Below are 115,343 nucleotides of genomic sequence, written 5' to 3'. Positions count from 1 at the left end.
ATGCTGGTCTGAATGTTCCATTGTTTATCAACCCTTTTCTTAGTAATTGTAGCTTTTATATATGATAAAATATCTAATAGTCTAATTTCAACCACCAACTTTTCTCAATTTCAAGCTAATATCCAAAAAATGACTTTTGAGTAATTATATGATATAATCTTTTTTATATTAAAGTTAGGAGTGGTCTCATGAAAAATTCCAAAAGGAATACGAAACTTATTATAACATTATTAGTTTTAATTTCAGCTTTATTTATTATTATAATATCTATCGTGTATCCAAAAAATAATTTTACCATAATAATTGATAATCAAACTTCTATTAATTTTAATAATTCTTATATAAAGTATAGTGTATCTGAAGAAAAACTTGACATACCTTCTATCAATAAAAAGTCCACAAAAAAATTACATATGAATTCCATATCAAAATTCGATACTAACTCAATGAAATTTTACTATATTGACGAGAAAAATAAAACTAAAGATGTGTTATTGTTAAAGGATTTTTCTGATAAAACCAAAGCCACAATCAATCTGTCAATAGTTCCAAGCAATAATGATGATAACTTTGAAATAAGTGTAAAAACAGCCATATATGAATAGCATCCATACGCTGCTAGATAAGAGTTAATTAGTGAATAGTTATTTTATAGTATCTTTAAATTCAGTTATTAGATTAAGAACATCATTTTAATTTATAGATTGCTAATTTTCATCACAATAGAAAATACTATTGTGATGAATTTTTCCATGATAGTATTTTCTTGTGAAGGCTGTTTTAAATACAGTTTCGTATAACAACAGCTCTTCACTCTTATCTATTCTATGCAACTTTTTATTTTTTTAAAATCTTTTTCATCTGAGTTACAAGAGGATCTGCTATAGTTCCTACAACGATTTGAAGATTTCCTTCTCCCATCCTCATTATAGCAGTGATTCCTAGTTTCCTTAGTTTTTCATCATTCACCTTTGAATCATCTTTTATAGACAGTCTTACTCTTGTTATACATGCATCTACAGCCTCTACATTTTTCTTTCCACCTATTGCATTTATAATATCCTTTGCCTTTGTAGAGAGTCCAGATACGGTTTCTCTAAATGATGGTTCTTCATGTCTATTTTCATCTTCATTAATTCTTCCTGGCGTAGGAATATTAAATTTCTTTATGCAAAATACAAAAATCACATAATATAATACTCCAAATACCAATCCTATTGGAAGAATCCAAAGAGGTTTCGAAGATATTCCAAAGCTTAATCCATAATCTATAGCTCCAGCAGAAAAATTAAATCCCATTCTTATTCCTAAAGCTGTAGTTAGTGCAAGAGAAACTCCTGTTAATAATGCATGAATTAAATATAATCCCGGAGCTAAAAACATGAATAAAAATTCTATAGGTTCTGTTATTCCTGTTAAAAATGATGTAAATGCTATCCCTATAAGCATTCCTGTTACAGCTTTTCTCTTTCTTCTTTTAGCTGTAGTTATCATGGCTAAACACGCTGCTGGAAGGGCAAACATCATTATAGGAAAGAATCCCGTCATATATGTTCCAGCGGTAGGATCTAGTGCAAAAAATCTCGCTATATCTCCCTTTGCTATAATTCCAGAAGCGGTTTCAAAGTTCCCTAGCTCCATCCAAAATACTGCATTTAATATATGATGAAGTCCAAACGGGATAAGAAGTCTATTTAATACTCCAAATCCAAATGCTCCTATAGCCCCAGCTTTCCCCATGCTTATTCCAAGAATGTTCAACCATTCTTGAATAGTAGGCCATACATACCCAGCTAACAATCCAAGGGCTAGAGCCAATATCGATGTTATTATTGGAACAAATCTTTTCCCTCCAAAGAAACCTAAAAATTGCGGAAGTTCTATTTCTTTATACTTGTTATAAAGAATACCTGCCATTACTCCTATTAATATTCCACCTAAAACTCCCATATTTATAGATGTATCAAAGCTCACCGCTACTCTTGTAAGTATCATATACCCAACTGTTGCTGCCAAAGCTGAAATTCCATTATTCTCTTCTGCTATTCCTACAGAAACTCCTATGGCAAATATTAATGGAAGACTCTCAAATATAACTCCGCCAGCCTGCATCATCCAAGGAATATTCCACACATCAGGTGCTCCAAGTCTATTTAGAAGTCCCGCTGCTGGTAACACTGCTATTGGTGTCATTAAAGCTTTTCCCATCTTCTGTAATGCTCCTAGAAATCTATCCTTTCTTGCCATATAGAATTTCTCCTTCCTTTGAGTATGTGTTCTTTAAAAAAGCCAGAAAAGTTGTTACCCTTCTCCAGCTGCTATTTTCATCTTGAGATTTCCAATATGCTTTTAAGCTTCATCTTTAGCAGCTTCTTTAAATCTCTCAATGTGTATCGCTAAATATCCAAGTTCATCATCTGGAACATCTACATCTAATTGATCTTCTATTATCCTTGATGCTTTCTTTGCTAATTTATATGATTCCTTATATGTCTTTTTTATAACCTTTAATAATTCATTCTTTATAGTTGTTTCATTTAAAATTCTTTCTATTGCAAATCTTATATGAGTGCTAAATCTTGCAAAGTCAAGGCTTTGTCTATCTACATATATGTCTAGTTCATCCTCTATAAATTCTATTATAGAATTTGTAACATAAGTGAACTTAACCGTATTCGATAATCTCCCTTTATTTCTCGCTGAATGTATGTGAAGAGCTATAAAACCACACTCACCATAAGGGATTTCTATCCCCATTGTATCTTCTATTATATGTGCAACCTTTTGAGCTATTTCAATTTCTTGTTTATATAGAGTTTCAGTTTCAACTATAAATGGATTTTGTATTTCCTCTCCATTTTGAATTCTCCTTATAGCAAAAGATACATGGTCAGTTAATGATATATGAATCTTTTCATCAAGTTCCTCTCCAAGCTCCTGTTCTATCATGTATATGACTTCTTCGCACATACCGATAATTTTCTCGTTACCATGATTTATAAGATCCTTAAAGTTCTTCTTATTTTGGATGTTTTCCATAGCAAAGACTTTATCTACTTTTACAGTCTTTTCAACCTTTTCTCCTGGATTTTTTCCAAACCCTATACCTTTGGCAAGTAAAATCTTCTCTCCTTCATCGTCCTTTACTAATAAAATGTTATTATTAAAGCCTTTAATTACCTCCCAGTATTCAGCTTTACACGAACTCATACTCAGACCACCCCTCTAGCCTTATTATATAATAATGACTATGCAATTGTAATATTTTAACATGATTAAAACTTATTATTTCTATTATACTATATTATATAAGTCATACACTATTTAGAAAAGTCTTTTGCTGAACTTTTAGTTAAAATTACATAATAATAGCTTTATAAATACAATTATCTTTATCTTTTCAATAATATCTTCTTAATCTTTTACCTCCATCTTTAATTCCTGTATTAAAATATTAAAACTTAGATACATTTGAAACTTCTATAAAAGCCACAGCTACTCCCCCCTTTGAATCATCTCTACAATATCATCCACTGATATATTTATCTTCTTCGCTTCCTCGATAAGCAATATTATCTTATTTTTCAAACTATTTAGCACTTTTCTTTTTTATGATAATATTTAATTATATTTATATTGAAGGGGTGAGAATTTATGAAAGTTGGGATCATTGGAGTAGGCAGTATATGTAAGAAAGCTTACCTCCCTATAATTACTTCAAGGGAGGATATAGAAATAATTTTATGTTCTAGAAATAAAGATGTACTTCTAGATATAAGTAAAAAATATAGAATTCAAAATTTCACTACCTCTGTGGAGGAACTCATAGAAATGGGGATAGATTGTGCATTTGTCCACAGTTCTACAGAATCTCACTATAAAATTTGTGAAAAACTTTTGAACAATGGGATTCATGTTTACGTAGATAAGCCTATTTCCCACTCTTTAGATGAAGCTTTAGAGCTTAGTAATATAGCAAAGAAAAATGGCAAGATGCTTATGACTGGTTTTAATAGACGTTATGCACCTATGGTAGCTGATTTAAAAACTTTAGGAAAGCCTCATATAATAATAATCGAAAAAAACCGAGTGAATCTTCCTGGAATTCCAAGAGTTTTCGTCTTTGATGACTTCATTCATGTAGTTGATACATTGAGATTTCTTATTGGAAATGATTATAAAACCCTAACTGTGGATAGCCTAAAGGATGAATGTGGATTAAAGAATGTGGTTATAAAACTTTCTAATGAATTTACCACAGCTATAGGAATAATGAATAGAGATAATGGTATTCGTGAAGAGACAATGGAATACATGGCTTCTGGCAAGAAAGCTATAGTATCAAATTTATGTGAAACCTCTTATTTTGAAAATAGAACTATATTTACAAAGAAATTTGGAGATTGGGATCATACTCTTGCAAAAAGAGGTTTTATAAACATCATAGATGATTTTTTGAAAAGAGTAAAAGAAAATACTCCATCCTATGATTTACTTGATGATTCTATAAAAACTCATAGACTTTGCGAAGATATTATTAAAAAACTTTAGTTCTTAATTAGCTGCTTAGTCCAGCATTTAATACTTGCAATTTGGTTATAGAGGAGATTTTTTATGTTTCTTTTAGGTATTTTCATAATAGCCGCCTATATCTTAATAAGCTTTTTTGTAGGAATAAGAATTTTAAAAAGCCTGTGCAAGTTTAGAAGTCCTAACATAAAAGTTTATTGGACTGTATTTTCTTTTATAGCTTTATCCTTTGTACTAGGAGAATTGACAGGAAGATTTATTCCTTCTGGTTTCTCTAAAATTTTATCATTAATAGGATATTACTATATGGCAGCTCTTCTTTATATGATAATTTTATTTCCAGTAGCTTCGCTGCTACATAGAATTTTTAAGAATACTAACTTTGACTTCTACGGCATAAGTCTTTTATTCATAGCCATACTATTAATTATCGGAACATATTTTGGTTTTTCTCCTTATGTAAAATATTATGATATCACAACTGAAAAACCACTGAAAAATGGTAAGCTTAAGATAGCTTTAGTTTCAGATGTGCATCTCGGAGAAATTATAGGTAATTCTAGGCTTAAAACAATGATAGATAAGATAAATGCTTTAGATGCAGATGCTGTAATAATAGCTGGAGATTTAATAGATAGTAATCTGGAACCAGTGCTTCAAGATGATATGTTGTCTCAGCTAAAATATTTAAAAAGCAAATATGGTACCTTCTTTGCTTTTGGCAATCATGATTTTTACACAGGACGAAGCGATGAGATTGCTGAAATTTTAAGAGAAAATGGAGTTCATGTACTTCGCGATGAGGCTGCACTTATAAATGATGAATTTTATATAATAGGAGAAGATGATAAAGCTATTCTTAAATATGGTGGAAATAACAAACCTTTAAATTGTATAACCGACACACTTAATAAAGATAAACTTTCGATACTTATAAATCATGTTCCAAATGACATAGATGAATCTTCGACTAATGGCATAGATCTTCAGGTATCCGGTCACACTCACAGAGGTCAGCTATTTCCATGTAACTTAGTTACTCGCAGTATTTTCGATATTGACTATGGCCTTAAAAAGTTTGATAATACTAACGTAGTAGTATCTTCCGGTTATGGAACTTGGGGTCCACCCCTAAGAATTGGAAGTCGTTCAGAGATAGTCATGATCTGTTTGACTAATTAATTGATTTTAGAAGTTAACTTTATTTAATCATATTATTACCGTATTATAAATGCTCTTTCATGACATAAAATTTTATTCAACAGACGAGGAGGTGTTTAAAATTAGTTTCAACAATATAAGTAATAGAAGTAAAGGTATAGCCTTTATGATATTTTCAGCTTTTGGATTTGCTATGATGTCTACCTTTGTTAAATTGTCTGGAGACCTTCCAGCTTTTCAAAAGACGGTTTTTAGAAATTCAGTATCTTTAGCCATTGCTTTAGCCCTTATTATAAAACACAAGGAGAGCTTCTTTGGTAAAATGGAAAACCAAAAACTTCTTCTCCTTCGTTCCGTATTTGGAACCGTAGGGGTTTTATGCAATTTTTATGCTATAGATAGACTAGTTCTATCTGATGCAAATATGCTAAATAAGCTAAATCCATTCTTTGTTATAATATTTTGTTCTCTATTTCTGAAAGAAAATATAAATCAAAAACAAATGCTAACTATACTTACAGCTTTTGTTGGTGCATTGTTTATAATAAAGCCAAGTTTTAGCTTTGATATGCTTCCTGGATTAGTTGGAGTTTTGGGAGGTTTATGTGCTGCTGTAGCCTATACCTGCCTTAGAGCTCTAGGCGGTCGAGAACAGTCTTATACTATAGTATTTTACTTTTCTCTATTCTCTGTAGTATCCATTCTTCCTTTTATGTTTATGACATATGAACCCATGACAATAAAGCAAATGCTATACCTTTTATTATCAGGAGTATTTGCAAGTATGGGACAGTTTGGAGTCACACTAGCTTATAAATATGCTCCTCCAAAAGAGGTATCTATATTTGATTACACAAATATAATCTTTTCAGCGATAATAAGCATCATAGTATTTGATGTGTTCCCTGATAAGTATAGTTTCATCGGATATGGAATAATATTTGCAGCATCCTTTTATATGTTTTTGTACAATAAAAAACTCGATGTAAATGAAGGAAAACAACAAAAGTGAGACTGTCTTTTGACTAGTCTCACTTTTTTATATATAATTTTATAATGCAAATCAATAATATCTTTAGAAACTTTCTGTTCTCTTAATTATAAGTTTACTTTAAAAGTTCTTCTGCCTCTTTTCTAGCTTCTTCCGCATTCTTTGGTTCAGTGTCGGGAAATCTATAAAAATAATTTACGATTGCCATTCTTTTTGATCTTGGTATTCCCATCTTGTCTCCAAACTTTTCTATGAAATCTACTTCCTTAAAATCATAATCATCATCAACAAGTCCTATTCTTAAAAGTTCAAAATACATTATGTTTGTTATTCTGTCAGAACTACCTTCAATTACTTTGTAAGCCTCATCTTCATCCATCTCAACTATAACTTCTTCTGAAAGGTTCATTTCCTCACAAAATTTTTCCATAAGCGACTCTTCTTCTTTGCCGATATCATGATCCGACAGCGCAAATTCAGTAACTAAGTTAATAAATGCTACTGCTTGTTTCTCATTTAGCTCATTTAAAAACATATCTATATCCTCCATACTTTATCTTTATTCTCTAATTATATATTATATACACTAAATTAAAATTTTATTAATGTCAATGTAGATTCATAAAACTTAAAATATAATTTTCAATACTACTTATTCATTACTTTTTTTGTATTTTATGGGTTCATATTATTTTATGCCTTTACCCCTTATATAATATCCATATTTTTTCATTTATAAACTGTTTTAAAAATTATTTCTATACTCTTAATATTTATATGAAACCTGAAAACACCGCCTTCTACCTCAAAGATAAAAAACGGTGTTTCCAGCTAATTAAAGCTTTGTAGACTTAATTTATATATAGGTTTTCGATAATAGCGTTTTAATTTTAGGATTGGTGTTTATTTTAAAGTAATACTTCTTTTCTATATCTTCTAATCCTTCTTAAGATTAGCTTAAACTGTTTATACTATATAGTATTTACTTTTCATTTATATATTAAGCATATCTCATGCCAATTTTTTAATTTTTATGTTTCATAAATTAAACCTATTATAATTAAAAGGTTTATCTTTATATAAAAAAATTGTGCTTCACTTGAAACACAATTTTTTAGACATTATTGTCAATTTATTTGCCAAAATAAATTTCAATTTTTTAGATTAATTGTCACTTCATCATTTATTATATTTTCATTATTTTTATCTGGAAGCTTTATCTTTATATATTCTGATTCTTTTCTTATAGCATTACATTCGTAAATTATAGTTGCTGTTTCCTCTGTTTCTTTTGATATATGTCCTGATTGAAATCCTATTTCCCTTCCAGAATCGTCTTCAATTAATGGCTTATAAAAACTATTTTTAAGCTCTTTTGGAACCTCTATTTTTACTGTAGTGCCAAATGGTGTTAGTGATATCTCTTCAATATTTATGTCTTTAGATTTTATATTTGGCTTTAATACTCTAAAATTATCTGATTCCGCTTTTTCAACTTCAAACTCTAAATTCCATTGACCATTAATTTTTGTTCTACCTTCATCATTTTCACCTTTTCTATATCCATAGGCCAAGTTTTTAATATCCAGCTTAACTTTGAAAGTATTTGGCACCTCTTCATTTAGAGAGTACAAATCATATTTTATAACTCCTATAAATGTGTTTTCATCTACAAAGTTTCCTAATGCGCCCTGAAATGTATGGAGTCCTTCAAAACCATCTTTATATTTTTTGCCTACAGATATTTTGCTATAAATATCTGTAAACTCATCATTGTAATAATCTTTGAAATCTACTCTCGTTATATCTTCAAAATTCATTTGAGCATGGTTCATATATTCAGTTATATCATTACCTTTTTTACTAAAGCCTTTCTTATCTTTTATAATAATACTTACAAATAAATTATCATTTGTACAAACTGCTTCATCCACCTTTATTGATACGTCACCATAGGTACTCTCTACGTTTATTCCTTGAGCATATTTTGTATACTCACCTTTATCTACAATAGAATATTTTATTTCGTTGAATACATTTCCTATAAAAGGCAACTTTTCTGCAAAAGCTTCATTGGTAAATCCCAACGTTATTAATGCACATAGCGAAGCCGCTGCAATAATTCTCCTTTTACTTCTTTCATGCTTCTCTCTTTTCTTATACTGTTCTCCTTTACTCATTGCATCTTCTATAACTGAATCAAGCATTTCAGGAATCTTTATATTATTGCTCATTAATAATCATCTCCTAATCTGGTTTTTAAAATCTTAAGTCCACGCCTTAAGTTGGTCTTTACCGTATTTTCAGATTTATTGGTAGCCTTCGCAATATCGCTTATCTTCATATCATGCAGATATTTCATGGTGATTACACTTTTATAATCATCTTTAAGCTTGTCTAGCTCCTTACGTAAATCTAAAGATATATCTCTGTTTATTTCTAAAATATATTTTTCACAAATCTCAATATCTTCTATAGCTATCTGATTTTTTCTCTTCTTTATATTATCTATTGCTGCATTTATAAGCATTCTTGTAAGCCAAGTCCTAAAGTATTCTGGTTTCTTAAGCCTTCTTATTGAAATGAACGCCTTATAAACCGTTTCATGAACTACCTCTAATGCATCATCTTCATTTTTCACATGCATAAAAGCTATTTTGTATAAGTATTCTTTGTTGTTTTTTATAAGATTAGAGAAAGCTTCCTTATCTCCTTTTATCGCTCTCTTCACCTCTAAAATATTGTCCATTTAGTGTTCACACCCTTAATCTTTTTACTAGTAATGAAAAATTTTTAATGAGCTCATCATTACATAGGTTAGACTTACACAACCACAAAAAAGTTTCACTTAAGTTTTAATTTATCACAAAAAAATAATATCTCATAATATAATCTTTATCTTGTATGTTTAATTCTCACATGGTACAATGATTTCATAGCTATAAATCATGATTATTAGCAGATTTAAATTTAAAATTTAATAAAAGCTTCGCAGGGGAACTAAGGAACTAAGAAGTTCTGGAGTTGAGAAGGTGAAACCTGACCCTTATAACCTGTCAGTTAAAACTGTCGTAGGGAGCGTAAAATAAGATTTTTAAAGTGCGCTGTCTTAAGACAATGCACTTTTATTATTTTATGCAACTATTGTTGAAGCCTTTATTCAACGTTGCAACATTGCAGCAGATAAGGAGCAGATATGGATTATACATTGTACTTATGTACAGACAGAGACCTGATGAGTACTAATACTATTGAAGAAGCTGTGGAAAAATCTATCAAAGGCGGAGTTACTCTTGTACAATTAAGAGAAAAGGATTGTTCTTCGCTAGACTTTTACAACACAGCAGTCCGTGTAAAAGCAATAACTGATAGCTACAACATCCCTCTTATAATCAATGATAGAGTCGATGTAGCATTAGCAGTTGATGCAGCAGGAGTTCATATTGGACAATCTGACTTTCCAGCAGATGTGGTACGAAAAATCCTTGGAGATGATAAAATTATCGGTGTATCTACAGCAACAGTAGATGAAGCTGTAAAAGCACAGAATGATGGTGCTGATTATATTGGAGTTGGAGCAATGTTTCCTACTTCAACAAAAGATAATGCACGTTCCGTAACAATGGAAAGCTTAGCTGAAATACGAAAATCTGTTAAAATCCCTATAGTTGCTATAGGCGGAATTAATGAAAAAAATGCGGCTCAATTCAAAGGGACCGGAATAGATGGACTAGCCATTATTTCAGCCATAATCGCAAAGCCAGACATAGAAGCAGCTGCAAGGAATCTTAAGAAAATCTATACTGAATAATTATTAAAAAACTAAATACGTATTACGTAACTTTTATGTTAGTTAGGTCAGTAATTTAATTCATAGAATTTAGAATACCTAGGCATAAAAAGGGGTGCACCACCGCGGGTACATCTTCTTTTTGTGCCTTTTTTATTGCACTTAACTTTCAAACATCATTACTAAGAAAAGAGGAATAAATTTATGAAGAATCAAAAAACTAAAAAACTAATTTTTATAGCCCTTTTATCATGTATAAGCTATGTGCTTAGTACCTTTGTATATTTTCCAAGGATGGCTCCTTTTCAGCACATGATGAATGTAATTGCTGGGGTACTACTTGGACCAGTAGGAGGCTTTGCCAGTGCTTTTTTAACTGGCATAATGAGAATGCTCCTTGGTGGAAGAAGTATACAAGCACTTATAGGGGCAATTGTTGGTGCTTTTCTTGCAGGGCTTGCATATAAGCTAACAAAAAAGACTTATATGGCCGTTGTTGGAGAAGTAATCGGAACTGGTATTCTTAGTGCACTTTTAGTCTACCCTTTTATGGTCCAATTTTATGGATTAAATCCAAGTACACCATTTTGGATATTCATACCTTCATATCTGCCATCATCACTTATGGGATCATGCCTTGGATTTGCACTTATAAAGGTACTAAAAAGAGCTAAAGTATGGCATATAGTAAATGGAATGCTTGTAAATCAGTAATCAAAAACCATTAAAATTTAAAGTTATATCAAATAAATTTATTGAGAAGGTGAAGATATTATGAAAAACTGTTTAAACAATGTAAGAATAAAAGAACCTCTTGTACATTGTATTACTAACTTTGTAACCGTAAATGATTGCGCTAATGTAGTTTTAGCTTGTGGTGGTTCCCCTACTATGGCTCATAATGAAAAAGAAACAGCTGAGATAACAAGTGGTTGTAGCAGTCTAGTTTTAAATATGGGAACTGTCGATAATCTAGATGCTATGATTAATGCCGGAAAGAAAAGTAATGAACTGTCTCATCCTATTGTTCTTGATCCTGTGGCAGTAGGAGCTTCCTCTTTTAGAAAAAATGCCTTTGATGAATTACAAAAGAATATGCATTTTTCTGTAATCCGTGGAAATGCTTCTGAAATCAAATTTATAGCTACTGGTGTTGGTAGTGTATCTGGTGTTGATGCAGCAAAAGAAGATAGAATATCGGAGAAATCAGCACCGTACTTTGCTGATATGGCTAAAAAACTAGCCGAAAAGCTAGACTGCGTTATATCAATATCAGGCGAAATAGACATAGTTGCTTCTAAAGATAAAGCTTATCTTATTAAAAATGGTTGTGCTATTATGTCTAGAATTACAGGAACAGGATGTATGCTTACTTCAATGATAGGAGCTTTCTGTGGAGCCAATCCTGAAAATATACTTGACGCTACGGCTGCGGCAGTCATCACAATGGGTGTAAGCGGAGATTTGGCTTATGAAAAAACTCTTAAGTGTAATGGTGGAACTATGACTTTTAAAATGCACATGATAGACCAAATCAGCCTTATGGATGAAGAAACATTAAAAGAGAGAGGACGCTATGAGGAATTTTAAATTCGCTATATTTGATATGGATGGTACACTTTTAGATTCTATGCCCTATTGGCATAATCTAGGTCGTGATTATTTATTGAGCAAAGGCAAAATTCCTCAAGATAATTTAATAGATATAATACGTTCTATGTCAATGAAGGAATCATCAAAATACTTCATTGACCATTACAATATTGAAGGAACTGTAGATACAGTAATTAATGAAATAAACTCTTTCATAGAAAATCAGTATCTCTATGAAATTCCATGCAAGCCCTATGTGAAAGAGTACTTAGAAAACTTACACTCACAAGATATCAGCATGTGTATAGCTACAGCTACCTCTAAGGATTTAGCTATAAGTGCTTTAAAACGCAACCATATACTTCAATATTTTTCAGAAATCATAAGCTGTGATGAAACAGGTGTTGGAAAAAGTCAGCCTGACATATACTATTTAGCATTAAAACGTATAAAAGCCTCAAAAGCTGAAACTGTAGTGTTTGAAGATGCACTCTATGCCATAGAAACTTCAAAGAAAGCTGGTTTCTACACTATAGGAGTATATGATTCCTCCTGTAGTGAAAGCCTTGAAAAAATTACATCCGTTTGTGATGAATATATAGAGTCATTCAAAAATGAAATAGATAGGAGAAAATAATATGAAAGCAAGTGTAGCAATACAGGTTTTACCCGATGTACATAACAATGATGAACTAATAAGAATAGTTGATGAAGTTATTGACTACATCGCAAGTACAGGCCTTAATTATTATGTTGGACCTTTTGAAACAACTATAGAAGGCGAAGACTATAATGAACTTATGGAAATCGTAAAGAACTGTCAGCTTGTAGCTTTAAAAAACGGCTGCAATAAAGTATCTGCCTATATTAAGGTTGTTTGTAAATCAGAAGGTGAGATACTTTCAATCGATGATAAAATAGGAAAATATAATAAGTAATATTCTAATGGTTTTACAAAACAAAAAGGAATGTAGCAGATTTCATAAAAATATGCTACATTCCTAAATTGTAATATTAAATAAATTCTATACTATAAGCACAATCAAATACATCTTGAGGATCTATCTTATTTATTCCAACTTTGTTTTTTAAATCCCCATCAGTATAAAATAAATCTGAAATTCCATACCATGGTTCTATACATACAAATGGAGCTACAGTTTTGTCTTCTGACATATACTTAGTCCATATTCCTACGTATGGGAAATCCTTAAAGTCTAATCTTATTTCATGAGAATTTGTATTACTCTTAATCGCTATTCCATCTACATTGCTGAATATAACAGCATCCTTTTCAAATAGCTCTGCATTTAAAGGTAATTTTTCTAAGTTTTCTTCTTTCTTAACTTCTCCAGTTAATTCAATTCTTTCAACTTCCTTATCTGAAGGTTGAATCTCTAGATAATAATCTTTTATGGTTTCACCTTCTGCCATCGGAACTTTAAATGCTGGATGACCTCCAATAGAGAAGTACATGTCTTTCTCCTCTAAATTTACAACCTGCCAGTTTATATCAAGCATATTGTCTGTAACCTCATATATTACATGAACTTCAAATTCATATGGATAAACGTCTCTAAACCTTCCATCTGAAGCAAACATCAAATGTACCATAGTGTCTGTCTGTCTATCTACAATAAATTCCTGATCTCTTAAAAAACCATGTTGAGTTAATTTATACTCTTTTCCATCTAAAGTATAAGTATCATCTTTTAACTTTCCTACTATCGGAAATAATATTGGTGATACTCTTCCCCAGTAACGTCTATCTCCGTTCCACATGAATTGGAACCCTTTCTTCTTATCGTATACTTTTTTAACCTCAGCTCCTTTTTCGCTTATGGCCACTCTAATTCTATCATTTTCTATTGCTATCATACAAAACCTGTCCTTTCTGTACTCTATCCTGTGTAATTATTATACATCATATAAGTTAAAATTAAACTCTTTTCTTAGTAAATTATTAATTCTTTAACACACCAATTTCTAATTGACCCATATATTATTAAAATTTAGAGTTGCCAAGCTTTATTATATTTACATAAAAAATCTAATTATATTATATGACAATTAAACTCATATCTTTCTATATAAACCTATAGATTTTAAATACTAATTTTCAAGTAAATTCACACAACTATATGAGGTCTTGATAACAATTTAACCTTTTGTAGTTAGGTTTTCTATATTTTACGCTAACGACTCTGCTTTTTAGGTTAATATATACTATCTTAAAATTCAAATTTTTAACAATATTTCAATAATTCACGTTTAATTATTTTTATTTATAATTAAAAGGTATGATTTTTTCGAATTTTTACATAATTTTATATTTTATTACTTATAATGTTAATGGTAAACGGTTTATAGTATAATTATACTATAAACAATTTATTTACAAAATTTAAGAAATGGAGTGATTTGATGGACGCATTATTACCTTATGTAGTAAAATTTAATGGCATTATGTGGAATACTGTATTAATTTTTCTACTTTGTGGAACAGGAATTTACTTCTCGATCCGACTTAAATTTGTCCAGGTTACCAAATTTAAAGCTGCTTTTAAACAAGTTTTCGGCGGCATGAAATTTGGAAACAAAGCTGGTAAAGACGGAATGTCTTCATTCCAATCTCTAGCAACTGCTATTGCAGCTCAAGTTGGTACAGGAAATCTTGCAGGAGCTGCCACAGCTATAGTATCTGGTGGTCCAGGAGCAATTTTCTGGATGTGGCTAAGTGCATTCTTTGGTATGGGTACAATCTTTGCTGAAGCTACTTTAGCTCAAAAATACAAGACTAAAGTAGACGGACAAGTTACAGGTGGTCCTGCTTACTATATCCGTGATGGACTTAACTGTAAATGGCTTGCAGCTTTCTTCTCTGTAACAATAATACTAGCTTTAGGCTTTATAGGAAACATGGTACAAGCTAATTCAATCGCTGATGCTTTTCATTCAGCATTTGGTGTAAATCAAATGGTAGTTGGAGTTATAATCGCTATTTTAGCTGGATTCATATTTATCGGTGGAATTTCTCGTATAGCATCATTTACTGAAAAAGTTGTACCTATAATGGCTTTATTTTATATAATTGGAAGCTTGTTTATAGTATTTAAAAACTATACTCATATTCTTCCTGCATTTGAAATGATATTTGTAGGTGCTTTCAATCCTCAAGCAGTGCTTGGAGGCGCTTTAGGTGTAACAGTTAAAAATGCTATGAGATATGGTGTAGCTCGTGGACTTTTCTCAAACGAAGCTGGTATGGGATCAACTCCTCATGCTCATGCTATAGCAAAAGTAAACCATCCTGCAGAACAAGGTTTATCAGCTATGGTTGGTGTATTTATAGATACATTTATAGTTCTTACTTTAACAGCTTTAGTTATATTGACAACTGGTGTTCTAGGAGATGGGAAAACTGGTATAGCTCTAACTCAAGAAGCATTTGGTGTTGGTATGGGTTCTATAGGTAATTCCTTTATAGCTATAACACTATTATTCTTTGCTTTCTCTACAATAATTGGATGGTACTTCTTTGCTGAAGCGAACATCAAATACTTATTTAATGGTAAAGGCTTGATGGTATTTAAACTACTAGTTATGTTCTTTATATTCTTAGGCTCTTGTGCTAAAGTTGATTTGGTATGGGAACTTGCAGACACATTTAATGGTCTTATGGTATTCCCTAACCTTATAGCACTTTTACTATTATCACCAGCCGTTATTCATATGTATAAAGATTTCTTAGATAAAAAGAATAGTCTTGTAAAATAAACTACTTATAAATTTCATATATAGACTCTATTAAAAGGTGTGCTGTAAAATCATAAATAATTTTACAGCACACCTTTGCTATTCCTATAAAATTTATCTAAAGCTCTCTGTATTGTTCCTCTTAAAAAATTAAATTTTGGGTTATTAATATTTTATTACATTATTTTGGTTATAATTCTCTATAGTGGTGCATATTTAAATTAAATGATAAAATGTATATAATTAAAGGCATAATTTTTTATGCTTGCTTTAGGTGGTGTTTAAAGATGAAAAGTAAAACATCTCTCATAACTTTTTGTAGCTGCATAATATTAGGTGTTTTCTTATTGCTTTGTTTAGACGGATTAACTAAATCTCCTGATTTAACTGATATAGATGATTTAACTGTTATTCATAAAAACTATACCTTGAAAATAGATGACCCAGAAGTATTATCACATTTCATAGAATTAGGAAGTTCTTTAAAAGAAGTTAGAAAACTAGATAGTTACAACATAACTGATTTCTTTAACTTATCCTATATTAAGGATGGAAAGAAAAATAGTATATCTATTTCTTCAAAGTATTTCATGCAGGATGGTACTTTATATGGTGGCAGAAAACTCTCTAAGCTTTACAAGTTAATTGATAACTATATAATCACCAATGAACCCATAGAAAGCTATCTTGCTAATAAGACCTTTTATATTTCTATGATGGATATGCCACTTGAAGATAACGTCCCTGCTTCTTCTGATGTGATAGATTCCATAAAAAAAGGCTCTATAAATACCGAGATGCATTCTAAATATAAGAATAATAAAGATATTTTATCTACTATATATAAACTTCAAGAATTCCCAGCTTACAAACTTCATGGAAGTTCTTTGATAGATTCAAATACTGTAGATATATATGTTATAAATAAAAATTTAGTATATATAGATACTAATGAAGGCTTTGGAAAATTTGTAGATGTTCCTTCTAATTTATATACTTTAATAAATCCAGTTGCACCTGAAACAAAGCTTTCAAATTCATCAATATATTATTTATTTAATGCTACAAACCTTAAATACAGAGGAAAAAATATAAAACCAGAAGATGGCGCTATCCGCGCTCTTTGTGGACTCTATCCTCTTGATGTCAAAGACTCTAAGACTTCTTCTAAGATAACTTTAGAAGCAGTTTTAGATGGTAAAAACATAGAAATATTAGTTGATGGGCCTTATGTGGAATTTAACAATAAAAGGTTTGAATCTCCTAATGCTATAGAAGCATTTAATGAAATTATAAAGGAGTGATGATTCTATGAAGAGAAAGTTTATATGCATTTGTGCTATTTTATCAATCCTCCTTTTTACTATAATAGGGATAATATTGTGGCAATCCAATGATCCAGATACAAATTCTACAGAAGTCAATCTATTATTTAATGATTTTATATCAATCACTATGTCCAAAGATGACGGAGATAACCTTATAGCTTCTCTTGATAATGCTACACTTCATGATGGTGATTTTGATGTATATTCTGCTCCAGTGATAGCAAAACTGCAGTTTGTAAAAAAACACTGCTATACTGAAGGCCTATATTTTAAAGACTTATTCTCCTATGAAAATAAATTTTATGATATACCAGAAAACTTTTATAAAATAATATGTAACTATTTTAGTGGTCAAAATCTCTTAAAAAATGCTTTGCCTAATGTAAAAACAGTAAAAATAAAAACAGAAGCTGCAAATGGACGTTACATGACACTAACAAATGATCATACAAATGATATTAAAAATATATTATGTTCTGCAAAAACTTCTAACATGTATTCTTCTAGGAAACTTCCTTATCAAAAGTTCCCTCAGTATACTATAAAATTATATGGTCAAGGAAATGATAGTTTAGATTTGTATTTGATAGATGAGCATACCATTTATGTGAAAGATGCTCTAAGTGGAAATATAGTTAAAATAGATTCCGATGAACTTTGGAAATTCATAGGTTCTATAATTAAATAAATAGATACCATAAGCAGGCTGCCATAGGGCAGCTATTTCTATATACTCTTCCCCCTCCCCCCCTAATCTCTTTTCTTTCCAAACCAACCTAAACTTTTTCACCCTTTACTACCTAAATTTCTTCACTATAAACAAATTTTTTCTGTATAATCCTATCTCATGTTAGGCATACTATTTTTGAGGTGATATATATGAGATTACCAAAACATATAGGAATAATTCCGGATGGAAATAGAAGGTGGGCGGCTTCTCACGGAATGACAAAGGAAAAAGGATATGACTTTGGCATATCTCCCGGATTGATATTATTCAAATTATGCCAACAGTACGGTATAAATGAAATCACTTATTATGGTTTTACTGTTGATAATACTAAACGTCCTTCTTACCAAAAAGATGCTTTCATACAGGCTTGTATAGATTCAGTAAATATACTTTCAAAAGAAGATGCTGAACTCTTGGTAATCGGTAATTCTGATTCACCAATGTTTCCCGAAGAATTGAAGCCCTTTACTACAAGATGTATTTTCGGTAAGGGTGGAATTAAAGTTAATTTTCTAGTGAATTATGGATGGGAATGGGATTTAAACTACAATAAACCCTTAAGCAAAGATAAAGTATTTAAATCTCATGATATCTCTAGAATTGATTTGATAATAAGGTGGGGAGGCCGTAGACGTTTAAGCGGTTTTCTTCCAGTTCAATCAGTATATTCTGATTTTTATATAGTAGATGATTATTGGCCTGATTTTAATCCACAGCAATTTATAGATGCCCTTGAATGGTATGATAAACAAGATATTACCTTGGGAGGCTAGTAATTTTGAAGGCTCCATTATGAATATTCTCCACAAAGACACAAAGAAGACTTTCCTTAAAGGAAAGCCTTCTTCTTCTGTCAGGAACTTATGTGATATTTACAATTTATTTAATGGATAGCCATTGTTATCTCTCACCTATTTTAAGCTTAAAATAACAACAAACACACTCCTAGATAATGAATTCTAAAGCTTCACCCAAAGCTAAAAATTCATTTTATGCAGTAACAGCTTCTTTTTCCTCAGTCTTAACCTTATTTTTCTCCACAACTGTTGATAAAACTCCTAATACTGCTGCAGACAATAGTGCAGTTGCACATACCCTTACTATAGTGTTCTTTTTCATAATATCACCTTCCCTAATTTATTCTTATTGTTTGATATTTATCTTACGTCTACTATTATTAACTTATTTTATTACATTTAATAACTCTATTCTATAAATTCTTTCTTACTTTTTTCTTAAATGACTAATATCATTTAAAGTTATTACAGTAAACTTGTCCTCTTCCTTATCATAGTAAATATGATTTATGGAGCAATTATCCACTCTGAAATTCCCTTCATGATTTGCATCTATAGAAAGTATGGAACATAAAACAGCTGCAATAAGCGCTCCATGAGATACAACAACCACATTCTCGTAGTTACAACTATTTACAAGATTTCTAAGAAAATTTATGCCTCTAATCTCTGCATCACCATAGGATTCTCCCCCTGGAATTTTCACCTTAACCCTGTTTGTCATCCATGTCTTAAGAAATTCTTTGTATTCTACTTGAATCTCATCCCAAGTTCTTCCTTCCCATTCTCCTAAATTAAGTTCTATTATTTCATCTGTTGGATTTATTGTTCCCGCACTTACATAACTATTTATAATCTCTGCTGTCCTCATAGCTCTTTTTAATGTGCTTGAATAAATACAATCTATATTATAACTTTCAAGTTTATTACCAACTGAATTTGCCTCATCTATTCCTTTAGCGTTTAGTTCTATATCCATTCTTCCTTGATACTTTCTAACGCTATTCCAATCTGTTTCACCATGTCTTATAAGATAAATGTTCATATTATATATTCTCCCTTATTATTATCATTACCTTTCATTTTAAATTATCTTGACATGATTTTTCAACAGTTATAAATTAATTATATTTTCCCAATTTTCACCTTAACATGGTATAATTTATGTATAAAAGATTTCTAGGAGGTAAGAAAGTAATGAATTTAGACTTAGTAAATACTCTTGAGATGATGAAAAAATATCTTAACATACCTAGTCCTGGTGGATACACATTAAATGCCATTATAGAGGCTAAAAAAGATTTTGAAGCTTTAGGATTAAGTGTACATTTCACTAAAAAGGGAGCTCTTATAGCTACTCTTCGTGGAGAAATTGACGATGAACAACTTACAATTTCTGCTCACATGGATACTTTAGGAGCTATGGTAAAGGAAATTCTACCTAATGGATATTTGAGATATCATAAAATAGGCGGAGGTGCTTGGGCATCTATAGAAGGCGAAAATTGTTATGTAATAAACAATAAAGGCGAAAAGATTCGTGGTTCTATAACATTTAAATATGCAGCAAGTCACATCTATGGACAAGAAAAAGCTAACTCTGAAAGAAATGAAAATACAATGCTTGTGCGACTTGATGAAAAAATATCTTCTAAAGAAGATGTTTTAAAGCTAGGAATTAATGTTGGAGATTTTGTTGTTATGGATCCTCGTTTTGAGGTAACTCCTTCTGGATTTATAAAATCAAGATATATAGATGATAAATCTGCTATAGCTATGGTTCTTGAGATTTGTAGATATTTCAAGGATAATAATATCATGCCAAAGTATACTACTAATTTTTATATAAGTAACTTCGAAGAAATGGGACATGGTCTATCATCTGCTATACCTGAAAAGACTAAAGAACTGGTTGCTATTGATATAGCTCCTGTTGGAGAAGCTCAAACTTCAAGCGAATACAGTGTTTCTATAGCTGCTAAGGATAGAAAGAGCGTTTATGACTTCTATCTTAGAAATAAACTTGTTCAGATAGCAGAGAACAGCGGAATTGATTATGCTGTAGATGTATTTAACAGTTATAGTTCTGATGCTACTCAAGCTATTTTATGGGGAGCTGATTTAAAGTTCGCATGTTTAGGGCCTGGAGTTAGTGCAACTCACCATTATGAAAGAACTCACATAACTGCTTTGGAAAATACTATAAAACTTCTTATAAAATATATGCTTGCAAAGTAGCTATAAATATTATTCACAAGGCGTAATGTGTTCTTAACATCGTTAATATATAATCTATATATACCCATAAGAAGCTGCTATTTTTACTTATTATCTCGCATTATGATGGGTAAATTTTTTATAGGAGAGATTTTATATGACAAAACAAGAAAAAAGCTGGATTATGTACGACTGGGCAAATTCTGCTTACTCATTAGCAATCACCACAGCAATACTTCCAGTATTCTTCAAGTCTGTTGCTGCAAGCAATTTATCACCAGCTACATCAACAGCATATTGGGGATATACAAATTCTCTTGCAACACTCATAATATCAGTTCTCGCTCCTATCCTAGGTGCTATAGCTGATTACAAAGGTTATAAGAAAAAATTCTTCTCAACATTTTTAATAATAGGTGTAATTTCTACAGCATTGTTATCATTTGTTGGTGAAGGAAATTGGATTTTCTGTAGCATAGTCTATACCTTAAGTGTTATAGGTTTTTCTGGTTCCAACATATTTTATGATTCCTTCCTAACAGACGTAACTACTGAGGAAAGAATGGATAAAATTTCTTCCTTAGGATTCGGATATGGGTATATAGGAAGCTGTATTCCTTTTATAATAAGCATGGTTTTAATCAGCAAACCAAGCCTTATTGGTTTAGATACCATAAGCGCTACAAGAGTTGCATTTATACTTACAGCTCTTTGGTGGTTTGTGTTCTCTATTCCAATGATGAAAAACGTTAATCAAGAATATTATATAGAACATGAACCAAATGCTATAAGAAACAGCTTTAAAAGATTATTCAAAACAGTTAAACACATTTCAAAATATAGAAGCACATTTTTATTCTTGGTATCTTATTTCTTTTATATAGATGGAGTAAACACCATAATTAAAATGGCTACCTCTTATGGTACAGATTTAGGTTTGAGTGCTTCGAAGCTTATGATAATCCTTTTGGTGCTTCAAATTGTAGCTTTCCCATTTGCAATAATTTACGGAAAGCTTGCTGAAAAATATTCTCCAAGAAAGATGATATTAGTAGGAATAGTAACCTATACATTTATATCAATATTTGGCTACTTTATGACTACAGAACTTCATTATTGGATTCTTGCATTTTTAGTAGGAAGTGCTCAAGGAGGTATTCAAGCTTTAAGCCGTTCTTACTTTGGTAAGCTTATTCCAAAAGAAAAATCATCAGAATTTTTTGGAATATACAATATAGTTGGCAAGTTCTCTGCAATATTTGGCCCACTTCTAATGGGATTAACAACTCAAATAACTGGTGACTCAAGAAAAGGTGTTCTAAGCCTTATAATACTATTCGTGATAGGACTTTTAATATTCTTAAAGGTTGATGAAGGCGAAAAGATTCAAGTTTAAAAAGATTATTATATGTATAAAAAAACTACGGTATAGCACTTTATGGTTGCTATACCGTTTTTTATTGATTTATAAATCAGAAGCTTACATGGAATTCTAAATAGAATTATTTTCAGCCCACCGGATCAAATATTCAATAAACTTTCTAACAATTGGCTTAGCATTATCTAAATCAATTCCTGAAATTCCAATTGTCCTAAATGCTGGTGGATCTAATTCAACAGTTGCAATCTTATGATTATCATTTTTAAGTACTAATTCATGAGCAATGCATATACCCAGTCCATTTTCCACCATAGATAACATGGCATAATCATCAGCTGTTTTAAATTTAATATCAGGATTTATACCTTTAGAAATCAAAATTCTTCTTGCATCCCTATCGGTGCTGTCGATCAAACTAACAACTGGCTCTTTTTCAAATTGAGCAATAGGTATGGTCTTACTCTTAGCATATGGATGTCCAATTGGTAACACTCCAAGAAGTCTGTCTTTGGCAATTTCAATACATTCACATTTAATATCTACAGGCATTGAAACAAACCCTATGTCAACTTCTCCACTTCTAATATAGTTTTCAACTTCAGAATAACAGCCATCATAAAGTTTAAATATAGTATCAGGATACATATTTTGAAATTCTTTCATAATGCAAGGCATCCAATGAACAGCAATACTTTTAAACATTGATATCCTAATAATATTTGGTCCATTATTTTTAATGTCCGAAACTGTGTCCATAAGATTTTTATTGGCATCAAGTACGTTTTTAATTGAATCATAAAGAATGATGCCTTCTTTAGTTAATTTTATTCCACCTTTATTTCTACTCATTAATTTAAATCCGAAATCTTTTTCTAAGCTATTTATTAATTGAGTAACACTAGATTGAGTATTGCCTAATTCCAATGCTGCTTTAGAAATAGATTGCTTTTCAACAGCTTTTATAAATGCTTCATATTTTTTTAGGTTCATTTTAACCCTTTCGCTCCTCTTTTATATTAGTTTTTCTAATATTATATATCTAATTATTATAATTTGTCAATAAATCTATGAATTTTTGTAAGATTTTCTTGACTTTTCTTTATATTAAGTGATAAAATCAAACATATTTTATATCACACAATTAATTATAATTTTTTCTTATACATAGGAGGATATATAGTATGAACAAATCAGAATTTTTAGCAATTATTTTATATCTTGGTCTAGTAATAGGCATTGGAATTTACTTTTTTATCAAGTCAAGCAAAAGCGGAGGTGAAAAAGAATATTTTTTAGGTGGAAGAAACATGAGCGGTCTTGTTGCAGCTCTAAGCGCTGGTGCAAGTGATATGAGTGCTTGGATTCTTATGGGGCTTCCTGGATCAATCTACCTTTATGGTGTTGGTCAAGTATGGATTTCTGTTGGGCTTTTATTAGGAACACTAGCTTCTTGGCTTTTTGTTGCACCAAGGCTTAGAATATTTTCTATACAAGCAAATGATTCTATTACAATCCCTCAATTTTTAACAAATCGATTTAAAACAAAAAATATTTCTTTACAAGTAATTTCTGCTATAGTTTTTATTATAGTTTACTGTATTTATGCTGCTTCAAGTATTTATGCCTGTGGTCAGATTTTCAATTTAGTTCTTGGAATAGAGTCTGGACTTGCAATGCTTGTAGCAACAATAATTATTGTTACATATACCTTTTTAGGAGGATTTAACGCAGTTTGTTGGACAGACTTTTTTCAAGGAATGTTGATGTTAGGTGCATTATTCTTAACACCTCTCATAGTTTTATTTATTATGAATTCATCTTCCTATGTTCCTCCTGAAGTTGTTTTCCCTGAAAATTACTATAATTTTTTATCAAGTGGCTCTTTTGATTGGAAAAGTATTTCTGATATTCTTACAGGCATTGGTTGGGGCCTTGGGTATTTTGGAATGCCTCATATTTTAATCAGATACATATCTATTAAATCAGAAAAGGAGATGAAAAAGTCTCAAAAAATAGGATGTTTGTGGACATGCTTAATTTTGATTCTTACATCAATTGTAGGAATAATGGGAAGGCATTTCTTCGGGGATTCTATAATAAACGATCCAAATCTTGTATTTATTAAAATAGTAAGAGTTATTTTCCCTGGATTCATTGCAGGAATATTTCTTTCCGCAATAATCGCTGCAGCTATGAGTTCAGCTGATTCACAGCTTCTTGCTTCTTCATCAGCTTTTGCATCTGATGTTTATAAACCACTAATTCGTAAAAATGCTTCAAATGAAGAAATGATGCGATCAGGAAGAATTATTGTTATTGTAATTTCAATTGTTGCATATTTTATTGCTAATAGCCCACAATGTTCAGGTATAATGGCTCTTGTTTCTTGTGCATGGGGTGGATTCGGATCTGCATTTGGACCTGTTATCATTCTTTCATTGTACTGGAAAAGATTCACTTACTCAGGAGCTATTGCAGGAATATCAGTAGGATTCTTAGTTGATGGCTTATGGTATGTGTTCCTTTCATCATATACAGGTATTTATGAAATTATTCCTGGATTCCTCTGTGGTCTTCTTGCAGCTGTAATAGTATCACTTATTAGTAAAAATCCTTCACAAGAAGTTTGTGATTTATTTGATTCTTCTCTTGAACTTATAGATTCTAAAGAGATCTTTTCTAAATAAAATTAAAGAGTGATTTCTAAAAATCACTCTTTTTTATATAATTAATCACTTTATGAAATCTTCGATTGTATTCCAATAAGTTTCTGGATTAACCTGTGAAGCTTTAGCATGCCCAGCTCCTTTTATTGTTAACTTTTCTTTTCTACAGCTTGCTGTATCATATAACTCATCCATCATAAAATATGGTACAAACTTGTCCTCATCTCCATGAATAAATAATATTGGAGTTGTAGATTTCTTCACCTGTTCTATTGCTGAAACATCCGATATATTAAATCCGGCTCTTATTTTCGCCATTACTGCTGCCGAATGTAAAAAAGGAAATGCTGGCAATCCAAATAAATCATCAAGTTGATATGCAAATTGATTCCAAGCAGACGTATATCCACAATCAGCTACTATAGACTTAATATTGTTAGGAAGTTCTTCTCCTGATACCATCATAACTGTTGCTGCTCCCATAGATATACCATGAAGAACTATTTCTGAATTAGAATTCTCTTTAATCAAAACTTTAGCCCATTCAATAATGTCCAATCTGTCATCCCATCCCATTCCTATATAATCACCTTCACTGATTCCATGTGATCTTAAATCTGGAATTAAAACATTATATCCCATATCATAATATCTTTTAGCATAGGAACTCATTCTCACACCTTCACTAGTATAGCCATGAACTACAATAGCCCACTTATCTGTTTTATTTTTATTTATGATTTTATAAGAATGAAGATTTAATCCATCAACAGATATTATATATTCATCACTATAATTTGATTTTTCTAATAGCCAATCTTTATCTTCTTGTTTAAGTTGTCCACTTGTAGCTTCCGCCTCTTCCTCTGTTCCAAATATCGCTTCTTTTGATGTATATGGATTTAAAGCAAGATTATAAAAGTAATTTCCCACAAAGCCAAGAGCAATAAAAACCATCATTATAAATGATATTATTGAAATCTTTAATATTTTTTTCTTTTTCATTTGTTTTCCTCCGTAAAATATGTGTACTGGACAAATGACATTTTATCATGAATATATTTTTAAAGCAATTACTTTGAGTATCAAACTAATTGCTTTAAAACTTTGTTTACTTCTATGGAAAATAATATTTATAATAGATAAAAAAACTAATACTACTTGTAGCATTATAGTAAGTTTTATGATAAATTAAAAATTGTTATTACTTATATAAAGTTTAAAGGGGGATTCTACAATGAGTTTAAGATATGACACAATACTATTTGATATAGACGATACGTTACTTGACTTTAAAAAAGCCGAAAAATCAGCACTAAAAAAGGTTTTTTTAGATCATAGCTATCCTTTCAACGATGATATCGAGAGGAGATATAACGAAATAAATAAAAGTTTGTGGCGAGATTTCGAAAAAGGAATAATTGAAAAAAACATAATAACTAAGACTAGATTTCAAAAACTTTTTGATGAAATTGGTATAACTGCAGACGGAGAAAATTTTAATACTCTTTATCTTGCAGCTTTAAGTGAAGGTCACGACTTGATGAATGGTGCTATAGAGATATGCGAAGCTTTAAGTAAATTTTGCAGGCTTTACTTTGTAACTAATGGTATTTCAAAGACTCAACATAAAAGAATAGATGCTTCAGGACTTAGACCTTACTTTCTAGATACATTTGTATCGGAGGATACTGGTTATCAAAAACCCATGAAGGAATACTTTGATTATGTATTTGATAGGATTCCTGATTTAAATCTTGAAAGAACTCTTATAGTAGGTGATTCCTTATCATCAGATATAAAAGGCGGCATCCAATCTGGTATAGACAACTGTTGGTATAATCCTAATTCATTAGAAAATACTTACGATGATATCAATCCTACATATGAAATTAAAGAATTAAACGAACTATTTAGTATAATCAAAGGTTAACACTTTTCTTGAAAGATAAATTCAAATCATATTCATAAAGATGTATTGTTGATATGTTATAATTTGAATAAAAGGAGGTACTTAAATGAATAATATAATCAATCAAATTAAATTAAAAAGCAAAGAAAATTTAATTACAATTTATAATAAGTACCAATTTACCTTCTTATACTATAATAATTATAGGGATTATAAATGATGAAATTCTTAGGTACTTATTCTTTTAAAACTATAATAAAACTATTTAATTTTTATATGTGAGGTTTTTTAATGAAAGATTTAATTAAGAATAGAAGCTTCTTGCTTGATATATCAATAATATTTTTAGGTACACTTATCGCTTCTCTGGGAATTAATTTATTTTTAAGTCACGCTCAGCTCTTAAGCGGAGGTGCTACAGGAATTGCTTTAATTATAGAATATATTTCAGGATTTCCTTCTGGAATTAGTTTGTTTTTTCTCAATATACCACTCTTCGTATTGAGCTATAAAAAATTAGACCGATACTTCACCCTATATTCAGCAATAGGTATGCTATCATTATCTGTTTCTCTTATGATAACAAAACCTTTATCATCTTTAATAAATATTAATGATATACTTTTATACTGCTTATATGGAGGCGCTTTATGCGGACTCGGATATGGTCTTATATTTTTAAGAAACGGCTCTGTTGGAGGTTCTGATATAATTGCTATGATTATCAGAAAAAAGAACTCTAATTTTAATATAGGCACCATAGGATTTGGTATAAATATCCTTATAGTTATCCTTGGGGCTATAATCTTTGGAATGCCTAGAGCACTTTATACTCTAATATCCATGTGCATTCAAAGTATAGTTCTTGACAAAGTCATAAAAGGATTTTCAACTAAAAAACTTATGCTCATATTAACTGACGAAGAAGATAAGATAATAGACTTTATTATGTCTGACCTGCATCTTAGTGTTACTTCTTTAAAGTCTACTGGTGAGTTCACCCATGAAAATAGGAAAATGCTTTACTGTGTTGTGACGTCTCGTCAAATGATAGCTTTAAAAAATGAAATACTAAAAAAAGACCCCAAGGCTTTCTTCAATATTCTTGATATAGCTGAGGTTAAAGGTGGCGGATTCAAAAACATTTAGATTTGGTGAAAAATTATGGTGTATTAGATTTTTATAAAAGCTTGGATTGATATTAGTCTAAATGGATTAATCCATTTAGACTAAATAATAATTTCCAAGCTTTTATATCTTTTTCTGACCTTTTGATTGTTCTGTTAAATATCTCTCTACTTCTTCTTCATTCAAAAGTTTAACTTTTGTATTTGGAAACTCTTCATACTTCTCTCTTATATAAATAGGCTTCATTAATTCACATATTTTATCCCTATTCTTACTAAGATATATTTTTAAATCATCTATGCTTACAAATATTTTGTATGATTTTCTCCCTTTTGAATTAACTAATTCATAAATTCCGCAAGGCTTTTTCATGGTAAAGTCCGCAGTTCTTAAATATACTTTCGCTATTTCTAAGGATTTAAAAGGAAAGTTCCATCGTTGCACCTTTCTCTTTTCGTCTTTATCAATACAAATACATCTGCCACAAGTTCCGCAAATATATTGTTTATGATTCTCTAAACACTCTTTTGGTTTTATTAGTGGAGTTGTACGATTTTCTTCACTATAGCATTCCTTACAAACACTCATATTAATGTTCCCTTCAAATTTCTATTTTTATAACCTAAGTAGTATAAATGTCCTAAACTTTTATTCTATAGCAATGGATGTACACATAGATAACGACTTCTTATCCTTCCCTACACCAACACATCAAATTTCTTAAGCTTGTCCATTGCATCTTCCGCTGTAGTAAATACTATTCCTTTCATGCCTACATTCTCTGCTCCATCTATGTTTAAAGCAGTATCATCCATGAATAGGCACTCCTCTGGCTTTAAATCATAACGCTCCATAAGTTTTTCATATATGTCTTTGTCAGGTTTCATAAGTTTCTCTGCAAAGGAGGCCACTCCCCCATCAAACAATCCGAAGAATTCATATTCTTTTATGATATAATCATAAGCAAGCTCTTGAAAGTTAGATAGATAATAAAGATTGTATCCCTTAGCCTTCAATTCTTTAAGAAGCTTTACACTATTTTCTATAGGCGTCAGCATATCGTACCAATTATCAAAAGCCAGTTCAACTAGGTCTTTAATTTCTGCATTTCGCTCACTTATAACTCTTATAGCCTCTTTCTCTGTTATAGTACCTTCATCTAACATTGGCCACTCAGGACTATCAAAAACAGCCTCTTTCACTGATTTAATATTTTCTTCTTCCATCTTAGTTCTCAAATATTCAACTGGTTTAAAATTCAAAAGTACATTTCCTATATCAAAAACTATATTTTTAATCATTATCTCCGCTCCTATCACATATGCAAGTCTAATTTACATAAAAATTACTATTTTCTATATATTATTATACATTACTATCCACCTTTCAACTATAATTAATATATATAATCCTAAATTCTAAATCAATAAAAGGGGGCTTTTTATGTATTTAAAGAAAGATGATTTAGTCTTAAGACAGGCTACTCCTAATGATGCTGAGCAGCTTTGTGCTTGGTGGGGAGATGGAAAAATCATGGCTCACGCTGGTTTTCCAAATGGACTTAATACTGACATAAATATATTGAGAAATAGGCTCAGCCAAAATAGAGAAAATTCTAAAACCCTCATTATTGAGATAAACTCCAATCCAGTTGGAGAAATGAGCTTTAGAATTGTAGACGGAACTTCCGAAATAGGAATAAAGATATGTGACTTTTCTTATCATGAAAAAGGATATGGAACAAAAGCTTTGAAAATGCTTATCTCTTATCTTTTTGATGAAATGAATGTTGACAAGATAGTATTAGATACAAACTTAACGAATACCCGTGCTCAACACGTCTATGAAAATCTCGGTTTTAAGAAAGTAGCTATAAAAATGAATGTGTGGACAAACCAGTTAGGGGAACTTCAATCTTCTGTAGATTATGAGCTAACCCCAAACTTAGTTAACTGCAGTAACTAGAATAAATTTAAAATTGATTCGATTAATCATAATATAAAAATTTAAGTAGATAGTGAAGATATATTATTCACTATCTACTTTCAAAATAAGTTAATTAAGATGTTTTTCTTGATATATTACATATCTATTTTTCTAAATATCTTCCTTGAAACAATTGAAATTGTAACAGATACTATCATAACACTAATCAATATTGCTCCCGCATTATTTGAAAATTTATCAAAAGCTACTCCATATATTGCTTGACCAATAGGCTGTGCGCTCATTGCAAGAGACATCATTAGTGCAATTACTTTTCCTACAAGCTCTGGTGGAGTTTCGATTTGTACAGTAGCTATCATTTGTACGCTAAAGATTGTTGCAAGCCCCATTATCATAAAACTTGTGGCAGTCATTACCACATAGCATACCATATTTGTCATATCAAGCAAAAAAGGGATAGCCATTACTCCAACGCATATACTGCAAAGAAATAATAAATAATAGGAGTTTGAGAGCTTTAATTTTTCGCTCAATACAGCTGTAAGTATTCCTCCACAAAGCCCCCCCATTGCAAGAACTCCTTGTGAAACTCCTAGTAATACATCGCTCATTTTAAGGATATCAACAATTAAAATAGGTATACCTACAATCAACATTGCTGTCAAAACAAGATTAAAAATTGCAATAAGCCCAATGATTTTAATAAGGATTGGCTTTTCATTCTTTATATAATTTGTGCTTTTATAGAAATCATTCTTTATAATAGAAATCATACCAATGCTGTTATTCCTTTGTTCGAATGGAATGTATATAAAAATCTCCATAATAGCAGATGCTAAAAAGCATACGATACTGATTATCAGAATTGGAATAATTCCAAATGCCCCAAATAGCATCCCTCCAATAATAGGCCCTAGAAGATTCGCTAAAGCACCAATTTGATTTATAATTGCTCCAGCAGATAATATATTTTCTTCCGAAACTAAAGCTGGAATACTAGCCTGAACTGTTGGTTGATATGTTCCGCTAATTCCATAAAGAAGCATTAAAACTACAATAAATAAAGGAACTATATGAAGTCTACCAATGGCAACAAATAGCACTAATATGATAATTGCAGTTAAAAAGTCAAGAGCAACCATAATATTTCGCTTGTTCACTCTATCTGCTAAAATTCCTCCTAAAAATGATAGAACAATCATTGGCAGAAAAGAACATGCTGTTACAATTCCAAAAATTGCTCCAGAACCTGTTTCCCTCAACAGATAAAGCGGAAGAGCAAAACGTAAAATTGAATTACCAAAAAGCGAAATAATCTGCCCAGCTACAACAAGTGTAAAGTCCTTACTAAATAAATTCGTATTTTTCATAAAATCCCCCTTAATATACCGACTGTCGGTATGTATGTTGTAAAAAATAATCTGCCCATTTAAGAGCAGTTATTTTTTATTTATAATAACGCTTGCAGTATAGTACATATTGGTTCGTAATTTCTTCATCTAAAATATCAATACCTATACCCTTTAGAATTACTTGTAAAAATTCTACCTTTCTTCTCATTTCATCAGGTGTTGTCCTTGCAATAATAGGATTAATCCATATATTTATTAAAGTAATAATGACCTCAGCGAGTTCTTTTGGGTAATCGGTTTTGATAGATCCATCACTTATTCCCTGCCTTATAATAGGCTCAATGTATACTGGCGCAACCAACTCATATATTTCTGAAATTTGATTCATTAAAAATTTAGGATCATTCATAATTTTAGTAATCATTGCCATGACTGCTTCGTTATTTGGATTTACATAAGCTGACTTTATCATTATTTTTAGCTTTTCATAGCCATTTTTACTTTTATCATCTCGAATTTTATTGTAATAAATAGAGTTTTCATCCCCAATTTTTTTGCAGACAGCTTGAAAAATCTCTTCTTTAGACTTGAAATGATGATAAATTGCACCTTTTGAAAGCCCACCTAAATTATTGATAATATCTTGAATTGAAGTACTTTCATAGCCTTTTTCTATAAAAAGCTTTAAAGCTTCATCTAAAATTAATTTTACTGTTTCTTCAGGATGTTTATTACGTGCCATTATTAAATCACCTCCATACATACCGTTGGTATTTATAATATCATCGATATATTATTTAGTCAAGCCATTCTTGAAATATTTGGTTTTATAAAATTTTGCTTAATACCCCTCTCCCTTAATTTCATAGACAGGTTTATGACAAATAAAAAGCCACAGGAAGCTAAAACATCCTGTGGCAAATCTTAAAAGTCACCGTTATGAAACATATTCTAAATTTTATTTTCTTTTGAATATCTTATTTTCAGCCATTACATTGATGCTACCTCTTGAACTTCTTCCTCTTTTACTTTTTTAAATGTTATCCAGCCTCTCTTTGACAAAAATTTAATATAAGTTGTTAACCTATATATGGCATTTTCCATAGAGTCATTATACTTTTCCTGCATTACTTTTACTATGTCATATATGCTGTTTTCACCATTTATCATTAGCCAAGCATCAGAGCAAGGTTCATCAAAAGTCATATCACAATTTGGCTTCTTTTTTACTAGCCATCCTGCAAATCTCTTTATTGGATCGTTCACCTTAAAGTACAGTACAACTCTACCTTCATCATTCAACTTCCAATCATCGTGTTTGATTTCAGGCACATATAGTAAAAAATTATACTTAGAACTTTTATTCTTTTCTGAGTTATTCTTATTATTTTTCATTAAGCTTTAGCTCCCTTTGATTTTTTGACTGCAACTTTATAAATCCAACCTCCTAGCAAGATGAACATTACGAATGTTAATATATCACTTTGTGTTATTGCTGGAGCTATATTGGCTCCAAAGCCTATATTTATATTTAATGTTACAAATAGGGCTATTATTATACCTATTATGGCATCACCAGCAACAAGTCCTGATGCGAGAAGTGTGCCCTTTTCAATGCCTGCATCACGTGCTTTTTCATCACTCTTAAATTTCTTTTCTACTAGAACTCTTATTAAACCACCACATAATATTGCTGCATTTAATGTAATTGATAGATAAATACCAAGAGCAACTGGCAGTATTGGAATCTTTGCAAGTTCACAGAATATAGCTATAAATACTCCAACCAAAACTAAAGTCCATGGAAGTTTTGCTGTCATTATTCCTTCAACTATCATCTTCATTAGGTTAGCTTGAGGTGCTTGAACAGCTTCACTACCTATTCCATAAGCATTGCTTAGCATGTTTACAACAAATGCTGAACATATTGAAGCAACTACTATTGCTATAACCATTCCATATTGAACCTTCTTTGGAGTACCACCTATTATGAATGTTGTCTTTAAGCTTTGAGCAACTCCGCCTGCTACACAAATAGCAACGCAGACAACTCCACCTATTAGTAATGCTTTCTTTATACCTTCATCTCCAACTGAACCTGTAGCCTTTAATATAGTTGTTACAAATAGCAAAGTAGCTATTGTCATACCTGAGGCTGGATTATTTGAAGCTCCTATTATACCAACTATTCTTGCTGATACAACTGAGAAGAAAAAGCTAAATATAACAGCTAATAATCCTCCTATAAATCCACCCTTCATTATTGGAGAAAGCCATGTAAGACCAAATGCAAATGCTGATGCACCTACAACCCAAACAAGAGGAGCTTCCATATTAATTCTATCTTGCTTTTCCCTTCCTACAGCCTTCATTCCACCCATAGCTTGTTTAAAGCTTCTTATTATTGTAGGAAGTGATTTTGCAAGGGAAATAAATCCGCCTGTTGCAACGGCTCCTGCGCCGATATACTTAATATAGCTTGACCATATTTGTTGAGCTGTCATTTCAGAGATAAGTTTAGTAGATGGGAATATAGCTGTTGGAAGTCCTGCCCCTAATAATTTTATTAAAGGAATAAGTACAAACCATGCAACTACAGAACCTGCAAACATAAGGACTGAAGTTCTAGTTCCTACTATAAATCCAACACCTAATAATGATGCTAATGAGTCAACTCCTATCATAGTCCCTTGATAAGATTTAATTATATACGTAGCTTGTTCTTTCCATAATTGGAATCCACCTGAACACAATTTGTATCCAGCACCCATACCAAGACCCGCAAGAACTGTCTTAAAACTTGAACCGCCTTCACTACCTGTTACAAGGACTTCGGCTGCTGCCATAGCTTCTGGGTAAACCAAATTGCCATGTTCTTCAACTATTAAATATCTTCTTAGAGGTGTCACGAAGAATATCCCTATAACTCCACCGATTAAAGATACAACTACTACTGTAGTTATACTTAATCCAAATCCACATAGTATTAATGCTGGTAATACGAAAATAATACCTGCTGCTATGGATTCTCCCATTGCAGCTAGAGAAGCAACCATATTAGCTTCTAATATATTGTTTCTCCTGAACATTCCCTTTAATACTCCAGTTGCTATTATGGCACCTGGGATTCCTGCTGAAATAGTTAATCCAACTTTTAATCCTAAGTAAGTGTTTGCTGCTGCGAAGAAACATGCAAGGATAACACCTAAAACTATAGAGTAGCCTGTAGTTTCTGGCATTATCGTAGAGGTTGGAACAAAAGGTACATAATCGTCCCCTTTACATCCGCCATACGCAGTTCTGGAAAGTTTGTTTTCTGCTTTCACGCCTGTTTTTTGACTCATATATATTTCCCCTTTATTAAAATTTAAGCCTATTGTAATTTTATTTGTATGGGTTTCTTTACAATAGGCTTATTGACTAAATTAATGCAGCTACTTTATTTCTTTTAATAACTCAATCAAGAAATTCCACATTCTTGCAACAGAGGATATGCTCATGTGTTCATTTGCAGTGTGTACATCCATTAATGCTGGACCAAAGCTTATCATCTCTGTATCCTTCATCTTTTCTTTAAGAAGTCCACATTCTAGACCTGCATGAATTGCATTGATTTGAGGTTCTTTATCAAATAATTTCTTATATGTTTCTACACATAAGTCTCTTATCTTTGAATCTTCTTCATATTCCCAAGCTGGATACTCATTTTCATTTACTATAGCTCCCCCATTAACTTTCACTATACATTCAATCTTATCTACTATTGCTTCTCTTTTGCTCTTAACAGAACTTCTAACAGCTAATGTAGATTTAACTTCAGAATCAGTGGTAACTAGTACCCCATAGTTCAAACTACTTTCAACTAATCCTTCTATATCTTTGCTCATAGTTTGTACTCCATCTGGTACTGCCACCATAAAATTAACTACATTATTTGTAGCACACTTAGTCAATTGCCTTTCTGAACTTTGTACTTTTTCAGTAGATACTGACACATTAGGATCTTCTACTCTATACTCTGACTTAAAGATCTCTTCTGTATTCTTACAAATATCCATAACTTTCTTGAAATCGTTTTCTAGAACTGTAATTATTGCTTCACAATCACGAGCTATAGCATTGTGCTTTGTTCCGCCATTTACTGAAACTATATTAAATTCTACTTCTTTGCTTAGTATATATAAAAGCCTGCCCATTAATTTATTTGCATTTGCTCTTTGTTTTATGATTTCCATTCCTGAGTGTCCACCATTTAATCCGCTTACTTCTAATTTTAAAGCAGTCCCGTTAAATGGTTCCCATTCTGCCTTGATATTAGCTATAGTATTTACTCCACCTGCACAGCTGACAAGGAATATTCCTTCCTCTTCGGAGTCTATGTTTAAAAGTATTTTGCCATTTAGGACAGATGTATCTAATGCAGCAGCACCATCCATTCCAGTCTCTTCAGATATAGTCACAACTAATTCTATTGGTCCGTGAGCTACATCTTTAGAATCTATAACAGCTAATCCATATGCTACTGCTATTCCATCATCACTGCCTAGAGTTGTATCTGTTGCATATACATAATCGCCGTCTATCCTTAATTTTAAAGGATCTTTCATAAAATCATGGGTGCTATTTTTTGTCTTTTCACACACCATATCCATATGACCTTGAATTATTACAGTTGGAGCATTTTCATATCCATCAGTTCCTGGTGCTTTTATTATTACATTCAGAATATCGTCTTGTATAACCTCAAGTCCTCTTTCCTTTGCAAAGTTAACAAGATAATCACTAATCGCCTTTTCATTACCTGATCCGTGAGGAATCTTGGTCATTTCTTCAAAGAAATAAAAAACATTTTGTGGCTGTAACTTTTCTAACATCCTTATTCCCTCCAAACAAATTGATTTTAATATTAATACCTCTATAAAACTTGTTATATAGCTACGTTAATTAAAATTCAAATTGAAGTGCTTATTAAATTCATTTATTTTTGCACATTTTCCAATTAAAGTTAATTATTTTTTCGTTTTTTTTATTCATTTAATTAAATTTATACATCTTTTTTTGATTATTGTATAAATTATACATTTTTGTTATTTCACTAATTTTTTAGTCTATAATTACTAATATGATAATATTAATGCTGTTTTTCTCAAATACGATAATTCTATTCTTTACAATAAAAATAAGGCTATCCTCTCGAATAGTCTTATTTATCCTAAATACTTATTTCTTTTTATCTACAAATACAAGATAATATATCCAGTCTAACGCTATAAACAATAAAATACTTGATGAAAGTGTATATATATTAAAATAATCTTTTTTAAAAATTAATAAATGCATAATTAAATATGCTATAGCACTCCCTATAGCGAAGATAATCAATCTTTTAAAAAGTTCGTCTTTATATCTCATTGCATATATTATAAAAAACAATACAGCATTTAATAGAAATATTTTATCTGTGCTCATAGTATTCCCCCAATAATTTAAATATATATAATTATATACTATTTTTACAATATATGCTAACATATAGTTAAAGAAGTATATTAATTATTTAAATCAGTGGAGGTTACTTATGATATTTTTCTATTGGCTTTTATCTGGTATTATTACCTTTATAGTTCTCTATTTTGTAATAAAGTCAGCTGTGAAAAATGCTCTTAAAAGTAGCATGGACGACATAAGATCCTCTGTAAACAAAGCAGTTAATGACAGTCTCGGTCAACATGAATGGAAAAAACAACAAGATAACTAAAAAAGTGCTGCTATGCTCTAACGCATAACAGCATCTTTATTTTTACTAAACCCGAAAAATATCACAACTTTTCACCGTTTATGTTTTCTAAATCTAGTTTCAATAACTTTTCACTCTTCACTAATTAATTAAAATTTCTTACTATTCCTTACAATACCGATGTGTATTTATTCTGCTCTCTCTCATTTAATATGTTTTGAAGATGCAGCGCTATATATCCTATCTCCCCATCGTTAAAGTAAATTTTATATTTCTCATAAATATATACCGATAATCTTTCTGCCAAGTTATAACTATTTTCAAACTTTTCCTTGATAGTATCAATCAATAGATTCTCTACATTCTTTCCATTCATAGCTCTATCTATAGAAAATCTTAGATGAGTTAAAAATCTAAAATACTCTAAACTGTTCCTTTGTATTTTATGTCCTAAATTCTTATCTAAAAAATGAAGTATATCTGATAAAATTTCATTTGCCATGGAGGTTTCTTCTATCTTTTTTTCAGTTATAGCTGCGTGAATATGCATAGTTACGAACCCCACCTCGTCATAAGGGAACTCTATCTTCAACTTGTCATTTAAAAATTCAATAACCTTTTCTGCAATCAAAAATTCTTCTGTATACAAAAATTTTATCTCATGAATCAAAGGATTCTTTATGTTTATCTTATTTTCTATTCTAGATATAGCAAAATTTATGTGATCTAATAGAGTCACGTGGATACTCTCGTTTAATGGCTTTTGAGTATAAGACTCAATTAGAGTTATAGCCTCTTCAACGGCTCCTATAACTTCTGATTTTGTGCTTTCAACTATGGAACTGTAAGCTTTTGCATTATTTTCATCTACAAGATAGTAGACCTTTTCTACGTTAGTCAGGTCTCTTATGATATCTTGAGGTTGCTTTTTAAAGCCTATACCCTTTCCTATAAGCATACAGCGCTTATCTTCTTTATCTTTACACATGACAACATTATTATTTATAAGTCTAACTATTTTATAGGAATTTTTCATGCTAACCTATCTCCTATTTGCTCCTTTTTTATTCAACATTTACATACATAGTTTTAATACCTATATGATAATGCAATTCTACTATCTTATACCTTTCTACTCATAGGTTAGAAAATCCTTCTTAATCAATCTATATCATGAGTTTCTCTAAAGATTCTATAACTATATCAGGCAGTTCTACAGTTCCTATTTCTCTAGGATTCTTCATATATATACCATGAAAATCTGTTCCACCTGTACAAAGGAGTTTCTTTTCTTCAATTATATTCATAAGCTCCATCTCAGTATCTTTAGTTATAGATGGATGATAGACTTCTATACCATCTAAAAAATCGCTATTTATCAGTTCCTTATATAACTTTTCATTTTTCTTTCTTATTTTATTTGGATGTGCTAAAACTATTTTTCCACCTATATTTTTTATAAAACTACAACCTTCATTAAAACTCATATATGGAAACTCATCTTCCATATAGCAATGTCCTTCTTTTCCAAAGTATTCATTGAGCCTTTTCATTATCTCGTCCTCTGGGAAATACCCTTTATCACTTAACGTCTTAAGAAATTTTGCTCTATAAAGAGGTCCTCCTTTTGCTTCTCCAAAGAATTCCTCATCACTTATCCCGTCTATAAGACCTTTACTTCTCAAAACATGAATTTGAGACAATGATTTTTCATCCATATATTTTTTTAGTTTTAAAGAATAATTCACAGCTTCTGCGCTTTCTTTATTTACACCATATGCCAAAACATGAAGTTTAATTCCGTATTCCTTCACAGTAAGCTCCAATGCTGGAATATATGGTATTCCTGATTCTCTGCTAGCTTTAAGCGCATCCCCCAATCCTAAAACAGTATCATGATCAGTTATACTTAAAGCTTTAAAATTAAGCTCTTTTGCCATATCAAATATTTCTTTTGGAGTTTTACTTCCGTCTGAAAAAGTTGTATGCATATGAAAATCATACATTTTATGCCATCCCCTTAAAATAGAATTAGAGGGTACCCTAAAAGGACACCCCTTATTTCCTTTATAATTACATCTTTATTATATCTTTTAATGGGTTATCCATTTCAAAATTATCACCATCATCTACATCTTCCCACTTAGTAAAGTAAGTTAATAAGAATCCACCAGCATATGCAAGGATTGTTCCTATCAAATAGTTTATTGCAGCACTTCCATCTGGCATAAGTAGTGCTAACGGAATACCTGATAAACCTATACCTGTTGATGCAACGCCTTTAGCTGCAACATACATTCCACCTAATGCAGATCCTAGGCAAGCAGTTATAAATGGTTTTCCTAGTGGTAATGTAACACCAAACATTAATGGTTCACCAACACCTAGCATACCTATAGGAAGCGAACTTCCTATTACAGTTTTCATTCTCTTGCTCTTAGTCTTCATGAATATTGCTATACCAGCACCAACTTGTCCAGCTCCAGCCATTGCTAAAATTGGTCTTAGTAAGTCAACACCTGTAGATTGTAGTAAACTTGTTTCAACTGGCGTCAATGCTCTATGAAGTCCAGTCATAACAAGTGGTAAGAATGTGGTTGAAAATACTGCTCCTGTAAGCATTCTTCCCTTTTCTATGGATATATTAACAAGCCAAGTGATATTGTTAGTTAGCCATGCTCCTAAAGGTTGAATTATATAGAAACATCCAAGTCCTATAACTAGTATAACTATAGTTGGAGTAACCATGAGATCAAGCACTGATGGCATAACCTTTCTTAGTTTCTTTTCTAATACTGCACCTAATGCACAAGCTATTAATACAGCTATAACTCCACCTTGTGCTGGAACTAACGCTTCTCCTCCAACAACTATCTTTGCAAGTTGTGGAGCCATCATGATACCGGCTATAGTTCCTCCAAGAGATTCACTTCCTCCAAATTCCCTTGCAGTAAATACACCTACCATTATATTCATGTATAGGAATATGCCCTTTCCTAATACATAAGCCATTTGATATGCATTTCCTGTTAATATCCCTTGATTTTGTAATAACTTTGCAACACCATATATGATACCACATCCTACAAACCCTGGTATTAATGGTACAAATATATTGGATAATTTCCTTATGAATAATTTAACTGGTGTTGAGTTTTTCTTCTTAAGCTCTGCTTTTCTTTCTGCTACCTCATCAACTTGGCCAACCTTTAATAAAGTTAGTTCTCCAATGATGTTAGTAACTTTTGTAACCATGCCTGGTCCTAAAATAATTTGAAGCTGTTCATTTTGCTCAACTAAACCCATGACTCCGTTGATAGCCTTTATTGATACTTTATCAGCCTTGCTATCATCATGCAATGTCATCCTAAGTCTTGTTGCGCAGCATGCAACTGTTTTAATATTCTCCTTTCCGCCTACTAATTTTACAATTTCTTCAGCTATACTTTGAGGTACTGCCTTTGCCATAATCTTATCCCCCTTAAATATTTTTATGAAAGACGATGTTTCCTAGTCAATTAAAATACTTTATAACTTATTTAAAATTACGAAAAAAGAGCTAATAACACCTAGCAATAGATATCATTAGCTCTTGCCTGCATAACCAGTAACAACGCTTTCATATATTTCATTAATTAAATTATAGTACATAACATTTAACTTTAAAAGCAAAACCGTATTACAAATTTCTACGCTTTTATTTGAAATTTCATTTCACAAGTTCATAACTTTATATTTTTTCATCTTTAAAATTGAAAAAGCACTCATTTTATCTATTAATTGCTTTATATTTCTATATTTGTTTAAATATTATTCAAATTCGGTTCAGAAATTGTTAATAATTTTCTTATAAAAACTTTTTTTAAATTGCTATTTAATCTCATAAATTGAGTTTTCGAAATTTTCTACAAGGTTTAGCTTATCCACTGTGTATAAAATTCTAAGATTTTTAAAGTCCATACCTTTTAAAAGATCAGATATTTCAATATTTTGCTCCTTATCTTCTCCACATATTACAAACTTAGGCTTTTTATCAAATTCGAGATTTGTAAACTCTATGTTCTCAAATACTTTTTCATATCTTGTTAGCTTATCACATAGACACTTTTCCCAATTTTCTTTTCTCCTTATTACTTCATACACATAATCATTCTGTTCTGTGTAAATTATAGCACTAGCTCTTACTGTTGCAATATCATCTTCTTTTGCAGTTATTATTTGATTTATATAATAATTTTTAAAATCATGGCTGCATTTCATATAGGCAGTTATTATCTGGTTTGTAGCCAATACCTTTTTAATCTTATCCGGTTTTTCTACGGATTCTAGTGGGTTCCAATAACTCTTATTTCCACGATATCTAAGAAGGTCAGCTCCATTTTTTCCAAGAGAATAAACTTTATAACTTGAACATCCCCCATTATTTGCAAAAAAGCATCTTTCTAAAAGCTGCTTTTTAAGGCATATCTTCATAGCTCTTTTTATTCGTTCTTGAGTAGTATCAAATTTATAATAATTCATTATGTCCGTTATCTGTTTTGAAGTTACATATCTGTGTTTATTCACTATTTCAAGAATTTTATAATGTATTTCATTTATATAATTATGTTTGACATCAAATATTATTTGATATATCGATACATAATCATTTCCGAAATGCTCTATTTCCCTTTGTTCTCCTTGTACAATAACAAAAGGAGATTTTCCTTTAAATGAACCTTCCCATCTTCTGCTATTATCTTTTTTTCCTATTATATTATCTTTAGTTTTTTCTTTAAAATCCTTTTTTTCTTTTTTGTAAAACTCATAATCATCAGTTACAATCTCAACCTTTATTCTCTTCTTTACAGGATCTATCTTTTTTATATATACCGTTACCACATCTCCGTAAGATGTTCCCTTATAATAGTTAGCTATCCCGCGTACATGTTCATTAAGTTCTATTAAAACTCCATTTGAAATCTTATTTTTGATAACACCTGATACAAAAGTACCTTCCTCAATATCTTTTATATTCTTGTCCCAAATCTCCCAAAACTCTTTAGTACTTATAAAGATATTATTTTTATCCTTATCCTTTATTCTCGCCTCTATTTCTTCCCCTACATGAAATCTTTCTAATATGTTATCTAATTTTACGTCACACACATCATCTTTCGATAAAACAGCTAGATTTCCACACCCTATATCAACCATTGCTTTTTCCGAATCTATAACTTTTATAGTTCCTGAAACATAGTCTCCTAGTTTAAGTTTACCCCAGATTTCTTCTCTTACAATATTCATGGCTCTCTTTCTAGATAATACTACCCCATAACTATCTCCACTCTCAATTCTTTCAACAAGAAATTGTACAGGTTTGTTTACCATTGTCCATGCCTCACTGATTCTCATGTGGTCTGCTCCGTTTGAAAGTTCATCATATGGTATAGTTCCTATGATATTTCCCAATTTTATTTTAAGATTATTTTCCCTGTCGCACTTTATGCAAATTCCCTCTAAAATTATTTCCTTTTTTTCGGCTTCTCTTAATCCATCCATAGACGAAACAAACTTTTTGTTTCTATAACTATTTATCATTTGACCTTCAGATTTTATAATTACCATACTCTCCCCCCAGCCAAGAATTTTCTTTCTGTAGTCTCTCACAAGTATTCAATATTAATATATATGAAACGTATAAAACATTTATAAGAAATTCAATAAAAATCCTCTAAATCATCTTATACCTTACGTAAAAAAAACAGCTGACACGAAATAATTGAATCATTTCATATCAGCTGTTTTTAGTTTATGCCGCTCTATTAATATGTTTACTAATTTTAGGGGTCAATATTTTAGAGAAGAAGTGGATTACAGGTCCCATAATAATTACAATTACTATACTTCCTATCCCTATAGGTCCATGGAATGTAAGTCCTAGTATAAGTCCTATAGCTTCGGATATAGTCTTGGCAACTCCTAAGGAAAGATTAAATCGTTCTTTAAGGACAAGCATAAAGTAATCAATTGGTCCTGGAGGAAGCTCAGTTAATACCACCATTGCCACACCAAATCCTATGATAATTATTCCTCCCATAAAAACTAAAAATTCATTCACTATACCTGTTACTTTAATTCCTCTAAAAACAGCCAGCCATAAATCAATTCCTGCTCCTGTTACAAAAGATGTTAAAAGTGTCGAAAACCTTGGAATTTTCTTCAAGAGAATACCACTAGCAATTATTAAAATTACTGCAACTATTACAACCCAGGTTCCTACGGTCAATCCAAATGTATTGCTAAGTCCAACGCTCAAGGCATCCCATGATCCCGCTCCAAAATTGGAAATTATAGTCAAGGAAACTCCTAGTGCCGTAGCTGCTATTCCAAGAATAAAAAATAAAATTCTTTTAATCAAAATTCTTTTATCATTAAGTTTCTTGCTCAACCTTTTCACCCGCCTAAAAATTTACTCATGCTAATGATTATATCATACACGACGTTCTATTACGTATAGAAATCTTTATCATTTCATTAAAAATGTTTAAGTTTTATAAAGAATTAGATTTTTTTATAACCACTCTCGTATTAGTAAATATCATTTTTATATATTAATAGTCATATTAATTTTTAGTAAAATTTAGTATAATAATTGTAATAGACAGAAAGCATTTTCATCGAGGGTTTCTAAATAATCTCACCAATAAAACTAATCATATCCCAAAACCTATTTACTCTATTTTCTTTAATTACAAAATTGAATTTGGGGAGGATGTCCATATGTTTATTAAGTTAAGAAATAGTTTTTTTAAAATTATAATCATAAATATTTCTGTAGTTATCATCTATATCACTTCTCTTTTTTATTTAAAACTATCAGAAAAAAATTTAGAATTCCTAGGTATAATTAATACTTTATTTTTCTTGAATTTTCTCAGTCTTATGATATCACCAATGATTTACTTCATATCAAAGTTCTCTAGTGAAATTAAGGTGGGAATTCTCAGGGTGACCTCTATAGCTTCTTCTCTTTTAATCATTTTAGTAATATGCTTTTTTGCTTTTTTAAACGCTCCTTTCTGGTTATCTCCAGAGTACCCAGTTATAAGAGGTGGACATATATTAATTGAAAAAATAGATATCCATTGGATGCAAGAAAAATATGTGTATTTTTATAAACCAACCTATATACTTTTTAAAAAGAAACTTCCAATAAATCCAGAGCCATATTCAAATTTCGCACCTCCATCAAATGCTGAAATAATTAAAAATTTTAATGATTTAAACTGAAAGTTCCTTAAAGAAATTTAATTGTTTCACAATTAAAAATTAAGGGCTATCATGCGATAGCCCTGAGTTTATAAGCATTATAAAATTTAACTATTATATATCACAAATACTTGTATAATTTCCATTGACCACTACATAAATTGTATCAGTTGAGCAAACAGGCTTTTTAATTGCTAGCCTTACATTATGACGATAGGGAGTGGTACAAGGATTGCTTGATGGACTGGCAAATATATCACAGATTTGACCAATTTTATTCCTCGCAGCATCGTAAACGGTTACAAACAAAATAAATTCTTTATTTGGGCAAAGATTAAGAACTCTAACAGGAACATCTATAAACCTACAACTAGTTGCGGCATTAAAATCAACTGAACTTGTAGTATACGGACATTGACAATTTGAAAGTGTTAATGCTGTCCCAGGTGGAGTTGGATCGACTTCATTTAAATATACATTTTTCTCATTATACATATGGTACACTCCTTTTTAATCTTTTTGTATAAACGCATAATTTGTAAACTATAAATCATATTCTAGATTTTTTTAGATTTTTACACTTAAATAGATCTTATATTACTAATATATGATAATAAATAAATTACGACACATATTTTTAAAAAGTTTGTAGCTATTATTGATTCAAATAATATAATAATACAAAGCAGATTTATACAAAAAATAAATATAAAGGAATGATGAGAATGAATAGAGATACTGTAGCTATATTAAAAGATTCGAATTCAGATATACCATGTACTAATCTTTATGTAAAAGATACAGAATGTATTAGAAAATGGAAAAACTGCAAAGGTAAATCCGCAAGCACATGTAAAAAAGTAAAACTTGACCCAACAAGAGAGAAATTAAATACTAAATTCTGCATTAATGCTGACGAATGTTTCAAATATAATGAAAATAATTGTAACAACAACTGCAATTATAGTTATGGATATTTTAATAATATAGTGTTATTAATTTTTCTTTTTATTATTTTTCAAGAAATTTGCTGTAGGAGACCCATGTGGATATAATGGGTACTAACTATGAAAATAATTTATAGAGTAACTATAAATAAAAATACCGTATATTCTTTTGAATAATACGGTATTTTTTTATGTAGTAATTCTATACAAAAAGTTTCTTTATCACTAAAAGCCATTTTAATTTATTCAATGTAATTGATAAAACAGTCCATATATATTATCATTATATAAAATACAATGTATAATTTGGAAATAGGAGATTTTATTATGAAAACTAATAAGAAAATATACTCTAGTAAAAGAGCATCCTTTGCAGCATTGATAGTTATATTTCTACTACTGCAAGGAATTTTAGAATTTGGTTTTGGTTTAAGCCTATTTGTCTTTGGTTTAAATCCTAATTTTATAAGACTTATTCTTATAATAGTTTTAATACTATTTCCTTTATTTGATGGTACTCCAGCTCCCACTAAACAAGACAAAATAAATCGAATATTATATACTGTCTTTGCAACTATACTTATACTTGGTGGAGTATTTTTTTACATGTTGGGATTTTCGGATGATAAGTACTTTTCCTTCAAGAATCCTAGCGGTAATAAAACTTTGGTAGTATCAGAGCGTTCAGCTTGGTTTTATGGAAACAGTACATTTTATGTGAGAAAGTACGGTATATTTATTAAGGATATTAACCAATCTATCGGAACTGATGATGGATTCAAACCGTTTTCTACTAACCAATACAGTATAGAATGGACTGACGACTATAACGTAGTGATCAATTATGATTTTGGTGGTGGTGGAAGTCAATGGTTCACCACAACAGTAAAGCTAAAATAAAAAAGATATACTGCACAATATTTTATCACTTTTGCAACATATCCCTACTTTATATTTATTAATAAATTCGTTAATTTACTTTAGCTATCAGCTAGATACTCTTCCTTTAATATGCTCATTATAATTTTATTATAAAATTCACCATATCTATAAAAAGCCTGTCTCATTATCCCTTCCATCTTAAAGCCTGCTTTGGTATAAGCTTTTACCGCTGATATATTCTTTTCAAATGCTGTAAGCATTATTCTGTTAAGATTAAGTTCTTGAAATCCGCTTTTGACTATTTCCTTTGTCACGTATGTTCCAACACCTTTTCCATGATAAGTTTTATCTCCAATAAATATAAAGTACTCTCCCGAAAGATTTGTTTCACTTATCTTGGCTATACCAGCGTATCCTATTATTCTATTCTTACAAACATCTACAATAGCTTTTTTATATGATGACTTATCTAGTAATAATTTGTCAAACCACGTTGATATCTCCTCATCATTTTTCATTTTCTGAAATAAGGACAATGAGTATCTTATGACTTCTTCATCCTTAATCCATGGAAAAAAATATTCCTTATCCTCTTTACATAAATCTCTAAATTCAATCTCCATTCAAAACTTCTCCTGTCAATTTTATTCTTAAACTTCTATCTTATAAAATTTGTTGATACTCTCTTTTCTCTTTCAGGTAGAGTATATTTTGCATCTTTCATAGTTTTTATCATCCATGCCATATTATTTCCTAGTGTTCTCATAATTTGAAGCCCCTCTAAATCCTGCTTTACCTCCTCTGGAGTGTTTCCATGAACTGAGTTCCAGTATTGTGATGAAACCACTGGCATTTGATTGATAGTAAAGTATTTATTTAATCTATCAAAAGTTGCACTGGCTCCTCCCCTCCTACAGCTTACAACTGCAGCTGCTGGTTTATTCGTCATGTATCTTGAACCTGAGTAAAACAGTCTATATAGCATAGCACAAAGTGAGCCATTAGGACCTGCGTAATAAACAGGAGAGCCAACTACCACACCATCTGCTTCTTGTATTTTCTCAAATAGTTCATTATAAACTTCATCTCGAAATGCACATTTCCCAGTTTCCCTACATCTACCACAGGCTATGCAGCCTTGTATTGCTTTTGTTCCTATATGAATTATCTCTGATTCAATTCCATTTTTATTTAAACTTCCTGCCACCTCATTCAAAGCAGTAAAAGTGCATCCATTTTTATGTGGACTTCCATTTATAAGTAAAACTTTCATATCTCAATATCTCCTTTATCATATTTTATATCTAATTTGACATACACAAGCTAATGTCCTTCTTTCAAAATATTAAAGGGTATAGAATATTCTCTTGAACTTCTATACCCTTTAACATTTTGTAGACTAGGAGTCAGGAACTTAGACATGATCCATTTTTTATATCAAGCTCCCATAATCTATCTATTAAAAATTTTACATAAATACATCTATAAACATCTTACCTAATATAAGGACAACTACTACTACCATCATAGGCTTAATAAACTTAGCTCCTTTTTTTATAGCAAAACCTGCTCCTAGATAATTTCCTAATATACCGCATACTGCCGCTGGTACTGCTATACTATATACTACCGTTCCAGCCATCATGTAGGTAATTACCGCTGCATAGTTAGAGGCTAAATTTAATATCTTGGCATTTCCTGATGCAGTTCTTAAATCATATTTCATTATCATAGTATAAGCTATTATTGCAAAGGTACCTGTTCCCGGTCCAAATATTCCATCATAGAGTCCTATTAAAACACCTATAAGAATTGCAAAAGTTATCATCTTATTCTTGCTTAGACCAGCAGATTGATTTTCTTCACCATAATCCTTCTTTATAAATATTAATACCGCTACTATTGGTAAAACTATAATTAGCATCTTTTTTAAGAATTCACCTGGTAAATATAACACTATTCTTGAGGCTATTGCTGAACCTATAAATGCACTTATAGCTGATATTATGGCTACTTTAAGATCTAATGCTTTATTAACTAAAAATCTTGCAGCTGAAAATGTTGTTCCTGCTGCTGCTGAAAATTTATTACATCCATAAGCTTGATGAGCAGGTAGCCCTGTAAGCATGTACACAGGTAAGGTGATGATTCCTCCTCCCCCTGCTACAGCATCTATAAACCCCGCCAAAAATACCATTGGACATATGAAAAGTAAAGATATTGGAAATTCCATAATAATATCCTCCCTCATTGTTATTCCTTTACTTTTATGGTAGCATTGATTTTAGATATAATCCAATACATATAACTATATAAATATTATAAATTTTATTTATAGGATAGGAGACTTTTATGTATTCCCAGAATGTAAATTATGTACTTACAATTGCTGAAGAGCGAAGCTTTTCTAAAGCTGCTAAAAAACTATATATATCACAACCTGCTCTAAGTACAGCAATATTAAAAATAGAAAAAGAGATAGGTAGCAAACTTTTTGATAGAAGCACATCTCCTATCCAATTATCCGAAGCTGGCAAGGCTTACATAAATACTGCAAGGAAAATGGTAACTTTAGAAAAAGACTTGAATAACTACTTGATGGATTTAGCTGAGCTTAAAACAGGAAAATTATCTGTTGGAGGAACTCACTTTTTCGTATCATGCTTTCTCCCATCAATTCTATCCATTTATTCTGAAAAGCATCCAGGAATTGAGATTGAGATTTTTGAAAGAAATTCTCTTGAACTTGAACAGCTTTTACTTGATGGAACTATGGATCTTATAGTTGACTGCTATCCTTTTAACATGGATTTGTTCTCTATAGTCAATATTTTTCATGAAACTGTCCTTCTTGCAGTGCCAAAAAACTTTTCTATAAACAACCAATTAAGAGATTTTCAGCTTTCCTATGATGACATAGAAAATAATCGTCATCTTTCAAAGGATTGTCCAGTTCTAGATTTAAATGTATTCAAAGATGAGCCATTTTTATTTTTAAAGCAGGGAAATCATATGCATGATCTTGCAGTTAAACTATGTAAAAATAGTGATTTTGAACCTAAAATAAAAATGATCTTTGATCAACTTATGACTACTTACTCCATGACTGTTGCAAATCTTGGAGTATCATTTACCACAGATATCATTGTGAAATACTGTAATTTAGCTTCTCACCCTGTATTTTATAAACTTGATACACCTATGGCCTATCGCAAATCTAGTATAACTTATAAAAAAAATAAATATTTATCGAAGGCTGCTCAGGAATTTATAAAGGTAGTTCAAGAATCCATATAATAAATAGATATTAATTCAGAAAGAAGGGTTTAATATGGTTGATAAATATAAAGTGATTACTCTTTGTGGGAGTACGAGATTTAAAGACGAATTTATGAAAATCCAAAAGGATCTAACACTTCAAGGAAACATAGTCATATCTGTAGGTCTATTTGGACATGCCGATGGAGAATTCGGAACCGTCATCACAGATGAAGTAAAGATAATGCTTGATGATATGCATAAAAGAAAAATAGATATGGCTGATGAAATTTTTGTAATTAATAAGGATAACTATATAGGCTCAAGTACAAAGAGCGAAATAGAATATGCAATTAAAACAGGTAAAAAAGTAAACTACTTAGAATCAATTAGATAAAATAAAGAGCCTAGCTATTATATGTAAAAGCTAGGCTTTGGTATTTAACTTTAGTTTTCTTATTAAATTTTTTTTACAAATCCTTATTTTTTTCTATGTTTTTGTATGCTTCCGTAACGCCATCTTTAACGGCGACTTTTATAATATAGTAAAATATCACCAAGTAAATAGCAGACCCTATCAATCCAAAGAAAATTTTCATAACATTCCTCCTTATATAAGTCTCTGTCACTTTAATATAAGTAATTAATCGTCCTCAACTTTAAATGCTTAATTTTTCATTTAAGTTACTTAATTGTAATTTTATCACATTAATGTCTTCACATCAATTTATATGATTGATATTCGTTTCATAATCCTTCCACCTCTTTTTAGATGCAACATACAAGGTCCTCCCCCCTAGTCAATGAACTCTTAGCTTCTAAGTTTAACTACATCCATATCCCGTGTAAAGTTTATAAAATTATAGATTACAAAAATATCATTAAATTCTTTATCTCTGATATACTGGCTAACTGGTGCATTAAAACTTCTAGGATCTATAACATGAATCTCTTTATAATGCTGTGTCAAAAAAGGTATAAGAGAATTAGCATAGGAATCCTTAAATATTAAAAGCTTTTTATCATTGTCTATTTCAGTATTTTCTATTATAGTAAGAGGGTTATTTCCATATAAAAATACAGAATATTTATCTTTTGTCATTAGTTTCGATATATCATATAGACTATCATAGCTTTTATCCCCTATAGTCATTTTTATATTAGAAAATTCATAATACGACAGCTTATCTGCATCAATATCGAAAGGCTTAGCCTTTGAATAATAGGTGCCATAAAATCCTGGTGTCTCTATTGTTTTATAGTCATTAAGCTTTATAGGTAACTGTCCTAAAGTTTTTATAAGCTCACTATAGGCAACATATGCCCCCTTAGTCGTCCAATGATGATCTGTTTTATAATATATATACTCATCCTTCTCTTCCATAAACTTAGCTAATAAATTCACCTCATTTTCACCAAAAATACTTTCATAAATCATTGATATAGTCTTTGCTTGATTTATAACAGGCGCTCCATAAGGTAAATTTTCCTCATAGATTCCATAAGAATTAGGTGCAATTAACAATGAAACTTTAGTTTTAGAATTTTTAATTAGAGCATTTACAGCATTTATATTTGTATTAAGTCTCTCTTTATCTATATACGTAAATTTTTCGAATAAGTAACCATTATCTCCGTAAATAATGTTGTTATTTTCAACCTTTCCTAAAACATACTCACTTCTAGATTTTAAATTGATCCATAAATCTCTTCCTATAAACTGATCGTTTATGTATTTCTCATAACCTCTTCCAAAAGAACCATCTAAATAAGACTTTATAGTAAATTTCATCTTGCTTTTTAAATTCCTATTTTCAAACTCCGAAAACTTTTTGTCTGGTGATATAAAATCTAGCAGTGAAATAATTAAAATCACAGATATAAACATATACATAAGCGGATTCTTTTTCATATTATCCTCCTAAAATCTAAAGTATAAGAACGGATTATAAGTAGCATCCACCAAATAAGCTACAGCTATAATAAAAATAAACATTAACACTGCTGCATTAATTGCTGGTGATTTCACATATTTCTTGTATAATTTCGGTATGACAGGTGTTGATAATACTATAGCTATAATAAAAATCACAGCATAGTTTCGAAGATAATATAGATATTCACTTTCATATCTAAATTTGAATAATCCTTCAAAATACTTACTCATTAAGCTGAAATCTGTAATAGCAAAAAGTCCCCATCCAACCATGAGGAAAAACAAAGTGTAGATGTGCGAAAATTTTTTGTGTTTATCTAAAATTTTACTTAACCATGCTTTCTCTACTGAGATTAGTATAAAGAAAAGAAGTCCCCAGAGTATAAAATTGTAGCTTGCTCCATGCCACAAGCCAGTTAAAACCAAACCAAAAACAAATTAATTATTGTTCTCAAAAAACCTTTTCTATTCCCTCCTAATGGTATATATAAATATTCCCTGAACCAAGAACCTAAAGTCATATGCCACCTTCGCCAAAATTCTGATATGCTCCTTGATATATATGGATAGTTGAAGTTTTGGGAAAATGAAAATCCAAGCATTTCTCCAAGTCCTATTGCCATAAGAGAATATCCACTAAAGTCAAAATATATCTGAAGTCCAAAGGCTGCAAGTCCCATCCATGCAAGAGGTGTTGATATTTTTTCAAATCTCATGGTTTCAATATCATTCCACAACATTCCTATATTATTTGCGATCAAAACCTTTTGTCCTAGCCCTAATATAAATTTTTCAATCCCTTTTTCTATAGAATCTTTTGAAACATATCTTTTTTTAAGTTCCAATGCTATATCTGAATATCTAACTATAGGTCCTGCAATAAGCTGTGGGAATAGAGTTACAAAGGTTGAAAATGTTATTATATTTTTCTCTGGTTCTACATTACCTCTAAATACGTCTATAGAATAAGACATGGTCTGAAATGTGTAAAAACTTATTCCTAACGGCAGAGTTATTTCAACCTGATCAAGTCCTAACCCCCACAATGTATTTACATTGTCGATGAAGAAATTGAAATACTTAAAGAAAAATAGCATTCCTAAGTTGAAGCACACTGACAATCCAAGAATCATCGCACTTACTTTTTTGTTATTTCTATATCTGCCAATGAATCTTCCTGCTGTGTAATCAACCACAATTGAAGCTATCATTATAAGAAAGTATTTCCCTTCACCCCAAGAATAAAATATCAAACTGAGCAGTGTCAGTACAAGATTCTTATATCTCAAAGGTGTAATAAAATATATACCAAATGCAATTGGCAAAAATCTAAATATGAATACAATACTACTAAATACCATGCTTTAAATTCCTTTCTTACAATGTAAGTATATAGTATCTTATTCTTAGTTTATACTTTTATTAAAAAGACTAGGATTATAAATAATCCTAGCCCTATATACTAAATTTCTGATGAATCTAATTATTTGGTGCAATACACATTTAGTGCATCCCTAAAAAACTCAGCCGCTCCTTCACCTATCTTATCATAGTATGCCTTGAATCTTTCATCACAAGCATACATCTCCCCAAGTCCTTTATGTGCTTCCTTAGAATACATGCCTTCTTTCCAAAACATGCAAATCCATTCTCTATGCATATCACAAACCTCTTGAGCAAGCTCGCCTTCAGGATCTCCTGTCTTCATAGCTTCTTTAAGAGCTTCATTTATCTGTTTAGACAAATCCTCTTGTTTTTTCCATTGTTCTTCTGTCATTCCAGCTACTCTTGCATTTGAACCATCAACGGCTTTATCTCCATATTTTCCCCTAATTTCTTTGCCATATTTATTTTCATTTTCTTCTATAACCTTTTTCTTAAAGCCTTTAAACTTTTCCTTATCACTCATAATAGTTTCTCCCTTCATAGCAGCCATTGTCTTTATTACATTTTCAATCATAGTTTCAAGCTGCTGCTTTTTTTCTGTAAGAGCAATTAAATGGTTTTCCAGTGCTTTTTCTCTATTAAATGAAGATGCTGATATGATTTCTTTTATCTCATCTAAGCTTATACCAAGTTCTCTATAAAAAAGTATCTGCTGCAGCATATTCACTTGATCCTCTCCATAAATTCGATATCCGTTCGAACTTACTCTCTTTGGCTTGAGCAATTCAATTTCATCGTAATATCTCAATGTGCGCGCGCTTACACCGGAGAGTTTCGCCAATTTATTTACTGTATATTCCATTTTCTCACCCCTCAAAAATAAGTCTAAACTATTACGTTGCGTTAAGGTCAATAGTATATAGCAAATTTTTTATTATAAAAAAAATCTACTTATTTACTTTAAGGCTTCTTCAAAAATTTCAACAGCTTTTTTAGAATTATTTTGTCCTTCTTCATAGTCTGGTATAATAAAAAATCCAACATAGCCCCCAATAGCCTTAATCTCTGATGCTTCAACAGCTTCTGATTCTCCTGGATAGAAAGCGCTTTGCTTCTTTTCCTCTTTAACCCTTTCAAAAGCTTTCTTTACTTCTTCTGCTTTTCCTGATTTAGCTTTAGCTACGGCTATAGTTTCTAGTCCTGTATTTATCATTCCTCTTTCTATGGTTATCTCCTCAACATCATCCATGTTGACATGAAACATGTCTTTCACCATAGTCTCGTCTGCTGCTCCCATAGCTCTTATTTCGATTTCTTCTTTTATTTTGCTTACGATATCAGCTGTGGCTACATTCTTCTGTTCTTCTTTTTTGGTATTTGATGAACATCCAACCATAGCTATTGCAAATATCATAGCTGCAAATAAAGCTGTGATTCTCTTTTTCATGTGATCAATCCCTTTCTTGTGTAGTCCTTTTCATTATACATTATAAACACAGCTTTAATCTACAACCAAATGTTTAAAACAAGGTGTCTCCCAACTCTTTATTTGTTTCTACATTCAATATCTAATAAAAACCTTTTTATGTTTAAACCACCTGCATAACCAATTAATTTGCCACTTGCCCCAACAACTCTATGACATGGAATAAAAATAGGTATTGGATTTTTATTATTTGCATTTCCTACTGCCCTATACCCCTTAGGGCTTCCTACAAATTCTGCAATTTCTTTATAACTTCTCGTTTCACCATAAGGAATTTTCTCTAGACTCTGCCAAACTTTTTTCATAAATTTTGTACCGTGAGGATTTAATGGAAGATCAAAATGCTTTACATTACCTTTAAAATACTCATTTAAAGCTTCACCTGCTGCTTTTAAAATTTCCGTTTCATTCTCTTCATATCCTTCTGGACACTTCTCATTTTCAAACAAAACATAAGTGATTTCCCCATTTACTTCACAAACTCCAAGCTTTCCAATTGGGCTGTTATAGTAGAATACATTCTTATGATCGCATATGTACATAAAGCTTCCCCTTTCTTTATTCCAATATTACTAATTATAGTATCACAAATGCTTATATAGGACAAAATATAAAAAAGAATGTGGATATCCTTTTTAAAAATCTACCCACATTCTTCTAATTATTTATTGTAAACTTTGTTTTTTATTCTTTCTTAAAATTACTATTCCAATTACAGATATAGCAGCTACTATCATTAAATATATCTTTAAATCATCATCACCAGTTTTAGGCAATATACTATTTCCATTTTGAACAGCATTGTCATTCTTTTGAATTTTAGTATCTTCTAATTTAGTAGTGTTTTCATCTTTAGTATTCTCTACTACTTTTTCTTTAAGATTATCCATAGCTTTTTCAAGAATACTTGCTACTTCATCTACTTTTTCTTGAGTAACAGAGTTATCGTTTAGAATTTTTTCAGCATCAAAAATTGCTTCTGATAAATTTTTAATGCTTTCTTCTGTATATAACTCATTATTGATTTCTTTAGCTTTTTTAACTAATTCATCAAGTTTGGATTTTACAACTTTAACTTGAATAGGTTTACCTGTTGGCAAAGACGAAACCTCATTATTATAATCTAGTGAGTTTCCTAATGTATTTACTGTATTTTGGAACTGTTGAAAACTATAATCTTTTCTATTTTGTGAATTATAAGTTGTTTCTGCCATTTCACGAAGAGCTAGATAAATGCCTTTAGCAACTTCTTCTTCAGTTTGTGCATTAGGCCTATCACTCCAAATAGCATATGATACACCAAGTAACTGTTCTGAATATGGATACTCCATATCTTGCTTGTAATTTACACTATCTGCAGCTTTATTTCTCCATGGAAATTGTCCTGGATGCCAACTGCTATTATAAATTTTTCCTGCTGTTGGATAAGTATACCCTGCTGCTTCCCCTAATACATAATAAAACTTTGAATCATTATAATTAATTACTTTATGACCTTTCTCAAGGAAAGTTTTTAATGATGCCATATTTTTATGCCAGCTTGTCCAATAAGTTATTATTATATCTTTATTTAGTTCTAAATTAGGTTGATGAGCAGCTCCGATTCTATAATGAGCATCATTCCATACTCTTGGAACAAATCCTAATTCTTTAACATAATTTGAAATCTCATTAGTAAATTCTATATATGTATCATACCAAGTTCCTGTTGACCCATATTTATTTTGAGCATATTCTGTAAGAATTGGATAATTTCTAGTTCTATCAAAATCAATAAATTCATCCCCACCTATATGGAAATCTGTACTATCCTTAAAGAGTTCTGCAAATTCTTTATATAAATCTTTAACAAATTTACGTGCGTCAGGATTGGTAATGTCAAGAGCCTTTGATTCTTTTCCAGAATATCTTGTTGGCAATTGGAATTCTGGATGGGTCTTAAGTGCTTGTTTTAAGTGGCCAGGAGTATCGAATGAAGGTATTATTTTAACCTTATTGTCTTTAGCAACTTGTATAATTTCCTTCATTTCTTCTTGAGTAATATATTGAGATGACATAACTTCTGGATGTACTTTACTTTCTAATCTGAAGCCTTCATTTTCTGAAAAATGTATTTGTACTGTATTAAGTTTCATCCAAGACATGTCCTTAATTCTTTGTATAATCCAATCTTTTGTATAATATTTTCTTGCTATATCTATATGGAAAGCTCTTTCACTTACATCTGGAAAATCTTTTATATTTCCATACATAAGGTTTCCTTTTGATTTTAAACTTTGAAGAATAGTTCTTTGTCCATAGAAGATACCAATATTACTATTAGCTTTAACTGTAACAACATCATCTACATTTATTGTGTATCCTTCCTCTACCATTCTTTTTTCTTCTATTGAATTAGTTGATTGCTTTCCTAAAAGCTCTAGCACGATATCGCCATTTTTTACAAGGCTTTTATTTCCAAAGACCACATTGTTAAGGTCAACTTTTTTGTTAGTAACAACATTAAGCTCTTTTGCAAAATTAGCAGCATCCTTTAACACAACGTCTTTGTTTAATTCAAAAGCTTCATTCTCAACAACAAAAATTCTAGTTTCTTGTTTTGGTGTCCAGACCTTATCTGCTTCCTTTTTATACTCCTTAAGAGAAGGTAATGTTCCATTTTTATAATCAGATTCATTTAATTCTTGAGCTCCAGCTTTTACTCCAAAAGATAATTGTGTAACAATTAAAGCCCCCATAATCATAGATTTAAATAATGTTTTACTATTTATTTTCAAAATATTTCACGATATTTTAGAATAAATATCGCTTCCTCCCTTCACGCTAATATAATTAAGATAAAAACTGCCTTAATTCCTCCTTTTCTATAATTTCATAAAGTATTTTCTTTCCTCCTTTCAAAAAATACAATTCTTAAAATAGATATTTTAGGACAAAAAAAGCCAACTTATCTATAATAAGATAAGTCAGCTGATGCCTTTTCCAAGTAACACGCTATAATGTTTAATAATATTTAATATTCTTTATTTTTATTATATTCGAAACCAAATATTTTACAAGCACTTCTTCTCCATATAATTCATAATTTTACCTTAAATCGCTATATAAGGTATTTAGAAAAGTCATAAAAACCAAATAGTTTTGTTACAAAATATGGTATAATCAATCTATACTGAGCTTTTTATTATTAATGCTATCTCATTATATCTTTCATTGAAGAAAGAGAAAGACACTAAGATTCTTACACGGATATTCTGTATCTTAACTATTATTTTATCAATTGTCGCTATCATAGATATGATCTATCGACTTTGTAAAATTATTATCTAAAAATAGTTGTCTGGAGGTGAAATAGTTATTATTAAATTCACTAACAAAAACAATAAAATTCTATTCTATTCAAATATCATTATGCTTCCCATAGAGTTTACTCTCATGTATCTCATAATAACAAATTATAAAGTAGTATATGATATAGAGTGTCTGATTCCTATATGCATTGTACAATTGCTTTTTATCGTAAATCTTATTCGGAATCAAAATTTCATTTCAAAGTTTGCACTTATTACTATCCCTATAATATTATTTACGTTTTTTACCTTTATAATGAGAGTGCCAGAATACACCTACTCTGAAGGAAAAAATCTTATAAAAAGCTGCCTCTCAACTAGTAAAAATATAGAATTCACCTCCTTGGACTTCTCACTGAGTACCATACCTTCATCTAAACTTTCAAATCACATCCTAGATAACAGCCAAATATATTATTATAAAATTTATATAGATGGAAACTATAAATACTTTGTATTAAATCAATATACAGGAGATGTAAAAGAATTGTCCACAGATTATTGGAATTGTTATTAACGATTATTTTAAAATGTGGATAACCTCTATAATATCAAAGTTTTTATTAAATAAAAAAAAGGCTATATCAAAGTAAAGTGGAACCTATGTCAAGGACACTAAAAAAAGAGAGCTAGGCTACTAAAAGCTGATTTCTGTATTGAACAGGAGTCAGCTTTTTTAAATTCCACTGGCAACGATCATTGTTATAGTAGTCGATATAGTCATCAATAATTAACTGTAGTTCAGATAAAGTTGAACAAGATTTATAATCAATTTCATCTTTCATATGACCAAAAAATGATTCTTGAGGAGCATTGTCCCAACAGTTACCACGTCTAGACATAGATTGTCCAAGATTCTTAGATTTTAAAAGTTTTTGAAATATTGGACTTGTATAATGACTACCTTGATCTGAGTGAATAAAAGCATCTTTTGCTAATTTGACATTGGAGTTGGCCATTAGTTTAAGTATTGTATTCGTGGCGATATCTAAGGTTATTCTATTAGATAAATTATATGCTAGGATTTCATTAGTAGAAGCGTCTTTGATGGTCGATAAATAAGCCATATTATTATTTGAATATGGTAGATATGTGATATCTGTAAGCAATACTTTACCAGGTATTTCTTGCTTGAAATTTCTATTGAGTAGATTAGGTACCACGGTATGTTCCTTTGTAGCCTTAGCTATACGCTTATATGGATTAGGTTTCCTAATAGGGCAAACTATATTGTACTTTCTCATTATTCTTTGGATACGCCTTCTGCTATACACAATATTAAATTTATCTTTTAAAATCATTTTGATTGATCTTGATCCTTTTTTATAACCTCTATAATTCAGCGCTTCAAGAATAGTATTTCTAATTAAATTATCCTTGTTTTCGCGATTAGTTCTAATATTTTTACAAGACAGATATCTATAGTAACCAGAGCGTGAAACACCAGCCGTACTGCATAGATGTTTGACTACATTATGATTTTGCAACTTGCTAACAATATATTCTATTAAGGCAAATGCTTGTGCTGCAATTAATTTACCTTTTCTCACCTGCCTTTCGTGCAGCTCTAATTTTTTTAACAATTCTACCTCAGCCTTTAAATATTCAATTTCTGCTTTTTGCTTTTCTATTATTTCATTGCTAGTAATACTACGCTTACGTGGTCGACCACTATTTTTTCGTCTAGTGTCGTCTAATCCTAATATTCCATTATCCTTAAATGCTTTTCTCCATCTTGTACCAGCGCATTCAATACGACGAATACCGAGGGTATTTATATCAAATCCAGCTTCTTCAAAAATAACTCTTGAAGTTTTCCCTTTGCTACATTCAGCGATAAAATGTATTTTAAATTCATTAGTATATGTTATTGCTTTTTCACTTACATTGCTCACATATTTATTTCTTGATAGTCTACTAATTTCATCATTTGAAAATCTTATTTTACTCATAGTTAATTCACCTCATAAACTTATTGTACAAAAAAAGAACCTATATAGATAGACTCTCTTTTATTAGTGTCTATCTTATAGGTTCCATTTTAAAGCTAACTCTTAAAGTCATTTTGATATAACCCTCAATCTATTACTTATCATTTTTCCTTTTCATATATGATGCAAACAGTGCCCCTGATATGTTGTGCCACACACTGAATATCGCTCCTGGTACTGCTGCAAGTGGATTCATTGCAAAATTTGTTGCTGCTAATGATACAGCAAGACCACTATTTTGCATTCCAACTTCTATTGCAATCGCCGTTGATTTTTTAGTATTCAATCTAAGAAGCTTTGCTACCGCAAATCCTAATAGAAGACCAAAGCTGTTGTGAAGCATTACAACTACGCCAACGGCTATTCCACAAGTTAAAAGACTCGATGCATTCTTACCAACTATTCCACATATGATAAGAACTATTGCCACCACTGATACAGCAGGCATTACCTCTGAAATCTTTTCTGTTCTGTTTCCTAATAGTTTGTGAACAATTATTCCAAGTAATATAGGAACTAATACAACCTTTATAGTAGAGACCATCATTGATAAAGCTGAAACTTCGACCCATTTCCCACCTAATAAGTAGACAAGCATTGGTGTGACTATAGGTGCTATCAGTGTTGAAACTGTAGTCATTCCAACGGAAAGGTTCGTATCTCCCTTTGCAATGTGAGTTATTACATTGCTTGCTGTTCCTCCCGGACAGCACCCCACAAGGATAACCCCTATGGCTAGGTCTGGTGGAAGGTTGAAAATTCTCGCCAAAGCATAAGCTGTAACCGGCATTATCAAAAATTGAGCTAAACATCCTATAAGCATGTCCTTTGGATGTTTAAAGATGAATTTGAAATCATTAATATTTATGGTAAGTCCCATACCAAACATTGCAACTCCAAGAAGGAATGATGTGTAGGGTGTTGCCCATATAAATGCTTTTGGAATAAAAAATGCAATTATAGAAAATATAATAACTATAATTCCTATCTTTGCCGAAAGAAATCCACTTATCTTTTTCATCTTTTCCATTACACCATACCGCTCCTATTTAAGCTGTCCATGTTTTTCATAATGACGTACATTGCTTATTTTATTGTCATCATCTACAAAAACTACATTAGGACTAAAACTCTTTGCTTCTTCCGGTTCCATAGCTGCATAACTCATTATTATTATTTTATCATTAACAGCTACACATCTTGCTGCTGCACCATTTAAACAAATAAGTCCGCTTCCTCTCTCTCCACAAATTGTGTAAGTTGAAAAACGCTTACCATTATTTATATCAACTATCTGTACTTCCTCATACTCCTGTATTCCAGCAGCCTCTAATAATTCCTCATCCACTGTTATACTTCCTACATAATCAAGCTCTGCTTGCTTGACCGTTGCTCTGTGTATTTTACCTTTTAATTTATTAATAAACATCTTATTTTGCCTCCCAAGTAAAATTATCTATAAGTCTTGTCTTTCCAATATAAACTGCCATAGCCACAAGAACATTTCCCTTTATCTCAGAGATAGGCTGCATTGTCACGGCATCAACCACTTCAATATAGTCTATCTTTGCATCTTTTTCATCATTTACTATAGCTTTCATGGCATCTATAACTTCAGATGCTTTTTTTGAATTTCTTATAATCTCTTGTCCTTTCTTTATTGCCCTTGAAAGACATAAAGCCGACTTTCTTTCCTCTTCACTTAGATAAGCATTTCTAGATGATTTTGCAAGCCCATCTTCTTCTCTCACTATTGGACATCCCACGACATTTACATCAAAGTTCAAATCTTTAACCATCTTTTTTATGATAGCAAGCTGCTGAGCATCTTTCTCACCAAAATAAGCATTATGTGGATGCACTATGTTGAATAGTTTTGAAACCACGGTGCATACTCCTTTGAAATGAACTGGACGTGACTTTCCACAAAGATAATCGCTTAGTCCGTTTATGTTCACGTAAGCATGAGGGTCTACATACATTTCACTTGGTTCTGGATGAAATATAAGATCACATCCAAGTTTTTCGCACAGGTCCTTGTCCCTCTCAAAATCTCGTGGATAAGCTCCAAGGTCCTCATTTGCACCAAATTGAGTAGGATTTACAAAAATAGAGACAATAACTTTGTCGTTCTCTTTTCTGCACCTTTCAATAAGGCTTCCATGACCTTCATGCAGGTATCCCATTGTAGGTACAAGCCCTACGGTATACCCCTCTGCTCTCCACTGTTTTGTGATTAGACGTACTTCGTCCACTGTTTTTGATACTTTCATTTAAAATCTCCTTCTCTCTTGTGGTATTAGAAATATTCTTTTTTGATAGAAGTCTTAAAAAAAGCCATGGAAAAAAAACCATGGCAGTATCATTTATATTTAGTTGTTTTTAAGCGCACTTAATAAAGGTAACACTAAGCACACCTTTCTTCCAATTCATTAATTGCCCCTTCAAAGAAGTAGACATAAATCTTGAAGAAATATGATTTTTATAATTAAACTATTAACACTAAGCGTGTAGTTTCAAAAAAGAATACCACCATTTGCTATTATAGCATAAATTGTCTGACTTTCAATACATTTTGTTATATTACGAATAATCTTATCCTATTCCTCCATACATAACTCCAAGTATGATTACAATAACTGTTATGAAAGTATATCCATATTTGACTAGTGGAATATAGTATCTGCCAAGTGGCTTTTTTGCTCCAATATTTATTTCCATTAAGGCATCCTTTGGATTAAGTATCCAGAAATAAGTTATAGCTACAATCAATGAACCAAGAGGTGTTACCACTATAGTTATAAAATCTGAAAAGCTTCCAAATAGATCCATGCTAAGATCCATAGGTATTGCTAGAATAAAAGATATTATTGCTATTAAAATTGCTCCCTTCCTTCTGTTTAGCTTTGTCTCACTCATAAGTGCTTCCACAGGTCCTTCCATCATTACAATACATGAGGATATTGAAGCGAATATTATTCCAAGAAAGAATAACGCGCTTAACATTGTACCCATAGGCATAGCTTGGAATATACTTGGTACTGTTATAAATAATAGTGAGGGTCCAGCTGCTGGATCTAATCCATAGGCAAAAGCTGCCGGAATTATTATAAATGCCGCAAGTAAAGCTGCTAATGTATCAAATATTGCTGTTTGCATCGCCGCTGAAACTAAGTCTACTTCTTTGTCTGTGTAACTTCCATAAGTTACAAGAGCACATCCTGTAAGTGATACGGTGAAGAAGGCTTGCCCAAGTGCCATTACCCATGTTTGTATATTAAGCAGAAGCTCCCACCTTGGTTTTAAAAGGTACATAACTCCTGATGATGCGCCATCCAAAGTAAGTGATCTAGCTGCTAAAAGTATAAATATCATAAAAAGACAAGGCATTATAATCTTGTTGATCTTCTCAATTCCTTTTGTAACTCCTAAAAGTATTACTATAAGTGTAAGTATAACTGCAGTTCCATGCCATATTATAGTTTCTGGACTTCCTGCAAAGCTATTAAAATATTCGGCTGGATCTATAGTTCCAATTTCCCCTGTAATACTAATAACAAAATATTTTAGTACCCATCCAACAACAATAGCGTAAAATAAGAATATAGCTCCAAGTCCTAGTGTTGGTATAGAACTTACAATCTTCCTACCCTTTATTCCTTTTTCTTTAAATGCCTTTTTTATTCCAGTCATAGAACCTGTTCCATTAGCTCTCCCAAAAGCCATTTCCATGACTACACCTGCCACTCCAAGAACAAATACAAATATAAAGTATGGTATCAAAAATGCCGCTCCTCCACATTGCCCAAGCCTATATGGAAACAGCCATACGTTTCCTAGTCCTATAGCCGCACCTACACAAGCCAATATAAATCCTAAGCTTCCTGAAAATTTTTCTCTTTGTTTTTCTTCTTTCATCTCGTAAATCCCCCTCAGTAAAATAATAAAAGCCACATAGCACATGCTACATGACTTTTAATCTAAAATACATAACAAAAGCCACATAGCATCATCTATGCAGCTAAAAAATCTCATGTTAATTAAACCTTAGCTATCATAGATACAAACACCTGTACATTTCGGTTTGCATCTATGAACACTTCCTCGATTTCACAAATACAAACCTATCTAAAAAAGCTAAAGTTAAAAAATGCTATATTAACTTTTATATTTTTTCTATAGGATAAGTATGTCATAAAATCTCTCCTTCTAAAGTGAATCATATATTTATATTATCATAAGCTTTGAATCATTTCAAGAATTTATCATAATTTAAATCAAATTTTTAACACTTTAATTCTAAATCGCATATTTTATTATTAATTTGATTCGCACCATAAAAATAATCTCAACTATTTATCCATTTATTTTTTTTAATAAAAATGCACATACCAACTTTTTAATTAGTCGGCACATGCATCCTTAAATTTAAACTTATAATAAACTTTTGCTTTTAGTTTTCTCCTATATGAAAAGTTCCTCTTTCCCTATCTATTCTAGCAAACTCTTCTGCTGTTTTCCAAAAATAATCACGAATAATTCTTTTTCTATATGATGTGTAGTCACCATTATTTGGAGTAACATATGTTGGATCATCAAAGGTTGGATCTATAAAATATTCAACATTATCTACTGTAACGCTTGTCCACGCATGAGATCCATAACTTCTTCTACTTCCTGCTGTTCCGGTAATATATTTAACTGATATATCTTCTTTTCCTACTTCCTTCATTAGTTCTATAGCTCTAACAAAGAATGTTGCATAAGCTTGGCAAACTCCTTTACCATTTTTCAAAACAGAATACGGACTGTGTACATCAGCTCCTGCACTATTTAAGCCTGTTGATGTATTAGAACTAGATGCCTCTTCTCCAGCACTATTTACTCCAAAAGAGTATTCCATGTTCTGAACAAGCCAATCATGAATATATTGAACTTTGTCTTTTATGTTTTGTTTTTCTTTATATTCTTTAGAATTTATAATTTCTATAATCTTTTTATCAATCTCTTTTTGTTGTGCTTCAGTAACTCTGCTTGTTAAAGTTACTTCTATAGACTCTATACGTCCATAGGCATCCATCATATAACTATAAGATGTTTGTTTAACTATTCCATCTTTATAAGTTCCTTTTATAGCTTTCATAACTATATCTGTAAGAAGATTTCCATTAATATCAGCTAGTCCTGATGAAGTTCGTACAAAGTTTTCTTTTATAAAGTCTCCAGATATTTTTAACTTCATCTCTCCTGATGATGAAATTTTCTTTCTTACTAACTTCTTAATTTGATTATTGCTTATTGGAAGATAACTATTTCCTTTACCATTATAAGATGGTACATATGAAATTTCTTCTCCTTCAACTAATTCTTTTGCTTTATTATCTTTTGCAGCATAGCCTTCCATTGATGATAATATGTTGCTTAAATTATTAAGTCTTTCTTCTGCAAATGCAAACTTAAATTCATTATTTCCTTTATATTTATCTTCTAAAGCTTTAAAATCTGATAGTATTTTAGATAAGTCTCTTCCAGTACTTTCAAACTCATCCCATTTTATAGCTTGATTGTCTCTTTTTTTCTCATTGAACTGCAATATTTTTTTATAATTTTCTTCAATTCTTTTTTGTAATGCAATATGCTCTTCAAGATAAGTTTTATAAGATGAACTATTCAACTTCTTTGCCGCACCATCTGCTTGTTTTATAATTTCTGTTAAAGGTACACGAACTTCACCTCTTAAAGTTGAATATCTTCCATTGAGATTAGAATAATTGCTTGATATTAATCTATATACATCTTTAGCTTCTTTTCTATAAGCATCATCTGATAAAATATTAATTTCTTCAGAATTATTCTCTTCTCTTTCTTTTGGTTTAGCTGCTTCTTCCTCAGCTTTTTTCTCTTCTTCTTCTGCTTTTAGTCTAGCCGCTTCTTCTTCTGCTGCTCTTTTCTCTTCTTCCGCTTTTAGTCTAGCCGCTTCCTCTTCTGCTGCTCTTTTCTCTTCTTCCGCTTTTAGTCTAGCTGCTTCCTCTTCTGCTGCTCTTTTCTCTTCTTCTGCTTTTAATCTAGCCGCTTCTTCTGCTGCCTTCTTATCTGACTCTCCACTTTTCTCTTTATATGCATTACTTGATAAATTTATTTCTATAGCTTCTATCTGACCATATTCATTTGTCATATAGTTATATGAAATTTTTGTAATTATAGCGTTTTTATATGCTTCTCTTATAGCATTACTTACTGTATCAGTGAGAAGGTTTCCATCTACATCACTAAACCCATATTGTGTTAGCATATATGACCCTTTTATGTACTCTCCAGATAATCTTAGCTTCAATTCTCCAGATGTCGAAAGCTTTTCTCTTACTAACTTTTTAATTTGATTGTTGCTTGTTGGAAGATAACTATTCCCTTTTCCATTATAATCTGGTATATATGAAATTTCTTCTCCCTCAACTAATTCTGTTGATTTATTATCCTTTGACGCATATTTTTCCATTGAGGATAATATTCCTGTTAAATTATTTAGTTTTTCTTTTGCAAAAGCAAATTTAGAATCATCATTTCCTTGATAGCTATTTTCTAATGCATTAAAATCTTCTATAATCTTTACTAATTCTTTTCCTGTGTTTTCAAACTCATCCCATTTTATAGTTTGATTTCTTCTTTGTTTTTCATTGAATTGAAGCATTTTCTTATAGTTTGATTCAATTCTTTTTTGTAGCGAAACATGTAATTGTAGGTAAGTTTTATAAGATGATGGTTTCATTTTTTTCACTTTAGCATCTGCTTGCTTTATAGTTTCTGAAAAAGGTATACGTATCTCTCCATTTATAGTTGAGTATCTTCCATTAATTTTAGAATAATTGTTTGCTATTAATGTATAAGCTTCTTGGGCAGCTTTTTCATTCTCTAAGCTATCCATTGCAGTACTATATGGAGTCCCTCCATTTTCATCATAGTAAGCTTCAATTCCACTTCTAACAGAAGTTAATCCTTGTGCTTCTGCAACAGTAGGCATCTTAGCGCCTATTGTTATTGTAGAAGCAAGTATTCCTAAAACTATCAATTCTTTTCTTTTAAACATAAAACTCTCCTTTCAAACTTTAATATAATATTAAATTCAATTAAACTTTATATTAAATATTATATATGGTCAAAATTCCTCTATCAACCATATTAAGTAAAATTTAAGGTTAATTAAAAAGCTGTTATAAAACTTATGATAGTTTTATAACAGCTTTTTGTATAATTAATATATTTAATCTTGAAAGGATTTCTTTATTCTCTCTAACCCCTTTTTAAGGGTTTCACGGGTTGTTCCTATATTTAATCTCATAAAACCTAATCCTTCTTCTTTTCCATACTTTTCTCCATCATTTAACGCCACTCTTGCTTCATATTTAAGCTTTTCAAGAATCTCTTTCTGACCAAGACCATAAGCTGAAAAATCTAGCCACATTAAGTATGTTCCATCTGGAACGTACGCTTTAACCTTGGGCATATTTTTCTCAAAGAAATCTACTACGAATTTTGCATTTTCATAAAGATAGCTAATAAGCTCATCAGTCCACTTAGCTCCATAACCATAAGCAATCTCTGTAGCTTTGTATCCAAATAATCCAACTCCTAAATCGAAAGCTTCTATAGCTTCAGCAAGTTTTTCTTTAAGCTCCTTATTTTTTACAAGAATCATAGAGGATTTAAGCCCCGCAATATTGAAAGTCTTGCTAGGTGCCATTGCACTTATTGTTATATCTTCTGCATCTTTTGAAACATTTAATGTAGGTATATGTTTATGTCCTGGAAATATTAGATCTGAATGTATTTCATCTGAGAAAATAAGTACATTATTTTCTTTACAAAGTTTAACTATCTTTTCAAGTTCTTCTCTAGTCCAAACTCTTCCTACAGGATTATGAGGACTGCAAAGTATAAATAGTTTTACATTATCCTTAAGCTTATTTTCAAAGTCTTCCCAATCCATTTCATATCGTTCATTGTTTAAAATAAGTTTTGAAGTAACCATCTCACGTTTATGTGCATTTATTACATCAAAGAAAGGATTATATATTGGTGTATTCAAAAGTACCTTGTCTCCTTTTTGTGTAAAGGCATAGATTACAAAGCTCGTTGCACATACAACTCCAGGAACGCTTATTATCTCATCCTTATTTATTTCAAAATCGTTTCTTTCTTTGTTCCATTTAATAAAATTTTTGTAATAATCTTTTGTTGCAAAAGTATATCCATAGGTAGCATGTTCTGCCCTCTTTACTAAAGCTTCTCTTATTTCTGGAAGCACCTCAAAATCCATATCTGCAACCCAGTATGGAAGAAGATCAGAACTTCCGAAAACATCTTCTAACTCATCCCACTTAACGCAGTCTGTATTTCTCCTATCTAATAAATTATCAAAATTGTACATTAAAATCCCCCCATTTTATGCATCAAATAAGGTGCATCCATTAAAACACACCTTATTTTTCAATATTCACACTATTAGATTAATGCCGACAAAGTTTATTGTCAACGTTTATGGTTATTAAATCTTTATCTTTATTGATATTAATTATAATTTTATAACAATTACTGCAATAATATGCTGTTAAGTTTTCATCTAAAAAGCCTTTTAATTTAATTCTTTCAGGAAACACCAAAAATTTTCTTTTCGCATTATCAGGAATAAAATCCAATCCTATTCTATCACCAATTATTACACCTTTATTCATGTCATTATTACAATATGGGCACTTCATTATTTTTACCTCCCTTTGCATATAATACTTCTTTAAGTACATTATAATATAAAGCAATGATACTTTTAATACCATTGCTTTAACTATCTTTATATACTTTCTCTTCGTATATTTTCTATTATATTTTCTTTTCTAAGCTTTCTTATTGGAATAATTCCAGCAATTAAACTTATGATTATTGATCCTATAAGCGATATAAATATAGCTTCTATTGGTGCATCCCATTTGAATTCTACAGATTTACTTGCAGTTCCATATAGGAAGTAAGATATTCCTGCCCCTACTATAGTTCCATAAACCCAAGCTGTAAATGTGCAAAATAGCGATTCTAGATATATACTTTTGTGCATATCCTTTGTAGTCATTCCAACAGCTTGAAGCATTGATAATTCTTTTTTTCTAAGAAGGACATTTGTAGTAATCGTATTTATTATATTTATAGCTGAAATAAGACTTATTACAGCTACAAAGCCATATAAAAATATCTGCATCATGATTTGAAATTGTTTTTCTTCTCTAGCATTTTCCTTAGTATCATTAAAATATCCATTATTTTTCTTTGTAATATCCTTTAAATATGTCTTTAATCCTTCGTCCTCATTATCTAAAGTTTCAATAGCTAATGATGATATTTTACCACCGTTATCCATTTTTATATTCTCTAAAACCTTTTTTGTAGTAAACATAGTTACCCCCCCTTCCTTATAGTCGAAGGGTCCAAATGGAGCTTCAATTATTCCCATAACCTTAACCTTCTCAGGAGCTTTTTCTGAATTATAATCATCATGATTATAATAAAATTTTATATAATCCCCAACGTCATAGGTTGTATAATCCACATATGTGGATTTCCCCGCATTTCTGCTAATGTTTGTCTGAAAAAGTATAACTCCATTTTCCTTTTCAAGTGATACTTCATCAAATTCTCCTTTAGAAATATTTTTCTTTAGTTCTTTGATTCCATCCTCACCAGGATATACAAAACTACTATTATATAAATTTATCTGATTTGATTCAGGGTCCTTTAAATTGCTTAAATCAGCTTTTTGATTTAGTTTGTTATCATCTACGCTAACTATCGCACTGCTAAAAAGCTTGGAATAAACTTTATCTACTCCTCTAAATGATTTTATAGCTTTTATATCGTCTTCTGATGGACTCAAAGTACTGCTTCCAAAATAACAGCTATAATTTGGAGTATATCTTGCAGTAAAGTTATTTACTTTCAAACTCATGGAAACAAAGCTGTTAAAAACTATAAATAAAACTATGCTTATAGCTATTGAAAATATAGTTATTCTAAATTTCTTTTTATTTCTTCTGAGATTCCTGCTAGCAAGATATCCCTCTGCTTTAAACAATTTTGAAGAAAGCTTTCCACTCTTAAGTTTTCCAACTTTTATATCAGTTGTATTCCTTATAGCTTCTATAGGCGAAATTTTCCCTGCCTTTTTTGCTGGAATATAAGCTGATAAAAATACTGTAATTATAGATATCACTAAAGTTATAATTACAAGTCTCAGCGTAATTGTAGCGCCAATTCCTGCAAGTTCCATCTTATTCATAACAGTTGAAAGGAATATAGTTAGAAGCTTTAACAAAACAAGCAGTCCAAAATAACCAACAATCATTCCTATAGGTATAGCTATAGAGGCCATGAAAAAGCCTTCTCTAAACACTATACTCCTTATTTGAGTTGGTGTTGCTCCAATAGATCTTAGTGTACCAAATTCTTTTTTCCTCTCCATAACTGATATATTAAAGGAGTTATAGATTGTAGCTATTGTACTTAGTATAACAAGTCCTATGATTACTACTATTATCCTATCTCTACTTGCATTATAATTTTCTTTTATACTGTCGCCAATAAGCCTTAAAAGATTTTCGTTATACTCTATGTTGTAGCCTTCCTCACCATTTTTTAATTTTATTTTATTAAAATTTAAGTTTTCAGCCATCTTCTTTGTAGTGTCATAAGTATGCTTAGGTTTTTTCATTATTACACTTACATTGTAGTGTCCATCATAAATGCTTGTATCATCTAAATGAGTTATTCCTCTATATGTTTTTGGTCCTTCAGCAAAAGTTTTCTTTCGAACTCCAACTATAGTATATGTCTTTTTTATTGTATTTCTTATAATTTCATCATCACTATAAGAGTTGTTATCTAAAATCACTCCATTTGTAGGAGAATATCTTTCTCCTATCTCAAGCTCTATAGTATCTCCTATAGACTTTCCAAATATATTTAAAACTGCTTCCGGAAGTAATATCTCACTAGAATCTTTAGGATAATTTCCCTTCTCAAGCTCTACATTGTATATATTAAAAGTTTTATCCTCATAGGCCTTTACCTCAACATATGCATTGTTAAGCCATTCATCTGTATCTTTATTATTTTTATCTTCATGTATTAAAGCTGTCCCTAAAGTCCTGCTTATCCCCGCTTCCTTTACCTCTACAGAATTTTTAAGTTTCTCCGCTTGTGAAGATGTAACATCCATAAAAGCAGCATGATAATTTCCATTTGATTTTATTGTGTCATTAAGCTGTCTTTTATTTAAACTTTCTAATAATGACCCTATGGCAAATATCAATGCAACAGAAATTGCTATACCTCCTATTGTTAGTATAGTCCTTTTCTTGTTTGCTTTTAAATATCTTTGGGTGAGTTCTTTATAGCTTTTCATTTTCCTCACCTCTCATAATTGTAATTTCTCCATCTTCTATGTGAATAATTCTATCAGCTGTAGCTGCTATGTTTATATCATGAGTTATAACTATTAATGTCTCGTTATACTTTCTAACTGAAAGCTTTAGTAATTCCATAATTTCCTTAGAATTCTTGCTATCCAGATTTCCTGTAGGCTCATCTGCAAGTACTATGGATGGTTTGTACATAATAGCTCTCCCTATAGAAACCCTCTGTTGTTGTCCTCCTGAAAGCTGTGATGGAAGATGAGTTCTTCTATCTTGAAGCTCTAGTGTCCTTATAAGATCATCCATAAATTCTTTATCAGGTTTCTTATTATCAAGTATAAGTGGAAGAGTAACATTTTCCTCCGCAGTAAGAACTGGTATTAGATTATAAAATTGAAATATAAGTCCCACTTGTCTTCTTCTAAATATAGCTAAGTCCTTTTCATTTAAAGAATATATGTCAACTCCATTTATAAATACCTTTCCTGAGGTAGGTCTATCCACTCCCCCTAAAAGATGTAGCAACGTACTCTTTCCAGATCCTGATGGTCCGACTATAGCAACGAATTCTCCTTTATTTATACTTATGTTAACATCCTTTAATGCATGGACTTTGTTTTCGCCTTCTTTATAGCTCTTACACAAATTTTCCGTTCTTAAAATCTCCATTTGTTTTCCTCCTAAACTTCTATATCTTTAATTCTTAACTTAATTATAGACTGTCAATCTTACTATAAGATGATTTTTAAGTGACAGTTTAGTCACAAAAAGCCTAATATGTTCTTTGTTTATGTAAATGATTACTATAGCACACATATTCATTTTGCTATACAAATGAATTTTCCAACATTTATTTCTTGCATTTTAATTAGATTATGTTATAATTTTATTTGTAAATTGCAAGAATTTAATATAAGTAATTTCAAATTTTGTTTTTAAGGGGAGTTTATTATGAAAGAAAGAAAAAAATTATCACTGGCCACTTGGATTTTTATTAGTCTTGCTTTAGGAATAGTTGTAGGAATATGTTTTATGGGGAATGCAGCCATAGTTGATACATATATTAAACCTTTGGGGACTATATTTCTAAATCTTGTGAAATTCATAGTCGTTCCTGTTGTTTTATTTTCAATAATAAGCGGAGTTATTTCTATGAAAGATATTAAAAAGGTCGGATCCATCGGAATAAAAACTGTTATATTTTATTTATGTACTACTGCATGTGCAATCATGGTTGGTTTATTCTTTGCCAACTTATTCAAAGGTTCCTTCACAGTTTTGGAAACATCAAACCTTGCCTATGAAGTTAAAGGTACAACAAGCCTTTCAGATACTATAATAGGAATATTTCCATCAAATATAGCAGCACCATTTGTAAGTGCAAATATGCTTCAAATAATAGTAATAGCACTTTTCTTCGGTTTTGGAATTATCCTTGCAGGAGAAAAAGGAAAACCAGCAGCAGCCTTAGTAGAAAGTTTAAATGACGTTTCAATGAAAATAATGGCATTTATAATAAAACTCTCTCCAATAGGAGTCTTTGCTCTTATTGCACCTGTTGTTGCAACTAACGGTCCTCAAATTTTAGGTTCTTTAGCAAAAGTGCTTTTAGTTGCTTATTTATGCTATATCATTCACGTAGTTGTTGTTTATTCTTCTACTGTTAAGGCTATTGGAGGTCTTAGCCCAATGAAATTCTTTAAAGGTATGATGCCTTCAATGATGTTCGCATTTTCTAGTGCTTCATCTGTAGGAACTCTTCCTTTAAATCTAGAATGCTGCCAAAAACTTGGTGCCAAAAAAGATATTGCAAGTTTTGTATTACCACTTGGTGCTACAATAAACATGGACGGAACAGCGATATATCAAGGTGTATGTGCAGTATTTATTGCAACTTGTTTTGGAATATCACTTACCCCTTCTCAAATGCTTACAATAGTTCTAACTGGAACATTGGCTTCTATAGGAACAGCAGGCGTACCTGGTGCTGGAATGATAATGCTTTCCATGGTATTACAAAGTGTTGGACTGCCTATTGAAGGAATTGCCCTAGTTGCTGGAGTTGACCGTATCTTTGATATGGGAAGAACTGTTGTAAATATTACCGGAGATGCAGCTTGCTCAATAGTTGTATCAAACTTAGAAACAAAGAAAGAAGAAAAGATGGACACGGCTCCAGCTGCTGTTTAACTCAGCATATAGTGATTTAATCTTAAGCGATATATTTGAATTACGTTTATATAAATAAAGAGGATTGAATGCCGCAAGCTTCAATCCTCTTCTATTTATCAATTCTTTAAAAGGCTAATTAGTTATTTTTTGATAATATCAGCTGTTTTGCTTATAATTGTTGAATTAAATCCAACCTAAAATTTTTTCTAAATTTCTATCTAAGCTCTAATGGCTGATTCTTATTTTTACAATTCTTTAATTCTATATCTTGATGAAATTCTTTCCCTTCTCCATTTACTTCATATCTCATGTCTATACTCATTATAGATTCATCAGTTATCTTCAAATTCTTTATTATCTTAGACACTCCAACTATTCCAGTTTTAGTTGAAACTTTAAAGGGCTGCTTACCAATCATAAAATTTACTATTTGTTTTCCATCTATACATATATATACTCCTATCTCTCCCACATTAAGTTCGGATCTTAATGTTTCAAAATAATATGAACCGGTCAAATAAGCATCGTTTCCAGAAGAAAATATAGTTATATCTCTTAGTGCTATTTCACTGGCTAAGCAATCCACCTTATATTCTATTGGTTTTGTATTTGTAGTTATTTTGTAGGTCACAAAAATCCCAAGAAAAAATATTACTGCAAAAGCCCCTATGAGTATCTTCAAACTCTTTTTATTCATAAAAACTCCCCTTATATATAATATATCATAATATTATTATATAATTTTATGGAAAATTACACAATAAATTCCTAATATCTATGTACATTTGCTTATTTTATTAAATCACGAATCTATATGACAATTTAGTCATATTTCCTCTACCCCGTAGTATTAATATGGCTTTTCTTATAGAATTAAAGTAATGATACTATGATTAATTGGAGATTGATGATATGAATAAAATTTTAGTTATAGAAGATGACAGCACAATAATCTTAGGGATTAAATATAGCTTGGAGCAGGAAGGCTTCTTAGTTAGGGAAGCAAAATCACTGGAGGAAGCTCGAAATACTTTGAGAAATGAGGATTTTCACCTTATGCTTTTAGATGTCATGCTTCCTGATGGAAACGGCTATGAATTTTGCAAGGAAGTAAGAGAAAAATCAGATATTCCTATAATCTTTTTAACAGCGTTAGATGACGAGGTTAATGTTGTAATGGGCCTTGACTTAGGTGGTGATGATTATATATCAAAACCATTTAGACTAAAGGAGCTCATGTCAAGAATAAATGCGGTGCTTAGACGTCGTGGTATTAGCAGCGAGAAAAATAATGCTATATTGAATTTTAATGATATTTCTGTATTTACTTTAGAGGGCAAAGTTACGAAAAATGGTGAAGATTTGATGCTGACAACTCTTGAGTATAAGCTTCTTCTCACTTTATGCAAAAATCCTAAAGCAGTGTTATCGAGAAACCAGATATTGGCTAGCCTTTGGGATTTTCAAGGCGATTTTGTCAATGACAATACGCTCACTGTTTATATAAAAAGGCTTAGGGAAAAGATTGAGGGTAACCCTGTAGAGCCTAAATTTATACTTACTGTAAGAGGCATTGGCTATAAATGGGATGTAAATGAAGGAGGCAATTACAATGGAAGTTTTTAAGAATCCAGAGTTTAAGAAGTTTTCTCTAAGACTCTTGGTAATATCCCTTTTACTCTTTCTAGGTTTAAATATAATAACCTATGTTAATTTGAAAAATATAAGCAATAATATTATAGAAAGTCAACAGGGTTTTATAGGAAGGCTCTACTCGTCTAATCCTTATTTAGATAAATCCCTTGTCAGTAACTTTCTTTATGCCCCAAGCCCTAATGATATAGAAGCTGGTAAAAACATTCTAAAAGATTATGGTTTTGATAAAAATATAGATATAATCTTAAACCCTTTTTTCAATAAAAGTTCGGTAAAACTCCTAACCTCTTTTAATGTGTTTTTAGGTTTTGCAATAATACTATTGTCCGCACTTATTTATCTGACTCTTAAAGAAATATATGATTTTATAAACAAAGTTAGTTATGCAGCTGAAAAAGTTGTAGAAGGTGATTTTTCTAATAGAATTAACGAAAATATAGAAGGTGATCTAGGTCGGCTTGGACTGGAATTTAATAAGCTTAGCTCTATAGTTAAGGAGAATTTAGAAAAATTGAAAAAGGAAAAGATTTTCCTTCAGACTACCATGACAGATATATCTCATCAGCTAAAAACGCCAATGACCTCTCTTATAATGCTCAATGATTTGATGCTTGATGACAACAATATGAAACCTAATATTAGAGAAGATTTCCTAACTAAATGCAGTCTACAACTTGAGAGAATGGATTTTCTAATAAAAAGTCTTCTAAAACTAGCACGAATTGAAGCTGGTTCTATAGATTTTAAAAAGATTAATATAGATTTAAAAGAGATAGTTCTCGGTGCTTCCAACTCTTTAAAACCTACTATGCAAATGAAAAGCCAATCTATTTCCATAAAAGGTCATGGTTTCTTTGTTGGCGATAAGGAATGGACTCTAGAAGCTGTTATAAATATCTTAAAAAACTGCTTAGAGCATTCTGCCGAAAATTCCTGCATAGATATATCTATTTGTGATACAAATGTATATAGCGAAATTATTATAAAAGATAAGGGTGAAGGTATAGCACCTAATGATCTTCCTCATATATTTGAAAGATTCTATAAAGGATCAACCTCCTCAAAATCAGACAGTATAGGTATTGGGCTTGCCATGTCAAAATCTATAATCGAAAGCCAAGGTGGATATATCAAAGTAGAGAGTGTAAAGGATGTTGGCTCTACTTTTACAATAACATTCCTTAAAGCAATTATTTGATTTTAGTGAAGAGTTAAGAGTGAATGGCGAAAAGTTGGGAATTTTTCAAAAATTATAATTATTTTAAAATGCTTAAAAAGCCATAAAAACCCGCCTTCCATCCGTTAGATTTTGGTCTAACTTTTGGTGGTCGATTCATATCCTTATGGCTTTTAATCTATCTTATTATTTTGTTAGATATGCTACAATTAGCTTTGCGTTGTTTAGTATCCCATCTAGGTGAGTTCTCTCATAGTGATGTGTTGCATCTACTCCTGGTCCTATACACGCAAAATTTGTGTCTACTCCTTGCATCATTGAAAGACTGGCATCTGATCCATATCTATAATGAACATCAACTTTATAATCAATTCCTGATTCTTTTGCTAAGTTTACAAGTTTCTTTTTGAAAGCAAAATCATAAGGAGTACGACTATCTTTTGCAACAATAGTTACACAACGCTCATCTGAAGTGTGGCCCTTTCCTACTGTTCCTATATCAAGAGCTAAGAACTCCGCTGTCTTTTCTGGTATAGCTGTAACTCCATGTCCCATTTCTTCATAGTTGCTTATAAAAAAGTGAGTAGTATGTTTTAAAGTAAGGTTATTTTCCTTTATATATTTCAAAGCACCAAACATAGCTGCTACACAAGCTTTATCATCAAGATATCTTGATTTTACATAGCCTTTATCAGTTATTACCGTTCTTACATCAAAAGATACAAAATCTCCAACTGATATTCCAAGCTTTTCAGTGTCTTCAGCTGTACGCACGTCCTCATCCAGTCTAACTTCCATGGTGTCTTCATTTCTTACCATAAGCGTCGTTTCATCGGAGTGAATGTGAATTGAAGCTTTTTCTGGCAAAACAGTTCCTGTATACTTTTCTCCATCTATAGTTTTTATAGTTACATTTTCACCTTCTACAGAACCCCAAGCTATACCTCCTATACTTGAAAGCTTTAATCTTCCATTAGGCTTTATCTCTTTTACTATAGCTCCAAGAGTATCAACGTGAGCAGCTATTAAAACCTGCTTTTCATCATCTTCTCCAGCTACAGTTCCAATTATAGCACCTTTGTTGGTAGTTTTCACATCTATACCAAAGGTTTCAAACTCTTTTCTAAGTCTTTCTATTCCGTCATAAGTATCTCCTCCTGGACTTGGTATAGCTAGAATATCAATCATTAAGTCAGTTACATATTGCATATTTATATTCATTTCTCATTTCTCCTTTTCTAGTCTATAATCTCCTATAAAATATATTATATTTCTAAATTTTTCTTATTTCAAATTTTAAATTAAGAAAAAAGGATAGTTTAATTTTCTATCCTTTATCCACAATTTTATTCAATTATTTAATATATATTTTAGCATTATAGCATTTCTATAAAGGCAGTTATTCTAGTCTTGACTTGTCCTATATCTGATTGAGAATAGTCAGTTTCGATAGCCATATATGGAATTTCTTTTTCCTTTGCAACAAGGTCTTTTATATTTTTTGTCTCTACGGAATAAGTATGACAGGCTTGAAGCACCACATCTATAACTCCATCTACCTTATATTCATCAATCAACTGAGATATAAGGTTTAATCTTTCATTATTTGGTGTCATGACTGAGCATCCTATGCTGAGATATTTTTCTGCTATAGCTTCGATGGGCTCTTTTGTTTCATCTACAAGCCTCATCTTCTCTTTAACACCGCCACAATTTTCAAAACATACTACAACACCTTCATTTTCCTCAATGGTCTTTACTATCTTATCTACAACTCCACCAATTGGACATCCTGTTATAAGTATTCTTTTTGCATCCTTTGATACAGGTCTAACACCGCTCTCATATTCTGTTTTTATTTTTTCAACAGTATCCTTTATGTTTTTATTTTGTTCTTTTTTATCAAAGGTAAATTGCGTACTTTCCAAAATCTTGAACATATTGTAACCTGATACTGCTGGAGGTTCAAGCTTTCCAAGCTCATATAAACTTCTTAAAAGAGTTCTCTCTTCATTTTTAAGCTTTATTGCTTCTTTTAATTTTTCTTCAGTTATTTCAACTTGAAACTCTTTTTCTAAAACTTCTTTAAGACGTAAAATCTCTGATTTCCACATATTAAGTGATGTTAAACTATTTTGTACCTGTGGCAGCTGCATTACATGAACATTTTTTATATTCCCTAATAGCTCATACATCTTCTTTTTTCCATCACAAGTTGTTTCTCCAATTAGCATATCTGCAAAATAAGTATATGGACACTTATCTGTTATAGCAAATCCATAACTAGATTTTATAAGTGGACATAGATTTTTAGGGAGATGCTTTTCTGCATCAGGAATAGGCTCTTCGCTCATACCGCATAAAGATACTGGATAAAGACCTGCTGCATGCATAATTTCATTTGGAGTGTAAGTGCAAAATGTTCCTATTATATGCTTTCCTTGATCTTTTAATTCCTTTGCCCTTATAAATCCATTTTTCCTAGCCTCGCTGAATTCATTAAATTTCTCTGGTAAGCTTGACATAGTTATACCTCCTGTTTTAACATCATTCAAAAGATGTATTTATATTTTATTTTTACTTAAGCTTTTTACATAAAAGTGCAGCACCAATAGATCCAGCATATCTACCTAAAGGCTTTGCTTGCACTTCAACCTCAAGTTTCTGTGACAGGATTTCTAGTATATAGTCATTTTCACAAAGTCCTCCGGTTAGGTAATATTTTCCTAAACTCCCCTGTCTACTACACAAAGATTTCACCTTACTTGCTATAGAATCAATAACACCATAGGCTATATCCTCCCTCTTGGCTCCTGAGCCGATTAAGCTTATAACTTCTGACTCTGCAAATACAGTGCACATAGAACTTATAGAAACATTTTTTCCTTCTCTTGCAAGATCGCTAAGTTCATTCAGTGTCACCCCTAACGTATTTGCCATGATTTCTAAAAAACGTCCTGTACCTGCAGAGCATTTATCATTCATAATAAAGTCAGTAACAACTCCACCTTCAAGGTTTATTACTTTAGTATCTTGTCCACCTATATCTATCACCGTGCAATCATCTTCATATATATAAGCAGCTCCTTTACCATGACAAGTTATCTCAGTATAAGTCTTGTCCGCGTATGGAATTGAAATCCTTCCATATCCTGTAGCTATACATTTTGAGTTATTCTTAGTTATACCTAGTTCTTCAAGCTTTTTCTCTATAGATTTCGCTGTCTCAATGCTGCTCCATCCAGTAGGTAGCACTGATTTGAAAATTATATTTTTCTCCTCATTCATAACAACAGTTTTCGCTGAAGTTGAACCTATATCTATTCCTACAAAATTCATTTAATTAATGCTCCTCTCTATATGTAACTACCATTAAAATATATCACAACATTACGAACATTACTTTTTCTATTGAATAAACAAATAGATAAGTTTTCATCTATTAAAATGTAAAAAGATCCCGCTTTAGCACAACTCTTGACAACTTCTCAATTTTCTGTATGGTTTTTTTTAATACATTTAATAATCTGTACTAATTACTCTAAAGTTTGCAATTTAAAGTGATATAATATAATTAATAGTATTAAAGGTAAAAATCAAGTAAGAAAGGATCTAAAAAAATATGCTAAAAGATTTACTTACGAGAATATTTTCCTGCCGCTATATGGTAAAGTCAGAACACATAAAGGGCGAACTTCCGTCTACCAAGTCTGGATATAATATAACCCTGAAAATCGCGTGGCCTTCTATTGTGGAGGCTGTATTAGTTTCTCTTATTGCTTCCGTAGACACCATGATGGTTGGAGTTATCGGCCCTGAAGCCATAGCTGCAGTGGGAATAACAAATCAACCTAGATTTATTTTGCTAGCTGTAATATTATCTCTAAATGTTGGAGTAACAGCTGTTGTTGCGCGTCGTAAAGGTGCAGGGGATATAAAGGGAGCAAATCGCTGTCTAAAACAGTGTCTTATCTTGAGCCTTTTATTCGGTACAACCCTTTCACTAGCTGGAATTGTATTCGCACGTCCTCTTCTGACCTTCGCAGGAGCTCAGGCAGATATCATAAACAATTCAGTTGTTTACTTTAGAATAATACTTATAGGTATGATATTTAATTCAGTTTGTCTAACTATAAATGCTGCTCAAAGAGGTATAGGAAATACAAAAATCTCAATGTATACTAACTTGACTGCTAACGTAGTTAACCTGATATTTAACGCTCTGCTTATAAATGGTCTTTTATTCTTCCCAAAGCTAGGGGTTACCGGTGCTGCCATAGCAACAACTCTTGGAAATATAGTTGCTTTTTTCATGGCTCTAAAATCTGTATTAGGAAATCATGGATTCTTAGATATAACTACACGTATTCCTTGGAAATTTGATAAACATACAGTTTCAAGCGTATTTAACGTAAGCAGCAGCGCTATGGTGGAACAAGTATTTCTAAGAATAGGATTCTTTGTTTACGCAAAGATGGTTGCAGCTCTTGGAACTACAGACTTTGCAACCCATCAAATATGTATGAATATACTAAACTTATCCTTCGCTGTTGGAGATGGCTTCAGTATCGCCGCTTCATCTCTTGTTGGACAAAGCCTAGGGGCAAAACGACCAGACAAAGCTATGCTGTATGCAAGTATAACTCAAAGACTTGCTCTTATAGCCTCTACAATACTGTTCTTCTTCTTTATACTTGGTAGAAATTTCTTAGTAGGCTTATTTACAAATGAAGCAGCTATCATAGCTCAAGGGTCAGTGATAATGATAATAATCGCATTTACAACCCATGCGCAAACCTCTCAAGTAATAATCTCTGGTTCTCTTAGAGGCGCTGGAGATACCAAATATGTAGCACTTACTTCCTTCATAAGTATAGGTGTTGTAAGGCCTCTATTGACTTGGATTTTATGTTTTCCAGCCGGCCTTGGACTTGTGGGGGCATGGTTTGCTGTGTTCATAGACCAAAACATGCGTCTATTCATAAACTTTCTCCGTTTTAGAACCGGAAAGTGGACAAGAATTGAATTATAAAATTATTATGAAGCATTTGTCTTATATTTTTATTTAGTGCAAGGAAATATGTGAAAATAAACAGGGTCCTTCAAAGTGAAGAAATCATTTTGAAGGACCCATTTAATTATTCTATACTCTTTAACGACTCTACCATACTGATATTATTTATTCTTCTATACATAACTAAATTTACAAATAGAGTGAAAATAATTGTAAGGCCTGATGCATATAAAAAGCTCATTGCTTTAATTTCCCTACCAAACATAACAATGTCCATCTCTACACTTGAGACAATAAAGTAACTTAAGAATATTCCCACTATTAATCCAAGCAAAATTCCTATAACTGATAAAACAATATTTTCCCTATATACATAATTGGCTGATTCTTTATCTGTAAAACCTAATACTTTAATGGTTGCAATTTCACGAAGTCGTTCCGCAACATTAATATTAGTTAAATTGTATAATACTACAAAGGCAAGTGCAGCTGCACATATTATCATAACTGCAACAACTCTGTTTAAGCTGGCAATAATATTGTTAAAGTTATCAATAACACTAGATGTGAAAACTACTGACAACACATCATAGTTCTTTAGCCATCTCTCTGCTACAGCTTCTTGATTATTCTTTGCCTCATCAATGAATTTAGATAAAACAGTATTAAATACCGCCTCATCTCCAACCTTATCTTTATATAATTCAGGTGAAATATATACATAGTTATATACATAGTTTTCAGCTATATCCGTTACTTTTAGATGCAATTCCATATTATCATCAAAGATATTTATAGTATCGCCAACGCTTACTCCTAATAATTTTGCAAATTTATTTGTAATAACAACACTCTCACTAGTAAATTGTATATCATCTTTATTTTTAGCATCTTTAAGGGTTACATAAGATGGCAATAAATTAGTCTTTTCTGGAACAAACATTCTAATTTCAATTTCATTATTACCATTTTCTTTTGATCCCTTCATTATCCTTTGATCAACTAAAATATTTGATTCAAAATCCTTATCTTGATTTAGGATTGCCTTAATGTTAGATTTCTCTGGCAATGTTCCCTCATATTTCAAATTCATCATTGAATCAAAAGTGAATATCTCTCCATATTGTCTTGGTACAACAACTGATATACTGTCTTTTAATCCATATGCAGCCAATATTAATGCTGTACATCCTGCAACTCCCAATATAGTCATAATAAATCTAGACTTGTATCTTAAAATATTTCTAGCAGTTACCTTTGAAGTAAAGTTTAATCTATTCCATACAAAAGGAACCTTTTCTAAGAATATTCGCTTTCCTTTCTTAGGTGCTTTTGGTCTCATCAATGTTGCTGGAGTTGTTCTGAATTCTCGATATGCTACAACTAAAGTTACGGTACATGTGCAGAGCAATGCGCTGAAAATAGCTATTGCTACAATTCCCCAACTAAAATGCACATTAAAATTTGGAAGCATATATAAAGCATGATAAGCATTAAATATAAGCTTAGGTAAAAATGCCAATCCTAAAATTATACCTAAAATACTTCCGCCTAAAGCTGCTGCTAAGGCATAAAAGAAATATTTAGCTACAATACGTTTATCCTTGTATCCTATTGCTTTAAGTGTTCCTATTTGAGTGCGCTGCTCTTCAATCATTCTTGTCATAGTAGTTAAGCATACTAAAGCTGCTACTATAAGAAAGAATAAAGGAAATATAGATGCAATTCTATCTATACGCTCTGCATCATCTTCAAAAGATTGGAATCCCGGATTATCATATCTATTTAATATATACCATTTTCCTAATGTCAAATCCTTAAGCTCTTTCTCCTTTTGAAGTATTTCTCCCTCCGCTTCTTTAAACTTCAATTCAGCCTCTTCTTTGGCCTGATTCAAGTCCTTTTCACTTTGAACTATTTTAATTTTACTTTCTTCAAGCTGCTTTTTACCATTTGCAAGATCTTTTATTCCTTGATTATAAGCTCTTTGTGCTTCAGCTAATTTTATCTTTGCATTATCTATATCTTTTTGTGCTTTATCTAATTTTTTCTGTCCTTCGCTCTTTTGTCTATTAAGCTCCGCTTCTGCTGCATCAAGTTTAGCTTTTGCTGAATCAAGCTTTTGCTTTTGAGCAGCCAATGCATTTTCTGCATCTGCAAGCTGTTTTTCTGCTGCTGCAATTTGGGCTAAGCCTTCATTGTATTTCGCTTTTTCTCTATTAATTTCTTCTCTTAAAGCAGCTAATATCTGTTCCTTATTTCCAGACTGTTTGAAGCCCTCTATTGCATTTTCTATCTGCTGAAGCTGTTCCTCAGTAAGCTTATACTCAGGAGGAGCAGTTTCATTAGCCTTTCTTATTTGTGCCATAATGCTATCAAGTTGATTATAAATCTCATCCATAGGCATATTTTCTATATCAGAATACATTTGCTCAAGAGCATCAATAAGCTTCTTTAATTTTGCTAGATTCTCCTTTTCCTTAGCTATCTGTTCTTCTGCCTGTTTCTTTTGAACTTGAAAATCAGCATAAGCTTTATTATACTGATTCAATCCATCCTCATAATCTCTTTTTCCTTGTTCTAAATCCTTTTCTGCTGCTGCAATCTGATTGTTATAATCCACTCTAGCAGCTGCAAGATCTTTTTCGCTTTGGGCTATTTTATTTTTAGACTGTTGAATTTGTTTTGCTGCACTAGCTAATTTTTTTTCACTATCAGCTAATTCCTTTTCTTTAGCAATTATAGTTTCTTTTCCCTTATTAATCTCCTCTTCAGCTTTAGCAAATTTCTCCTCAGCATCTTTTCTTTCTGCGGCTAGCTGATCCTTGATTTTTTGTATCTTATCCTTAGCCTCTTGAAGAATTTCATTTTTATTTATTTCTATACGGTCTATTGATAATTTTTCAAAGGGTTTTTCTAAATTACCAATATCATTTTTATACTGCTCACTAAACGCCGTAACTTCATCTGCTGATGCAATAGTTTTCACATATACTTCTGTATATTTGGGATAAGCAAAGTCTTGTGGCAAAATCATCATATAATAAAGAATTGTACCATCGCCAACCCTGCTTATACCTCTGTCATAAGATATATATTGAGGACTTTCAACAAGACCAACAACAGTATATGTGTTAGTCTTTAATATATCTTTAATATCCTTATCCTTTTCTGAAGAGTTAACTGTTATTTTATCTCCAACCTTATAGCTGTTTTCAAATTGCTGATTGCTGTCTACTACACACTCTCCAGATTTCATCGGTAGTCTGCCTTCCACTACATTAACTTCATTTATTGGATTTTCTGATTCTTTATAATTTTGCGGAAGAGATTGTACTCTTACCACATTATTAGAAGTCTTAGCTTGTACCAATAAATCACTGGTATAAGCCGGCATTACTTGGGTTACTCCATCTATATTTGAAATAGCATCAATATCAGCATCACTGAATCCAAATTCTGATATTAATCTAAAGTCCATCAAATTATTAGATTGAAAGAATTTATCTGCTGAGTACTTCATACTTGGACTTGCTGCCTTAACTCCTACAAAGAATCCAACACCTAATAAAATGATTAACATTATAGAGATAAATCTATTTCTAGACTGCTTTATCTCCCTAAAAAATTCTTTCACCAATCCATTTTTCATAAAGTATCCCCTCCTATCCTACCACTCAATATCATCAATAGAAGTTGGGTACTCATTTGTTATTATTGATTCTACTTTACTGCTCTTTAGTTTAATTACTCTATTTGCCATTGGTGTTAGTGCTTGATTGTGAGTAACTAAAACAACTGTCATGCCTTCATTTTGGCAGGTTTCCTGAAGGAGCTTTAATATATTTTTCCCTGTTTTATAATCAAGAGCACCTGTTGGTTCATCACATAGGAGCAGTTTAGGTCTTTTGGCCAATGCTCTTGCTATTGCTACCCTTTGCTGCTCTCCTCCTGATAATTGAGATGGGAAGTGATCCATACGATCTTCTAGCCCCACACTTCTTAAAGCCTCTTCTGCATTCATAGGATTTTTACATATTTGAGCTGCGATTTCAACATTTTCTTTAGCCGTCAAATTTGGTATCAAGTTATAAAATTGAAAAACAAATCCTATATCGTCTCTCCTATATATGGTAAGATCTCCATTGTCCATAATTCCCAATTCTTTACCACCGATAAATATCTCCCCATCATCACATTTATCTATTCCCCCTAAAATATTAAGAACTGTACTTTTTCCTGCTCCACTTGGACCTACAATAATTGATAGCTCCCCTTGATTTGCTTCAAAACTTATACCATCTGCTGCAGTTATAATTACTTCTCCCATTTTATATCGTTTGTATACATTGTTAAAAGAAATAAAACTAATCATTTTTTCACCTCATTTAAGAACCTCACACTCCCCTTGGAACACATATGGCTAACAAATATTTTGAATATAGCTCATATAGCATAAATTCATATCCCTCAAGTGAACATGAGATTTCTGTTTTTTTTAATGTAAAGGTTACTTCTCTCATAGAATAGTTCAGACCTACCCCTAAAGCTTTTCCAAGGCTCTCTTTCAGTGTCCAATAAATAAAAAACTGCTTTTCTGGATATGTCGAATCATCAATGCATTGAAGCTCTTCTTTACTACAAATTCTCATTGCGACTTTCTTATTAAAAGTTCTTATCTTTTCCACATCCACCCCAAACTCACCCCCTCCAACCCCGCATACAGCGATTCCATCGCAATGACTTATATTGAATTTTATAGAAGAATTTTCTTCAATATATGGCTTTCCAAACTCGTTTTTTTTAATAGTCAATTTATTTAGAGACACTCCAAGCTCTTTTTTCAATATATCATCTAATACTTTCCATGCAATATGACTAGCTTCTCTTTCTTTAAAATTTCCTCTTACTATATAAATCAAAAATTTCTCTTTTTAATATATTCCACTATATCGTTTACCCTTTGAAATAATCTTATATCTGTATCCGGCACTTCGATGTTAAATTCTTCTTCAAAAAGTGAAACAATGCTCATAATATCATAAGAATTGATATTTAAATCTTCAACCAGTCCCATATCTAGTTTTATATCTTCTGTTTTTAGTCCTAAATAATCGGCTATTATGCTTTTAACTCTTTTCTCCATTTTTAACTACCTCCTTTAAAAACACATCTCTTATAATTTTTTGTGATGTTGTTTTTTCAAACTCATTTTCTCGTATGAACATATGATGTATCTTTTTAAAACCTGGAAGATTGCTATTTACTACAGCCAAATCTCTATCTACAATTTTTCTTATTTCTTCATCACTATACTGCTGCAAAAATTCATTATCTAAAAATATTGATGCCACTATCATGTCTCCCCCACCTACATTCTTAGATGTATACACAACTACCTCTTTAACGTATTTCATGACTTCAATAACATATGATTCCAACTCTTCTGGATGAACATTTTTCCCGTTGCTGAGGACAATTAGATTCTTCTTTCTGCCTGTTATAAAAAGATTGTTGTATTCATCCACATAGCCTAAATCTCCTGTGTTGAACCATCCATCTTTTAAAGAATTTTTTGTACTCTCATTATCCTTGTAATATCCAAGCATAACATTATCACCTTTAACGAGAATTTCTCCAATACCATTCTTATCAGGATTATTTATTTTAACTTTATTGTATTGTACGATTTTACCTACGGAATCATCTTTGAGGTTTTCTCCAATATTAACGCTTATAAGCGGTGAACATTCAGTTATGCCATATCCATTTATCACATTAATTCCTATTTCTCTATAATTTTTCACTAATTCAGGTCTTAAATATGCTCCACCACATACAATGGTTCTTAATCTTCCTCCAAAGAAACCCAGAATATGTCTAAACATACATCTTCTCAAATCTATTTTAAATTTCAAAAGCCAATTACTTATTTTTACGGCCCTATTAAATACTCCCATAAATCCCCTTTTATTAATCTCTTTTATCATCTGCTTATACATAGTCTCTAAGAATAGCGGAACCATAACTGTCATCTCAGGTTTAAAGATTTTTAAATTATTTGGAAGATACTTTAAACTATCATTAAAAAATATGATTGCTCCGACGTTTATAGGTGATAGGAGCTGACATACATTTTCATAAATATGGTGAAGAGGTAAAACTGAAATTGTATATTTATACTCCTTAAAATACTCAGTGGCCATCTTTACAACCGTCATTAAATTATGATGACTCAGCATAACCCCCTTGTTGGGTCCTGTAGTTCCTGATGTAAATACAATTACACTTAAAGCATTTTCATCTATTCTGGAGTTTATATATTCCTCATTACCATCAGTTAAAAGCATTTCTCCAGCTTCTATAAGTTCATTTAAAGTTACATATCCATCAGTGTTATCATCCATACAGATGAAGGTTTCTAATCCACTATACCCTGATTTAATATCTTTTATCATTGAAGAAAACATTTTAGAAAATATTAAAACGTTTACATCGCCTGCTGATAATAATTTTACTAAACTATTCTTTGGTAATTCTTTATCTAAAGGTACTGCTACCCCTACTCCATTAATAACTGCTAAATAACTTACTGCCCATCTATAACTATTTTCGCCAATAATAGCAATGTGTTTATCCTTTAACCCCATATCTATTAATTTAGTCCCCAGAGCATTAACATCTCTTTGCAATCGTTCAACGGTATAACTTACAATCTCATTATTTATCTTTTCTGAAATTGCAATTTTATTTTTTCGTTTTACACAAGCAGAAGCTAATAGCTCTTTTATATTTTTAAAGTCCTCACTTGACCTATTTCCCATTCTATACACCTTCACTCTTGAATTTTTTCTATAGTACTCATAATCTCTTTTAATGTAATATTTGGAGAATTTATACCGAATTCAATTGTCTTAAGAATTTGGTAGTAGAATTGACTTACCATTTTTTTAGAAACAAAAGCCACATTGTAATCAAACACAAAATCTAAAGTTCCTAAATCTGAAATGTCCATAACTGTAAGATATATGCCTGTTCCATTGGCATCATTGCTGTGATATTTAAGATGGAAGTTTAAATCTTCTTTCGTATTTATCTTTCCAGCCTGAAATGTTAGTGTTACATCTATAAAATTAGCAAGCATATTTCCTTGAAAATGAGTCTTTTTTATATAAGTCATTACATTTTCATATGGAAAATCACTATGTCTGAAAAAAGTAAAAAGATTACTACTAATTTCCCTGCAAGCTTCAATAAAAGTGGTATTATCCAGGCAATTCATCATAAAAGGCAGGATATTTATCATCATGCCTCCAGCTTTTTTTGTATCTGATGAGGAGCGCCTAGCCACTACATTTATAACCCCTATCTCCTCTTTTTTATTCAATATAGCAAGATAACATCTTATACCTATTAAAAGAAGTATCTGCAGTGATACATTATTTTCTAAGCAGAATTTTTTTATTATATCTGTCTTCTTTTTAGCCAAAGTATATATCCTGCGATTTGATTTGCATCTAAATATAGATACTTTTCTATATGGTTTTCCTATATCTTTTCTAGATATAGATGCATAATTAGGTTTACTTTTATAATATTCCTTCCAATATTCAAAATCCTTTCTAAACCTTTCAGAATCATTGTATATAAGTTCTTTTTCTATTATTGGCATAAATTGAGTTGGCATATCTGGCAATTCCTTTTTATCCCTCAGTGCACAATAGACTTCTATTAAATCCTTTGCCAATACAGTTAATCCCCATGCATCCATAACTATATGATTGACTTTTATATATAATATAGTTTTATTCTCTGGTGCCTTTATAATAATAAACTCATACATATCAGAATCATCATATTTCATAGGTGTTCTTGTCCATAGCTCAAACTTGTTTCCAATCTCTTCAAAGCTCATATCGGAAAAGTCTAATTGTTTTATTTTCTTAGCTTGTTCCTCAGTAAAATACTGTTTAAACTCTTTATTGATCTTTTTTAGACGTATTCTTAAAGAATCTATTCTATCTATTGTTGTATATATCGTTTCTTCAAGAATATCCCTATCTATTTCTTCATCAAACCACATAGATATTCCAATATTTACTATAGCCTTTTTCCAAGAATATTTTACTGCGACAAGCATTAAATTTTGTGATAATGTAAGGTCATAATATTTAGTTTTATCTTCCATAAATTCAACCCTCTCAAAGTCAGCTATTGTACTCATAGGATATTTTATTCACCCAAAACATAATTGTGATATTAATTTATATATATTATTAAAGAACATATCAAATAGCACTATTCAAAACATATAAATAGCAAAAGCCAATACATAATTTTGTAAAAATAAAAATTATGTATCGGCTTTTTGTTTTACTATTTTATAAATTCAATAACTTCTTTAGTAGAAGTCTGTTTATATATCAGTCATATCTACATTCTCTCTGGAACTTCCATTCCTAATAGATCTAACACTGTTTCAATTGTTCTCTCTGTAAGTTTTAATAAGTTTAACCATGAAATCTTCTTAGCTTTATCTTCTTCTACTAAGATCTTATTCTCATGATAGAATCTATTAAAAGTATTGCTTAGATCATATACATATTCACAAAGCTTATTTGGAGTCTTGTCTATATAGCTTATCTCAACAACTTCATTGAATTTTGCTAATGTAAGCATTAAATCTCTTTCTACTTGAGAAGTTGGTTCTAATATAGCATCACTTACACCTTGAAGCTCCTCTTCAGCTTTCTTTAAGATTGATTTAATTCTTACTGCAGTGTAAAGGATGTATGGTCCTGTGTTTCCTTCGAAGGAAGCAAATTTCTCTATATCAAATATATAGTCCTTAGTTGGCATATTGGATAAGTCCCCATATTTTAAAGCTGCTAACCCAACTATTCTTGAAATCTCTTCTATTTCTTCCTTGCTCATATCTCTGTTGTCTCTTATCTTGTCTGCAACATTGCTTTTTATTAAAGCTATAAGATCTTGAAGCTTCATTACTCCGCCTTCTCTAGTTTTAAATGGCTTTCCATCCTTGCCATTCATAGTTCCAAATCCAATAAAATCAAATTTCATATCTTCTGGAGCTATATGAGTCTTCTTTGCACATCTAAACACTTGCTTGAAATGAAGGTCCTGTCTCTTATCTACAACGTATATTATTTCAGCTGGATTGTAATCTTGAACTCTTTGAATTATTGTAGCAAGGTCTGTTGTTCCATATAATGATGCTCCATCAGATTTTTGAATAATAATTGGAGGCATCGGTTGCTTATCGCTTTCCTCAGCTACATCTATAACTAATGCACCTTCGCTTCTATATGTATATCCCTGTTCATTTAATTCCTTAATCATAGCTGGAATATACTCTTCTGCATCACTTTCGCCTTTCCAAAGGTCAAACTCAACATTTAAGTTTCCATAATTTCTCTTAAGGTCTGATACTGAAACATTTACTATATGATTCCAAAGAGCCATATATCCACGTCTTCCCTCTTGAAGCTCTGCTGTAGCTTTCTTTGCTGCTTCCATAGCTGCTTCATCACTCTTAGCAAGCTTGCTTGCTGCTGGATATATATCTTCTAATTCATCTATAGAGAAAGGTGCTTCTTTTGGGTATTCTCCTGTAAAATCTGCATCAAAGTATGGAAGGTTTGGTTGTCTTCTTTGAACTTCTGTTATAACCATACCTATCTGTAGTCCCCAGTCTCCTAAGTGAACGTCTCCTATAACTTCATGTCCTAGGAATCTGCAAATTCTCTTTATTGACTCACCTATTATAGCTGAACGTAAGTGTCCTACGTGAAGTGGCTTTGCAATATTTGCTCCACCAAAATCTATAACTATAGTCTTCTTGTCTTCAACTTTATCACAGCCTAATCTTTCATCCTTATTCATGTCATTGATGTAATCTGTTAAAAAACTATCCTTAACATTCATATTTATGAAACCTGGCTTTGCTGCTGTAACCTCTTCAAATATTCCCTCTTCCTTTAAAGCAGCTGCCACCTCTTCTGCCATAATAATTGGAGCTTTTTTATACTTTTTTGCTGCTGGAAGAGCTCCGTTACATTGAAATTGACAAAGATCGGGACGATTTGATACATTTACGTTTCCATACTCTTTGTCATATCCTAAAGCCTCGAATTTACTTTGAACAACTTGGCTCAATTTCTTAATTAACTTATTCATATTCTTTCCTCCTCAAATTATTTTCCCAAATAAAAAAACCGCCTCTAAAAATAAGAGACGGGCTATATCCGCGGTACCACTCAAATTGATAGCAACTGCTATCCACTCAATGCCTTAACGCAGCAAACGGCTCACCTCAGCTCAAAGCCTTAGGAGCTTCTCCAAGATTCTCTTCACTAACATCATCTTACAGGACTTACACCAATCTCCTGCTCGCTTAAAGATCAAATATCAGCTACTCTTCTCTTCTTCGAAATTAAGATTTTATTGTACAATAATTATATTCTTATCTCTTCATTATGTCAATAAAATCTGCCGCCTATTCACTTCAAGACTAACACTTCCCATACAAATCATTAAAATAGAACCTTACGCTTGTATATCTATCAAAAAAAGTGAGAAGGCAAAGTCGTACTAAAAACTCTGCCTTCTCAGGGGAAAAACTTCAATTTATCTTAATTAAAATTTTAGGTGTATTTTATATATATGCTTACTATTAAATATCGGTAGTAAGAAAGGAAACTTTAGTGGAAATTTTAAAAATTTTATACTACCTTTTTGTTACGTTTTCTATACATAATTACTGAGCCTAAAATCACAGTTGAAATAGCAACTATTCCCCAAGGTCCAAACTCATCTCCTGTTTTTGGTGAGTTTTCAATATTATTCGAACCTTCATTTTCAGGTTTATTTGAATTACCTGGTGTTCCTGGTACACTTGGAGTTTCATTATCTCCATTACCATCTTCTTTAATCTTAAGATTATTGATAGAATCTTTTAATTTACTTACCATACTATCAATTTCTTCTTGAGTCTTTGCTGCTCCTAATAAAGCTTTAGCCTCTTTTAAAACTTCATTTAAATTATCAAAGCTTTCTTTAGTATAGTCATCGCCATTTAACCCTTCAACCTTTTCTATTAATTGATTTAATTCATTATAAGTTAGTTCAACTACTTCTTTAACAGGCTTAACCTCTGGTAAAGAACTACCCTTTTTAAAGGCTGCTACATTTCCAAGCTTTTTATAGTTTTCTTTAAACTCATCAATAGTTGCTATCTTATTACTTGATGTATTCCAAGATTTTGATGCCAAAGAACGTAGTTCTTTAGATATATCTGCAGTTATAACATCTTCAGTAACTAAATCTGGCTTATCGCACCATATAGCTAATGATGCTCCTCCTATAACTTCTGAATTATCATCAATAGTATTACCTTGGAATTGTCCTGGTGTCCACTCATTGTATATTCTTTGATCTTGATTTAAGTAATCAAAAGAATGTTGTTCACGTCCATCATTTGGTTTACTTGGTCTTAATACATAATAGAAGAAACTTGCATTTACATTATAAATATCCTTATGACCCTTTTTTATAAATGTCTCAAGTCTTGCTATACTTGGATTCCATCCCATTTGAGACCAGAAGTCTATACCAATATAATCATGCATCTTTATTTGTTGTTTATTTTCTGACCAACTATTTTCACCATAGTAAATACCGTCATTCCAAATTCTTGGCTTAAATCCACCTTCATGTACGAAAGCTGCTATATCATTAATATAGTTAGCCATAGTATCCTTCCAAGTATACTCTTGTCCAAATTTTTCTTTAGCATAATTATCTAAAACTGATTTATACTGTGTAGTAAATGGAGGTCTATCGAATTCCATATACTCATCTCCACCTATATGGAAATCTGTACATCCTTCAAATAAATCCATGTATTCTTTATAAAGGCCCTTTATATACTTTATAGCATCAGGGTTTGTGACATCTAATGCAACTGTACTCTTATTACCATACTTATCTACTTGTCCATACTCTGGATGAACTTTCAATATGTGCTGTACATGTCCTGGAGTATCTAAAGAAGGAATTACGTTTATTCCATACTTTTTAGCTTCTTTTAAAATTTCTCTTATTTCTTTCTTAGTTAAATATCCATCTTTTGATACTATTGCTGGATCAAAGTCACTTTCAATTCTAAATCCTATGTTTTCTGAGAAATGAAGTTGGATAGCATTCATTTTAAAATAAGAAAGTTCTCTTATATGTTGGATTATCCAATCTTTTGATATATATTTTCTAGCCATGTCAACATGAACTCTACGCTCTGCTACATTAGGATAATCTACTATAGTTCCATAAGTTAATTTGTTATTATTATTAATCATTAAGTGCTGTATTGTACGTAATGCATACATAGCAGCATTCTCTGAAGCAGCTACTATTTTTACGCCCTTATCGCTAATCTCAATTTTATAAGCTTCATCACTATTACTTTTTTCTGTAATTGGATTTTCTTTATCTATAGTGACAACTACATCATTAGAAGTTACTTTTGATTCTAAATCATAAACCTTATCGATTTCCTTATTTGTAGGAATTTGTTTCTCTAAAAATTCAGCTGAAACTAATTCTACAACTTCTTTTAACCTTACATTGCTTAAATACTCTTCAGTCTTTGGAATAACAAATCTAGTTGTTTCATCCATTGTCCAACTCTTACTCTTTTCTGATACTTCATAAGATTGAACAATTGGCAATACTAAGCTAGATAACTGTTTACCATTTAAAGTTGGATTTTCTAGTTCGTCTACATGAACAACATCCTTTGCTGCAGGTAGCTCCTTATCATAGCCTGGAACTCTTCCCACCTTCTTTGCAAACTGCTCAAATTCAGCATAATCAGCCTTATTTCCTTTTGGATTCCAAGTTTTAGCTGCCATAGAACGAGTACGCATATATAAATTCTCAGCAATTACTTGTTCTGTTTGATAGTTTGGCATATCACACCATAAAGCATAAGAAGCTCCTAATAATTGATTTGGATATGGATATTCAAAATCCTGTGAAATTCCTCCTGGAAGACCGTTCATTTTACCTGGTTCCCATTGTTTATATATTTTCTCACCCTTTGGATTTGCATTATTCATCCACCATGGAGAAAGAGCATAGTACATATATGCATCTACATAATTTACTAACTTATTTCCATTTTTTAAAAAGTCCTTTACTGGAGCTGATCCTTTTCCAAGTCCCCAATAACAAACTTCAATGTCTGAATCTAATTTATATCCATCATAACCTTGAACCAATAATCCATCGTTCCAAGCTCTTGCTTTCATTCCATATTTCTTTACAGTTTCAGATGCCTTGTTAAAGAAACCCATAAGAGTTTGATATTGCTCATTACTCATAGATGTAAAATTAGCTAAAAACTCATCTCCACCGATATTCATTCTAGTTGAACCATTTTCTGAGAAAAACTTAGCGAATTCATCTATCATTTCTAGTAGAAAAGTTTGTGCTTCTTCTGATTCAAAAATATTAAAGGTTTGATTTCTTCTAGAATCACTTGGGAAAAGGTTTCTAACTGAATAATCTTTTCCTGTTTTAGACTCAAGTTGATTAAGCACATATCCTAAATGTCCTGGAGTATCTAAAGAAGGAATAACTTCTATATGATATTTCTTTGCGACATCTATTATTTCTTTCATATCTGCCTTTGTATAATATCCATTTGAAGGATACTCAAAACCTGGTATTTTATTTTCTAAAACACTACTTTCTAATCTAAACCCTTCATTTTCAGAAAAATGTATTTGTATTGAACTAATATTTTGATAAGAAAGATCCTTTATCATAGATATTATCCAATCCTTAGTAAAATACTTACGTGCTAAATCCAAGTGGAAAGAACGTACTCCCATTTCAGGATAATCTACTATTGTTCCTAACTGCATCTTTCCATCATTTCCAATTAACGCTTTTTCTACAGTTCTCATTCCATAAAACAAACCGTTTTCATTAGCTGCAGTAATTTTAACTACATCTTCTTTAACCTCAATTTTATATCCTTCTTCATTAGAAGTTTCTTCAATTTTCTCAATAGAAACTACTATATCACCACTTTTTATCTTCTCTTTAGGTCCTATAACTATGTCTAAAACCCCATTACTTGATAAACCATTAGCAGCAAATTCACTGCTGATTAACTTTACATCATTATATAATTTTTCATTATTCAATGTAGAGTCACTCTCTACTATGTAAAATCTTGAAGTATTTTTTAAACTCCAATAACCACTCTTTTCTGCAGTATAACTTTGAACTTGTGGATATGTTTTAGTTTCTATAACTTCCTGCTTTAAATCTTTAGCATAAGTTACATTTCCAAATGTTGATAAAATCATTGCTGCTGATAAAACACTAGCTACAATTCTTTTCATAATTTATATTCACCCCCGAAAATTTCTAACTCTGATTCTTATAATTTTACAGAGTTTTTCTTCATTGATTAATGTTAAAAATCCATCCCCTTTCAAATTATATAATTACCAACTTTTAATTTATTTAATTTTGGTTAGTATAGTAAAATATATTAACCACAAAAAAAAGCATGAGCAACCTATCTATTAAATAAGTTATCTCATGCCCTTTGTGGTTACACGACAATATTAATTATATAAATAATAGCATAAAAAATTTTTTATGTAAATACTTTGAAAAGATTAGTTTAATTTAATATTTTAAATATATCACGCAATTTATGTTAAAATGTTGGGATTTTCTGTGCCTATAATATTATGTTAACATATAATTCCTTATAGTTAAGATAAAACTCAGTCCAAAATCGAAGAGCACGGTGGTGGAATAAACTTCACATTCCTTATAGTTAAGATAAAACTTTAAACACTTTAGATACAGATGCCATTAATGGATTCTTCACATTCCTTATAGTTAAGATAAAACATTATAGAAAGCAAATCCTTTGTCTAGTGTTATTTTCTTCACATTCCTTATAGTTAAGATAAAACTATTTATTAAATTGGGTTAATAAATCTATATACTACACTTCACATTCCTTATAGTTAAGATAAAACCTTCTTCAGTAGCGTTTTCTTTAGCATGTGCTGCTATCTTCACATTCCTTATAGTTAAGATAAAACGAAGTAGATATTTCTAAAATAACAGTTCTAGATCAGCCTTCACATTCCTTATAGTTAAGATAAAACAAGGAGGTAAAAAAATGAAGAAAAAGAAGTCAAGAAACTTCACATTCCTTATAGTTAAGATAAAACCTAATACAAACGGAAATATAAAAGTCAATGGTTCAGCTTCACATTCCTTATAGTTAAGATAAAACGCAATTTATCTAATAATGTAGTAAAGCAACTTATAAGCTTCACATTCCTTATAGTTAAGATAAAACCGAGGGATTAAGTCTTATAGAGAATTGTGGTTCATTCTTCACATTCCTTATAGTTAAGATAAAACTATATCACAAAATGATGGGATAGGTAACTATTATAGACCTTCACATTCCTTATAGTTAAGATAAAACGTATATTCTTTGGCAATCCTAAGCAGCGAAAGAGAAGCTTCACATTCCTTATAGTTAAGATAAAACGAAGAACTAAGAGAAGCATAAAAAAATATGTAAGACACTTCACATTCCTTATAGTTAAGATAAAACTTAGAGCAGCATAATACTTTAAGTTGTGGATGTCTACCTTCACATTCCTTATAGTTAAGATAAAACTATCACTTATTTTTATAGTTATAGCTGAATTGCAATCCTTCACATTCCTTATAGTTAAGATAAAACCTAATACAAACGGAAATATAAAAGTCAATGGTTCAGCTTCACATTCCTTATAGTTAAGATAAAACAACTTGATGATAGATTACATATAATTCCAAGTAGCTTCTTCACATTCCTTATAGTTAAGATAAAACGGGTAAGTGCAGGTCATGTATATGAGCTTGTGAAAAACTTCACATTCCTTATAGTTAAGATAAAACTGTGCATGTTTAACCCTCCTTTGAGTCATATTGACACTTCACATTCCTTATAGTTAAGATAAAACCCTTTCGTGATAAGTGCACATAAAAGAGCTTTTTATACTTCACATTCCTTATAGTTAAGATAAAACACGGATCTTCGAGCAAGAACCGGTTTATATTTAACGACTTCACATTCCTTATAGTTAAGATAAAACTTATAAGGTTAGACAAGCACAAGAGATATTAAAGTTACTTCACATTCCTTATAGTTAAGATAAAACATGAAGTTGATGGCACTATTATATCCGAAGTATCTCACTTCACATTCCTTATAGTTAAGATAAAACCTTGGGTGTCCGGTAATGCTTGGGTGTCCGATAATGCTCTTCACATTCCTTATAGTTAAGATAAAACTTATATGTATTTTAGTAGATAATATCTAACTTTAAGACTTCACATTCCTTATAGTTAAGATAAAACTGAATAGGCTAGACCAGTGCATAGCAGCCTTAGGACGCTTCACATTCCTTATAGTTAAGATAAAACGGGAACCAGTTTTAAAAGATGTTGTAAATCTTATAACTTCACATTCCTTATAGTTAAGATAAAACTCAGTCCAAAATCGAAGAGCACGGTGGTGGAATAAACTTCACATTCCTTATAGTTAAGATAAAACTTTAAACACTTTAGATACAGATGCCATTAATGGATTCTTCACATTCCTTATAGTTAAGATAAAACATTATAGAAAGCAAATCCTTTGTCTAGTGTTATTTTCTTCACATTCCTTATAGTTAAGATAAAACTATTTATTAAATTGGGTTAATAAATCTATATACTACACTTCACATTCCTTATAGTTAAGATAAAACCTTCTTCAGTAGCGTTTTCTTTAGCATGTGCTGCTATCTTCACATTCCTTATAGTTAAGATAAAACGAAGTAGATATTTCTAAAATAACAGTTCTAGATCAGCCTTCACATTCCTTATAGTTAAGATAAAACAAGGAGGTAAAAAAATGAAGAAAAAGAAGTCAAGAAACTTCACATTCCTTATAGTTAAGATAAAACGATGCGGTGTGTAAATATTAACCCAATAAGATATACAAACTTCACATTCCTTATAGTTAAGATAAAACTTATAATACAAAGTTCTTGGGCTACAGCAGATAGTGGCTTCACATTCCTTATAGTTAAGATAAAACATTTATCTATGAGGGCGGATGATGATGGGTTTATCAACTTCACATTCCTTATAGTTAAGATAAAACAGGGATATTGTGATATAGAATCAGTAGACGGATATGCTTCACATTCCTTATAGTTAAGATAAAACGCTATGTTTGCATGGAAAAAAGGTGTTCAATTCTTTACTTCACATTCCTTATAGTTAAGATAAAACAAATACAGTGTTACTATTACAAGACCAATGTTAATGACTTCACATTCCTTATAGTTAAGATAAAACGGACGAATGGTATCATAATCTAGTTCTAATTTTTTAATCTTCACATTCCTTATAGTTAAGATAAAACATAATTCTTATGACAAAGTTAAACCTGTTTCAGATAACTTCACATTCCTTATAGTTAAGATAAAACGTTCACCATATGGTAATAAACAATCGTGCATTACCCATCTTCACATTCCTTATAGTTAAGATAAAACCGCTTGTGGTGACATCTTTCTACCCTCGTATACAAACTTCACATTCCTTATAGTTAAGATAAAACCTCCACCTCCCCCTAAATCTGGACGTTCATCTTTTGGCTTCACATTCCTTATAGTTAAGATAAAACTAGAAAGATTCATATAATTTCCTCCTTTACAAAAACCTTCACATTCCTTATAGTTAAGATAAAACATGGAGCAATGGAAAGAATATGTTATGGAAGAAATCTTCACATTCCTTATAGTTAAGATAAAACGTGACGCTCCTTCAAGTTATATGGTTGAAACTCCAGACTTCACATTCCTTATAGTTAAGATAAAACGAGTAAAGGTTATGACATTTCCCCTTTTATCTGAAACCTTCACATTCCTTATAGTTAAGATAAAACCGCTTGTGGTGACATCTTTCTACCTTCATATACAAACTTCACATTCCTTATAGTTAAGATAAAACGAAATAATGGCTAGAGCGTTAGAGTTTCTATTTAATCACTTCACATTCCTTATAGTTAAGATAAAACAAAAAAATAGTACAATTACAAACAGTAAATACACAAACCTTCACATTCCTTATAGTTAAGATAAAACTGACAAATGGACAGAACGTAAAATTAATGCAAAGAAAGCTTCACATTCCTTATAGTTAAGATAAAACCATGTATATATTTCTTCCCCTCATTAGTTCTAATATACTTCACATTCCTTATAGTTAAGATAAAACGAAAGTTAATTCGCAATTTGTAGATATTGCGAAGTACTTCACATTCCTTATAGTTAAGATAAAACTTATCCTTATTTATTAACTTTAACTGTTCCAAATGTTCTTCACATTCCTTATAGTTAAGATAAAACGCGGTTGGTTCTTATTATTTATATCAATCTGTTTTGCTTCACATTCCTTATAGTTAAGATAAAACCCCAAAATTAATTATAGTCTAAAGCAAGCTATAAAGCCACTTTAACCATCATTAATTTTTTAAATTTTAGGACTTTTTGCAGTAGATCTTCAATATAGTATTTACTATCTCACATTTATTGGTGCGTAAGTCTTTAGTTATAAGCATCCATAGCTTTTTTTATGTAAACTTGATTTACTGCGTTATATAAAAAGATCATCATAGCTTTTTTCTTGACCTACAACTTCTTTTCTAACATTATTATTATTTTTTACTATATAAATGTATAAGGAATCTTCTTCTTTAACAAGATTTTTATTAACCTCTGCTAAGCATTTATTAAGCTTTCCCTCAGTGATTTCTCCTTCAAAAACTGAATTTTGGGTCCAAGTTAAATATTTCTTAAGGCACTTCCTAACTCTATTTACTCGCTTTTCTCCTACATCATATGTTAAAATAACAAACATACTACCACCAAGCCTTTAATGGCTTATATTCTTCATTCTCTACAGCCATTTTAATAATCTTATAACATTCAAGCTTGATAAGGCTTCTGTATGATACATTTCTATGAAGTGTTCTATGCTTAATAGTAGTTGAAAGTTTCTTATCATACTCTGATATAAATTTCTTCCTACCATTTTCATTTAACATGCATATTCCCCCTTCAATATCAAAATCTCTTAGAGTAATCATATTTTTATTAATTAAAGTAAAAATAACTGGATCAACTATGAGCGGTTTAAATATTTCAGCAATATCCAAGCTTAGTGAAAATCTCTTAGTAGATGGCTCATGAAGATAGCTAATGGTTGGATCTAGTTGCGTCTTATAAATTTCACCTAATACTGTAGTATACATCATGCTATTTCCAAATGAAATAAGTGCATTCATTGGATCCTTTGGTGGTCTTTTTTCTCTTTTCTCAATCTTGAAATTTTCTTTTACAAATGTATTAAATGCTTCATAATATGTCTTTCTCGCTCTCCCTTCTGCTCCCATAACCTCCTGTACAGTATTAGCAGAATTCATGATTTTTCTTTCTTTTTCTATTGTTTCTATAAACTCTTTAGTTAAATCAATATGTCTTCTTAAATTTCTTAACATGTGATGATTTGCTGAATCAATAAATTTCTTTGCCATCAGGACTCTTGAGATGTTATCAAGATATAATTTTGATTGATTTACTAGCACTAGCCCTGATACATTTTTCTTTTTAGAATAATATGTCCCACTGTAAAATCCATAATAATTATATACGCTGATAAGTATGCTGTATTTTGAAATATAATTTAAGAATTTCGTATTTAAGTCAACCTCACCAAACAGATGCAATCTCTCAACTTCCTCAATAGGGATAGCTTTTTTATTTCCCTCTTCATTCTCAAAATATATAGTATTATCTTTTCTTTTAATTCTTCCGTTACTAAAAATGTAATAATCCCTTCCCATTATTCTTCCTCCTTAATATAGCAATACTCATAATAAGAACATTTATTGCAATACGGATATTTTTGAACTTTAGGTGGATAATTTAATGTTAATATTTCATTGATTCCATGTAGCACATCTTCCACAGCTTTCTCTTCTTCTTTTCCTAATACTACTTCTTCCACTCTTTTTTCCTTAACATAATTTAGTGTACCTCTTTTTTCAATTCCCATGTTTTTAAGTACATATAAGTAATAAAGTAATTGCATCTTGTCAGCATTAAACATCTTGCTGGATATTTTAACTTCTCTCACAAATTCCTTATCTAGAATATCCAGCTTTATAATATTATCTATTAGTACCTCTTTACTTTTGGCTCTATTATAAGAGTTTTCGTGTAGAACAGTACCTTGAATTACTCTATCATTTGTTGTCTCCATTGATATTCCTTTTGAATAAAGCCACAGCTTTCTTGTACATATACAATAATAGTCAACCTGTAATCCACCAATGCTCAATTCCTCTAACTCCAAATCTCTCACCCCTTAAATAAATGTATCAACTAGTTCATTTAAATCGAGCCCATGTTCCTTTGAGTACTTAGCATTTATTAAAAATACTCCTCTTATATTGTCAATGTTTCTTACCGCCAATAATGGATTTTTATCTCTTGCAGCATATATCTTAGATGTTGGTACATTAACAGTAAGTTTATTAATCTCTCTGAAAGCTTCTTTCTTTCCATTACCTTTTAAGTTCATAAATAATTCTATATTCTCATCATAAATTTCTTGTGGCACTACAGTAATAGACTCAATGTCTCTTAATACTCTTTGAGCTTCTTTGTTGTCCATTGAATAAGCTGTTAAATCCTTTAACAAAGTACATGTTGCCATAAATTTTTTATAGTATTTCGTACCTGAAATAGCTTCTTTAGAGTACAATTTATCTACTAAATTTACTTTTACCTCTTCACTAATAGTGGAATGGTTGTATTTTGAAAGTAGTTTAATACTTTCTTCAAAGATTTCTTTATCATATATATATCCAATGCCTGATACATTTTCTGTATATATATAAATATTAGGCCCATACAGATCAAAAGCTCTCTTTCTATAACATCTTCCAAGTCTTTGGAACAAACTATCTAATGTGCTCATCTCTGTAAACAAGCAATCAAAATCCACATCCAGAGATGCCTCCACCAATTGAGTTGTAACCCATATTCCCGATTCTTTTTTGTTATTCTTTATATCTACCTTATTCTCATCCTCATCTGTAAAATCCTTAATTGCTTTTTCTTTCTCAGTTCTATCTCGATTTATAAACATTGAATGAAGCAAATTTACATTAACTTCTTTCTCTTCAAGTAAATTATATATTTCTTCTGCTTTTTTTACGGTATTCACTATAGCTAAAACTTTCTTATGTTTTCCTAATTCAGCAATTTTATCTATATCATTTACTATTTCAGTATTGTCCATAGAAATCTTATGTCTTATCATGGATGTTAAACATTTTTTCTCTTCAAATTCAATTCCAAACTCTTTGAGCCTATCTTTATAAATTCTAGGTAATGTAGCTGTCATTATCATGAACCTTCCTCCAAGTTCTGATAATTGTTTAATTCCATATAAAATTACAGCTGCAATGTCAGGGGAATAAGCTTGTATCTCATCTATTACAATTTTAGAATACGCTAAAGTTGAAAGTATCTTCTCATATCCAATGTATTTGAAAGGACATTTAAAAACTTGATCTATTGTAGAAAAGCATAATTTCTTACTAAGTAGCCTTGATTCTTCAAAACTTTCTTCTATATCAGCATAATTTTTTTTGCTATTAAATTCTTTCTGTTCCATCATATAATCTAATGCTGTAGAATGTAAAAGGCCAACGCTTTTATACTTTATATCTTCTTTAACTCTCGAATATAATGCATTTAAACTAACCCTTAAAGGAAGTGTAAATATTGCCTTAGAATCATCTATCCATAATAATGCAGTCTCTGTTTTACCTATACCCGTTGAAGCAATTAAAACTATATTCCTATCCCTATTATTAATTGCAAATTTCTGTGGTTCCCTCTTCTCCCAATTATTGATTTTAAAATACTCTTCTGTGCAATCTCCAATACACTTATCTACTTTCTCTTCTACATCTATATGTGCTGATCCAGAATGGTCTAATCTGTGAAGCAATCCTTTTAGCATAACATAAAGTTTATAGTTCTCATTTGATTCTTTAATTCTTCTTGGTTCATCAATCTTTTCTAAATAACCAATATTTATATTTTCTAATCCACAATTCATTTCTTCATTAATTGCATCCACCATATTTTTCAATTCTTCATTGATGTATTTAACATATTTCATTTTCTCATCAGCATTTATACTAACTCCTCTTTCATGGTGATATGCAATAGCTTGATAAAATATCGTTCTAAGGTTTACATCAATACTTTTTCTATCTTCTTTAGGAATTAAAGCTGGTGATAAAAAATTATGATATATTTCTTCTCTAGTACTCTCCTCATACTTTAAGCCAAGACTTCTTTTCATTTTATTTTGAAATTCTACATTAATTTTACCAAAATCATGATATAGGCATGCTTTATACAATAAATCCCAAAATTTCTCTGAATTTTCTTGTCCGACTATATTGTTTATTTCATTTTCATAGTTATCTTTTAAGATTCCATATTCCTTTAACACACTATCTGTATGTTGTTTTATGGATTCAATTACCGGCTTAGTTTTTGCATAATACATACATTAATTCCCTCCATATTTATGAAAAAGGGACTGAAAACAGTCCCTCTTCTAAGCTAAAAATGCTATATCCTTATTGTCAATATCATTATCAACATAATATTTTCCTTTTGTAATCATGTTGCCCTTTTCAACATACTTTACATTTATTTTATTCCATCTTCTAAGTCCATTTACAATTTTATAATTTTTATTAATTTTATAAGATATACCTTGTAAATTTGTATCAAATATATTGGGAACATAAAAACATTTTTTTAACATCTCAGAATTATCTTCTTCATCCTCAATCTCAGACTCATCAAGTTGAACAAATTTTATATAATCAAGCCTTGCTAAATCTTCTCCTCTACCTAAAGTAAAAGCCTTACCTGTATTTTTGAATCCCTCATATATTTTATCTAATATCTCTTTATCAGCAACCACATGAATAATCAAGTTTACACCATAAAGCATGTGCACATTTAACGGCATAGATGTTGCATCATCTTTATGATAAAATCTTGTTGTATTATATGCTGTAAATATTCCATCATAACTTCCCTGAACTGAAATCCGCATAGGGTTATACTCTGTAGCATTGATTACATTATGAAGGAATCCAATTACTGTGGAATATGGTGGTAAAGGATATGTTTCCGTCACCTTAAAAGCATATGGTTTCTTATAACAAACTGTTTCTTGATATAAGCCTAACTTTAAAGCTTTCATCTTAATCACACCTCGTAATATGCATTGACTTTTTCTTTTAGATTCTTAAAGAATCCCTCAATACTATAACTATCTGAAACTAATCCCTTAATTTCTTGCTCATTAGAGAAAACCTCAGGAACGATTCCTATACTCGAATTATCTTTAACGTTACAGTCCAATATTGTTAATTCAAGAGCATCCCTTAATGCACCAGTTTTAATTTCATACTTTCCTCTATTAATATCAAGACCTATTCTACCTAAGAAAAATGGGTTAGCAATATCATATATTCCACCAATTATAAATAAAGGTGATAGATTCTCTTGCCTTCCCCTTATGTTTCTATTTAATATTTTTATGATATCAAGCAATTGACTTACTCTCTTAGCCCTCTCTTCATTTGAAAGTTTGATACTCCCATCAACTCCAACACCATCAAGATCAATAGTTAAAGTATATGTGTAAAAACTTAAGTGCTGCTCGCTATTAGCTAAATTAGGATGTTCACCTATTCTATCTGCAAATCCTTTATTACTTAAGAAATCCATATCACTCTTATAAGGCTCTAGTGAAATTGAATTAGATAATCTAGCTACTGCTGAACGAACTGCTGAACCATCATTCTTAGCAGTTTTCATATATCCAAACAAATCCATTTCTTCAGAATCTTCTATTGTGTACTCATTTTTAAATTGTATTGTTCCCTTACTCTTATCAACTGTTTGAAGATTCCATCCAAATAGTTCGTGTCCTAGTCTTCTAATATCATAAGCAACAGCCTGCCTTGTAGCTAAAGTATAAAAATTACCGTCTTCTCTAGTTAACTTCTTAAGTTCACTTATATTTCCAATTCCTTCACCATAATTTAAACTTTGTCCTTGAAATATTACACTTACTGCAACTGACTTACTCACTGATAGCACCTTCCTTTTCCTTTTTATAATATCCATTTAATCCAGTTAAAAAGCTATGTCCCACTTGACTAAAACTTAGTTTTTCTTCTCTTATAGATTCAAGCATATTCTTTGGAACAGGCAAATCTACAGATAAATATATCCTTAGAATCGAATCCATAAATTCATTCTTATTACCTGCCTTTATTGAATTCAATAATCTATAACTTATTCCAGACAGTTTATTTTCCATCTTATTATCATGATATATTTTGGCAATCATAATTCCATCTTTATATAACCAATCAATTGTTTGTAATCCCGCATCATTCACTTTACTATATCCTCCTTCTGCTTTATAACTTTCCAATATATTCTTAAGTTTTACTACATTAATAATATTAGTACCTACAAACTCGTTCTTAATTTTTTTTCTAAGTTCCCTATCAATTAAGATATTCAAATCTTTCCTTCCCATTATCCAATCAAAAATCCTCATTCTTTCGGTTGAACTTTTAATTTCTTGAAGAATATCAGCATCCTTATTGCATAAAAAACTAGCAATATAATTAGGAATGTTATAGTAATTCATTCTTGAGTTCTTTGATCTATAATCAGCATTAAACTCTACATATAATACATTTTGAAGCTGCCATTTTGATATCTTACGTTCCTGTATCAAGCTGTCATATAGCCATTCCTCAAAAGAAATATCTTTAGAGCTTAAATTTTTAAAAGTATTATTTTCTTTAATTAAATCGCCTAAATTCCCTTCCATACTAATGAATCCATAATAAAGCTTATCGTTGAAACTGTAATTTGACTCTAGATAATTTTTGTATACTTTTGTAGTGCCCGCTGCAGTGCAAAGCAATATTAGTCTACATAATGGGCATATAGGAAACTTTGAATTCATATCCCAAAACAAGTTTTTGCATCCATCATTACTTATAGCTAGAGGAATAAAATTACCATCGCTATAATCACTTCCATAAGAAAGATTCTCATCGCAGAGACAGCACTTATTATACGTTCCATCCATTATACTTAAAGACTCAAACTTTCTTTTCTTTCCCCATAGATTTTTACAGATATCCTTCATATATTTATCTACTTCTGTAGCTTGTTTACTGGAATCCATGTTGTTATCTATATATTGTTTTAGCTCCCCTTCATTCATATCTTCCTTAATCTTAGTAAGTTTCTCTGATTGAATTACAGGCTTAACATAATCCTTAAACATTATGTCTTGTTGTTCTTCTATACTTTTAGAATTATTACATACATTCAAAAAACTGTTTTGCCCAAAAAAACTAGTTTGTAAAACTGATTTAAAAAGATTTAATGCCTGAGGATAATTTACTTTATCATCTCTAAACAAAATTACATATTTTTCTAAGCCCTCTTTTAATTCTTCAAGTTCACTAAACTTTATATTACATACATCATTGTAAATCTCATCAAACTCATTAAAATTATCTAATTGTAACTTTTGAATCCTAGCATTCTTATCTTTTATAAGTTTTTTTATTTCATTTATAGAATTTTTGAAGTTTGATTCCTTACTTGCCCTATTTAATAGATAATTAAATTTATAATTAATGTTTTCTGCTACATCATATTCATGATAAAAATATTGAAAGAAGGCCTTCGGCAATTCATTTAGTAGTCCAACATCGAATTCAATATAATCATCTTCTATTTTGTAACCGTAGTCCTCTTTGTCTAATCCATAATTCTCAAAGTTAAATTGTATTATCCTATCAAATCCTACGATTCCCATCTTATAAACCCATTGATCTGAGTTATATATTCTCAAACTCTCACCTCCTATAAGATATCTATCATCCCAAACCCAAAACTTCTACGATTTCCCAAGCCTGTTTGAAGAAGTAACCTTATGTCCTCCCTATTTCCTTGAAGTTTAAATGAACCGCTATATGATTCAACATACATAATATCTTTATTTGTGATATCCTTAAAATCTTTAATTTTTTCTTTAACTACAACTTTTTTCATATTTATAGGAGTGAATCTTAGGTCTTCCCTTAAGCCTTCACCCCTAATTGTTTTCAGTAATACATCTGATATATAATTCAATGTTTCTTTAAATTCCTGTGATGTTGGATTAATAGGCTTATTATTCTTATCTTTTAGGTGTATTGGCGATAATGTTTTGCAAACCACTTCATTGTCTGAAATTATCTTTTCTTTCTCTAAGAGTATTCTTTCAATGTTTATTTCATAGTCTTTAAATCTATAAGTTTTAGTTTGAAGCAATCCATTATATAAATTGATGCCTAGGTTATAGTCACTTGTAGATAATATTATCGATGACCTCCCTTTAAGATTAATCTCATCATGTCCCATTATATATTCCTTAAGAAATACTGAAAAAGTGAATGGCTTAATCTTTTTACTTTTTTTATCATTGTAGTAATATAAAGATCTAAAATATTCTTCATCTGCTTTTTCCAATGCATTTTTTATCAAACTACAAACAAGTACTCTATACTGCGAAGGAAATCGATTACCCTCAGCAGTAAATAAAATCTTCATTTTCATGTAGCTCACCTGCCTTTTCTACCATTTAATAAATTCCATTTAATAAATTCCATTTAATAAATTCCATTTAGTTAATATAAAATCCATACTAGTTAGTTCTATATTTTTACACAAATTCCTCTTTAATACTCATTATTTGTATTTAAATTATGTATTCATTGGAATTTAGTAAAATGTATAATATATAAAACTTCACATTCCTTGCAGTTAATACACTTTTTCTGTACATTTTTAATTTTATCCAACCTTTTTAAATATTATACATATAAGCTAATTATCACATATGATTGTGTTATTATTACAAACATTTCCTGTTACTAAAAAAGATAGGCCTCTTTCGGCCTATCTTTTATCTCATATATTTTTATTATTTTACTAAATCTGTAATTAGCACTTCTCCATGAACGCTTTCCCAATCTTTTTTAAAATCAGCAACAGCTTTTGTTACAGCCGCCATTTGAAAAGTGTCATGCATTAATGTTGGTTGAATAGTCGCTGTATGGGCACCTGCCAAAAATGACTTATTAACCTGTGCTATGTTTTTAAAGCTTGCAGCTAATATTTTGCACTTTGAGTTGTTTTCATCAATCATTTTACGGAATGCAGTAATTGTCTCTTCAAAATCTACATCTAGGTTAGCCATACGATTGCAATATGGTGCAATGAAATCAGCTCCCGCCATTATTGCAGCAAATCCTTGAATTTTTGTGTATATAGCAGTTGCCGTAACCCCAATTCCTTTAGATTTTAGTATCATCATAGCTTTTAATCCTTGCTCTGTAGTTGGTACTTTAATAAATACTTTTTCATCAACATTTTTAAGAATTGCTTCTGCTTCCGCAAGGATTCCTTCTGCATCTTCAGCAATTACTTGAACGTGTAGAGTTTTTTCCATACCAATAATTTCTCTTATTTTTCTAAGATGTGAAAAAAACTCAATTTTGCCTTCTGACTTTAAAATACTTGGATTACTTGTGACTCCTGTAATTGGATAACACTCCATATATTTTTTAATGTCCTCAATATTTGCCGTATCAAATAATAGTTCCATTTTTCTACCTCCATTATTTCCATTTAAGTCCTTCTTATCTTCATGCGTTTTTACAATCTTATACAATAGCCATTACTTACAAATCATTTTATTGTTTATCTTTTACTTTCTTATAATACTTGTTCAGTTCTTTCAATTATATCATCTTGAGTCTGCTTTGATAATACATTAAAGAAAGCACTATATCCAGCAACTCTAACAATTAAATCTCTATGCTTATCAGGGTTTGCTTGAGCATCTAACAATGTATCTCTTGACACAACATTATACTGAACGTGATACCCATGCAATCTATTAAAAAATGTTCTTAAAAGAGCAATCAGCTTCATACTGTCTTCCGGCTTTTCTAAAACTTGAGGAGTTACCTTCTGGTTTAATAATACCCCTCCTGTAATCTGCTCTGTAGGTAGTTTTGAAACACTTTTGAATACTGATGTAGGACCGTTTTTGTCCATTGCATGACTTGGAGAACAGCCTTCTGCTAATGGAGCCCCTGCTTTTCTTCCATCTGGTGTTGCAAGGGTTCCCCTTCCTTGTCCAACATTTGCAGATATAGAAGATGTTCCTGCATAGTAAACTCCACCTATTGGACCTCTTTGATAACGAGTATTATGATATTTTTTAATTTCATCAATATACACATTGTATGCATCTCTTATAAGGTTGTCTACAAAGTCATCATCATTTCCATACTTAGGTGCAGCTATCAATAGATTTTGAATTCTAGTTCCATTTTCTCCTTCAAAATCATTTTGAAGCGCTTCCCAAAGTTCTGATGTTGTTATAGACTTATCTTCAAACACGCATTTCTTAATTGCAGCCAGTGAATCCGCCATATTTGCAATACCAACCTGTAAACCACTGATAAAGTCATATACAGCTCCACCTTCTTTTAGTGTCTTACCTCTTCCTATACAGTCTTCAACTAGAGAAGAGCAAAGTATGTCTGGCACTGTTTCTTCAAGAACCATATCACAGCAAGTTTCTATTATTACACTGTGTCTTGTAAAGTCTCTAACTATTTTATCCCATGCCTTTTCAACATCAGCAAATGAAGTCATATTTACAAAGTGTCCTACACCTTCTGCTACCTTCAATCCCGATCCTAAATCAACACCATCATTCATAGCAATAAGCAGAGATTTAGGGAAGTTTAAAAAACTCATTCCAGTACAACGATAACCCCATTTTCCAGGAACTGCCGTCTCTACACATCCAATGGCACTATAGTTATAAGCATCTTCTTCCTTTACGCCTTTGTTAATAAATGAAGGTATTATGATTTCATCACTATTAAATGCCGGCATACCAAACCCTAACTTAACTACTTCTATAGCTTCTTTCATAAAATTATCATCCAAACCTGCATGATATCTTACAGTTAAATTTGGCTGAGGAAGTCTTGTTTGTGCAACGCTCTTCAAAATAAGGTATGAAAGATCATTTACAGCATCCTTTTTATCAACAGTTTGTCCTCCAACCGTTACATTTTGATAAAGTGGACTTCCTGCACTAAATTGCGTATGAGACCAGCTTCTAATTTTATTAATTGTAAAAGTCTTCAACCAAAGATTTGTCATCAATTCACATGCTGATTCTTCTGTAATAATTCCATTTTCTAAATCTGATTTATAATATGGATATAAGTATTGATCCATACGTCCATAAGATAGTGAATGTCCATTAGATTCTATTTGAAGAACCAAATGAATCAGCCACATACTTTGCACTGCTTCATGCATTGTTTGCGAAGGTTCATAAGGAACTTTTCCTAATATTCTCGCTATTTCAAGTAATTCTTTTTTACGATTATCATCTGCTGCCTTTGACATTTCTATTGCCAAATTCTCATAACGCTTTGCAAAAGCTCTTACTGAATCAATAACTATTAATATTGATTGATAGAAATAATATTTTTTTAAATTTTCCATCTCTGTTAAATCTAATTTTGCCATTGCTTCTTTTGTTCTTGCTTCGTAGTCCTTTAAGCCACATTTCATAACTTTTTCATAATCTACAGCTAAATGTGCATCACCAGATGTTATGTTTCCTTCTGCTTTTATGATTCCTAAATCATAAAATATTTTGCTTGATGGAGGCATAGCTGCAAGCCCACGGTCTTTTGTTGTATTGTGCTCCCAATAAGGTGAAATTTCCTTCAATACCTCTTTTGTTTCTTCTTTAATATAAAAGACATCTCCATCTCTTTTATCAAACTTATCTAGTTCATTGATAACCCAATCCATTGCATATTCAGGAAAAATAGGTGCAAATCTATTTCCTGATGCTTGATTACCAACAATTAAAGTTTGAGGTTCAATGAAAATTGACATATTTTCAAGAATATTTTTTAACATATACGCTCTTTTTAAAGTTACAGGTTCATCTGCATGCTTTTTATAAGCTTCTGTAGTATAAACTGCTCTCTCTGCACAAACATATGGTTTAGTTTCTAAAAGTTCCTCACGAAACTCTTCCATTCTTTTTGTTAAACTTCCAAAATAATTTCTTTTCATTTCATTTCCTCCATTCTATATTTTTTTATTTATATCATATTTGCTTAATTACTGGTTCTTTTATAATGATAATATAACACTTGTTTCGTTTTGTCAATTATTTAATTTCATATGAAATTAATATTGTTTTGTATACTCTATTTACTTGTTTTAATCACTATGCTATAGTGATGATATAAATTTAAGTAAGTATCTATTTAACAAGGAGGAAATATATGAAATCGAATATTTTTAACATACAAAAATTTAGTATACATGACGGGCCTGGAATAAGAACTGTAGTATTCTTCAAAGGATGTCCCTTACATTGCTTATGGTGTTCAAATCCAGAATCCCAATCAATACATACTCAAATCCTATGGGATATGGAAAAGTGTGTACACTGTCATCTATGCAAAACTTCATGTCCTGCTAAGAGTATAGACTTTAAAAATGAACACTTTAATTTTAATCATGATACATGTACCAGTTGCATGACTTGTATAAATCAATGTCCTAAAAAAGCTTTAGAGTATATAGGAAAAATTATGACCAAGGAAGAGGTCCTATCTGAGGTTATGAAGGATTATGACTTTTACGAAGAATCCGGTGGAGGTGTTACCCTTTCAGGAGGTGAGGTTCTTATGCATCATACTTTTGCTGAAGAACTTTTAATAGAACTAAAAAACAATAGAATTCATACCGCTCTTGAAACTACAGGATATGCATCTTCAGATGTGTTTCAAAAGGTTGTAAATCATGCAGATCTGCTTTTATTTGATATAAAACATTATAATAGCGCTAAACATAAAAAGTTTACAGGTGTTCCAAATGAACCTATCATAGAAAACATGAAATGGGCAGTTTCAAATGGTATAGAGGTTATTGCAAGAATACCAGTCATTCCTAATGTAAATAACTCTTTAAACGATGCCTCAAATTTTTGTAAACTTTTAAAAGAAATCGGGATCAAAAAAATAAACCTTCTACCTTTTCATCAATTTGGACAAAAAAAATATGAAAATCTTCATATGAAATATTTAATGAAAGATACTAAGGCTCTTCATATAGAAGATATTCAAGATTATTTAAAAGTGTTTCAAGCTGAGGGTTTTGATGCTACGATATAATCTAAATCCCATAAAAAAATTCACCTCAAATGTTAGTCTACTTTCCTTAACATTTGAGGTGAATTTAAAAAAGCATAAGGCTTTATTTTATAAATTATATTATTACACTATAGTTATTTCGATATTTTTATCTTCTAAAAGCTTCTTTGCTGAGTCTGGAATTTCACTGTCTGTTACAATGCCTTGCAATTCGTCAAACCTTAGCTGCATGACAACTCCCTGCTTTTCAAATTTGCTAGAATCCGTTAACAAAATTACTTTTCTGGCTGACTCTGCAAGACATTTCATGGCTTCAGTCCTCATCATATCACTTCCTGAAAATCCATAATCAGGGTTAAATCCATCAGTTCCAACAAATAATTTATCAACATGAAACTCTCTCGCACATATACGAACTAAAGGTCCAACCATAACTTGAGATTCCTTTTGGTACTCGCCACCTAATAGTATAACTCTAGAATTTCCATTTTCCCTTACATACCCTGCAATAAAAGCAGAATTCGTAATAATTGTAACATCTTTATCACTATTAGATAGTTCTCCTGCAAGTAATGCACAACTTGATCCAGATTCTATCATAACAGTTTCTCCACTAGAAACCATATTAGCTGCTGCCTTCGCTATTTTTACTTTCGTTTCATAACAAACTGCAAGTCGGTTATTAATATCATCAGTGTTTAACATAACTGCATATCCATGTTCTCTTGATAGCAGTCCCTTTTCTTCTAAAGAGCCTAAGTCCTTACGTATAGTAACTGGAGATACTCCAAGCATCTCTGCCAGTGCATTTACTTCTATTTTTTTAGATTTGTTCACTATATTCACAATTCTAGTATGTCTCTCATTCATCTCTTCATACCTCCTACCTATCAGTATAAAATATAGCACATTTAATTTTCCTATACAACATTAAAGTATATATTATTATTATAATTAAAGGAGTAAATCATATTTTTCATAGAAAAATTGATTTACTCCTCTATATATTATTTCATTATATATAAGTTATTATAAGTCCACTTTTTCACCATTTCGTACTTCATTTACATATTCCTCAAAATCGCTCTTAATAATAGTGACTTGTGGTCCATAAATCACTTGTATACCTGTTCCCTTTTTTACAACACCCTTAGATCCAGTTAATTTTAATGTCTCTTCATCTACAATATTAGAATCAACAAGTGTACATCTCAATCTAGTAGCACAACAATCAATATCCTGAAGATTATCAATTCCACCTAATCCTTTTAAAATCATAACTGATATATCATCATTGTTAGAGCATGATGTTTTTTTATCTACGCCATCACCTTTCTTATTGTAATCATCTTTTGTATATAATTTTACTTCTCCATTACCTTCTTCACGTCCTGGTGTTGCAATATTAAATTTCTTTATAAGAAAAGTGAAAACAAGGTAATATCCTACTGCATATACAATAAATACTGGTATCATCATAAGCCAATTTGTTTTTGCATTTCCTTGTAATAATCCATACAATGTAAAGTCTATCAATCCACAAGAAAATGTAGTACCTATACATATAGATAGCAAATGGCATATAACAAATGCTAATCCTGCAAAAACACAATGTAAAATAAATAATGCCGGTGCGATAAATAGGAATGTAAATTCTATTGGCTCAGTTATACCTGTTAAAAATGTAGTAAGTGCTGCTGAAAGGAGTAATCCTCCAACTAACTTTTTATTTTCAGGTTTAGCACATCTATACATAGCATAGGCTGCTGCTGGAAGACCTGCCATCATAAATGGATATTTACCAGTCATAAATCTGCAAGCTTCAACACTGAATTTTACTGTGTTAGGAGATGCAAGTTCTGCAAAATAAATATTTTGTGCTCCTGCAACAGTAATTCCATCAATAATTGCAGTTCCGCCAAGTCCTGTCTGCCAAAATGGGATATAGAACACATGATGAAGACCAAAAGGAATTAAAGCACGCTCCATAAATCCAAAAATAAATGTTCCCGCATATCCTGAATTTGTAACAAGTCCTCCAATTGCATATATACCATTTTGAATTGTAGGCCATATAAAGAAACATATAATACCAACTAATATATATACTATAACGGAAATAATTGGTACAAATCTAACCCCCGCAAAGAATGATAATGCTGCTGGAAGCTTTTGTTTATAAAATCTATTATGTAATGCTGCTACTCCAAGTCCTACTATGATACCTCCAAAGACTCCCATCTGCAAGGAATCAATACCGCATACATTAGCAAGTGCTCCACTTAATACCTTACCTGAATGACTTCCATCTGGAAGTATAGATCCTGTCAATTTTAACATAGCATTTATTGTAGAATGCATTACAAAAAATGAAACTCCAGATGATAAAACAGCTACTGCTTTTTCACTTTTTGCCATACCTAATGCAACTGCCATAGCAAAGATAATCGGTAAATTTCCAAATATAGTACTACCAACTTGAGACATAATAGTTAATAGTCCATTCAAAACGGTTCCACTTCCTAGAACAGATTCCAAGTTATAAGCTGCTATTGTTGTCTCATTTGTAAATGATGCTCCAAGACCTAACAATAGTCCAGCCACTGGTAAAATTGATACTGGTAAAAAGAATGATCTCCCTATTTTTTGAACTGTTGCAAATACTGTACCATTTTCTTTTCTTTTACCCATATTAAATCCCCCTATTTTGTAATACTGCATTTTTTGATAACGTTTTAATACAAATGTTTAGTCAACCATAATTAAAGCTCACTAGATATAATGGCTAGATGATTACA

99 protein-coding genes, 1 pseudogene, 1 CRISPR repeat array, 1 riboswitch and 1 other annotated feature (1 of these 103 only partly in view) are annotated in these 115,343 nt (G+C 31.1%); of the genes and pseudogenes, 30 read left to right on the top strand and 70 right to left on the bottom strand.

Annotated elements, in window-relative coordinates:
• On the bottom strand, positions 1 to 21 hold the 5' end (the start) of the coding sequence (glcT, locus tag KQH81_RS01825; RefSeq protein ID WP_027638793.1) for a glucose PTS transporter transcription antiterminator GlcT. It extends 822 nt beyond the left edge of the window; the window shows 21 of its 843 coding nt (coding positions 1-21); the start codon lies at positions 19 to 21; its stop codon lies off the left edge, out of view.
• 167 nt (positions 22 to 188) lie between these two features.
• On the opposite strand from glcT (KQH81_RS01825), the gene KQH81_RS01820 reads away from it, so the two are divergent.
• Positions 189 to 605: a hypothetical protein gene (locus KQH81_RS01820; protein ID WP_027638794.1), complete on the top strand. Its 417-nt coding sequence runs from the start codon at positions 189 to 191 to the stop codon at positions 603 to 605.
• A gap of 232 nt (positions 606 to 837) precedes the next feature.
• On the opposite strand, the gene KQH81_RS01815 is transcribed toward KQH81_RS01820, so the two are convergent.
• Both KQH81_RS01815 and glcT (KQH81_RS01810) read right to left on the bottom strand, forming a co-directional pair.
• Complete coding sequence (locus KQH81_RS01815; protein WP_027638795.1) at positions 838 to 2,247, bottom strand: PTS transporter subunit EIIC; 1,410 nt, start codon at positions 2,245 to 2,247, stop codon at positions 838 to 840.
• Between the two features lie 102 nt (positions 2,248 to 2,349).
• A complete protein-coding gene (gene glcT / locus KQH81_RS01810; protein WP_027638796.1) occupies positions 2,350 to 3,210 on the bottom strand; it encodes a glucose PTS transporter transcription antiterminator GlcT in 861 nt (286 codons plus the stop codon).
• A 444-nt stretch (positions 3,211 to 3,654) separates the two neighbouring features.
• Between glcT (KQH81_RS01810) and KQH81_RS01805 the strand changes: the two genes are divergently transcribed.
• From KQH81_RS01805 to KQH81_RS01795, 3 genes are all read left to right on the top strand, one after another.
• The gene (locus KQH81_RS01805) at positions 3,655 to 4,551 is read left to right on the top strand and encodes a Gfo/Idh/MocA family protein (protein ID WP_074846277.1); all 897 of its coding nucleotides are present in this window, start codon (positions 3,655 to 3,657) and stop codon (positions 4,549 to 4,551) included.
• Between the two features lie 63 nt (positions 4,552 to 4,614).
• The gene (locus KQH81_RS01800; protein WP_074846278.1) at positions 4,615 to 5,712 is read left to right on the top strand and encodes a metallophosphoesterase; all 1,098 of its coding nucleotides are present in this window, start codon (positions 4,615 to 4,617) and stop codon (positions 5,710 to 5,712) included.
• Between the two features lie 100 nt (positions 5,713 to 5,812).
• Positions 5,813 to 6,703 carry a DMT family transporter gene (locus KQH81_RS01795; RefSeq protein ID WP_074846285.1) on the top strand — a complete coding sequence of 297 codons (891 nt, stop codon included), beginning with the start codon at positions 5,813 to 5,815 and terminating at the stop codon, positions 6,701 to 6,703.
• A gap of 94 nt (positions 6,704 to 6,797) precedes the next feature.
• Here KQH81_RS01795 and KQH81_RS01790 read toward each other — a convergent pair whose 3' ends face one another.
• From KQH81_RS01790 to KQH81_RS01780, 3 genes are all read right to left on the bottom strand, one after another.
• A complete protein-coding gene (locus tag KQH81_RS01790) occupies positions 6,798 to 7,217 on the bottom strand; it encodes a hypothetical protein (protein WP_027638800.1) in 420 nt (139 codons plus the stop codon).
• A gap of 616 nt (positions 7,218 to 7,833) precedes the next feature.
• Complete coding sequence (locus KQH81_RS01785) at positions 7,834 to 8,916, bottom strand: DUF4179 domain-containing protein (RefSeq protein WP_027638801.1); 1,083 nt, start codon at positions 8,914 to 8,916, stop codon at positions 7,834 to 7,836.
• The gene (locus KQH81_RS01780; protein WP_027638802.1) at positions 8,916 to 9,431 is read right to left on the bottom strand and encodes a sigma-70 family RNA polymerase sigma factor; all 516 of its coding nucleotides are present in this window, start codon (positions 9,429 to 9,431) and stop codon (positions 8,916 to 8,918) included. Before KQH81_RS01780 ends, KQH81_RS01785 begins: the two co-directional genes overlap by 1 nt.
• Before the next feature lie 234 nt (positions 9,432 to 9,665).
• A riboswitch (TPP riboswitch) is annotated at positions 9,666 to 9,777 on the top strand.
• Between the two features lie 101 nt (positions 9,778 to 9,878).
• Between KQH81_RS01780 and thiE the strand changes: the two genes are divergently transcribed.
• From thiE to KQH81_RS01755, 5 genes are all read left to right on the top strand, one after another.
• Positions 9,879 to 10,493 carry a thiamine phosphate synthase gene (gene thiE, locus KQH81_RS01775; protein ID WP_027638803.1) on the top strand — a complete coding sequence of 205 codons (615 nt, stop codon included), beginning with the start codon at positions 9,879 to 9,881 and terminating at the stop codon, positions 10,491 to 10,493.
• A gap of 183 nt (positions 10,494 to 10,676) precedes the next feature.
• Positions 10,677 to 11,186 (top strand): energy coupling factor transporter S component ThiW, encoded by a 510-nt coding sequence (gene thiW / locus KQH81_RS01770; RefSeq protein ID WP_027638804.1) that lies wholly within the window; start codon positions 10,677 to 10,679, stop codon positions 11,184 to 11,186.
• Between the two features lie 60 nt (positions 11,187 to 11,246).
• Positions 11,247 to 12,062 (top strand): hydroxyethylthiazole kinase, encoded by an 816-nt coding sequence (gene thiM, locus KQH81_RS01765; RefSeq protein WP_206153084.1) that lies wholly within the window; start codon positions 11,247 to 11,249, stop codon positions 12,060 to 12,062.
• The gene (locus tag KQH81_RS01760; RefSeq protein WP_027638806.1) at positions 12,049 to 12,702 is read left to right on the top strand and encodes an HAD family hydrolase; all 654 of its coding nucleotides are present in this window, start codon (positions 12,049 to 12,051) and stop codon (positions 12,700 to 12,702) included. Before thiM ends, KQH81_RS01760 begins: the two co-directional genes overlap by 14 nt.
• Position 12,703: 1 nt before the next feature.
• Positions 12,704 to 13,003 carry a thiamine-binding protein gene (locus KQH81_RS01755; RefSeq protein ID WP_027638807.1) on the top strand — a complete coding sequence of 100 codons (300 nt, stop codon included), beginning with the start codon at positions 12,704 to 12,706 and terminating at the stop codon, positions 13,001 to 13,003.
• Between the two features lie 76 nt (positions 13,004 to 13,079).
• On the opposite strand, the gene KQH81_RS01750 is transcribed toward KQH81_RS01755, so the two are convergent.
• A complete protein-coding gene (locus KQH81_RS01750; protein ID WP_027638808.1) occupies positions 13,080 to 13,943 on the bottom strand; it encodes an aldose 1-epimerase family protein in 864 nt (287 codons plus the stop codon).
• Between the two features lie 546 nt (positions 13,944 to 14,489).
• Between KQH81_RS01750 and KQH81_RS01745 the strand changes: the two genes are divergently transcribed.
• The 4 genes from KQH81_RS01745 to KQH81_RS01730 all read left to right on the top strand — a co-directional run bounded on the left by KQH81_RS01745 (position 14,490) and on the right by KQH81_RS01730 (position 18,655).
• The gene (locus KQH81_RS01745) at positions 14,490 to 15,842 is read left to right on the top strand and encodes an alanine/glycine:cation symporter family protein (RefSeq protein WP_027638809.1); all 1,353 of its coding nucleotides are present in this window, start codon (positions 14,490 to 14,492) and stop codon (positions 15,840 to 15,842) included.
• A 266-nt stretch (positions 15,843 to 16,108) separates the two neighbouring features.
• Positions 16,109 to 17,125, top strand: coding sequence for a hypothetical protein (locus tag KQH81_RS01740; RefSeq protein WP_027638810.1), 1,017 nt, complete (start codon positions 16,109 to 16,111; stop codon positions 17,123 to 17,125).
• Positions 17,126 to 17,132: 7 nt separating this feature from the next.
• Positions 17,133 to 17,837, top strand: a complete 705-nt coding sequence (locus KQH81_RS01735) for a hypothetical protein (protein ID WP_027638811.1) — start codon at positions 17,133 to 17,135, stop codon at positions 17,835 to 17,837.
• A 191-nt stretch (positions 17,838 to 18,028) separates the two neighbouring features.
• Positions 18,029 to 18,655 (top strand): undecaprenyl diphosphate synthase family protein, encoded by a 627-nt coding sequence (locus tag KQH81_RS01730; protein ID WP_027638812.1) that lies wholly within the window; start codon positions 18,029 to 18,031, stop codon positions 18,653 to 18,655.
• 217 nt (positions 18,656 to 18,872) lie between these two features.
• Here the strand turns inward: KQH81_RS01730 and KQH81_RS17570 are convergent, their stop codons facing one another.
• Together KQH81_RS17570 and KQH81_RS01725 are read right to left on the bottom strand one after the other, a co-directional pair.
• Positions 18,873 to 19,001 carry a hypothetical protein gene (locus KQH81_RS17570; protein WP_267890562.1) on the bottom strand — a complete coding sequence of 43 codons (129 nt, stop codon included), beginning with the start codon at positions 18,999 to 19,001 and terminating at the stop codon, positions 18,873 to 18,875.
• Between the two features lie 105 nt (positions 19,002 to 19,106).
• A complete protein-coding gene (locus tag KQH81_RS01725) occupies positions 19,107 to 19,724 on the bottom strand; it encodes a histidine phosphatase family protein (RefSeq protein WP_035770744.1) in 618 nt (205 codons plus the stop codon).
• A gap of 152 nt (positions 19,725 to 19,876) precedes the next feature.
• Between KQH81_RS01725 and KQH81_RS01720 the strand changes: the two genes are divergently transcribed.
• Positions 19,877 to 20,917 (top strand): M42 family metallopeptidase, encoded by a 1,041-nt coding sequence (locus tag KQH81_RS01720; protein WP_027638814.1) that lies wholly within the window; start codon positions 19,877 to 19,879, stop codon positions 20,915 to 20,917.
• A gap of 136 nt (positions 20,918 to 21,053) precedes the next feature.
• A complete protein-coding gene (locus KQH81_RS01715) occupies positions 21,054 to 22,292 on the top strand; it encodes an MFS transporter (RefSeq protein WP_027638815.1) in 1,239 nt (412 codons plus the stop codon).
• Between the two features lie 96 nt (positions 22,293 to 22,388).
• Here KQH81_RS01715 and KQH81_RS01710 read toward each other — a convergent pair whose 3' ends face one another.
• Positions 22,389 to 23,267, bottom strand: coding sequence for a LysR family transcriptional regulator (locus tag KQH81_RS01710; protein ID WP_230028763.1), 879 nt, complete (start codon positions 23,265 to 23,267; stop codon positions 22,389 to 22,391).
• Between the two features lie 191 nt (positions 23,268 to 23,458).
• Between KQH81_RS01710 and KQH81_RS01705 the strand changes: the two genes are divergently transcribed.
• Complete coding sequence (locus KQH81_RS01705) at positions 23,459 to 24,964, top strand: sodium/proline symporter (protein ID WP_027638817.1); 1,506 nt, start codon at positions 23,459 to 23,461, stop codon at positions 24,962 to 24,964.
• A 45-nt stretch (positions 24,965 to 25,009) separates the two neighbouring features.
• Here the strand turns inward: KQH81_RS01705 and KQH81_RS01700 are convergent, their stop codons facing one another.
• A complete protein-coding gene (locus tag KQH81_RS01700) occupies positions 25,010 to 25,948 on the bottom strand; it encodes an alpha/beta hydrolase (protein WP_027638818.1) in 939 nt (312 codons plus the stop codon).
• Between the two features lie 232 nt (positions 25,949 to 26,180).
• On the opposite strand from KQH81_RS01700, the gene KQH81_RS01695 reads away from it, so the two are divergent.
• Complete coding sequence (locus tag KQH81_RS01695; protein ID WP_074846200.1) at positions 26,181 to 26,876, top strand: YjjG family noncanonical pyrimidine nucleotidase; 696 nt, start codon at positions 26,181 to 26,183, stop codon at positions 26,874 to 26,876.
• 270 nt (positions 26,877 to 27,146) lie between these two features.
• The gene (locus KQH81_RS01690) at positions 27,147 to 28,004 is read left to right on the top strand and encodes a YitT family protein (RefSeq protein WP_027638820.1); all 858 of its coding nucleotides are present in this window, start codon (positions 27,147 to 27,149) and stop codon (positions 28,002 to 28,004) included.
• Between the two features lie 102 nt (positions 28,005 to 28,106).
• On the opposite strand, the gene KQH81_RS01685 is transcribed toward KQH81_RS01690, so the two are convergent.
• Positions 28,107 to 28,571 (bottom strand): hypothetical protein, encoded by a 465-nt coding sequence (locus tag KQH81_RS01685; RefSeq protein WP_035770745.1) that lies wholly within the window; start codon positions 28,569 to 28,571, stop codon positions 28,107 to 28,109.
• Positions 28,572 to 28,681: 110 nt separating this feature from the next.
• On the bottom strand, positions 28,682 to 29,284 hold the full coding sequence (locus KQH81_RS01680; RefSeq protein ID WP_027638822.1) for an HAD family hydrolase: 603 nt from the start codon (positions 29,282 to 29,284) through the stop codon (positions 28,682 to 28,684).
• A gap of 142 nt (positions 29,285 to 29,426) precedes the next feature.
• Between KQH81_RS01680 and KQH81_RS01675 the strand changes: the two genes are divergently transcribed.
• Positions 29,427 to 29,948: a GNAT family N-acetyltransferase gene (locus KQH81_RS01675; RefSeq protein ID WP_027638823.1), complete on the top strand. Its 522-nt coding sequence runs from the start codon at positions 29,427 to 29,429 to the stop codon at positions 29,946 to 29,948.
• 116 nt (positions 29,949 to 30,064) lie between these two features.
• Here KQH81_RS01675 and KQH81_RS01670 read toward each other — a convergent pair whose 3' ends face one another.
• From KQH81_RS01670 to KQH81_RS01645, 6 genes are all read right to left on the bottom strand, one after another.
• Positions 30,065 to 31,300 carry an MFS transporter gene (locus KQH81_RS01670; protein ID WP_027638824.1) on the bottom strand — a complete coding sequence of 412 codons (1,236 nt, stop codon included), beginning with the start codon at positions 31,298 to 31,300 and terminating at the stop codon, positions 30,065 to 30,067.
• A gap of 76 nt (positions 31,301 to 31,376) precedes the next feature.
• Positions 31,377 to 32,024 carry a TetR/AcrR family transcriptional regulator gene (locus KQH81_RS01665; RefSeq protein WP_027638825.1) on the bottom strand — a complete coding sequence of 216 codons (648 nt, stop codon included), beginning with the start codon at positions 32,022 to 32,024 and terminating at the stop codon, positions 31,377 to 31,379.
• A gap of 248 nt (positions 32,025 to 32,272) precedes the next feature.
• Positions 32,273 to 32,677 (bottom strand): PqqD family peptide modification chaperone, encoded by a 405-nt coding sequence (locus KQH81_RS01660; RefSeq protein ID WP_027638826.1) that lies wholly within the window; start codon positions 32,675 to 32,677, stop codon positions 32,273 to 32,275.
• Complete coding sequence (locus tag KQH81_RS01655; protein ID WP_027638827.1) at positions 32,677 to 34,626, bottom strand: OPT family oligopeptide transporter; 1,950 nt, start codon at positions 34,624 to 34,626, stop codon at positions 32,677 to 32,679. Before KQH81_RS01655 ends, KQH81_RS01660 begins: the two co-directional genes overlap by 1 nt.
• Positions 34,627 to 34,716: 90 nt before the next feature.
• Entirely contained in the window at positions 34,717 to 36,156 is a 1,440-nt protein-coding gene (locus KQH81_RS01650; RefSeq protein WP_081670271.1) for an aminoacyl-histidine dipeptidase, read from the bottom strand.
• A gap of 346 nt (positions 36,157 to 36,502) precedes the next feature.
• Positions 36,503 to 36,751, bottom strand: coding sequence for a hypothetical protein (locus tag KQH81_RS01645; protein WP_027638829.1), 249 nt, complete (start codon positions 36,749 to 36,751; stop codon positions 36,503 to 36,505).
• 109 nt (positions 36,752 to 36,860) lie between these two features.
• Here KQH81_RS01645 and KQH81_RS01640 point away from each other — a divergent pair, with 109 nt between their 5' ends.
• A complete protein-coding gene (locus tag KQH81_RS01640; protein WP_027638830.1) occupies positions 36,861 to 37,040 on the top strand; it encodes a DUF6019 family protein in 180 nt (59 codons plus the stop codon).
• Positions 37,041 to 37,188: 148 nt separating this feature from the next.
• On the opposite strand, the gene KQH81_RS01635 is transcribed toward KQH81_RS01640, so the two are convergent.
• The 5 genes from KQH81_RS01635 to KQH81_RS01615 form a co-directional block, all read right to left on the bottom strand.
• Positions 37,189 to 38,055, bottom strand: coding sequence for a PRD domain-containing protein (locus KQH81_RS01635; protein ID WP_051196246.1), 867 nt, complete (start codon positions 38,053 to 38,055; stop codon positions 37,189 to 37,191).
• A 130-nt stretch (positions 38,056 to 38,185) separates the two neighbouring features.
• Positions 38,186 to 39,025, bottom strand: a complete 840-nt coding sequence (locus KQH81_RS01630; protein WP_230028762.1) for a PHP domain-containing protein — start codon at positions 39,023 to 39,025, stop codon at positions 38,186 to 38,188.
• Between the two features lie 67 nt (positions 39,026 to 39,092).
• Complete coding sequence (locus KQH81_RS01625; protein ID WP_027638832.1) at positions 39,093 to 40,487, bottom strand: PTS transporter subunit EIIC; 1,395 nt, start codon at positions 40,485 to 40,487, stop codon at positions 39,093 to 39,095.
• Positions 40,488 to 40,889: 402 nt separating this feature from the next.
• Entirely contained in the window at positions 40,890 to 42,626 is a 1,737-nt protein-coding gene (locus tag KQH81_RS01620; protein WP_099335929.1) for a replication-relaxation family protein, read from the bottom strand.
• A 184-nt stretch (positions 42,627 to 42,810) separates the two neighbouring features.
• Positions 42,811 to 43,458, bottom strand: coding sequence for a YczE/YyaS/YitT family protein (locus KQH81_RS01615; protein WP_268254222.1), 648 nt, complete (start codon positions 43,456 to 43,458; stop codon positions 42,811 to 42,813).
• Between the two features lie 497 nt (positions 43,459 to 43,955).
• Here KQH81_RS01615 and KQH81_RS01610 point away from each other — a divergent pair, with 497 nt between their 5' ends.
• The gene (locus KQH81_RS01610) at positions 43,956 to 44,291 is read left to right on the top strand and encodes a hypothetical protein (RefSeq protein ID WP_230028758.1); all 336 of its coding nucleotides are present in this window, start codon (positions 43,956 to 43,958) and stop codon (positions 44,289 to 44,291) included.
• Between the two features lie 93 nt (positions 44,292 to 44,384).
• Here the strand turns inward: KQH81_RS01610 and KQH81_RS01605 are convergent, their stop codons facing one another.
• Positions 44,385 to 44,765 (bottom strand): hypothetical protein, encoded by a 381-nt coding sequence (locus tag KQH81_RS01605; RefSeq protein WP_027638836.1) that lies wholly within the window; start codon positions 44,763 to 44,765, stop codon positions 44,385 to 44,387.
• 221 nt (positions 44,766 to 44,986) lie between these two features.
• Here KQH81_RS01605 and KQH81_RS01600 point away from each other — a divergent pair, with 221 nt between their 5' ends.
• Positions 44,987 to 45,325, top strand: coding sequence for a hypothetical protein (locus KQH81_RS01600; RefSeq protein ID WP_230028756.1), 339 nt, complete (start codon positions 44,987 to 44,989; stop codon positions 45,323 to 45,325).
• A 219-nt stretch (positions 45,326 to 45,544) separates the two neighbouring features.
• Positions 45,545 to 46,117, top strand: a complete 573-nt coding sequence (locus KQH81_RS01595) for a hypothetical protein (RefSeq protein WP_099335932.1) — start codon at positions 45,545 to 45,547, stop codon at positions 46,115 to 46,117.
• Between the two features lie 80 nt (positions 46,118 to 46,197).
• Here KQH81_RS01595 and KQH81_RS01590 read toward each other — a convergent pair whose 3' ends face one another.
• The 3 genes from KQH81_RS01590 to KQH81_RS01580 form a co-directional block, all read right to left on the bottom strand.
• Positions 46,198 to 46,722 (bottom strand): GNAT family N-acetyltransferase, encoded by a 525-nt coding sequence (locus tag KQH81_RS01590; protein ID WP_027638838.1) that lies wholly within the window; start codon positions 46,720 to 46,722, stop codon positions 46,198 to 46,200.
• 35 nt (positions 46,723 to 46,757) lie between these two features.
• On the bottom strand, positions 46,758 to 47,372 hold the full coding sequence (locus tag KQH81_RS01585) for a flavodoxin family protein (protein ID WP_230028754.1): 615 nt from the start codon (positions 47,370 to 47,372) through the stop codon (positions 46,758 to 46,760).
• A 195-nt stretch (positions 47,373 to 47,567) separates the two neighbouring features.
• Entirely contained in the window at positions 47,568 to 48,332 is a 765-nt protein-coding gene (locus KQH81_RS01580; protein WP_027638840.1) for a sulfite exporter TauE/SafE family protein, read from the bottom strand.
• Between the two features lie 119 nt (positions 48,333 to 48,451).
• Between KQH81_RS01580 and KQH81_RS01575 the strand changes: the two genes are divergently transcribed.
• Together KQH81_RS01575 and KQH81_RS01570 are read left to right on the top strand one after the other, a co-directional pair.
• Positions 48,452 to 49,396: a LysR family transcriptional regulator gene (locus KQH81_RS01575; RefSeq protein ID WP_027638841.1), complete on the top strand. Its 945-nt coding sequence runs from the start codon at positions 48,452 to 48,454 to the stop codon at positions 49,394 to 49,396.
• A gap of 94 nt (positions 49,397 to 49,490) precedes the next feature.
• The gene (locus KQH81_RS01570; protein ID WP_230028752.1) at positions 49,491 to 49,754 is read left to right on the top strand and encodes a hypothetical protein; all 264 of its coding nucleotides are present in this window, start codon (positions 49,491 to 49,493) and stop codon (positions 49,752 to 49,754) included.
• Positions 49,755 to 49,827: 73 nt separating this feature from the next.
• Here the strand turns inward: KQH81_RS01570 and KQH81_RS01565 are convergent, their stop codons facing one another.
• From KQH81_RS01565 to KQH81_RS01485, 18 genes and pseudogenes are all read right to left on the bottom strand, one after another.
• Positions 49,828 to 49,956 carry a DUF6019 family protein gene (locus tag KQH81_RS01565; RefSeq protein ID WP_230028750.1) on the bottom strand — a complete coding sequence of 43 codons (129 nt, stop codon included), beginning with the start codon at positions 49,954 to 49,956 and terminating at the stop codon, positions 49,828 to 49,830.
• Positions 49,957 to 50,168: 212 nt separating this feature from the next.
• Positions 50,169 to 51,269: a DHHW family protein gene (locus KQH81_RS01560; protein WP_027638843.1), complete on the bottom strand. Its 1,101-nt coding sequence runs from the start codon at positions 51,267 to 51,269 to the stop codon at positions 50,169 to 50,171.
• Positions 51,270 to 51,278: 9 nt separating this feature from the next.
• Positions 51,279 to 52,654 (bottom strand): annotated as a pseudogene (locus KQH81_RS01555) (MBOAT family O-acyltransferase).
• A 122-nt stretch (positions 52,655 to 52,776) separates the two neighbouring features.
• Positions 52,777 to 53,541, bottom strand: a complete 765-nt coding sequence (locus KQH81_RS01550; protein ID WP_027638845.1) for a MerR family transcriptional regulator — start codon at positions 53,539 to 53,541, stop codon at positions 52,777 to 52,779.
• A gap of 93 nt (positions 53,542 to 53,634) precedes the next feature.
• A complete protein-coding gene (locus KQH81_RS01545; protein ID WP_027638846.1) occupies positions 53,635 to 54,126 on the bottom strand; it encodes a DUF4358 domain-containing protein in 492 nt (163 codons plus the stop codon).
• A gap of 98 nt (positions 54,127 to 54,224) precedes the next feature.
• Positions 54,225 to 54,707: a methylated-DNA--[protein]-cysteine S-methyltransferase gene (locus KQH81_RS01540; protein WP_027638847.1), complete on the bottom strand. Its 483-nt coding sequence runs from the start codon at positions 54,705 to 54,707 to the stop codon at positions 54,225 to 54,227.
• A gap of 123 nt (positions 54,708 to 54,830) precedes the next feature.
• Entirely contained in the window at positions 54,831 to 56,903 is a 2,073-nt protein-coding gene (locus tag KQH81_RS01535; RefSeq protein ID WP_230028748.1) for a family 20 glycosylhydrolase, read from the bottom strand.
• Positions 56,904 to 57,332: 429 nt separating this feature from the next.
• A complete protein-coding gene (locus tag KQH81_RS17565; protein WP_268254221.1) occupies positions 57,333 to 57,458 on the bottom strand; it encodes a hypothetical protein in 126 nt (41 codons plus the stop codon).
• Positions 57,459 to 58,144: 686 nt separating this feature from the next.
• The gene (locus KQH81_RS01530; RefSeq protein ID WP_230028746.1) at positions 58,145 to 59,467 is read right to left on the bottom strand and encodes an IS3 family transposase; all 1,323 of its coding nucleotides are present in this window, start codon (positions 59,465 to 59,467) and stop codon (positions 58,145 to 58,147) included.
• 133 nt (positions 59,468 to 59,600) lie between these two features.
• On the bottom strand, positions 59,601 to 60,536 hold the full coding sequence (locus KQH81_RS01525; protein WP_027640196.1) for a bile acid:sodium symporter family protein: 936 nt from the start codon (positions 60,534 to 60,536) through the stop codon (positions 59,601 to 59,603).
• 15 nt (positions 60,537 to 60,551) lie between these two features.
• On the bottom strand, positions 60,552 to 60,935 hold the full coding sequence (gene panD / locus KQH81_RS01520) for an aspartate 1-decarboxylase (protein WP_099335941.1): 384 nt from the start codon (positions 60,933 to 60,935) through the stop codon (positions 60,552 to 60,554).
• Position 60,936: 1 nt separating this feature from the next.
• Positions 60,937 to 61,779, bottom strand: a complete 843-nt coding sequence (panC, locus tag KQH81_RS01515; protein ID WP_027640198.1) for a pantoate--beta-alanine ligase — start codon at positions 61,777 to 61,779, stop codon at positions 60,937 to 60,939.
• Between the two features lie 322 nt (positions 61,780 to 62,101).
• Positions 62,102 to 63,424: a sodium-dependent transporter gene (locus KQH81_RS01510; protein WP_230028744.1), complete on the bottom strand. Its 1,323-nt coding sequence runs from the start codon at positions 63,422 to 63,424 to the stop codon at positions 62,102 to 62,104.
• A 535-nt stretch (positions 63,425 to 63,959) separates the two neighbouring features.
• Positions 63,960 to 66,590 (bottom strand): transglutaminase domain-containing protein, encoded by a 2,631-nt coding sequence (locus tag KQH81_RS01505; RefSeq protein ID WP_230028741.1) that lies wholly within the window; start codon positions 66,588 to 66,590, stop codon positions 63,960 to 63,962.
• Positions 66,591 to 66,764: 174 nt separating this feature from the next.
• The gene (locus KQH81_RS01500; protein WP_027640201.1) at positions 66,765 to 67,931 is read right to left on the bottom strand and encodes a MalY/PatB family protein; all 1,167 of its coding nucleotides are present in this window, start codon (positions 67,929 to 67,931) and stop codon (positions 66,765 to 66,767) included.
• Between the two features lie 79 nt (positions 67,932 to 68,010).
• Positions 68,011 to 68,262, bottom strand: a complete 252-nt coding sequence (locus KQH81_RS01495; protein WP_035771525.1) for a PF20097 family protein — start codon at positions 68,260 to 68,262, stop codon at positions 68,011 to 68,013.
• Between the two features lie 89 nt (positions 68,263 to 68,351).
• Positions 68,352 to 70,952 carry an FtsX-like permease family protein gene (locus tag KQH81_RS01490; protein WP_230028739.1) on the bottom strand — a complete coding sequence of 867 codons (2,601 nt, stop codon included), beginning with the start codon at positions 70,950 to 70,952 and terminating at the stop codon, positions 68,352 to 68,354.
• The gene (locus tag KQH81_RS01485) at positions 70,939 to 71,631 is read right to left on the bottom strand and encodes an ABC transporter ATP-binding protein (protein WP_027640203.1); all 693 of its coding nucleotides are present in this window, start codon (positions 71,629 to 71,631) and stop codon (positions 70,939 to 70,941) included. Before KQH81_RS01485 ends, KQH81_RS01490 begins: the two co-directional genes overlap by 14 nt.
• A 282-nt stretch (positions 71,632 to 71,913) precedes the next feature.
• On the opposite strand from KQH81_RS01485, the gene KQH81_RS01480 reads away from it, so the two are divergent.
• Entirely contained in the window at positions 71,914 to 73,152 is a 1,239-nt protein-coding gene (locus KQH81_RS01480) for a dicarboxylate/amino acid:cation symporter (protein WP_027640204.1), read from the top strand.
• Between the two features lie 196 nt (positions 73,153 to 73,348).
• Here the strand turns inward: KQH81_RS01480 and KQH81_RS01475 are convergent, their stop codons facing one another.
• Positions 73,349 to 73,831, bottom strand: coding sequence for a hypothetical protein (locus KQH81_RS01475; protein WP_074845724.1), 483 nt, complete (start codon positions 73,829 to 73,831; stop codon positions 73,349 to 73,351).
• A gap of 215 nt (positions 73,832 to 74,046) precedes the next feature.
• Between KQH81_RS01475 and KQH81_RS01470 the strand changes: the two genes are divergently transcribed.
• Both KQH81_RS01470 and KQH81_RS01465 read left to right on the top strand, forming a co-directional pair.
• Positions 74,047 to 74,760 carry a response regulator transcription factor gene (locus KQH81_RS01470; protein ID WP_230028737.1) on the top strand — a complete coding sequence of 238 codons (714 nt, stop codon included), beginning with the start codon at positions 74,047 to 74,049 and terminating at the stop codon, positions 74,758 to 74,760.
• Entirely contained in the window at positions 74,747 to 75,988 is a 1,242-nt protein-coding gene (locus KQH81_RS01465; protein ID WP_035771531.1) for a HAMP domain-containing sensor histidine kinase, read from the top strand. Before KQH81_RS01470 ends, KQH81_RS01465 begins: the two co-directional genes overlap by 14 nt.
• A gap of 165 nt (positions 75,989 to 76,153) precedes the next feature.
• Here the strand turns inward: KQH81_RS01465 and KQH81_RS01460 are convergent, their stop codons facing one another.
• The 3 genes from KQH81_RS01460 to KQH81_RS01450 all read right to left on the bottom strand — a co-directional run bounded on the left by KQH81_RS01460 (position 76,154) and on the right by KQH81_RS01450 (position 79,306).
• Positions 76,154 to 77,188: a M42 family metallopeptidase gene (locus KQH81_RS01460; protein WP_074845731.1), complete on the bottom strand. Its 1,035-nt coding sequence runs from the start codon at positions 77,186 to 77,188 to the stop codon at positions 76,154 to 76,156.
• Positions 77,189 to 77,343: 155 nt separating this feature from the next.
• The gene (locus tag KQH81_RS01455) at positions 77,344 to 78,492 is read right to left on the bottom strand and encodes a double-cubane-cluster-containing anaerobic reductase (RefSeq protein ID WP_027640214.1); all 1,149 of its coding nucleotides are present in this window, start codon (positions 78,490 to 78,492) and stop codon (positions 77,344 to 77,346) included.
• Between the two features lie 52 nt (positions 78,493 to 78,544).
• Positions 78,545 to 79,306, bottom strand: coding sequence for an acyl-CoA dehydratase activase (locus tag KQH81_RS01450; RefSeq protein ID WP_230028735.1), 762 nt, complete (start codon positions 79,304 to 79,306; stop codon positions 78,545 to 78,547).
• Between the two features lie 283 nt (positions 79,307 to 79,589).
• Between KQH81_RS01450 and KQH81_RS01445 the strand changes: the two genes are divergently transcribed.
• A complete protein-coding gene (locus KQH81_RS01445; RefSeq protein ID WP_074845738.1) occupies positions 79,590 to 80,999 on the top strand; it encodes an MATE family efflux transporter in 1,410 nt (469 codons plus the stop codon).
• Between the two features lie 106 nt (positions 81,000 to 81,105).
• Here the strand turns inward: KQH81_RS01445 and KQH81_RS01440 are convergent, their stop codons facing one another.
• The 18 genes from KQH81_RS01440 to KQH81_RS01355 all read right to left on the bottom strand — a co-directional run bounded on the left by KQH81_RS01440 (position 81,106) and on the right by KQH81_RS01355 (position 111,457).
• On the bottom strand, positions 81,106 to 84,633 hold the full coding sequence (locus tag KQH81_RS01440; protein ID WP_027640217.1) for an FtsX-like permease family protein: 3,528 nt from the start codon (positions 84,631 to 84,633) through the stop codon (positions 81,106 to 81,108).
• An 18-nt stretch (positions 84,634 to 84,651) separates the two neighbouring features.
• Positions 84,652 to 85,356 (bottom strand): ABC transporter ATP-binding protein, encoded by a 705-nt coding sequence (locus KQH81_RS01435; protein ID WP_027640218.1) that lies wholly within the window; start codon positions 85,354 to 85,356, stop codon positions 84,652 to 84,654.
• Between the two features lie 22 nt (positions 85,357 to 85,378).
• Entirely contained in the window at positions 85,379 to 85,903 is a 525-nt protein-coding gene (locus tag KQH81_RS01430) for a 4'-phosphopantetheinyl transferase family protein (protein ID WP_035771538.1), read from the bottom strand.
• Entirely contained in the window at positions 85,900 to 86,127 is a 228-nt protein-coding gene (locus KQH81_RS01425) for an acyl carrier protein (RefSeq protein ID WP_027640219.1), read from the bottom strand. Before KQH81_RS01425 ends, KQH81_RS01430 begins: the two co-directional genes overlap by 4 nt.
• Positions 86,111 to 87,805: an AMP-binding protein gene (locus tag KQH81_RS01420; protein ID WP_027640220.1), complete on the bottom strand. Its 1,695-nt coding sequence runs from the start codon at positions 87,803 to 87,805 to the stop codon at positions 86,111 to 86,113. Before KQH81_RS01420 ends, KQH81_RS01425 begins: the two co-directional genes overlap by 17 nt.
• An 11-nt stretch (positions 87,806 to 87,816) precedes the next feature.
• A complete protein-coding gene (locus tag KQH81_RS01415; RefSeq protein ID WP_230028733.1) occupies positions 87,817 to 89,169 on the bottom strand; it encodes a condensation domain-containing protein in 1,353 nt (450 codons plus the stop codon).
• Positions 89,170 to 89,414: 245 nt separating this feature from the next.
• Complete coding sequence (argS, locus tag KQH81_RS01410) at positions 89,415 to 91,178, bottom strand: arginine--tRNA ligase (protein WP_027640222.1); 1,764 nt, start codon at positions 91,176 to 91,178, stop codon at positions 89,415 to 89,417.
• Between the two features lie 50 nt (positions 91,179 to 91,228).
• Positions 91,229 to 91,438, bottom strand: a binding site (T-box leader).
• A gap of 285 nt (positions 91,439 to 91,723) precedes the next feature.
• On the bottom strand, positions 91,724 to 95,413 hold the full coding sequence (locus KQH81_RS01405) for a family 20 glycosylhydrolase (protein WP_051196392.1): 3,690 nt from the start codon (positions 95,411 to 95,413) through the stop codon (positions 91,724 to 91,726).
• A 364-nt stretch (positions 95,414 to 95,777) separates the two neighbouring features.
• Positions 95,778 to 99,558: direct repeats of the CRISPR family, unit length 29 nt; unit sequence CTTCACATTCCTTATAGTTAAGATAAAAC.
• A 182-nt stretch (positions 99,559 to 99,740) separates the two neighbouring features.
• The gene (gene cas2 / locus KQH81_RS01400) at positions 99,741 to 100,004 is read right to left on the bottom strand and encodes a CRISPR-associated endonuclease Cas2 (protein ID WP_027640223.1); all 264 of its coding nucleotides are present in this window, start codon (positions 100,002 to 100,004) and stop codon (positions 99,741 to 99,743) included.
• Between the two features lies 1 nt (position 100,005).
• Entirely contained in the window at positions 100,006 to 100,989 is a 984-nt protein-coding gene (cas1b, locus tag KQH81_RS01395; protein ID WP_027640224.1) for a type I-B CRISPR-associated endonuclease Cas1b, read from the bottom strand.
• Positions 100,989 to 101,501, bottom strand: a complete 513-nt coding sequence (gene cas4 / locus KQH81_RS01390) for a CRISPR-associated protein Cas4 (RefSeq protein ID WP_206153088.1) — start codon at positions 101,499 to 101,501, stop codon at positions 100,989 to 100,991. The genes cas1b and cas4 overlap by 1 nt, the downstream gene beginning before the upstream one ends.
• Positions 101,502 to 101,513: 12 nt before the next feature.
• Positions 101,514 to 103,739, bottom strand: a complete 2,226-nt coding sequence (locus KQH81_RS01385) for a CRISPR-associated helicase/endonuclease Cas3 (protein ID WP_027640226.1) — start codon at positions 103,737 to 103,739, stop codon at positions 101,514 to 101,516.
• A 51-nt stretch (positions 103,740 to 103,790) separates the two neighbouring features.
• Complete coding sequence (gene cas5b, locus KQH81_RS01380; protein WP_027640227.1) at positions 103,791 to 104,450, bottom strand: type I-B CRISPR-associated protein Cas5b; 660 nt, start codon at positions 104,448 to 104,450, stop codon at positions 103,791 to 103,793.
• Between the two features lie 5 nt (positions 104,451 to 104,455).
• Positions 104,456 to 105,346 carry a type I-B CRISPR-associated protein Cas7/Cst2/DevR gene (gene cas7i, locus KQH81_RS01375; RefSeq protein ID WP_027640228.1) on the bottom strand — a complete coding sequence of 297 codons (891 nt, stop codon included), beginning with the start codon at positions 105,344 to 105,346 and terminating at the stop codon, positions 104,456 to 104,458.
• Entirely contained in the window at positions 105,339 to 107,144 is a 1,806-nt protein-coding gene (cas8a1, locus tag KQH81_RS01370) for a type I-B CRISPR-associated protein Cas8b1/Cst1 (RefSeq protein ID WP_027640229.1), read from the bottom strand. Before cas8a1 ends, cas7i begins: the two co-directional genes overlap by 8 nt.
• Before the next feature lie 11 nt (positions 107,145 to 107,155).
• The gene (cas6, locus tag KQH81_RS01365) at positions 107,156 to 107,890 is read right to left on the bottom strand and encodes a CRISPR-associated endoribonuclease Cas6 (RefSeq protein ID WP_027640230.1); all 735 of its coding nucleotides are present in this window, start codon (positions 107,888 to 107,890) and stop codon (positions 107,156 to 107,158) included.
• A gap of 367 nt (positions 107,891 to 108,257) precedes the next feature.
• Positions 108,258 to 108,941, bottom strand: coding sequence for a fructose-6-phosphate aldolase (locus KQH81_RS01360; protein WP_027640231.1), 684 nt, complete (start codon positions 108,939 to 108,941; stop codon positions 108,258 to 108,260).
• 110 nt (positions 108,942 to 109,051) lie between these two features.
• Positions 109,052 to 111,457 carry a glycyl radical protein gene (locus KQH81_RS01355; protein ID WP_178311734.1) on the bottom strand — a complete coding sequence of 802 codons (2,406 nt, stop codon included), beginning with the start codon at positions 111,455 to 111,457 and terminating at the stop codon, positions 109,052 to 109,054.
• Between the two features lie 215 nt (positions 111,458 to 111,672).
• Between KQH81_RS01355 and KQH81_RS01350 the strand changes: the two genes are divergently transcribed.
• Positions 111,673 to 112,566 (top strand): glycyl-radical enzyme activating protein, encoded by an 894-nt coding sequence (locus KQH81_RS01350; RefSeq protein WP_178311732.1) that lies wholly within the window; start codon positions 111,673 to 111,675, stop codon positions 112,564 to 112,566.
• A gap of 102 nt (positions 112,567 to 112,668) precedes the next feature.
• On the opposite strand, the gene KQH81_RS01345 is transcribed toward KQH81_RS01350, so the two are convergent.
• Together KQH81_RS01345 and KQH81_RS01340 are read right to left on the bottom strand one after the other, a co-directional pair.
• The gene (locus KQH81_RS01345; RefSeq protein WP_099335957.1) at positions 112,669 to 113,415 is read right to left on the bottom strand and encodes a DeoR/GlpR family DNA-binding transcription regulator; all 747 of its coding nucleotides are present in this window, start codon (positions 113,413 to 113,415) and stop codon (positions 112,669 to 112,671) included.
• A 159-nt stretch (positions 113,416 to 113,574) separates the two neighbouring features.
• Positions 113,575 to 115,236: a PTS transporter subunit EIIC gene (locus KQH81_RS01340; RefSeq protein ID WP_178311728.1), complete on the bottom strand. Its 1,662-nt coding sequence runs from the start codon at positions 115,234 to 115,236 to the stop codon at positions 113,575 to 113,577.
• Positions 115,237 to 115,343 lie beyond the last annotated feature (107 nt).

Origin of the sequence: Clostridium cadaveris, assembly GCF_020911725.1 — a bacterium.
Taxonomy (GTDB): domain Bacteria; phylum Bacillota; class Clostridia; order Clostridiales; family Clostridiaceae; genus Clostridium_X; species Clostridium_X cadaveris.
This window is presented reverse-complemented; position numbering and strand designations above follow the sequence as displayed.

Bases quoted from the DNA above. Each gene is read 5' to 3' on its own strand.
- KQH81_RS01820 (WP_027638794.1), top strand. From the start codon at position 189: ATGAAAAATTCCAAAAGGAATACGAAACTTATTATAACATTATTAGTT.
- KQH81_RS01815 (WP_027638795.1), bottom strand. From the start codon at position 2,247: ATGGCAAGAAAGGATAGATTTCTAGGAGCATTACAGAAGATGGGAAAA.
- glcT (WP_027638796.1), bottom strand. From the start codon at position 3,210: ATGAGTTCGTGTAAAGCTGAATACTGGGAGGTAATTAAAGGCTTTAAT.
- KQH81_RS01805 (WP_074846277.1), top strand. From the start codon at position 3,655: ATGAAAGTTGGGATCATTGGAGTAGGCAGTATATGTAAGAAAGCTTAC.
- KQH81_RS01800 (WP_074846278.1), top strand. From the start codon at position 4,615: ATGTTTCTTTTAGGTATTTTCATAATAGCCGCCTATATCTTAATAAGC.
- KQH81_RS01790 (WP_027638800.1), bottom strand. From the start codon at position 7,217: ATGTTTTTAAATGAGCTAAATGAGAAACAAGCAGTAGCATTTATTAAC.
- KQH81_RS01785 (WP_027638801.1), bottom strand. From the start codon at position 8,916: ATGAGCAATAATATAAAGATTCCTGAAATGCTTGATTCAGTTATAGAA.
- KQH81_RS01780 (WP_027638802.1), bottom strand. From the start codon at position 9,431: ATGGACAATATTTTAGAGGTGAAGAGAGCGATAAAAGGAGATAAGGAA.
- thiE (WP_027638803.1), top strand. From the start codon at position 9,879: ATGGATTATACATTGTACTTATGTACAGACAGAGACCTGATGAGTACT.
- thiW (WP_027638804.1), top strand. From the start codon at position 10,677: ATGAAGAATCAAAAAACTAAAAAACTAATTTTTATAGCCCTTTTATCA.
- thiM (WP_206153084.1), top strand. From the start codon at position 11,247: ATGAAAAACTGTTTAAACAATGTAAGAATAAAAGAACCTCTTGTACAT.
- KQH81_RS01760 (WP_027638806.1), top strand. From the start codon at position 12,049: ATGAGGAATTTTAAATTCGCTATATTTGATATGGATGGTACACTTTTA.
- KQH81_RS01755 (WP_027638807.1), top strand. From the start codon at position 12,704: ATGAAAGCAAGTGTAGCAATACAGGTTTTACCCGATGTACATAACAAT.
- KQH81_RS01750 (WP_027638808.1), bottom strand. From the start codon at position 13,943: ATGATAGCAATAGAAAATGATAGAATTAGAGTGGCCATAAGCGAAAAA.
- KQH81_RS01745 (WP_027638809.1), top strand. From the start codon at position 14,490: ATGGACGCATTATTACCTTATGTAGTAAAATTTAATGGCATTATGTGG.
- KQH81_RS01740 (WP_027638810.1), top strand. From the start codon at position 16,109: ATGAAAAGTAAAACATCTCTCATAACTTTTTGTAGCTGCATAATATTA.
- KQH81_RS01735 (WP_027638811.1), top strand. From the start codon at position 17,133: ATGAAGAGAAAGTTTATATGCATTTGTGCTATTTTATCAATCCTCCTT.
- KQH81_RS01730 (WP_027638812.1), top strand. From the start codon at position 18,029: ATGAGATTACCAAAACATATAGGAATAATTCCGGATGGAAATAGAAGG.
- KQH81_RS17570 (WP_267890562.1), bottom strand. From the start codon at position 19,001: ATGAAAAAGAACACTATAGTAAGGGTATGTGCAACTGCACTATTGTCT.
- KQH81_RS01725 (WP_035770744.1), bottom strand. From the start codon at position 19,724: ATGAACATTTATCTTATAAGACATGGTGAAACAGATTGGAATAGCGTT.
- KQH81_RS01720 (WP_027638814.1), top strand. From the start codon at position 19,877: ATGAATTTAGACTTAGTAAATACTCTTGAGATGATGAAAAAATATCTT.
- KQH81_RS01715 (WP_027638815.1), top strand. From the start codon at position 21,054: ATGACAAAACAAGAAAAAAGCTGGATTATGTACGACTGGGCAAATTCT.
- KQH81_RS01710 (WP_230028763.1), bottom strand. From the start codon at position 23,267: ATGAACCTAAAAAAATATGAAGCATTTATAAAAGCTGTTGAAAAGCAA.
- KQH81_RS01705 (WP_027638817.1), top strand. From the start codon at position 23,459: ATGAACAAATCAGAATTTTTAGCAATTATTTTATATCTTGGTCTAGTA.
- KQH81_RS01700 (WP_027638818.1), bottom strand. From the start codon at position 25,948: ATGAAAAAGAAAAAAATATTAAAGATTTCAATAATATCATTTATAATG.
- KQH81_RS01695 (WP_074846200.1), top strand. From the start codon at position 26,181: ATGAGTTTAAGATATGACACAATACTATTTGATATAGACGATACGTTA.
- KQH81_RS01690 (WP_027638820.1), top strand. From the start codon at position 27,147: ATGAAAGATTTAATTAAGAATAGAAGCTTCTTGCTTGATATATCAATA.
- KQH81_RS01685 (WP_035770745.1), bottom strand. From the start codon at position 28,571: ATGAGTGTTTGTAAGGAATGCTATAGTGAAGAAAATCGTACAACTCCA.
- KQH81_RS01680 (WP_027638822.1), bottom strand. From the start codon at position 29,284: ATGATTAAAAATATAGTTTTTGATATAGGAAATGTACTTTTGAATTTT.
- KQH81_RS01675 (WP_027638823.1), top strand. From the start codon at position 29,427: ATGTATTTAAAGAAAGATGATTTAGTCTTAAGACAGGCTACTCCTAAT.
- KQH81_RS01670 (WP_027638824.1), bottom strand. From the start codon at position 31,300: ATGAAAAATACGAATTTATTTAGTAAGGACTTTACACTTGTTGTAGCT.
- KQH81_RS01665 (WP_027638825.1), bottom strand. From the start codon at position 32,024: ATGGCACGTAATAAACATCCTGAAGAAACAGTAAAATTAATTTTAGAT.
- KQH81_RS01660 (WP_027638826.1), bottom strand. From the start codon at position 32,677: ATGAAAAATAATAAGAATAACTCAGAAAAGAATAAAAGTTCTAAGTAT.
- KQH81_RS01655 (WP_027638827.1), bottom strand. From the start codon at position 34,626: ATGAGTCAAAAAACAGGCGTGAAAGCAGAAAACAAACTTTCCAGAACT.
- KQH81_RS01650 (WP_081670271.1), bottom strand. From the start codon at position 36,156: ATGTTAGAAAAGTTACAGCCACAAAATGTTTTTTATTTCTTTGAAGAA.
- KQH81_RS01645 (WP_027638829.1), bottom strand. From the start codon at position 36,751: ATGAGCACAGATAAAATATTTCTATTAAATGCTGTATTGTTTTTTATA.
- KQH81_RS01640 (WP_027638830.1), top strand. From the start codon at position 36,861: ATGATATTTTTCTATTGGCTTTTATCTGGTATTATTACCTTTATAGTT.
- KQH81_RS01635 (WP_051196246.1), bottom strand. From the start codon at position 38,055: ATGAAAAATTCCTATAAAATAGTTAGACTTATAAATAATAATGTTGTC.
- KQH81_RS01630 (WP_230028762.1), bottom strand. From the start codon at position 39,025: ATGTATGATTTTCATATGCATACAACTTTTTCAGACGGAAGTAAAACT.
- KQH81_RS01625 (WP_027638832.1), bottom strand. From the start codon at position 40,487: ATGGCAAAGGCAGTACCTCAAAGTATAGCTGAAGAAATTGTAAAATTA.
- KQH81_RS01620 (WP_099335929.1), bottom strand. From the start codon at position 42,626: ATGGTAATTATAAAATCTGAAGGTCAAATGATAAATAGTTATAGAAAC.
- KQH81_RS01610 (WP_230028758.1), top strand. From the start codon at position 43,956: ATGATTTACTTCATATCAAAGTTCTCTAGTGAAATTAAGGTGGGAATT.
- KQH81_RS01605 (WP_027638836.1), bottom strand. From the start codon at position 44,765: ATGTATAATGAGAAAAATGTATATTTAAATGAAGTCGATCCAACTCCA.
- KQH81_RS01600 (WP_230028756.1), top strand. From the start codon at position 44,987: ATGATGAGAATGAATAGAGATACTGTAGCTATATTAAAAGATTCGAAT.
- KQH81_RS01595 (WP_099335932.1), top strand. From the start codon at position 45,545: ATGAAAACTAATAAGAAAATATACTCTAGTAAAAGAGCATCCTTTGCA.
- KQH81_RS01590 (WP_027638838.1), bottom strand. From the start codon at position 46,722: ATGGAGATTGAATTTAGAGATTTATGTAAAGAGGATAAGGAATATTTT.
- KQH81_RS01585 (WP_230028754.1), bottom strand. From the start codon at position 47,372: ATGAAAGTTTTACTTATAAATGGAAGTCCACATAAAAATGGATGCACT.
- KQH81_RS01580 (WP_027638840.1), bottom strand. From the start codon at position 48,332: ATGGAATTTCCAATATCTTTACTTTTCATATGTCCAATGGTATTTTTG.
- KQH81_RS01575 (WP_027638841.1), top strand. From the start codon at position 48,452: ATGTATTCCCAGAATGTAAATTATGTACTTACAATTGCTGAAGAGCGA.
- KQH81_RS01570 (WP_230028752.1), top strand. From the start codon at position 49,491: ATGAAAATCCAAAAGGATCTAACACTTCAAGGAAACATAGTCATATCT.
- KQH81_RS01565 (WP_230028750.1), bottom strand. From the start codon at position 49,956: ATGAAAATTTTCTTTGGATTGATAGGGTCTGCTATTTACTTGGTGATA.
- KQH81_RS01560 (WP_027638843.1), bottom strand. From the start codon at position 51,269: ATGAAAAAGAATCCGCTTATGTATATGTTTATATCTGTGATTTTAATT.
- KQH81_RS01550 (WP_027638845.1), bottom strand. From the start codon at position 53,541: ATGGAATATACAGTAAATAAATTGGCGAAACTCTCCGGTGTAAGCGCG.
- KQH81_RS01545 (WP_027638846.1), bottom strand. From the start codon at position 54,126: ATGAAAAAGAGAATCACAGCTTTATTTGCAGCTATGATATTTGCAATA.
- KQH81_RS01540 (WP_027638847.1), bottom strand. From the start codon at position 54,707: ATGTACATATGCGATCATAAGAATGTATTCTACTATAACAGCCCAATT.
- KQH81_RS01535 (WP_230028748.1), bottom strand. From the start codon at position 56,903: ATGGGGGCTTTAATTGTTACACAATTATCTTTTGGAGTAAAAGCTGGA.
- KQH81_RS17565 (WP_268254221.1), bottom strand. From the start codon at position 57,458: ATGATAGCGACAATTGATAAAATAATAGTTAAGATACAGAATATCCGT.
- KQH81_RS01530 (WP_230028746.1), bottom strand. From the start codon at position 59,467: ATGAGTAAAATAAGATTTTCAAATGATGAAATTAGTAGACTATCAAGA.
- KQH81_RS01525 (WP_027640196.1), bottom strand. From the start codon at position 60,536: ATGGAAAAGATGAAAAAGATAAGTGGATTTCTTTCGGCAAAGATAGGA.
- panD (WP_099335941.1), bottom strand. From the start codon at position 60,935: ATGTTTATTAATAAATTAAAAGGTAAAATACACAGAGCAACGGTCAAG.
- panC (WP_027640198.1), bottom strand. From the start codon at position 61,779: ATGAAAGTATCAAAAACAGTGGACGAAGTACGTCTAATCACAAAACAG.
- KQH81_RS01510 (WP_230028744.1), bottom strand. From the start codon at position 63,424: ATGAAAGAAGAAAAACAAAGAGAAAAATTTTCAGGAAGCTTAGGATTT.
- KQH81_RS01505 (WP_230028741.1), bottom strand. From the start codon at position 66,590: ATGTTTAAAAGAAAAGAATTGATAGTTTTAGGAATACTTGCTTCTACA.
- KQH81_RS01500 (WP_027640201.1), bottom strand. From the start codon at position 67,931: ATGTACAATTTTGATAATTTATTAGATAGGAGAAATACAGACTGCGTT.
- KQH81_RS01495 (WP_035771525.1), bottom strand. From the start codon at position 68,262: ATGAAGTGCCCATATTGTAATAATGACATGAATAAAGGTGTAATAATT.
- KQH81_RS01490 (WP_230028739.1), bottom strand. From the start codon at position 70,952: ATGAAAAGCTATAAAGAACTCACCCAAAGATATTTAAAAGCAAACAAG.
- KQH81_RS01485 (WP_027640203.1), bottom strand. From the start codon at position 71,631: ATGGAGATTTTAAGAACGGAAAATTTGTGTAAGAGCTATAAAGAAGGC.
- KQH81_RS01480 (WP_027640204.1), top strand. From the start codon at position 71,914: ATGAAAGAAAGAAAAAAATTATCACTGGCCACTTGGATTTTTATTAGT.
- KQH81_RS01475 (WP_074845724.1), bottom strand. From the start codon at position 73,831: ATGAATAAAAAGAGTTTGAAGATACTCATAGGGGCTTTTGCAGTAATA.
- KQH81_RS01470 (WP_230028737.1), top strand. From the start codon at position 74,047: ATGAATAAAATTTTAGTTATAGAAGATGACAGCACAATAATCTTAGGG.
- KQH81_RS01465 (WP_035771531.1), top strand. From the start codon at position 74,747: ATGGAAGTTTTTAAGAATCCAGAGTTTAAGAAGTTTTCTCTAAGACTC.
- KQH81_RS01460 (WP_074845731.1), bottom strand. From the start codon at position 77,188: ATGAATATAAATATGCAATATGTAACTGACTTAATGATTGATATTCTA.
- KQH81_RS01455 (WP_027640214.1), bottom strand. From the start codon at position 78,492: ATGTCAAGCTTACCAGAGAAATTTAATGAATTCAGCGAGGCTAGGAAA.
- KQH81_RS01450 (WP_230028735.1), bottom strand. From the start codon at position 79,306: ATGAATTTTGTAGGAATAGATATAGGTTCAACTTCAGCGAAAACTGTT.
- KQH81_RS01445 (WP_074845738.1), top strand. From the start codon at position 79,590: ATGCTAAAAGATTTACTTACGAGAATATTTTCCTGCCGCTATATGGTA.
- KQH81_RS01440 (WP_027640217.1), bottom strand. From the start codon at position 84,633: ATGAAAAATGGATTGGTGAAAGAATTTTTTAGGGAGATAAAGCAGTCT.
- KQH81_RS01435 (WP_027640218.1), bottom strand. From the start codon at position 85,356: ATGATTAGTTTTATTTCTTTTAACAATGTATACAAACGATATAAAATG.
- KQH81_RS01425 (WP_027640219.1), bottom strand. From the start codon at position 86,127: ATGGAGAAAAGAGTTAAAAGCATAATAGCCGATTATTTAGGACTAAAA.
- KQH81_RS01420 (WP_027640220.1), bottom strand. From the start codon at position 87,805: ATGGGAAATAGGTCAAGTGAGGACTTTAAAAATATAAAAGAGCTATTA.
- KQH81_RS01415 (WP_230028733.1), bottom strand. From the start codon at position 89,169: ATGGAAGATAAAACTAAATATTATGACCTTACATTATCACAAAATTTA.
- argS (WP_027640222.1), bottom strand. From the start codon at position 91,178: ATGAATAAGTTAATTAAGAAATTGAGCCAAGTTGTTCAAAGTAAATTC.
- KQH81_RS01405 (WP_051196392.1), bottom strand. From the start codon at position 95,413: ATGAAAAGAATTGTAGCTAGTGTTTTATCAGCAGCAATGATTTTATCA.
- cas2 (WP_027640223.1), bottom strand. From the start codon at position 100,004: ATGTTTGTTATTTTAACATATGATGTAGGAGAAAAGCGAGTAAATAGA.
- cas1b (WP_027640224.1), bottom strand. From the start codon at position 100,989: ATGGGAAGGGATTATTACATTTTTAGTAACGGAAGAATTAAAAGAAAA.
- KQH81_RS01385 (WP_027640226.1), bottom strand. From the start codon at position 103,739: ATGTATTATGCAAAAACTAAGCCGGTAATTGAATCCATAAAACAACAT.
- cas5b (WP_027640227.1), bottom strand. From the start codon at position 104,450: ATGAAAGCTTTAAAGTTAGGCTTATATCAAGAAACAGTTTGTTATAAG.
- cas6 (WP_027640230.1), bottom strand. From the start codon at position 107,890: ATGAAAATGAAGATTTTATTTACTGCTGAGGGTAATCGATTTCCTTCG.
- KQH81_RS01360 (WP_027640231.1), bottom strand. From the start codon at position 108,941: ATGGAACTATTATTTGATACGGCAAATATTGAGGACATTAAAAAATAT.
- KQH81_RS01355 (WP_178311734.1), bottom strand. From the start codon at position 111,457: ATGAAAAGAAATTATTTTGGAAGTTTAACAAAAAGAATGGAAGAGTTT.
- KQH81_RS01350 (WP_178311732.1), top strand. From the start codon at position 111,673: ATGAAATCGAATATTTTTAACATACAAAAATTTAGTATACATGACGGG.
- KQH81_RS01345 (WP_099335957.1), bottom strand. From the start codon at position 113,415: ATGAATGAGAGACATACTAGAATTGTGAATATAGTGAACAAATCTAAA.
- KQH81_RS01340 (WP_178311728.1), bottom strand. From the start codon at position 115,236: ATGGGTAAAAGAAAAGAAAATGGTACAGTATTTGCAACAGTTCAAAAA.